This is a genomic window from Streptomyces fulvorobeus, assembly GCF_013167895.1.
GTDB classification, from domain to species: domain Bacteria; phylum Actinomycetota; class Actinomycetes; order Streptomycetales; family Streptomycetaceae; genus Streptomyces; species Streptomyces fulvorobeus.
The window spans coordinates 3025093-3137353 of the sequence record NZ_BLWC01000001.1 but is presented as its reverse complement, the minus strand read 5'-3'; the positions used below and the strand labels follow the sequence as shown (position 1 = coordinate 3137353).

Sequence of the window (112261 nt, the reverse complement as noted above, 5' to 3'; positions counted from 1 at the left end):
GGTGGTTCTTCTCGACCTTCGAGAGCGATACCCACGCGAGGTCCTGGCTGATGCCGCGGAACAGTGCGACGTTCTCGCCCTGGGCGCCGACGTAGTACTGCGTCTGCGTCCAGCGGTAACCGCCGTAGAGGCCGCCGCCGATGACGGCGAGCGCCAGGACGGCGTACAGGGACCGCTTGAGCCACGTGCGGCCGGCGCGGGGCTTGTCGAAGTCGTCGTCGGTGTACTGGCCGAAGGCGCCGTCCGGCGCTCCGCCGTAGCCGTCGTCGTCACCGCTGCCAGGCGGGCCGAAGCCGCCGGCGGGCGGCGGGACGGGGCGGCCGAGTCCGGCCGCGCGGCCCGCCGGGGTCTGCATGGCCCCGCCGTCGTTGTGCTGGGCGGCCTGGTTCTCGGCGACCGCTCCGACGACGACCGGGGTGTCGTTGAGCTGGCCGGCCAGGGTGTCGTTGCTGTCGACGTCCAGGACGTCGGCCACGATGCAGGTGATGTTGTCGGGACCGCCCCCGCGCAGTGCCAGCTGGATGAGGTCCTGAATGGTCTCCTGCGGGCCCTGGTAGCTCGCCAGGGTCTCTTCCATCGTCTGGTGGGAGACGACTCCGGAGAGCCCGTCGGAACAGATCAGATAGCGGTCACCGGCCCGGACCTCGCGGATGGAGAGGTCGGGTTCGACGTGGTCGCCACTGCCGAGCGCCCGCATGAGCAGGGAGCGCTGCGGGTGGGTGGTGGCCTCTTCCTCGGTGATGCGGCCCTCGTCGACGAGACGCTGCACCCAGGTGTGGTCCTGGGTGATCTGCGACAGCACGCCGTCGCGCAGGAGGTAGGCGCGGGAGTCCCCGACGTGGACCAGGCCGAGGCGCCGGCCGGTCCAGAGCAGGGCGGTGAGCGTGGTGCCCATGCCCTCCAGCTGGGGGTCCTCCTCGACCATCAGCCGCAGCTGGTCGTTGGCCCGCTGGACCGCCGTACCGAGCGAGGTCAGGATGTCGGAGCCGGGCACGTCGTCGTCGAGCTGGACGAGCGTGGAGATCACCTCGGAGCTGGCGACCTCTCCGGCCGCCTGGCCGCCCATGCCGTCGGCGATGGCGAGAAGGCGGGGGCCGGCGTAGCCGGAGTCCTCGTTGCCTTCCCGGATCATGCCCTTGTGCGATCCGGCGGCGAAGCGCAGGGACAAGCTCATGCGCACCTCGCCCGTCGGTTCGGGGTACAGCCGGTCTCGAGCCACACTGCCCACCCTCCGGTCGGGAGCCGGGCCGGGTCCGTCGTAAGGACCGCCGCGGCTCGCTCGCTCCGCTCGCTCATTGTCGTACTACTTCCGCAGCTCGATGACGGTCTTGCCGATGCGGATCGGCGCGCCCAGCGGAACAGGCGTCGGGGTGGTGAGCCGGGTCCGGTCGAGATACGTGCCGTTGGTGGACCCGAGGTCCTCGACGATCCACTGGCCGTCACGGTCCGGGTAGATCCTGGCATGCCTGCTGGACGCGTAGTCGTCGTCCAGCACGATCGTTGAGTCGTGCGCCCGGCCCAGGGTGATGGTCTGGCCCTGGAGCGCCACCGTGGTACCCGTCAGGGTGCCTTCGGAGACGACCAGCTTGGTGGGAGCCCCGCGGCGCTGGCGCCCGGGCTGCTGGCGCTGCTGCGGTGGAGCAGCAGCAGCGGATGGTTGGCGCCCCTGTTGCGGGCGCGCGTCGGTGGCAGTGCGGCGTGAGCCGCGCTGCGTGACGCGCGTTCCGAACAGGTCGCTTCTGATGACCTGGACGGCCACGATCACGAACAGCCACAGAACGGCTAGGAAACCTAGCCGCATGACCGTCAGGGTCAGCTCTGACATTGCCCCCGCTTCACCCTTCGGCTTGCCGGTAAACGATGGTGGTGCTGCCCACGACGATCCGTGAGCCGTCGCGGAGCGTAGCGCGGGTGGTGTGCTGCCCGTCTACCACGATGCCGTTGGTAGACCCGAGATCCTGGATCGTCGAGGGCGTTCCGGTCCGGATCTCACAGTGCCGGCGGGAGACGCCGGGATCGTCGATCCGCACGTCGGCGTCGGTGCTTCGACCCATCACCAACGTCGGGCGGGAGATCTGATGGCGGGTGCCATTGATCTCGATCCAGCGCCGTACCTGTGTGTCCGGCAGGGGGCCGGGCGTACTGGACGGGCGCCGGTCGTTCGCGGGGCCGCCGGACCTTCCCCCGCCGGGCGGCGGGGCCGCGGGCATGGGAGGTGCGGCGGCCGGGGGGTAGCCGTAGCCGCCCGGGGCCTGCGGGGCGGCGGGCCGCCCCGGGCCGGGCCTGTTCGGCTGGGCGTGCGGGGAGGCGCCGGCCTGCGGGGCGGACGGGCCCTGCTGTGACGTACTCGACGCGAGCGTCCGGCTGCGGACACGGTAGAGCCCGGTGTCGAGGTCGTCGGCCTTCTCCAGGTGGACCTTGATCGGGCCCATGAAGGTGTAGCGCTGCTGCTGGGCGTAGTCCCGTACGAGACCGGACAGTTCGTCGCCGAGCTGTCCGGAGTAGGGGCTGAGCCGCTCGTAGTCGGGTGCGCTCAGTTCCACGATGAAGTCGTTGGGGACGACGGTCCGCTCGCGGTTCCAGATCGTGGCGTTGTTGTCGCACTCGCGCTGGAGGGCGCCTGCGATCTCGACCGGCTGCACCTCGGACTTGAAGACCTTGGCGAAGGTGCCGTTGACCAGACCTTCGAGACGCTGCTCGAAACGCTTCATGACTCCCATGGGGCACCTCCTCCGGTGTCGTCGTCCCTGTACTGCTTACTGATCGTATCCACGCGTCGGGAAATCGGCTGGTTCCCCTTGTCTGCCCTGTGGATGAGTGTCACCCCTCACACGGATCGTAGAGGTGACCTCCGCACAGTGTCCCGCACGTGGGGTGCGGTCTGAAGGAGTGGGGGCGGAGGCTCCGCGTTCCCGCTGCCCCTCACGTGTTCGCCGAAACTACGGATGTGAATCCACCCAGTCCATCGTGCTAATCTTCCGGATGTCGCCAGGCGCTCACACCGAACGGTGAGAGAGTCTCAAAACAACACTCATGCGCGAGTGGCGGAACGGCAGACGCGCTGGCTTCAGGTGCCAGTGTCCTTAGGGACGTGGGGGTTCAAATCCCCCTCGCGCACAACGGGGCATCGCAGGTCGGTGCTCAGCAGTAACGGGAACGGTCGTCATCGTAGTCACGATGGCGGCCGTTTCTCGTTGTGCGGCTGTGGTTTGTTTCACGTGAAACGCCCGCTTTGGGCCGAGTGGGCGCGCGGGCGGCGCTCCGGAGGCTGTCGTGGGTGCGGTGGCGGGGGCCGCTACGGCGCCGTCGCGTCACCGGCGGCGTTGTAGCGCAGAAGGTACCGCGCGAACTGGGCGAGGTCGTGCGCTGTCCACTCGCCGAGGCGTTCCCGGTAGGCCGCCCGGCGGCTGGCCTTCGTCGCTGCGAGGGCCTGCGTGCCCGCCTGGGTGGGCCGCAGCACCTGGATGCGGTGATCGGCGGGGTCCGGGTGCCGCTCCACCATGCCCAGTTTCTCCAGGGCTCCGATCTGCCTGCTGACGGTCGACTTGTCGAGCATGTAGTGCGCGGCGAGATCGGCGGCGCGGCAGCCGTGCTGTTCGTCGATATGGGCCAGCAGGGTGTAGGAGACCAGCGGCAGTTCCGGGTGCAGGCGCGCGGCTGCTGAGCGTGCGCGGCGTGCGAAGGCGGTCAGTTCGCGCTGGATGACGTCCAGCGACTCCTCGCGCTTCTGGGATGCGTCTGACACTGCTCCGCCTTTGGCCGGTTCCGCCCTCTTCGATATTCAGTTGTATAGTACAACGGAAATGGAGTTGTAAAAGCCAACCATTGGAGCTGTTTTTCGATGTCCGCAGGCCCGAACAACGCCTCCGGCTCGTCGGCCGCCGCGCTGCGGCATGTACTGAGCCACCTCGTGACGCCGCTGCTGATGTGTGTGGGCATGGGATTCGCGTATCTGGGTGCCTTCCATGCCCCGGCCCCGCACGACCTGCCGGTGGACGTCGTCGGCTCCGGGCCGACCGCCCGGGTGCTCGCGCAGACGCTTCAGGAGAAGGGTGACGGCGCGCTCGGCGTGCGCACGGTGGCCGACCGCGCGACGGCCGTGGATCACCTGAGGACTCAGGCGAGTTACGGGGCGTACCTGCCTGGGAAGAGCCCTGAACTGCTCGTGGCCACCGCTTCCTCGGACACCAGCGCCGTGGTCGTGGAGAAGGTCTTCACGGAGGTGGCGGCGGGCCAGGGCGCCCCGCTCACTGTGACGGACGTGGCCCCGTCCGCGGACGGGGACCCGACGGGGCAGGGCATCTTCTTCCTGCTGGTCGTGGTGAGCATCGGCTCGTACGCCTCGGTCGCGGTGATCGGTGGCGCGGGCGCGGCACTGGCGTTGCGGATGAGGGCGGCGCTGGCGGTCGGGGCCTCGCTCGTGGTGAGCGTGATCGGCGCGGCGCTCGCCGGACCCGTGTTCGGCCTGGTGGAGCACGGCCTCGGCGGGCTGTGGGCGATGGCCTGGCTCTACTCGGCGGGCATTCTCCTGATCGGAGTGGGCCTGCACACCTTCCTCAGGCGCTGGACGACGCTCACCCTGATGGTGCTGTTCGTCATGCTCAACTTCACCAGCTCGGGCGGCGTCTTCCGGCCCGAGGTGCAGCCCGGGTTCTTCGGTGCGCTGCACTCGTTCTGGAACGGCGCGGGCTTCGTCGAGGGGGTTCGCAGCCATGTGTATTTCGGTGGCCACGCACTCGGCGGTCACCTGCTCGTCCTGACCCTGTGGTTCGTGGCGGGTCTGGCACTCGTGGGAGTGGCCGGCTGGGCGGAGGCTCGGTGGCGGCGGCGGGCTGCTGCCGATGGTGCTGCTGGTGCCGGGGTGGGCGCCGCCGGTGCGGTCGCCGGCGCCGGTGCGGTCGCCGTCGAGGAGGAGATGGAGGAGACCGTCGCCGTATGACCGGTGGGGAGTCGCAGGTCATCGTGGTGCGCCGCGTGATCCACGACTTGTCCACAGGGTCGGACGCTTGTGGGCGAACGGGAGTACGGTCATCGGAAATTGATGGTGGACGGCCGGGAGACGGGGGAGGCGGCGTTCCATGGGTGAGACCGAGACGACTGCACGGGAACAGCACGGCGGAGCGGGCGCCGCTCGCATTCCGGTGGTGCCGGGCTTCGCACGGCGCGTGGCCCTGGGGTCGCCCGATGCGGCGGGGGCCGGCGGCTCGGTGAAGGCGGCGGGCAAGGCGCTGAGAGGCAAGGTGGCGCGTTCCGCGCACAGCCGGCTGGTCCTCCCTCCAGGGCGGCCCGACGCGGTGCAGGCGGTCGAGGAGTCGAACCGGGACCGCGTGCCGGGGCTGACGCCGATGCGGGTGGGGCGGATGGCGGCCACCCCGTTCGCGTTCCTGCGCGGTTCCGCGGGCCTGATGGCCCATGACCTCACGGGTACGCCGGTCACCGGGGTGGGCGCGCAGCTCTGCGGGGACGCGCACGCGGCCAACTTCGGCCTGTACGGGGACGCGCGGGGAAATCTCGTCATCGATCTGAACGACTTCGACGAGACGGTCTTCGGCCCGTGGGAGTGGGATCTCAAGCGGCTGGCCACCTCACTGGTCCTCGCGGGCCGCGAGGCGGGCGCCGACGAGGACACCTGCCGCAAGGGCGCGTACGACACGGTGGGCGCGTACCGCCGGACGATGCGACTGCTGGCCGGGCTGTCGGCACTCGACGCGTGGAACGCGATCGCGGACGAGGAACTCGTCTCCCACACGGACGCGCGGGACCTCGCCGGAACTCTGGAGCGGGTCTCGGAGAAGGCGCGCAACAACACGAGCGCCCGTTTCGCCGCCAGATCCACGGAGGAGTGCGAGGACGGCGGGCGCCGCTTCATCGATGCGCCGCCGGTGCTGCGCCGGGTGCCGGACGAGGAGGCCGCGGCGGTCGCCGCAGGGCTCGGCGGCTATCTGAGCACGGTCTCCGAGGACCGTGTGCCCCTGCTGGCCCGGTACGCCATCCACGATGTGGCGTTCCGGGTGGTCGGCACGGGAAGCGTCGGCACGCGGTCCTACGTCGTGCTGCTGCTGGATCACCGGGGTGAGCCGCTGGTGCTCCAGGTGAAGGAGGCTCGGCCCTCCGCGTTGGCGCCCTATCTGCCGCAGGTCGGCTTCGACGTGGCCGAGACCGGACACGAGGGACGCCGGGTGGTGCTCGGGCAGAAGCGGATGCAGGTCGTCAGCGACATACTGCTCGGCTGGGCCGACGTCGACGGGAGGCCCTTCCAGGTCCGCCAGTTCAGGAACCGCAAGGGCAGTGTGGACCCGGCGGCGCTGGCGGCCGACCAGGTCGACGACTACGGGCGGATGACCGGTGCGCTGCTGGCGCGCGCCCACGCGCACAGCGCCGATCCCCGTCTGCTGGCGGCCTACTGCGGCAAGAACACCGAGCTGGACGAGGCGATGGCCTCCTTCGCCGTGGCGTACGCCGACCGGACGGAAGCGGACCACGCCGAGCTGGTGCGGGCCGTCGCGGCGGGGAGGATAGCCGCGGAGCTCGGTGTCTGAGGGAGATCCGGGCGACCGGCCGTCCTCGGGGGCCGGTCCTGGCCATACGCTGGACGAGTGACCCACGAAGCCGCCGGGGTGCCGACCACCCGGAATGACGATGACCGGCCGACCACCCGGAATGACGATGACCGGCAGGAGGCACAGCCCGCTGACCGGGGGAGCCGCAGGGCAGCCGGCCCGATGGCGCCCCGGCTGAGAGTGTGGTGCCTCCTCGTCCGGAGGAGCGGCTCGCCAAGGCCGTGCGGGTGGCCGAGCAGGCGCTGATCGAGTTCGAGATCGCGGTGGAGACCTTCCGGGTCGAGGTCGAGAACTTCTCCCGGCTGCACCACCAGAAGCTCGGCCCCATGTACGCCCGGCTCGACGAGCTGGACGCGCTGATCGCTGAGGCCCATGCCTCCCGCACAGGAGATCCGGAGGACGTGCGCAGGGCCGAGGAGGCGCGCGCGATCGTCATGCCGATGCCTGGGGTGGAGGAGCTGTTCCACGACTGGATGGACTCCGACGGCCTGTCCCCGAGGCCGCCGCGATGCTCACCGAGCAGCCCGTCCGGCCCCCAAGCGGGTCAGGCCCAGCGAGGAGGCCCGCAAGCTCTATCGCGAGCTGGCACGCAAGGCGCACCCGGATCTGGCGCCTGACGAGAAGGAACGCCGGCGCCGCGACGAGTTCATCACCCGGGTGAACGCCGCCTACGGCCGTGGCGACGAGGCCCAGCTGCGGGAGCTGGTCCAGGAGTGGGAGGCGGGGCCGGTCGCACCCGAGGCCCGGTACAGCGAGAGCGAAGAGCTGTACGCCCGCCTGGAGTGGCTCAGCCGTCGCAAGGAACTGCTGACGGTCCTGGCCCAGGAGCTGGAGCAGAGCGCCATCGGTTCGATGCTGCGCATGGCGCCGGACGATCCGGACCGGCTGCTGGAGGACATCGGCGAGAAGCTGCTGGCCGACGTCTCCCGGCGAGAGGCCGAGCTGGCGGACCTGGTGCAGTAGCGTTTCCGGTGTCCCTGCCATGACATACGAGAGAAGGCATGACCCATGAATTTCGCCCCGCTGCCCTCGGTGGACGCTGCGGCAGTGCCGTCGGACGGCTTCGTGCTGGACGTCCGGGAGGACGATGAGTGGGCGGCCGGGCATGTCGAGGGCGCGCTTCACATCCCGATGAGCGACTTCGTGGACCGCTTCGGTGAACTGACCGAGGCGGCGGAGGACGGACAGCGCGTCCATGTGATGTGCCGGGTCGGGGGCCGGTCGGCCCAGGTGACGAAGTATCTGGTCCAGCAGGGCATCGACGCGGTGAACATCGACGGCGGTATGCAGGCGTGGGACGAGGCCGGACGGCCGATGGTCGCGGAGGGTGCGAGCCCGGCCTTCGTCCTCTGAGTGATCAGCCGAGGGCACTGGGCGGCCGACAGGGCGCCCAGTGCCTCCCCGGTGCCTTCGTGTGCTGCTGCCGGTCCCGGCGAGCGCTGGTCAGAGCGGGACCCGACCGAGCCCGGCCGTTGCCGCACTCGGGCGCCGCACTCGCGCGCCGCGCGTGAGGATCAGCAGATCGGCGCGGGCGAGCCCCGCGCCCGGAGCGATCAGGGTCTGGCGATCAGGTCCGGTGACAGGTCCGGCGGCAGGTCCGGCGGCAGTGCTAGAACAGGGAACAGGCCAGGGCTCACGGTGCCGGGGCGGTAGGTGGCGGCCACGCGCGGCCGGTGCGGCCGGGTGCGGTCAGCGGTCGAAGTCGAGCTCCACCTCCGGGGTCAGGGGATGCGACTGGCACGCCAGGACGAAGCCGGCCTCCGTCTCCTCCGGCTCCAGGGCGAAGTTGCGGTCCATCCGCACCTCGCCCGAGACGAGGTGGGCGCGGCACGTGCCGCACACCCCGCCCTTGCAGGCGTACGGGGCGTCCGAGCGGCTGCGCAGCACCGTCTCCAGCAGGGATTCCGCGCCCTGCACCGGCCAGCTCCCGGAGCGGCCGTGAAGCGTCGCCGTGAGGGTGCTGTCCGTGGGTGCGTCGATCCGAGGTGCGGGGGCCGGGCCGTCCTCGACGTGGAAGATCTCCTGGTGGATACGGGTACGGTCGACGCCCAGCTCCCGCAACGCCCTGTCCGCCCCCTGGACGAGACCGAGCGGCCCGCAGAGGAACCAGCCGTCCATCTCCGTGACGGGGAGCAGGGCCGGCAGCAGGCCGGTGAGCCGCTCCCGGTCCAGACGGCCCGATGGGAGACCGGCCGACTGCTCCTCCCGGGAGAGCGCGGTGACCAGGTGGAAGCGGGCCGGATAGCGGTCCTTGAGGTCGGCCACCTCGTCGAGGAACATCGTCGAGGCCGCGGTCCGGTCGCTGCGGATCAGACAGAACCGGGCCTGGGGTTCGCGGGCCAGCAAGGTCCCCGCGATCGAGAGGACCGGCGTGATGCCGCTGCCGCCGACGATCGCGGCGAAGGAGCCCGGCCGAGGCCGGAGCACGAAGCGGCCCATCGGGGCATCGCCTCCACCTGGTCCCCGACGGCCAGTTCCTTGAGGGCGTACGTGGAGAACGCCCGCCGTCGACCATGCGGATGCCCACCCGGAGCACCGGGTCGGCCGGTGGGTCGAGGGCGGGCGCGCAGATCGAGTAGGACCGGCGGATCTCCTGGCCGTCGAGGCTGTACCGCACGTTGAGGTGCTGGCCCGGCGTGTGGCGGAAGGTCTCGCGCAGTTCGGGCGGCACGGCGAAGGTGACGGCCACCGCATCGTCCGTGATCCGTTCGATCGCGCTGACCCGGAGCGGATGGAACATCTACAACTCCTTGAAGTGGTCGAACGGTTCGCGGCAGGCCACGCAGCGGCGCAGCGCCTTGCACGCGGTGGAGGAGAAACGGCTCAGCAGCTCCGTATCGGTCGACCCGCAGTGCGGACAGCGCACAGCGAGGGTCAGGGGCACCGGTCCGCCGGAGCCGCCCTGGGGCCGCGGGGGTGCGATGCCGAACTCCGCGAGCTTGCGCCGCCCCTCGTCGCTGATGTCGTCCGTCGACCACGCGGGGCGAGGACGGTGACCACCGAGACGTCCCTCATCCCGCGGTCGTGCAGGACCCGCTCGATGTCCGCGGACATGGCCTCGATCGCCGGGCAGCCCGTGTACGTCGGCGTGAGCCGTACCGTGACGCTGTCGGGGCCGTCCATCCGGACACCCCGGATCACGCCCAGCTCCTCCAGGGTCAGCACGGGAAGCTCCGGATCGGGTACGGAGCCGGCGAGCCCGTACAGCTCCGCCTCCAGGCCGGTCAGGGTCACCATGACGCCCCCGGGTGGCTGCGGTGCAGGTGCTGCATCTCGGCGATCATCTTGCCGAAGGACTCCGTGTGCAGCCCTTGCCTTCCGGCCCCGGCCTGCCAGGCCCCCGACTGCCGGCCTGTCGGGACGGTGAGGGTGGCCCGTTCCACCACATCCGTCACGGCGGCGAGCCACTCGGCCCGGAGCGCCTGCCAGTCGACGCCGATGCTCTCGACACCGGTGCCCTCGACAGGCTGGAAGAGTTCGCCGGTGAAGCGCCACAGCGCGTCGAGTCCGCGCTGCATGCGCTCGTGGCTCTCCGCCGTCCCGCCGCCGAGGCGCAGGGTCCACTGCTCGGCGTGGTCGCGGTGGTAGGCGACCTCCTTGACGGCCTTCGCCGCGAGGTCCGCGAACGTGCCGTCCCCGGCCGCCAGCCGCTCGTACAGCAGGTGCTGGTAGACGGAGAAGAAGAGCTGCCGGGCGATGGTGTGCGCGAAGTCGCCGTTGGGCTGCTCGACCAGCTGGACGTTGCGGAAGGCCCGCTCCTCGCGTAGATAGGCCAGCTCGTCCTCGTCGCCGACGAGGGAGAGCAGCACACGGGCCTGTCCCAGCAGGTCGAGGGCGATGTTGGCGAGTGCCACTTCCTCTTCCAGCACGGGGGCGTGGCCTGCCCACTCCCCCAGCCGGTGGGAGAGCACCAGCGCGTCGTCGCCGAGGGCGAGGGCCGCGGTCACAGGTGCTTCACCCCTTCCGGGATCTCGTAGAACGTGGGATGCCGGTAGGGCTTGTCACCGGCCGGTTCGAAGAACGAGTCCTTCTCGTCCGGCGAGGAGGCCGTGATCGCCGTCGACGGGACCACCCAGAGGGAGACGCCTTCGGAGCGGCGGGTGTAGAGGTCGCGCGCGTTGCGCAGGGCCATTTCGGCGTCCGGGGCGTGCAGGCTGCCCGCGTGGGTGTGGGACAGCCCGCGCCGTGAGCGCACGAACACCTCCCACAGCGGCCAGTCGATGGAGCTGCTCATGCCGTCGCCTCCCCGGGCTGCGTGGTCGTACCGGTGGATCCGGGCCGTCCCGTCGCGTGCTTCGTCGCGTAGGCCGCCGCCGCGTCGCGGACCCAGGCGCCCTCTTGGTGAGCCGTACGCCGCTGGGCGAGGCGCTGCTCGTTGCAGGGCCCGTTGCCCTTGAGGACCTCCTGGAACTCCGTCCAGTCGATGTCCCCGAAGTCGTGCCGGCCCAGCTCCTCGTTCCACCGGATGTCCGGGTCGGGAAGGGTGAGCCCGAGCGCTTCGGCCTGGGGGACGCAGATGTCCACGAAACGTCGGCGCAGCTCGTCGTTGGAGTGCCGCTTGATCTTCCAGGCCATGGACTGCTCGGAGTGGGCCGATGCCTCGTCCGGGGGACCGAACATCATCAGGGACGGCCACCACCAGCGGTTCACCGCGTCCTGCGCCATCTCGTGCTGAGCAGGGGTCCCCCGGCTGAGGGCGAGCAGCAGCTCGTAACCCTGCCGCTGGTGGAAGGACTCCTCCTTGCAGATCCGGACCATCGCGCGGGCGTAGGGGCCGTAGGAGCAGCGGCAGAGCGGCACCTGGTTGGTGATCGCGGCGCCGTCCACCAGCCAGCCGATCGCACCGACATCCGCCCAGGTCAGCGTCGGGTAGTTGAAGATCGACGAATAGCGCTGGCGCCCGGCGTGGAGCTTGTCGAGCAGCTCCTCACGGCTGGTGCCCAGGGTCTCGGCGGCGCTGTAGAGGTAGAGCCCGTGTCCCGCCTCGTCCTGGACCTTGGCCATCAGGATCGCCTTGCGGCGCAGTGAGGGCGCGCGCGTGATCCAGTTGGCCTCCGGCTGCATGCCGATGATCTCCGAGTGGGCGTGCTGGGCCATCTGGCGGACCAGTGAGGCGCGGTACGCCTCGGGCATCCAGTCGCGCGGCTCGATCCGGTCGTCGGCCGCCACCGCCGCGTCGAACGCCGCGGCGCGGACCGGGTCCTGTGCCGCGTCCTGTGCCCTGTCCGCCATGCCTGCTGCCGCGTGCTTCTGCTGGTGCGCAGTCACTGCCGCCATCCCGGACTCCCTACCGACCGATCGTTCGGTTCAATGGCTTCAATGGTGAGTCGACGGCCCGTAGGGTGTCAACCCTGTGGATAACCAAGTGGTGATCAACGGGGATCGGGGCGGGATGGTTGCGGAGCACGGCGGGGGTGCCGAGAGCGAGCGGAAGGCCGCCTGGCCGGAGGCGGTGAGCCACGGGCCGGAGGAGCCGAGCGGCGGTCCGGACGGCGGAGAGCCGCAGGTCCCGTCCCCCCAGCAGGACGCGGGGAGAGGCGCGACTTCGGACACGGCGGACGAGGCCGAGGACGGTCACCCGCTGGACTCGGATGCCTACCCGGATGGCGAGGACCTGCCCGGGGCCGCCGGCCCCCGCATAGTGGGGATAGCCGGCCTCTCGATGCCGTACCAGGTGGTCGCAGCCCTGGCGCTGGCGCTCGTGGGGGCACTCGGCGCCGTACACCTGGCCATGGTGTTCCTGCACGTCGCACCGTCCAACACCCTGACGAAGCAGCACGGCGAGGCGATCGACGAGTGGGTGTACCCGGAGTTCGAGCAGAACTGGAAGCTCTTCGCCCCCAATCCGCTCCAGCAGAACGTCTCCGTGCACGTGCGCGCCGAAGTGGCGGGTGACGAGGGCCGCCGCACCACCCCCTGGATGAGCCTGTCCAGCGAGGACGGCGAGGCGATACGCGGCAGTCTCCTCCCGAGCCATGTCGACCAGAACGAGCTCCGTCGCGGCTGGGACTTCTATCTGAACTCGCACGACAGCGAGAACCGTCCCAACGGCGTGCGCGGAGACCTCTCCGAGCGCTACGTCCGGCGCATCGTGATGCTGCGCCTGAGTGAGCACGACTACGGCGGCACGGTCGACCGCATCCAGGTTCGTTCCTCCGTACGGTCCGTCCCGGCACCGCCCTGGAGCGAGGAGAAGATCAGCACCCGGCCCCACTACCGTGTGCTCCCCTGGTGGTCCGTCACCTCCGACGACCTTCCGGAGGCCGACGCGCCGGCGCGGGCATCGCGGGCGTCGCGGGCCGAGGAGACGGACAAGTGAGCACTCCCGCCGCGGGGCACGGCACCGCCCGCGACCCCGGCCCCCGGCCCGTCGGCAAGCTCGCCCACGCCATTCAGCGCGTCACCTCCGCCGCCCTGGGCCCGTACCAGAGCGCTGTCATCCGCATCGGCTTCTCGGCCACGTACATGCTGTTCCTGCTCCGCGAGTTCCCGCACCGTCACGAGATGTACGGCCCCGACGGCCCGTGGCAGTGGGGCATGGCCGAGGAGCTCCTGGGGAACAACGGCGCTTTCACGGTGCTCATGTGGTCGGACGGCACGGTGTGGTTCGAGAGCGTGTACGCGTTCTCCGTGGTGTCGGCAGCGCTGCTGATGGTCGGCTGGCGCAGCCGGACGATGTCCGTCCTCTTCATGGTCGGTGTGCTCTCCCTGCAGAACCGCAGCATCTTCATGGGTGACGGCGGTGACAACGTCATCCACCTGATGGCGATCTATCTCGTGCTCACCCGCTGCGCGCAGGTGTGGTCGCTGGACGCGCGGCGTGCGGCGCGCGACGCCGCACGGGTGGCTGACGGGGCTCCTCCGGTGCGTGACGTGACCGGCCCGGTCCTCTGGGCCGTACTCGGGCCCGTACTGCTGTGGGCCACACTCACGGACGGTCTCGGTGGCACCGTGTGGCTGCCGGCCCTGCTGTGGCTGCTGTGGACGGGCAACGGTGTCTGGTGGGCCGTGAACCGCTTCGCGCCGGGCGGGGAGCCGCGCACGCTGCTCGACGTCCTGGCCAACCTGGCCCACAACGCCACGCTCGTCGTGATCATGGCGGAGGTCTGTCTGATCTACGCGACCGCGGGCTGGTACAAGATCCAGGGCTCCCGCTGGCAGGACGGCACGGCGCTCTACTACCCGCTCAAACTGGACTACTTCACGCCGTGGCCCGGACTGTCGGACCTCCTCGCGTCCAGCGCTCTGCTGGTGATGGTGCTGACGTACGGCACGGTGCTCGTGCAGGTCGCCTTCCCGTTCACCCTGTTCAACCGGCGGGTGAAGAACGTGCTGCTGGTCGCGATGATCGGCGAGCACGCCGGTATCGCTCTGCTGCTCGGACTGCCCTTCTTCTCGATGGCGATGATCGCCGCGGACGCGGTGTTCCTGCCGACGGTGTTCCTCGTGTGGCTGGGTGGCCGCGTCACGCTCACACGCGAACGGCTCTTCTCGCGCCGTGTGCCACAGGGTCCCGCGCCCGGCCGGGGAGGGGCCGATGAGGCTGAGGGGAGCTCCCGGGGCACAGGGCGGCGGGGGCCATACGCTCGTCGGGTGAGCAGCGAGAACGGCAGTACAGAACCCCTTCCGGATGTGGCCTCCGACCCGGCGGGCGAACCGGTCCAGTACGACGACGGGTACGGGTCCCTGATCGGCGTCGGGCCGCATCCGCAGCCGTGGCCCGTGGGCGAGCGGTACGACCCCGAGCTGCTCGCCCACGGGGACCGGCGCAATGTCGGTGACGCGTACCGGTACTGGACGCGGGAGGCGATCGTCGCCGATCTCGACCTGCGGCGGCACGACTTCCACGTGGCGGTGGAGAACTGGGGCCACGACTTCAATATCGGGTCGGTGGTGCGTACCGCCAACGCCTTCCTCGCCAAGGAGATCCACATCGTGGGCCGACGGCGGTGGAACCGCCGGGGGGCGATGGTCACCGATCGCTACCAGCACGTACGGCATCACCCGGACACATCCGACCTGACCGCCTGGGCGGCGGCCGAGGGGCTGCCGATCATCGGGATCGACAACCTTCCCGGAGCGGTGCCGCTGGAGCGGACCGTACTGCCGCGACGCTGTGTGCTGCTCTTCGGGCAGGAGGGGCCCGGACTCACGGAAGAGGCGCGTGATCACGCGTCGATGGTGTGTTCCATCGCGCAGTTCGGGTCGACGCGGTCGATCAACGCCGGTGCCGCGGCAGCCATCGCGATGCACGCGTGGGTACAGCGGTACGCGGATGTGCCCGAACCGGGTGCCGGGCCCGGCTCGGGTGCCGGGCCGCGGTCCAGGGGTACGGCGGGCTGAGCCGGCGGGTGGCCCGGGGGTTGTGCCCCCGGGCCACCCCCGGTCCTCCGGAAGGGCTGAGCGGTGGGTCCTATGCCTGGCGGCGGACCTCCACCACCCGGAAGCGGTTCGCGACGAACGCGCCGTCACACAACGCCGCGTTCGCCGCGGGGTTTCCGCCCGAACCGTGGAAGTCCGAGAACGCCGCCGTCTGGTTGACGTACACCCCGCCGGTCAGGTTCAGCGAGAGCTGGGCCGCCTCCTCGAAGCAGACGTCCTCCACCTCCCGCTCGACCTCGGGGGACGTGGTGTACGCGCCGACCGTCATCGCGCCCTTCTCGCGGACCGTGCGCCTCAGCAGGGCCAGCGCGTCCGCCGTCGACTCGACCGCGACCGCGAACGAGACCGGGCCGAAGCATTCCGACAGGTAAGCGGCGCCGTCGTCCTGCTTGGTGCCGTCGAGCTTGACGATGACCGGTGTACGGACCACCGCGTCGGGGAAGTCGGCGTTGGCCACCGTCCGCGACGGCAGCGCCACCTCGCCCAGTTCCGCGGCGCCGTCCACCCTGGCCTTCACGTCCGGGTTGACCAGGGCGCCGAGCAGGGCGCCCGCGCGGGCGTCGTCGCCGAGGAGGCCGGTGACGGCGGCGGCGATGTCCGTGACGACGTCGTCGTACGACTTGTCGCCCGCGTCCGTCGTGATGCCCCCGCGGGGGATCAGCAGATTCTGCGGGGTGGTGCACATCTGGCCGCTGTAGAGCGAGAGCGAGAACGCCAGGTTGGCGAGCATGCCGCGGTAGTCGTCGGTGGAGTCGATGACGATCGTGTTGACCCCCGCCTTCTCCGTGTAGACCTGCGCCTGGCGGGCGTTCGCCTCGAGCCAGTCACCGAAGGCGGTCGAACCCGTGTAGTCGATGATCTTGACCTCGGGGCGCAGCGCCAGGGTCTTGGCGATGCCCTCGCGCGGCCGCTCGGCGGCCAGGGCGATCAGGTTGGGGTCGAAACCGGCCTCCGTGAGGACCTCGCGTGCCAGCCGCACCGTGAGCGCCAGGGGCAGCACCGCGCGCGGGTGCGGCTTGACCAGGACCGGATTGCCGGTGGCGAGGGAGGCGAAGATGCCCGGGTAGCTGTTCCACGTCGGGAAGGTGTTGCAGCCGATCAGCAGCGAGACGCCGCGGCCCACCGCTGTGAACGACTTGCTCAGCTTGAGCGGGTCGCGCTTGCCCTGCGGCTTGGACCAGTCGGCGGTCAGCGGGGTGCGCACCTGCTCCGCGTACGCGTAGGCCACCGCTTCCAGGCCGCGGTCTTGGGCGTGCGGGCCGCCTGCCTGGAACGCCATCAGGAACGCCTGCCCGCTGGTGTGCATCACGGCGAGGGCCAGCTCGTGGGTGCGGGCACTGATCCGGGACAGGATCTCCAGACAGACCAGGGCCCTTGTCTCCGGTCCCGCCTCGCGCCACGCGCCCATGCCCGCCGTCATGGCCGGCAGCAGCACGTCCGGGTCGGCGTGGGGGTACTCGACGCCGAGCGCGAGCCCGTACGGCGAGGTCTCGCCGCCCGTCCATCCGTCGGTGCCCGGCTGGCCGAGGTCGAGCCGGGTGTTCAGCACGGCGTCGAACGCGGCCTTGCCCTCGGCCGGACCGAGGCTGCCGGGGGCGCCGCCCTCGCCGTACGCCTTCGGGTGCTCGGGGTGCGGGGACCAGTAGGCGCGCGTCCCGATGGCGTCGAGGGCCTGGTCGAGCGTCGGTCGGTGGGTCTCGGACAGCTGCTGGGGGGAGAGCTCGGCGGCCATGACGGACCAACTCCTCATCGAGCTGGGCAGGGACGGGCGGACGGAGTTAGAGTAACCGAACGATCGGTCGGGGCAAGGGCCCCCGAGAAACCTGTGGACAACTCATGGGGGAGGATCGCGGGCATGACTACCGCCAAGCGGGACACGTACACGCCTGAGACGCTCCTCACCGTGGCCGTGCGTGTCTTCAACGAGCGCGGCTACGACGGCACCTCCATGGAGCACCTCTCCAAGGCGGCCGGCATCTCCAAGTCGTCCATCTACCACCATGTGAGTGGCAAGGAGGAGCTGCTGAGGCGGGCTGTCAGCCGGGCGCTCGACGGTCTCTTCGCGATCCTGGAGGAGTCCGGCGCGACGGACGGGCGCACGATCGAACGGGTCGAGTACGTGACGCGGCGCACCGTCGAGGTGCTGACGACCGAGCTCCCCTACGTCACGCTGCTGCTGCGCGTCCGGGGCAACACCCAGACCGAGCGGTGGGCGCTGGAGCGTCGGCGCGAGTTCGACCAGCGGGTCTCTGAACTGCTCAAGGCGGCGGTGGCGGACGGCGATCTCCGTGCGGACGTGGACATACGCCTGGCCACTCGGCTGCTCTTCGGGATGGTGAACTCCCTGGTCGAGTGGTACCGCCCGCAGCCCGGCGGCCCGGCGGAGGCGGAGCAGCTGGCGGACACGGTGGTGCAGCTGGCGTTCGAGGGGATGCGGGTCACCCGCTGACGGGGTCCTGGCTGAGTTCGGTGGGGCCTGGATCGAGATCGGTCTCCTCGAACACCAGCAGAGTCCGGGTGGAGAGCACCTCGGGGATGGCCTGGATCCTGGTGAGGACGAGTTCGCGCAGAGCCCGGTTGTCGGGGGTGTGGACCAGAAGCAGTACGTCGAAGTCGCCGCTGACCAGCGCGATGTGAGTGGCTCCCGGTAGTGCCTGCAACTGCTCGCGCACCGTGCGCCACGAGTTCTGCACGATCTTGAGCGTGATGTACGCGGAGGCGCCCTGCCCCGCCCGCTCGTGGTCCACCCGCGCGCTGAACCCGCGGATCACGCCGTCCTCCACGAGCCGGTTGATCCGGGAGTAGGCGTTGGCGCGCGAGACGTGGACGCGGTCGGCGACCGAACGTATCGAGGCGCGGCCGTCCGACCGAAGGATGCGGAGGATGTCGCGGTCGATGACGTCGAGCGGCCTGGCGGGCGGCACGGGCCCGGTCTCCTCGCCCCTCTCGGCCATTTGTTCAGACGCCATCTCCCCGTGCCTCCCTGTTGTGGACGACCTGCCTCTATCCCAGGCTGTGGAGAACCGTTTGTCCACAGGCTGGCGACGCCTGTAGCCAAAATGGTTCCGCGACCGAACAATCGGTAGGTGAGGCGCACCACACCCGCGCCTCCCCATCCCTCGACATATCGAAATATTTCGACACTCCTCGATATACCTCGATGCCAGGAGGTGCTTCCCATGACGGTCCAAGAGCTGCCAGGCGCGGCTGCCTACCGGCCCACGCCGCCCCCGGCCTGGAAGCCGCTCACCGATCCGGCACCGCTGCTCCCGGACCCCGAGCCGTACCGCGTGCTCGGCACGGACGCCGCAGCCGACGCGGACCCCGCCCTCCTGCTGCGGCTCTACACCGAGCTGGTGCGCGGCCGCCGGTACAACGCGCAGGCCACGGCTCTGACCAAGCAGGGCCGGCTCGCCGTCTACCCGTCGAGCACCGGGCAGGAGGCGTGCGAGATCGCCGCCGCGCTGGTGCTGGAGGAGAGGGACTGGCTCTTCCCCAGTTACCGCGACACCCTGGCGGCCGTGGCGCGCGGACTCGACCCCGTCGAGGCGCTGACCCTCCTGCGCGGCGACCGGCACACCGGATACGACCCGCGTGAGCACCGCATCGCCCCGCTCTGCACCCCGCTCGCCACCCAGCTGCCGCACGCGGTGGGGCTGGCCCACGCCGCGCGCCTCAAGGGCGACGACGTGGTCGCGCTCGCCATGGTCGGCGACGGCGGCACGAGCGAGGGCGACTTCCACGAGGCACTGAACTTCGCGGCCGTCTGGCGTGCCCCGGTCGTCTTCCTCGTCCAGAACAACGGCTTCGCGATCTCCGTCCCGCTTGCCAAGCAGACGGCGGCGCCCTCCCTGGCCCACAAGGCCGTGGGATACGGAATGCCCGGCCGGCTGGTCGACGGCAACGACGCGGCCGCTGTGCACCAGGTCCTCGGTGAGGCGGTGGCCCGCGCCCGGCGTGGTGAAGGACCGACGCTCGTGGAGGCCGTCACCTACCGCATGGACGCCCATACGAACGCCGACGACGCCACCCGGTACCGGGGGGACAGCGAGGTCGAGGCGTGGCGGGCGCACGACCCGATCCGGCTCCTGGAGCGGGAGCTGACCGGGCGCGGTCTCCTGGACGATGACGGCATCGTGGCGGCGAAGGAGGCGGCGGACGTGATGGCCGCCGGACTGCGCGAGCGGATGAACGCCGATCCGGTGCTGGACCCGATGAGTCTGTTCGCGCACGTCTACGCGGAGCAGACGGAGCAGCTGCGCGAGCAGGCGGCCCGCCTGCGTGTCGAGCTGGAGGCCGAGCACGACCAGCACGACGACGACGCGGAGGAACGGCGATGACGACCGCAGCGGCGGTTGCCGGTACGCGGACGGGGAAACCGAGACCGGCCACGATGGCGCAGGCCCTCGGGCGTGCGCTGCGCGACTCGATGGCCGAGGACCCCTCGGTGCACGTCCTCGGGGAGGACGTCGGCACCCTCGGCGGGGTCTTCAGGGTCACCGACGGACTGGCCAAGGAGTTCGGTGACGACCGGTGTACGGACACCCCGCTGGCCGAGGCGGGAATCCTCGGAGCGGCCGTCGGTATGGCGATGTACGGACTGCGGCCCGTGGTGGAGATGCAGTTCGACGCCTTCGCCTATCCGGCGTTCGAACAGCTGATCAGCCATGTCGCCAAGATGCGTAACCGGACCGGCGGCGCCATGCCGCTGCCGATCACGGTGCGGGTGCCGTACGGCGGCGGAATCGGCGGCGTGGAGCATCACAGCGACTCCTCCGAGGCGTACTACATGGCCACCCCCGGACTGCACGTCGTCACCCCGGCCACGGTCGACGACGCGTACGGACTGCTGAGGGCCTCGATCGCCTCCGACGACCCGGTGATCTTCCTTGAGCCGAAGCGGCTGTACTGGTCGAAGGCCGCCTGGTCACCGGAGGCCCCGGCACCTGTCGAGCCGATAGGCAGGGCTGTCGTACGCCGTACCGGGCGCAGCGCGACCCTCATCACGTACGGGCCGTCACTGCCGGTCTGCCTGGAGGCGGCGGAGGCCGCGGTCGCCGAGGGCTGGGACCTCGAAGTGGTGGATCTGCGCTCACTGGTGCCGTTCGACGACGAGACCGTTGCCGCGTCCGTGCGGCGTACGGGGCGGGCCGTGGTCGTCCACGAGTCCGCCGGGTTCGGCGGCCCTGGCGGGGAGATCGCCGCCCGGGTCACCGAGAGGTGCTTCCACCATCTGGAGGCGCCGGTTCTGAGAGTCGCCGGATTCGACATCCCGTATCCGGCGCCGATGCTGGAACGGCACCATCTGCCGGGAGTGGACCGGGTGCTCGACGCGGTGGCCCGGTTGCAGTGGGAGGCGGACAGCTGATGGCCCAGGTGCTGGAATTCAAGCTGCCGGACCTCGGAGAGGGGCTGACCGAGGCGGAGATCGTGCGCTGGCTGGTGGAGGTCGGTGATGTCGTCGCCATCGACCAGCCGGTCGTCGAGGTCGAGACGGCCAAGGCGATGGTGGAGGTGCCGTGTCCCTACGGGGGCGTGGTGACCGCGCGGTTCGGTGAGGAGGGCGCGGAACTCCCGGTCGGAGCACCGCTGCTGACGGTGGCGGTCGGGTCGCCGGAAGCCGGTGAGGAGTCAGGGACGACCGGTTCCGGCGCGGCCGGTGCGGAGTCGTCCGGCAACGTCCTGGTGGGCTACGGCACGGGCGCCCCGGCGGCGCGCCGGCGCAGGGTCAGGCCCGAGCCGGTGTCGGCGCGGGCCGCGACGGCCACCCCGACGCCTGCGCCCGCCCCGATGCCTGCGCCTGCGCCGACGCCCGCGCCGGTGCCCGCCACGGCGGAGGTGCGGGGGCCCGTGGCCGTCGTCTCGCCCCTTGTACGGAAGCTTGCCCGGCAGCACGACATCGACCTGCGTCAGGTGACGGGATCGGGGCGCGAGGGACTGATCCTGCGCGCCGATGTCGAGGCCGCGATCCGGGAATTGAAGGAGCGGACGGCCGGGGTCGCCGCAGCGGTGGTGGATACGCCGGCCCTCGCCGGCTCGTCACCGCAGGCGGTGCCCGGTGCCGGTGATGAGCGCATTCCGTTGCGCGGGGTGCGCGGCGCGGTGGCCGACAAGTTGTCGCGCAGCAGACACGAGATCCCTGACGCGACGTGCTGGGTGGACGCCGATGCCACCGAGCTGATGGCGGCGAGAGCGGCGATGAACGGCGCCGTCGGTCCCTCGGCGGGCCCCAAGGTCTCGGTGCTCGCCCTGCTGGCCCGCATCTGTACGGCGGCCCTGGCGAAGTTCCCCGAGCTGAACTCGACCGTGGACCCGGCCGCCCGGGAGATCGTGCGGCTGCGCGACATCCATCTCGGGTTCGCCGCGCAGACAGAGCGCGGGCTGGTCGTGCCGGTCGTCCGTGACGCGCGGTCCCGGAGCGTGGAGTCGCTCGGCGCCGAGATCGGCCGGCTGACGGAGGCGGCCCGTACGGGAAGGCTCACACCGGCCGAGCTGACCGGCGGGACGTTCACGCTGAACAACTACGGGGTGTTCGGAGTGGACGGTTCCACCCCGATCATCAACCACCCGGAGGCGGCGATGCTCGGGGTCGGCCGGATTCTGCCCAGGCCATGGGTGCACGGAGGTGAACTGGCCGTGCGCCAGGTCGTCCAGCTCTCGCTGACGTTCGACCACCGGGTCTGCGACGGAGGTACGGCGGGCGGGTTCCTCCGGTATGTGGCCGACTGTGTGGAACAGCCGGCGGTGCTGTTGCGCACGGTGTGAGCCATGGCGTGTGACGGAGGGGAGGCGCGGGGCGCCGTGCGGAGGCGCGGGGCGTAGGGCGTACGGCGTCGTGCGGAGGGGCGACCGGAGTGCGGTGAGTGTCCGGTCCCCGAGGCTCCGGCAGAGATGGGCCGCACGCATACTCGGGGCATGACCGCCTATGACGCCATCGTTCTTGCCGGAGGAGCCGCCCGACGCCTCGGCGGCGCCGACAAGCCAGGGGTCCTTGTCGGCGGCCGGTCGCTGCTCGACCGGGTTCTCGCGGCGTGCGCCGGAGCCGGGACCACCGTGGTGGTGGGTGGCCGGCGGCCGACCGGGCGGCCCGTGACCTGGACGCGGGAAGTCCCGGCCGGCGGAGGACCGTTGGCGGCGCTCGGCGCCGGGGTCCGGCACACGACGGCGGAGTTCCTGCTCGTACTCTCCGCCGACCTGCCGTTTCTCGGGGCCTCCACTGTCGGAGCGCTGCTGGACGCCGCCGGGCAGGAGGGCCGGGAGGGCGCGCTGTGCACCGATCCCGGCGGGCGGGACCAGCCGCTGGTCGCGGTGTACCGGGCCGAGCCGCTGCGCCGGGAACTCGCGCTCGTGGCCACCGAGCACGGCAGTCCGGCCGGGCTGCCGCTGCGGTTGCTGACGGACGAGCTGGATCTCGCCCGTGTCGACGCCGGTCCGCTGGACTCTTTCGACTGCGACACCTGGGAGGACATCGCCACTGCCCGGGCCCGTATCAGGGAGCATGGGACCGTGCTGGACGAATGGATCACCGCAGTCAAGAACGAACTCGGCATCGACCTCGACGTCGACACCGGCCTCCTGCTCGACCTCGCCCGCGACGCCGCGCACGGCGTCGCCCGGCCCGCCGCGCCTCTGACCACCTTCCTGGTCGGGTACGCGGCGGCCAGGGCCGGGGGCGGTGACGGCCCGGCATCGGCCGAAGCGGTGGCCGAGGCCGTCCGCAAGGCCACCGCCCTCGCCCTCCGGTGGGAGGAAGAGGCGGCGGGGGCCACGAACGAGGCCGACCCGCAGTGAGCAGGCGTCGCGGGGGCGGTGGTGGCGATGACGTTCGGGGCAGCGGTGCCGGGGGCGGTCCCGGGGGCGGTGGCTTCGGGGCGGAGGGCTTCGCGGCGGGCTCCAAGGGGGCCGAGGGTTCGGGACCAGGCTCCGGTTCCGGTGCCCGGTCCCAGCGCGGCGGGCAGACGCCGGACGGTTCCGTGAGGTCTGCGGGCGCCGCGTCGCACGCGGGCGGCGCAGCGGTCCCGGGCGCCGTCTCCCACCCCGGTGGTACGTCGGACTCCGGTGCCGCGTCGAGCCAGCGCGCCGCGTCCAGCCCCACCGCGTCCAACCTCACCGCCGACGCCCCCACCGCGAAGCTCTCCGCCCACGACCCCACCACTCACGTCCCTACCGCCCACGCCTCCACCACCGCCTCTGCTCCCGCGCCCGGTGTGGCCCCGATGGTCGGGATGGCGGCGGAGGATGAGCGGGCTGTTGAGGAGGCTTTGGCTCTTGTGGCCCCGAACCGGGTTCGTCCTTCCTCTGTTCCTTCCGACGGGCCGTGTCGTCCGGACGGTCCCAGCGGCCCGGACAGCCCTCACCAGCCAGGCCGTCCGGGGAAGCGGGAGACCTCATGGGCCGACGCGCGCGCCCTGGCCGCGCGGGCGGGCCGTGAGGTTCCACGGGCCGCGCTCCGGCTCCCCCTCGACCGGGCGCTCGGACATGTCCTCGCCGAGCCGCTCCACGCGCTCACCGATCTCCCCTCCTTCGACACCTCCGCCATGGACGGCTGGGTCGTCGCAGGGCCGGGACCGTGGGCCGTCCAGAGGGGCGAAGGGCTGCTCGCCGGGCACGGCGCCCCCGCCGCGCTGCCCGACGGCGAGGCCGTCCGGATCGCCACCGGAGCCCGTATCCCGGCGGACGCCACGGCCGTCATCCGCAGCGAACACGCGCACATCGACGAAGCCAAGGGGCTCCTCTACGGTCAGCGCGAGGTCGTTCAGGGGCAGGACATCAGGCCGCGTGGCCAGGAGTGCCGGACCGGGGACCGGCTCCTGCCCGCCGGCACCCTGGTGACCCCCGCCGTCATGGGGCTGGCCGCCGCTGCCGGCTACGACGCCGTGGCCGCCGTGCCCCGCCCCCGCGTCGACGTCCTCGTACTCGGCGACGAACTCCTCACCGCCGGCCTCCCGCACGACGGGCTGATCCGGGACGCGCTCGGCCCCATGCTCGGTCCCTGGCTGAGGGCCCTGGGTGCGGAGGCCGGCGAGCCCCGCCGGCTCGGCGACGACCCCGCCGCGCTGCGCCATGCCCTCACCACCTCGGATGCCGACCTGGTCGTGACCACCGGAGGCACGGCTGCCGGGCCGGTCGATCACGTCCATCCGGTGCTCGCCGAAGCCGGCGCCGAGCTGCTGGTCGACGGCGTCGGCGTCCGCCCCGGCCACCCCATGCTGCTGGCCCGGCTCGCACCCCGAGGGCCGTACGTCGTAGGGCTGCCCGGCAATCCCCTGGCCGCCGTCTCCGGTCTGCTCACGCTGGCCGAGCCTCTGCTGAGGGGCATCGCGGGGCGGACCGCCCAGCCCCCGTACCGGGCGCTCGTCCATGACGAGGTGCAGGGTCATCCGCACGACACCCGGCTCGTTCCCGTCGTCCATCGTGCGGAGCGCGGGGACGGGTTGGACCACGTCGTGCCCCTGCACTACAACGGTCCCGCCATGCTCCGGGGGATCGCCGCCGCGGACGGGTTGGCAGTGGTGCCACCTGGCGGGGTACGGTCCGGCACCGAGGTGGAGATCCTCGATCTGCCGTGGGCCTCGGCGACGCCGTGGACGGAAGGGTGTTTCACGTGAAACTTCCCGGCCAGGATGCGATGGCCAGGCGCGCCGAGGAGCATGTCGTCCCCACCCGGGTGATGCTGCCCCGCCGGATCATGGACCGGCCGCTGAGACAGGTCGCCAAGCGGCTGGCCATGGCGCTGATGGTGCTGGCGGCCACGGTCCTGATCGTCTATGTGGACCGCCATGAGTACCACGACAACGCCGACAACCGGGTCGACTTCCTCGACGCCGTCTACTACGCGACGGTGACGCTGTCGACCACCGGTTACGGCGACATCGTCCCGTACGGCGACGCCGCCCGGCTCACCAACGTGCTCCTGGTGACGCCCCTGCGCGTGCTGTTCCTGATCATCCTGGTCGGCACCACCCTTGAGGTCCTGACGGAACGGACCCGCGAGGACTTCCGGCTGAACCGTTGGAGAAGCAACTTGCGTGAACACACCGTGGTCGTCGGCTTCGGCACGAAGGGCCGTTCCGCGATCCAGACGCTGTGCAGCACGGGCCTGAAGAAGGAACAGATCGTTGTCGTCGACCCGGCTTCGAAAGTGATCGAGGCGGCCAACGCCGAGGGCTTCGTGGGCGTGCTGGGCGATGCGACGCGCAGCGATGTGCTGCTGCGCGCGGAGATCCAGAAGGCGCGTCAGATCATCATCGCCACCCAGCGCGACGACACCGCCGTCCTGGTGGCGCTGACGGCACGCCAGCTCAACCGCGGCGCCAAGATCGTCGCCGCCGTGCGCGAGGAGGAGAACGCGCCGCTGCTCCGGCAGTCCGGCGCCGACGCGGTGATCACCAGCGCCAGCGCGGCCGGGCGACTGCTCGGTCTCTCCGTGCTCAGCCCGAGCGCGGGCACGGTCATGGAGGACCTGATCCAGCAGGGCAGCGGACTCGACCTCATCGAACGGCCGGTGATAAAGGCCGAGGTGGGCAAGAACGTGCGCGAGGTCGAGGACCTGGTCGTCAGTGTGCTGCGCGGACACCGGTTGCTCGGTTACGACGACCCGGCGGCCAGTCCGCTGCAACTGACGGACCGCCTCATCACGATCGTGCGGGCCTCTCCGTCCCACACGGGGCCGAGCGGTCCTCAGGGGAACGGGCTGCGGTAGCGGACCGGCCGGCGGGATTCGGGGGCCGGGTGAGTCGGCCGAATGCCGGGACGCCTCCCACGGAGTAGCCTCGCGGCCATGTATGCGATCACGATCCCCGAACCCGGTGGCCCCGAGGCACTCGTCTGGGCCGAGGTGCCCGATCCCGTACCCAGCGAGGGCGAGGTCCTCGTCGAGGTCGCGTCCAGCGCGGTCAACCGTGCCGACGTGCTGCAGCGGCAGGGCTTCTACAACCCGCCGCCCGGCGCCTCCCCCTACCCCGGCCTGGAGTGCGCCGGCCGCGTCGTGGCGCTCGGCCCCGGGACCACGGGCTGGACGGTCGGCGACGAGGTGTGCGGACTGCTCTCCGGAGGCGGTTACGCGGAGAAGGTCGCCGTGCCCGCCGGTCAGCTCCTCCCCGTACCCGAGGGTGTGGACCTGACGACGGCCGCGGCGCTGCCCGAGGTGACCGCGACCGTCTGGTCCAACGTCTTCATGGTGGCGCATCTGCGCCCCGGCGAGGTCCTGCTGGTGCACGGTGGGTCCAGTGGCATCGGCACGATGGCCATCCAGCTGGCCAAGGCGGTCGGCGCACGTGTCGCGGTGACCGCGGGCGGGCCCGAGAAGCTGGCGCGCTGCGCGGAGCTCGGGGCGGACATCCTCATCGACTACCGCGAGCAGGACTTCGTGGAGGAGATCCACAAGGCCACGGACGGCGCGGGCGCCGACGTCATCCTCGACATCATCGGGGCGAAGTACCTGGACCGGAACGTGCGGGCACTCGCCGTCAACGGCCGCCTCGCGATCATCGGCCTTCAGGGCGGCGTCAAGAGTGAGCTGAACCTGAGCACCCTGCTGAACAAGCGGGCCGCGGTCACGGCCACCTCCCTGCGAGGGCGCCCGCTCGTGGAGAAGGCGGCGATCATCGCGGCTGTGCGCGAGCACGTCTGGCCTCTGATCGGCAGTGGCGTGGTCCGGCCGGTCGTGGACCGCGCCGTACCGATGACGGATGCCGCGGAGGCGCACCGGGTGCTGGAATCCAGCACCCACATCGGCAAGGTGCTTCTGATCGCTCCGTCAGCCGCCTGACCCGCCCGTCGGCCCCGTCGGCTCGGTCGGCTTCGCCCGCTTCGTACCTGCCAGGCGCCCGTACCTGCCAGGCGCCCGGCCGCTGGCTGCTGAATGCCGGCTGCGCAGTGCCGACACGAGCAGGGCCCGGCACATGACATCGCGTCATGTGCCGGGCCCTGTGGTGCTTAGAGGTACGGGCCGGACCTGATCGGTCCGTGCGGGTCCGAGCCGCCTTCCTCGTCCTCGTGGCCCGAACCCGGCGGCAGAGCACGCCGCATCTGTTCCAGCTGCGCGCGGGCCGCCATCTGCTGGGCGAACAGGGCCGTCTGGATTCCGTGGAAGAGCCCTTCCAGCCAGCCGACCAGCTGGGCCTGCGCGATCCTCAGTTCCGCTTCCGACGGCACCGACTCCTCGGTGAACGGCAGGGAGAGCCGCTCCAGCTCCTCCACCAGTTCCGGCGCCAGCCCGTCCTCCAGTTCCTTCACGGAACTGGCGTGGATCTCCTTGAGCCTGACCCGGCTCGCCTCGTCGAGAGGAGCCGCCCTGACCTCCTCCAGGAGTTGCTTGATCATGCTGCCGATGCGCATGACCTTCGCGGGCTGTTCGACCATTTCCGTCACCGGGACCTCGCGGGATTCGTCGCCACTGTCACCGCCGCCGATTGCCATTCCATCCTGTCCTACCACGAGGACTTGGGGGTGATCGTGCGACCGGTCATTCCTCGGCATCTCCATGCCGCCATTGTCTCGCACACGGGCCGTACACCACGGTGGTGCCCCCGGGAACGGTTGATCCACCACTTTCCAGAGCACCGGAACAGCCGAGCGGGCCCGCGTGCCGCCTCAGAGGGCGCGGCGCATCCGCAGTGCGAGGAACCCCAGCCCGAGACCGACCAGCGCGATTCCCGCACCGAGCGACACCTCCTGGACCTGCCGCACGGCGGGCCCGTCCATCGCCTGGGGAGCCGGGCGGGGTGACGCACCTGGGGTGACATCCTCGGGCAGTGCCTCGCCGAGGTCCGGCGCCGGCTTCTCCTCCTCTTCGAGGAGGGAGTCGGCGCGGGCGATCTCGATCGGCGAGAGCGAACGTCCGGGACGGGCGCGGCCCGCTCCCGCCGGTCTCCCCGCGAGCGGGGAGACGTCGGCCGAAGCGGAGGGGCTCGCCGACGAGCCGGCGGGCGGAACCGTGACGCCGGAGGACGGCTTCGCGCGGCCGGAGGCGGCCGGGGCCGGCGCGGACGTCGGGGCGGAGGGGGTGGCCGACGCCGAACCGGAGGTCGTTGCCGAAGGACGCCCGGACGGCCCAGGGGCCGGTACGTGGAGCCACGGCGGTGGCGCCGTGGGGCGGGACGGGGGAGCGGTCGTGGCAGGGGCGGAGGGGCCGCTCGTGGACGTACCCGCGAGTTCCCCGGAGCGGGGAGCCGGCGCGAGCGGTCCGCGCGCACCCGTGCCGGCCAGGAGCGGGACTGCCGGGCGGTGCGCGGCCCCGCCGGGCGGCCGCTCCGCCGCGTACGTCCAGCCGACGGGTCCCAGCGCCGCGACCGCGGTCATCGCCAGGCAGAGCAGGCAGCGCGACGGCCGGGGCCGCCGAGACGGGAGGAGTCCTGGAGCCATGCGCCCAGAGTCACATGGGCCGCGAGGTCCGGCATCCCGGGGGGTGCGTCGGGAGGCGCCGGGAGCGTGCCCACACCTATGTCCGGTGTCCGGGACCTGCGGCCAGAAGTGCGCCCGGAACGTGCGCCCCGGGGGCGCCGAAGGTGTTCCGGACTGCGCCGAAGGCGAAGGAGCGGCGAAGGAGCTCCTGGGCTGCGCCGAAAGGGGTGCTGAAAAGACCTGCGCGGAGGCGCCGGGCCGCGCCCCCAACCGGGCACCCCCACAGCCCCCGCGTCAGGCCGGGTCGCCCGTGGAGATCCTCAGTTCGAAGTGGGCGCCGCGCTCCGGGATCGCCGTACCGGAGGACGGGAACTGGTCCACGACCTGGTCCTCCGCGTACGTGTTGCCCGGGACCTCGATGACCTTGACCGTCCAGCCTGCCGCGTTGACGCACGCCTTGGCCGAGAGGACGTCCTTGTAGATGAAGTTCGGCGCCTGCACCTTCTGCGGGTCGTCCGAGTCCTCGCGGGCGTCCGTGCAGTCCTCCTCGTCCATCGTCCGGTTCCGCTCCGGCGGCTTGTGCTCGCCGGCCACCGCCGTCTCCCCGGTACCCGGATCGCCGTTCTTGCTGTCCGGGTCATCGCCGCCCAGGTTCAGCGCCGCGATGAGGCCGCCGATCGCGAGGAGCGCGACCACGACCGAACCCACGATGACCGGCATGTTCCGCCTCGGGCCGCCGCCCTGGCCGCCCGTCGACTGCGGGGACAGCGTGTACGGCGGCGGGGTCCCGTGCGCGGGCGGGGCCGGGGTCCCGTACGGCTGCGGGTAGCCGTAGCCCGGGGTGGGCGCCGGGGTCTGCCCGTACGGACCGGGCTGCTGGTACGGCTGGTGCGTCTGGTGGGGCTGCGGCTGGTACGGCGTCTGCACGCCCTGCGGCGGAGGCATGACCTGGTCGACCGGCGGGAAGACGGCCGAACCGACCCCCGCGCCGCTGTTCCCCGGGGTTCCGCTGCCGCCGACGATCACCGGGGCGCCGGACCGGCCGCCCGCGTTCAGCACGCGGGTGACCTCGTCCTGCATCGCCGCTGCGCTCGGGAAGCGCTCGTTCGGGTTCTTCTTCAGCGCGCGGGCGACGAGCGCGTCCATCGCGGGAGTGATCGAGCGGTTGATGGTCGACGGGGCGACCGGCTCCTCCTGCACATGCGCGTACGCGATGGCCAGCGGCGAGTCCGCGTCGAACGGAATCCGCCCCGTGAGCAACTGGAACAGCATGATGCCGACCGAGTACAGATCGGACCGCGCGTCCACCCCGCGCCCCAGGGCCTGCTCGGGCGAGAGGTACTGGGGGGTGCCGACGACCATGCCGGTCTGCGTCATCGACGTCACGCCCGACTGCATGGCGCGCGCGATGCCGAAGTCCATGACCTTGACGATGCCGCGCTTGGTCATCATCACGTTGCCGGGCTTGATGTCCCGGTGGACCAGGCCCATCTCGTGGCTGGTCTCCAGCGCGGCCAGCACGTCGGCCGTCACCTTGAGCGCCTTGTCGGCCGGCATCGCGCCGTACTGCTGGATGTCCGCCTGGAGGACGGAGCCGAGCGGCTGGCCCTCGACGTACTCCATGACGATGTACGGCATCAGCGCGCCGCCGAGCTCGTCCTCGCCGGTGTCGAAGACCGAGACGATGTTGGTGTGCTGGAGCTTCGCGACCGCCTGCGCCTCGCGCCTGAAGCGCTCACGGAAGGACTGCTCGCGCCCCAGCTCCGTGTGCAGCGTCTTGATCGCGACCTGACGGTCGAGCGCCGAGTCGTACGCGAGGTACACGGAAGCCATCCCGCCCTCGCCGAGCAGGTCGCGCAGCTGGTAGCGGCCACCGGCGACCGAACCGCCCGCATAGCGACCCTGAGCGCCGTGTGCGCCGTCCTGGCTCATGACTTGCTTCCCCCTCGGCGCGCACCGTGTGACCGTGACGCGAAGATCCCGTATTCCGGCCAAGTCTGCCCGAGGGGTACGACACGTCAAGCCGGGTGCCCGTTCCGTGACCCTACGCGTGGGAAGCGTCTCGGAAGCGTTACAGGAACCGCATGTAATTTGCCTCGACGGCACGCGAGCCGATTGGATGGCCCGTCCCTCACGGAACCGGGGTGCCGGGCGGAGCCTGTAGCGTGACCTGGCAATGCAGCAAGGCACCCGTGACACCCGCGGACGCGCGGACAGAAACGACGGCGAGGACTGATGGCACCCGAATCCGAAGCAAACGGCGGCGGAGTTTCGGATGGCACCGACTCCTGGGGCACCGGCGGTGTGGTCGGTGACGGGCGCTACCGGATGACCCACCGGCTCGGCCGCGGCGGGATGGCCGAGGTCTACGCCGCGGAGGACGTCCGTCTGGGCCGCACGGTGGCGGTGAAACTGCTCCGTTCCGACCTCGCGGAGGACCCGGTCTCCAAGGCCCGGTTCACGCGCGAGGCCCAGTCCGTGGCGGGCCTCAACCACCATGCGATCGTCGCCGTGTACGACTCCGGCGAGGACGTCGTGGGCGGCAGGACCGTCCCGTACATCGTGATGGAGCTCGTCGAGGGCAACACCATCCGCGATCTCCTGCTCAACGCCGAGTCCCCGCCGCCCGAGCAGGCGCTGATCATCGTCTCCGGTGTGCTGGAGGCGCTGGCGTACTCGCACCAGCACGGCATCGTGCACCGCGACATCAAGCCCGCCAACGTGATCATCACGCACTCCGGCGCGGTCAAGGTCATGGACTTCGGCATCGCCCGTGCGCTGCACGGCGCGCAGTCGACGATGACCCAGACCGGCATGGTCATGGGCACACCCCAGTACCTCTCCCCCGAGCAGGCGCTCGGCAAGGCGGTCGACCACCGCTCCGACCTGTACGCCACCGGCTGTCTGCTCTACGAGCTGCTGGCCCTGCGGCCGCCGTTCACCGGCGAGACCCCGCTCTCCGTGGTCTACCAGCACGTCCAGGACATCCCCGTCCCGCCGTCCGACGTCTCGGACGGTGTGCCGCCGGAGCTGGACGGGATGGTGATGCGCTCGCTCGCGAAGGACCCGGACGACCGGTTCCAGAGCGCCGAGGAGATGCGCGGACTCGTCCAGTACAGCCTGCAGATGCTCCAGGTCCAGGGCGGCCACACGGGTACGTGGAACACCGGCCCCGTCCAGGCGCGGGAGGCCGGTCACACCTCGCCGATGGGCCCGGTGGGCGGTACGGCCGCGATGGGCTACCCGGCGCACGGGGACACCTCGCAGGGGCCGATCCTGCCGCCGGTCAACCCCGATGACGGCGGTTACGTCGGCGGCCGGCGCGACGGCGGACGAGGCCGCGGCAAGATGTGGCTGTTCGTCCTCCTCGCCCTGGTCGCGATCGGGGCCGGTGTGGCGTTCGCCGTCAACGCGGCGGACGACCCCGGCAAGAAGAAGGCCCCGGTGCCCGCCACCACCTCGGTCTCGCCCACCCCGTCGAAGACGACGCAGAAGCCGTCCGAGAAGCCGACGGAGAAGACCGAGGCACCGGACACGTCCACGGGCGGCCAGTGGCAGCCCACCGATGAGCCCGACACCTGGTCTCCCGCTCCGAAGCCCACCAAGCCGACCACAAAGCCGACCACGCAGCCGCCCACCACCGCACCGGGCACCGCCGAGGGCGGCACGGGTGACGACGAGGGTTCGGGTGACGACGGCGGCGCCGGGGACGAGGGCGGCACGGGCGACGACGAGGGTACGACCGAGGGGACGACCGAAGGCACCACCGAGGGAGCCGCCGAAGGCGCGTCGGAAGGTGCCGGCGACGCCGCCGGCACCGTCGCGGGCGCCACTCCGTAAGGAGTCCGCGCCCGGGCGCCCGAGGTGTTCACCGCGTGAACGCCTCGCACACCGCCTCGTACTCGCGCGTCCACCACACCGCCAGGGCCGACACCGCGGGGAACTGCGGGTCGGCCCTGCGGTCGTGCAGACGGTAGCGCCAGCGCAGTATCCAGAAGTCGTTGAGCCGTTCCCACCAGACCCGGTGCACGGCGGCCGCCAGCTCCGCGGCGCCCGCGCCCGCCGCCCGGCGGTAGGCGCGCGCGTAGGCTCCCACCTTCTCCAGGTCCAGTTCCCCGGCCGGCCGCACGAAGAAGATCGCCGCCGCCCGCACCGCCTCCTCCGCGCGCGGCTGCACGCCGAGCCGGTCCCAGTCGACGATCGCGACCGGGTCGGCGCCCCGGTAGAGCAGGTTCAGCGGATGGAAGTCGCCGTGCACCCATCCGGTGGCCGGTCCGTCCGGGGTGGGCGGCCTGCGGTGGGCGTGCTGTTCGAGCAGGGCGCGGCGCTCGACGAGACGGTGTACGGCCAGTTCGTCGAAGGCGTCCCGGGGGCGCGTCCCGCGGGCGGCGGCCAGCAGTTCGTCGATCAGTTCGAAGGTCTCCGCGGGGTCGGGGCTCCGGTATCCGGGCCGGGGCGGCAGCCCGCTGCCCGGCCCCATGACCTGCTCCAGAGCGGTGTGTACGGCTCCGAGCAGGGCACCCAGCCGCCGGGACTGGGCGGCCGTCAGCTCGGCGCCCACCCGGTGGAGGCCGTCCACCCAGGGGTGCAGGGCGTAGCAGCGGCCGTCGATCACCGTCACCGTGTCACCCTCCGTGTCCGCGAGCGGCGGGGCGACGGGCACGCCGAGGGAGTGGAGCCGCTGGGTGGCCCGGTGCTGGCGGACGATCGTGGCGCGGTCGCCCGTGGCGTCGTCGAGATGGTGCTTGTCCAGGTGGTGCTTGAGGAAGTACGCGCCCCGCGTGGTGGATACGCGGTAGCCGTGGTTGAGGAGGCCCTTGGTGAGGGGCTCGCAGGCCAGCGGCTCACCGGCGCCGGGGTAGCGGCGCAGCACCTCGCCGACCGGGGGAACAGGTGGACGGGTTGCATATGAGCGCGGCACTTACCAAATGCTAGATCACTCTGTGTGGCCGGTTCGCTGAGTTGCGTGGAAGCCCAAGGTGTGCAAGGTGACGAAGTGGGGTTCGAGCCGGAGATAGACCGGATCGAAGGGTTCGCCATTGGCGGTGAGGGGCGCGGGGCCGAAGAGTTCCTGCTGCTCGGGACAGGGATGGGCGATCTCGGCCGGGCCGGTGAACTGCACGGACCAGGGGTCGTCGCCGCGGTCGGCCGCGGTGTTGAAGTTGTCGGCCCCGTACGCGATGACGGTCCCGTCGCACGACTCGTGGTGGCCGAGCCCCCGGTGCAGCCGCAGGAGCACCTGGTCCTCCGTGACGACGTGACGGGCCACGGCCAGGATGGGAAGCGCCCGCCTGCTTGTCGCCAGGCGCCCGTACGGCACCCGGCCGAGCAGCTCGATCGCGCGGAGTTCCTCAGAGGCCATGCGTCCACTGTCCGCCAGCCGTAGGGGCCGGGTAAGGGTCCGCGGCCCCGGTTGGCGCGGGACCAAAGTCCCGTCGCCACCCGGAGCCGCGGGGCAAGACGTGGCGGAGAGGGGCGCTCAGCGCCGTTCGGCCTGGAGGCGGGCCACGTAGGCCGCGGCCTGGGAGCGGCGCTCCATGCCGAGCTTGGCCAGCAGGCTGGACACGTAGTTCTTGATGGTCTTCTCGGCGAGGTGGAGGCGTTCGCCGATCACCCGGTTGGTGAGCCCCTCCCCGATGAGGTCGAGGATCTTGCGCTCCTGTTCGGTGAGGCCGGCCAGTTCGTCGCCGCCCTTGCCCTTCGGCCCGTCCCGCAGCCGCTCCAGCACCCGGGCGGTCGCCGCCGGGTCCAGCAGGGATTTGCCGGCCGCCACGTCCCGTACCGCGCTCAGCAGTTCGTTGCCGCGGATCGCCTTCAGTACGTAACCGGAGGCACCGGCCATGATCGCGTCGAAAAGGGCCTCGTCGTCGGCGTACGACGTGAGCATCAGGCATTTGATGTTCTCGTCCTGGGAGCGGACCTCGCGGCAGACCTCCACCCCGCTGCCGTCCGGCAGCCGTACGTCGAGGACCGCCACATCGGGGCGGGTCGCGGGGATGCGGACCAGCGCGTCCGCCGCCGTGCCCGCCTCTCCGACCACCTCGATATCGGCTTCGGAGGAGAGCAGTTCATGCACTCCGCGGCGGACCACTTCGTGGTCGTCCAACAGAAATACGGTGATTTTTCCATCTTCGCGCACAAACGCAGTCTCACACACTCCCCCCTTCCCTGCCGCTGTCGGCCGGGATAACGTGCCGTTGTTCCGGCGGCCTGCAAGGCTGTTACCAGTGCTGTGACCAGCGAGAGTTCCCGATTTTCTCGATTTACTTGGAAATCCAAGCAAAATCGCAGGTCAGAGAGGGTTTCGCAGTTATGCGATGCACTGGGTAACGTGCTTTTGACAGGGTGCTCGCCGGGGCACCTGTCACGCCTGTTCCCGGCCGAGCGGCACCCACCCCGTGCACGGGTCCGGACACAGGCGAGCCGCACTGGTTCCCGGCAGACCCCGGGGGCCGGACCGACGGAGGAGCACGCACGTGACCGTGGAGAGCACTGCCGCGCGCAGACCGCGACGCAGCAGCAAGCGGACCAGCGCCGCGAAGACGCCACAGAGTTCCGAGCCCCCACTCGTACAGCTGCTGACGCCCGAGGGCGAGCGTGTCGAGCACCCGGACTACGGGATCGACCTGACCGCGGACGAGATCCGCGGTCTCTACCGGGACATGGTCCTGACCCGGCGTTTCGACGCCGAGGCCACCGCGCTCCAGCGTCAGGGCGAGCTGGGCCTGTGGGCCTCGCTGCTGGGCCAGGAGGCCGCGCAGATCGGCTCCGGCCGTGCGCTGCGCGACGACGACTACGTCTTCCCGACCTACCGGGAGCACGGTGTCGCCTGGTGCCGGGGCGTCGATCCGACCAATCTGCTCGGGATGTTCCGCGGCGTGAACCACGGCGGCTGGGACCCGAACACCAACAACTTCCACCTGTACACGATCGTCATCGGTTCGCAGACCCTGCACGCCACCGGCTACGCCATGGGCGTCGCCAAGGACGGCGCGGACTCCGCCGTGATCGCGTACTTCGGTGACGGCGCCTCCAGCCAGGGCGATGTCGCGGAGGCGTTCACCTTCTCCGCCGTCTACAACGCCCCCGTGGTGTTCTTCTGCCAGAACAACCAGTGGGCGATCTCCGAGCCGACCGAGCGCCAGACCCGGGTGCCGCTCTACCAGCGCGCCCAGGGCTACGGCTTCCCGGGCGTCCGGGTCGACGGCAACGACGTGCTCGCCTGCCTGGCCGTCACGAAGTCGGCGCTCGAACGGGCCCGAAGGGGCGAGGGCCCGACCCTCGTCGAGGCGTTCACCTACCGGATGGGTGCCCACACCACCTCCGACGACCCGACGAAGTACCGGGCGGACGAGGAGCGGGCGGCCTGGGAGGCCAAGGACCCGATCCTGCGCCTGCGGACGTACCTGGAGCGGGAGAAGATCGCCGACGAGGCGTTCTTCACCGCGCTGGACGAGGAGAGCGAGACCCTCGGCAAGCGCGTACGGGAAGCGGTCAGGGCGATGCCCGACCCGGACCCGATGTCGCTCTTCGAGCACGGTTACGCGGACGGGAGCAGCCTCGTCGACGAGGAGCGCGCCCAGTTCGCCGCCTACCAGGCATCGTTCGCAGACTCCGCCGAGGAGGGCAACTAGCCATGGCCGTGGAAAAGATGTCCATCGCGAAGGCGCTCAACGAGTCGCTGCGCCTCGCCCTCGACACGGACCCGAAGGTCCTGATCATGGGTGAGGACGTCGGCAAGCTGGGCGGTGTCTTCCGGATCACCGACGGACTCCAGAAGGACTTCGGTGAGGGCCGGGTCATCGACACCCCGCTCGCCGAGTCCGGGATCGTCGGTACGGCGATCGGTATGGCCCTGCGCGGCTACCGGCCGATCGTGGAGATCCAGTTCGACGGGTTCGTCTTCCCCGCGTACGACCAGATCGTCACGCAGCTCGCGAAGATGCACGCCCGCGCGCTGGGCAAGATCAAGCTCCCGGTCGTCGTGCGGATTCCGTACGGTGGCGGCATCGGCGCGGTGGAGCACCACAGCGAGTCGCCCGAGGCCCTGTTCGCGCACGTCGCCGGCCTGAAGGTCGTATCGCCGTCCAACGCGTCCGACGCGTACTGGATGATGCAGCAGGCCGTGCAGAGCGACGACCCGATCATCTTCTTCGAGCCGAAGCGGCGCTACTGGGACAAGGGCGAGGTCGACACCGAGTCCATTCCCGGACCGCTGCACCGGGCGACGGTGGCGCGTACGGGGGCCGACCTCACGCTCGTCGCGTACGGGCCGATGGTGAAGGTCTGCCTGGAGGCGGCCGCGGCCGCGCAGGAGGAGGGGAAGTCGGTCGAGGTCCTGGACCTGCGGTCGATGTCCCCGATCGACTTCGACACGATCCAGACCTCGGTGGAGAAGACCGGCCGGCTGGTCGTCGTCCACGAGGCCCCGGTGTTCTACGGCTCGGGCGCGGAGATCGCCGCCCGCATCACGGAGCGCTGCTTCTACCATCTCGAAGCACCGGTGCTGCGGGTCGGTGGCTACCACGTCCCGTATCCGCCGGCCCGGCTCGAGGACGAGTACCTGCCGGGGCTCGACCGGGTGCTCGACGCCGTCGACCGCTCGCTGGCGTACTGAGGAGAGGGTCCGTGACGACGATGACCGAGACGTCTGCTCGCTTCCGTGAGTTCAAGATGCCCGATGTGGGCGAAGGACTGACCGAGGCGGAGATCCTCAAGTGGTATGTCAAGCCAGGCGACACCGTCACCGACGGCCAGGTCGTGTGCGAGGTCGAGACGGCCAAGGCGGCGGTGGAGCTGCCGATTCCGTTCGACGGCGTGGTGCACGAGCTGCGCTTCCCCGAGGGCACGACCGTCGATGTCGGCCAGGTGATCATCTCGGTGGACGTGGCGCCGGGTGAGGGACCTGTCGAAACGCCGGTGGCCGAGCCCGTGGCGGCTCCGGAACCTGCCGCCGCGCCCGAGGCGCCCAAGACCCGTACGCCGGTCCTGGTGGGCTACGGAGTGGCCGAGTCCTCCACCAAGCGGCGCCCGCGCAAGGGCGCTGAGGTCGCTCAGCAGGCCGCCGCCGCGATACAGGGCGAGCTCAACGGCCACGGCAGCGTGGCCCCGGAGACCCGCCCGCTCGCCAAGCCGCCCGTCCGCAAGCTGGCCAAGGACCTGGGCATCGACCTGGCGACGGTCACGCCGACCGGCAAGGACGGCGTCATCACCCGTGAGGACGTCCACGCGGCGGCCGCACCGGTGACGGCCGGTGAGCCGGCGGCGGCCCCCGCGCCGGAGCCCGCGGCCGCCCCGTCCGCGCAGGTGCCCACCGTCGCGGCCGTCCCGGGTGCCCGGGAGACGCGTATCCCGGTCAAGGGCGTACGCAAGGCCATCGCGCAGGCGATGGTGGGCAGTGCCTTCACGGCTCCGCACGTCACCGAGTTCGTGACCGTCGACGTGACGCGCACGATGAAGCTGGTGGCGCAGCTCAAGGAGGACAAGGACATGGCGGGGGTGCGGGTCAACCCGCTCCTGATCATCGCCAAGGCCCTCCTGGTCGCGATCAAGCGGAATCCCGAGGTCAACGCCGCCTGGGACGAGGCCAACCAGGAGATCGTCCAGAAGCACTACGTGAATCTGGGCATCGCCGCCGCCACGCCGCGCGGCCTGATCGTGCCGAACATCAAGGACGCGCACGAGCAGACCCTGCCCCAGCTGGCCGCCTCGCTCGGCGAACTGGTCGCCACCGCGCGTGAGGGCAGGACCTCTCCCGCCGCGATGGCGGGCGGCACCGTGACGATCACCAACGTCGGCGTGTTCGGCGTCGACACGGGAACGCCGATCCTGAACCCGGGCGAGTCCGCGATCCTCGCGGTCGGTTCGATCAAGCTCCAGCCGTGGGTCCACAAGGGCAAGGTGAAGCCCCGCCAGGTGACCACCCTGGCGCTGTCGTTCGACCACCGCCTGGTGGACGGCGAGCTCGGCTCCAAGGTGCTCGCGGACGTCGCGGCCATCCTGGAACAGCCGAAGCGGCTGATCACCTGGGGGTAATGCCCTTGGGCGGTACGCGTTCGCGGTGGGTCCGTACGTTCTCGGTACGGGCTCACCGGCATGTCCGGGCCTCACCGGACGGAGAGCTCGGCGAACACGGACTTGCCGACGGTAAGGGGCTCGACGCCCCAGTCGTCGGCGAGCTGCGCGACGATCAGGAGCCCTCGCCCGTAACAGTCGTCGGCGTCGGGCCGGCGGAGGTGGGGCACCACTGGAGGACGAGCCGAGCGGCCCGGTGCCGGCTGAGAGTGACGCTGTGAGCGGTGGGGGTGTAGTCGACCCTGTCCTCACGGACGAGGGGGCCGGGGGCGGGGATCTCCTGGGCTGCGGTCATGGACGCGTGCCTCTCGGTGTTCGCGGGCGGTGGCGATATCGCCACTGCCTGGGCAGGGCGGTGCACTTCCGCCGGGCGGCTACCGCTGTGTCAGCGGCTCGGTACTGAACGTAGCGATCCCCCAGGGTTGGGCGCAACTGAAACGGAGACACTTGTCCCCAATGGGGGACGGTCGACGACCCACCCCGTGAGGAGAGAGACTGAGCCGGTGAATCGAGCGACTCAGCAAGGCAATCGGTCGTCAACTGTCCTGGGGCGCAGGTTGGGTAGCGAGCTGCTGCGCCTGCGAGACGAGTCCGGCAAGACTCAACAGCAGGCTGCTCAGGTCATCAGTGCGACCAACTCGAAGATCGTGAAGATGGAGCGGGGCTGGGTTCCGATGAGGGACCCGGACATCCGCACTCTCTGCGAGTTCTACGGTCTTGAGGATGCGAAGCTCGTCAGCCGCCTGCTGGAGGTGGCCCGGCTGGACCGGGAACGCCGCAAGGCGAAGGGCTGGTGGAATCAGTACCCGGAGTTGCGTTCGCTGGTCGAGTATGTGGCGCTCGAAGACATCGCGACCGGGGTCAGGACCTGGCAAGGAGCTTTCGTGCCCGGCCTGCTTCAGACGCCGGACTATGCAAGGGCGCTCGCAGTCGGCAACGCGGACTGGGACGACCCGGAGGAGATCGAGCGCTTCGTCGAAGCGAAGGTCGCCCGCCAAGCACGTCTCGCGGACAGTAATCCGCTCGCGCTGTGGGCGATCGTCGCGGAAGGTGCCCTGCGGCAACTGGTCGGCGGTCGCGAGGTGATGCGTGCGCAGTTGGAGCGTTTGTCGGAGGCGGCTGCCGAGCCAAATGTCACGGTGCAGGTTGTTCCCTTCCTGGCCGGCTCGCACCCGGGTATGACCGGTGCCTTCAGCGTCGTATCGTTCGCTGAACCCGGTGCGATGGACGTGGTTTATATGGACACCACGTCGTCTACGCTGTGGCTGGAGAGCGAGAAGGACGCAGCGCGACACAACGTCACGTTCGGCCGCATCGCCAGAAACGGACTCGCTCCCCGCGATTCCATCGCTCTGATCGGGCGTATTCGTAAGGAGTTGTAGTCGTGCCGAGCTTCGAGTTCGTCAAGTCCAGCTACAGCAGCGGCAACGGCGAATGCGTCGAAGTCGCCCGCAACATCCCCGGCGCCGTAGCCGTCCGCGACTCCAAGCGCCCCGGCGGCCCCGTGCTGGTCCTCGCCCCCACCGCGTGGGACGCGTTCCGGGGTGGGCTCGGCCGGTAGGTGCGGAGACGAGAAAGGGGCCCCGCGCACGCGGGGCCCCTTCGTCGTGCGCCGTAGGGCTACAGCTTGAAGCCGTAGTCCAGGAGCTTCTTCGCGTCCGCCGTCCTGTTCGTCTCGGACGTGGAGGTGAGGACGGTGCCGATCACCGTCTTGCCGTTACGGGTCGCGGCGAAGACCAGGCAGTACTTGGCGGTCGGGCCGGAGCCGGTCTTCACGCCGATCGCACCGCTGTAGGTGCTGAGCATCCTGTTGGTGTTGGTCCACGCCATGTAGCGGTATCCGCCGCTCTTCGTGGTCACCTTCTGCTTCGTCGACTTCGTCTTGACGATCGCGCGGAAGGTGGAGCTCTTCATCGCACTGCTGGCGATCTTCGTCAGGTCGCGCGGGGTGGAGTAGTTGTTCCCACTCCCTATGCCGTCGAACGAGTCGAACTTGGTGTTCTGCAAGCCGAGGCTCTTCGCGGTGGTGTTCATCTTGCCGATGAACGACTTCACCCGGGCCGCACGCGTGGTGCCCGTGCCGAACTTGTCGGCCAGGGCGTACGCGGCGTCGCAGCCGGAGGGCAGCATGAGCCCGTACAGGAGCTGGCGGACGGAGACCTTGTCGCCCACGATCAGCCGGGCCGACGAGGCGCCCTTGGAGACGATGTAGTCGCTGTACGCCTTCTGGATCGTCACCTTCGCGTCGAGGTTCAGATTCTTCTGCGACAGCACCACCTTGGCGGTCATGATCTTGGTGGTGGAGCCGGTGGAGCGGCGCGTGTCCGCAGCCTTGGTGAAGAGGGTCTTGCCGGTGCCGTCGTTCATCACGAAGCCGCCCTTGGCGACGATCGTGGGCTTCGGCGGTGTTGCGGCCTGGGCCTGCGTGGCGAAGGCGCTGCCTGCGAGAACGGCGCCGGCGGTGAGGGCCACGGTGGCAGTGGCGGTTGCGCGGTATCCGCGCTTCATGCCGATATTCAACTGAACGCTCCAAATGCCCCTGATATGCGGCTACATAAGGGTGCCGCTCGGTGGTGAGACTCCTGGCGGGCGGCAATGGATGTACGGCCACGAGGGTGAATTCGGGGGTGATTCCGCAGGGGTCGGGTGAGGGGCGGCGGGTGCCCCGGATTCCATATCCCGGACACGCCACCACATGCGTCCATGTTGTATCTATGCTGTGCGCATGCCTGCCGCGCCCGCTGTCCCCGCCACGTCCCCGGTCAAGACCTCGCTCAGGCAGCCGCCCGCTGCCGACCGTGTCTACACCCACATCAAGGACGCCGTCCTGGACCGCCGTTACCAGGGCGGGACGCTCCTCACCGAAGGCGATCTGGCGGAGGCGGTCGGCGTGTCGCGTACCCCCGTGCGCGAGGCGCTGCTGCGGCTGGAGGTCGAAGGGCTGATCAAGCTCTACCCCAAGAAGGGCGCGCTCGTCCTCGCCGTGTCCGCGCAGGAGATCGCGGACGTGGTGGAGACCCGGCTGCTCGTCGAGGAGTTCGCGGCCCGCAAGGCGGTGCCCGCGTCGGCGCGGCTCGTCCGCCGGCTGGAGGAGCTCCTGGAGGAGCAGCGGCAGAAGTCCGAGGCCGGTGACCTGGCTGCCGTCGCCGTCAGCGACCGCTGCTTCCACGCCGAGATCGTGCGCAACGCGGGCAACGAGATCCTGTCGCGCCTCTACGACCAGCTGCGCGACCGGCAGCTGCGGATGGGCGTCGCCGTGCTGGAGGCGCACCCGGGCAGGATCGCCGCCAACATCACCGAGCACGGGGAGCTGCTGGACGCCATCAGGGCCGGTGACGCGGACGGTGCCGCCCAGGTCGTACGGCGCCACGTCAGCCGGGTCAAGGTGCTGGTGCGGGGTGAGGACCGGTGAGCTCCGGGGCCGCCCCCGCTCTCTCCCTGCCCGGTGACCCGCCCGGGGGCCGGCGTGCCGCCCGGATCTGGGGCATCGGTGTCGCCGTCTACTTCGTCGCCATCATCTTCCGTACGAGCCTGGGTGTCGCCGGACTCGACGCCGCCGACCGCTTCGACGTCAACGCCTCGGCGCTGTCCACGTTCTCCATCCTCCAGCTGCTTGTCTACGCGGGCATGCAGATACCCGTCGGGCTGATGGTCGACCGGCTCGGCACGAAGAAGGTCCTCACCATCGGGGCCGTGTTGTTCACCCTCGGCCAGCTCGGTTTCGCGCTCTCCCCCTCGTACGGCATGGCGCTGGCCGCGCGCGCACTGCTCGGCTGCGGTGACGCGATGACGTTCATCAGCGTGCTGCGGCTCGGCAGTCGGTGGTTCCCGGCCCGGCGGGGGCCGATGATCGGCCAGGTGGCCGCACTGTTCGGGATGGCGGGCAACCTGGTCTCCACCCTGGTCATCGCCCGCGCGCTGAACGACTTCGGCTGGACGGCCACCTTCGTCGGCAGCGCGGCGGCGGGCGTGGTGGTGCTGGTGTTGCTGCTGCTCTTCCTCAAGGACCATCCGGAGGGGCACGAGCCGCCACCCGCCGAGCACGCGGGCGCGGCGTACGTACGGAAGCAGATCGCCGCCGCCTGGCGTGAGCCCGGAACCCGCCTCGGTATGTGGGTGCACTTCACCACGCAGTTCCCCGCGATGGTCTTCCTGCTGCTGTGGGGCATGCCGTTCCTGGTCGAGGCGCAGGGGCTGAGCCGGGGAAGGGCCGGTGAGCTGCTCACGCTGGTGGTGCTCTCCAACATGGCGGTGGGGCTCGTCTACGGGCAGGTCATCGCCCGGCACCACACGGCGCGCGCCCCGCTCGCGCTCGGGACGGTCGCGCTGACGGCCCTGCTGTGGGCCGCGGCGATCTTCCACCCGGGCGGCCACGCGCCGATGTGGCTGCTGGTCACCCTGTGCCTGGTGCTCGGCGCCTGCGGCCCCGCGTCGATGATCGGGTTCGACTTCGCGCGGCCGGCCAACCCGCCGGAGCGTCAGGGCACCGCCTCGGGGATCGTCAACATGGGCGGCTTCGTCGCCTCGATGACCACGCTCTTCGCGGTCGGTGTGCTGCTGGACGCGACCGGCGACGACTACCGGATCGCGTTCGCCTCCGTCTTCGTCCTGGAGGCGCTCGGCATCACCCAGATCCTGCGGCTGAAGGCCAGGGCGGCGCTCAGGGAACGCGATCACCATGTGGTCAGCAGGGTCGAGACCGTGCACGTGCCCGCGTGACGCGTCGGCACGCCCGGTCGGCGGCGCGCCCGTCTCATACCTGAGGACGGGCGTCGCCGACCGGAGGAACTACGGGGTCACGGCGAAGTGGCGCAGGATCGCGGCGCCGAGATCCTGGTCGCCGTCGACCTTGATCCGGTCCGCGACCGAGGTCGCCCGGACCCTGCCGCAGGCGAGGCGGTAGTAGGTCTCCCAGTCCATCGCCAGCGACACGGCCGGCCCGAGGGAGGGTGCGCCGTCGATCGAACCGCGGCCGTCCGCGTCCACCCGGACCGTGCGCAGGAACTCGACGGGGCCGTGCACATCGAGCACGACCGCCGAGTTGGCGGGGGCGCCCGCGTCTTTGGCGACGACCTTGGGCAGCGCGTCGAGCAGGGTGTCCCGGGCGACGAGAGCGCCGGGGGAGTCCAGGTTGCCCGGCTGACCCAGTGTCACCCGCAGGTCCTGCTCGTGCACCCAGACATCGAAGGCGCGCATGTGCAGCGCCCGTTCAAGCGTCTGTTCCTTGCCCAGGGGCGCCCGGACCATGGTCTCGGGGGCACGTGACTCGTTGCGCAGCTGGCGGGCGCGGCGGATGACGGTGTACTCCAGCTCGGAGGTCATCTCCGGTGCGGTGTGGTGGCGCCGCACGTCGACCTGCATCTCCATGTACCGGGTGAAGTCGTTCTGCACGTGGTAGAGATCGCGTGGCAGCGTGTGGATCGGGCGGGGGTCGCCGAGCTGTTCGCACTCCATGCCGATGATGTGCGAGACGATGTCGCGCAGCGACCAGCCGGGGCACGGCGTACGGCGATTCCACTCACCTTCGACGAGCGGCTTCACCAGCTCGGATATCGACTCGATGGAGTGGGTCCAGGCGTCGGCGTAGTTCTGGAGGCTGGGATGGACGGTCACGGGACCCCTCGTGCGGTTCTGCGGTGCATGGGCTGGAGAGCAGGTAGTACCGGCGTACTGGCCGGAACTGACGGCGCTGTCTGCGGGATGCTGTGTCTGCGGTTGAGGTTCGTTGGCTAAGTTACGCTGCGAGCAGGCACCCCGGCAGTGCTTTCGTGTGACGATCGTAGGCCCGTGTTGACGGCTCGAATGCCAGGACGGTGGTAGTGTGCGCGCCTCCCTCATCCAGATCGCAGTAGAACCAGGCGAATCCGTCCATGCCCGCAGGGACCGCGCGGCTTCGATGATCGTCGCCCAGCGAGGCTCGGACCTGGTGGTTCTTCCCGAGCTCTGGCCGGTCGGAGCCTTCGCCTACACCGCTTTCGAGGACGAGGCCGAACCCTTCGAAGGACCCACGCACCAGCTGATGGCGAAGGCCGCTGCGGACGCCGGGGTCTGGCTGCACGCCGGCTCCTTCGTCGAAAGGGCGGCGGACGGCGTCCTCTTCAACACCTCGCTGGTCTTCTCGCCCGAGGGCGAACGGGTGGCCTCCTACCGCAAGATCCACCTCTTCGGCTTCGACGAGGGTGAGGCGGTCATGATGGGCGCGGGCGAGGAGCTGGTCACGGCCGCCCTCCCGCAGACCACACTGGGCCTCGCCACCTGTTACGACCTGCGCTTCCCGGAGCTGTTCCGCGGGCTCGTCGACGCGGGCGCCGAGACCCTGGTCGTCGCGGCCGGCTGGCCGGAACGCCGCCGCGCGCACTGGACGCTGCTGGCGCGCGCCCGCGCCGTCGAGAACCAGGCGTACGTCCTCGCCGTGGGTACCGCGGGCACCCACGCAGGTGTCCCGCAGGCCGGGCACAGCATCGCCGTCGACCCCTGGGGCGAGGTGCTGGCCGAGGCGGGGGCGGGCGAGGAGATCCTGACCGTGGAGTTCGACCCGGCCAGGACCGCCGCCACCCGGGACCAGTTCCCGGCCCTCAAGGACCGCCGCCTCGGCCTGGCCCCGCCGCGCTGACCCTCGGGGGCGGGCGCCTGCCGCATGGGAAGGCCGGTGCCTGTTTCACGTGAAACAGACGCCGGGTCACCGCTCCTTGTCCGCGAGCACGATCACGCACATCGCCACGGCGATGAGCAGGGCCGCGTCGGCGTCCTCCCGGACGACATCGATTCCGTACGTGTCGCGCACGGTGAGCCAGCGCCGGGAGATCTGGGCGAGCAGCTCCCCGTCGTAGTCGATGGCGAACTCGCGGTCCAGGACACGTCCGCTGACGTCGAGTTCGGTGCCGTCGACCAGGGTCACGCGGTAGTGGTTGCGCAGCAGGGACAGCCGCTTGCGCCTGACCGTGGCCAGCTCCTCGCCGTTCCGTTCGATGACCATCGTGTCCCGCAGACTGATCAGCTTCTGCCGCAGCTCGATCAGGACCCGGCCCTGGGTGTCCTTCAGCTCGAAGGTGTCCCGCAGCCGCATGGCCTTGCCGTCGACCAGGAAGACCTTCCGCCCCTCGACGTCCTCGATCCAGTAGTCGTCACCCACGGAGAACAGTCGCTCACGTACGAGAAGTCTCATGCCCCCAGGCTCCCCGACCCCCCGCCGGAATGCGCGCGGGGCGTGGTGATGTTGACTGTCGGTATGGCTACACGTGCGCGCGTCCGGGCCCCCGAGCTGATCGGCAAGGGTGGCTGGCTCAACACAGGCGGTAAGCAGTACACCCTCGCTGACCTGCGGGGACGCATTGTCATCCTGGACTTCTGGACGTTCTGCTGTGTGAACTGCCTGCATGTCCTCGACGAGCTGCGCGAACTGGAGGAGAAGCACCGCGACACGGTGGTGATCATCGGCGTGCACTCGCCGAAGTTCGTGCACGAGGCGGAGCACCAGGCCGTCGTCGACGCCGTCGAGCGGTACGGGGTGCACCACCCGGTCCTGGACGATCCCGAGCTGGCCACCTGGAAGCAGTACGCCGTACGGGCCTGGCCGACGCTCGTGGTCGTGGACCCCGAGGGGTACGTCGTCGCGCAGCACGCCGGTGAGGGGCACGCGCACGCCATCGAGAAGCTGGTGGAGGAGCTGGAGGCCGAGCACGGGGAGAAGGGCACGCTGCGGCGGGGCGACGGTCCCTACGTCGCTCCCGAGCCGGTGGCCACCTCTCTGCGCTTCCCGGGCAAGGCGCTGGTGCTCCCGGACGGCGGTTTCCTGGTCTCCGACACGACACGCCACCGCCTGGTGGAGCTGGACGGGGACGGCGAGACCGTCCGCCGGTACGTCGGTTCGGGCGAGCGCGGGCTGGTGGACGGCGGGCCGGATGAGGCCAGGTTCAGCGAGCCGCAGGGACTCGCTGTGCTGCCGGATGGGCGTATCGCCGTCGCCGACACGGTCAACCACGCGATCCGGGCCCTCGATCTCCGGACGGGGCTGACGACCACGCTCGCCGGGACCGGGCGCCAGTGGTGGCAGGGGGCGCCGAACCAGGGCCCGGCCAGGGACGTCGATCTCTCCTCCCCGTGGGACATCGCCTGGTTCGGTGACCGCCTGTGGATCGCGATGGCCGGCGTGCACCAGCTGTGGTCGTACGACCCGGGCACGCTGACCGTACGGGTCGAGGCGGGCACGACGAACGAGGGGCTGGTCGACGGGCCCGGAGCCGAGGCGTGGTTCGCGCAGCCGTCCGGTCTCGCCACCTCCGTCGACGGGTCACGCCTGTGGGTCGCGGACCCGGAGACGTCCGCGCTGCGCTACGTGGAGAGCGACGGCTCCGTGTGCACCGCGGTCGGCACCGGGCTCTTCGACTTCGGCCACCGCGACGGCGCCGCAGGCCAGGCACTCTTCCAGCACCCGCTGGGCGTGACCGCGCTGCCGGACGGGTCCGTCGCCGTCTGCGACACGTACAACCACGCCCTGCGGCGGTACGACCCCGGGAGCGGCGAGGTCACCACGCTGGCCACGGACGTGCGGGAGCCGAGCGACGCGGTGCTGGTCGACGGCGATCTGGTCGTGGTGGAGTCGGCCCGGCACCGGCTGACCCGGCTGCGGCTGCCCGAGGAGGCCGTACGCGTGGCGGGCGAGGCCCACCGGACCCGGCGGGCGGCCACCGAGGTGGCGCCGGGAGCGCTCAGGCTCGACGTGGTCTTCCAGGCGCCGGCCGGTCAGAAGCTGGACACCCGGTACGGCCCTTCGACCCGGCTGCTGGTCTCCTCGACCCCGCCGGAGCTGCTGGCCCGGGGCGCGGGTCCCGGTACCGACCTGTTCCGCGATCTGGTCCTGGCGGACGGGGTCACCGAGGGCGTGCTGCACGTCTCGGCGATGGCGGCCTCCTGTGACGACGACCCGGAGAACGAGTACCCGGCCTGCCATGTCCACCAGCAGGACTGGGGCGTCCCCCTGCGGGTGACCCCGGGCGGTGTCTCCCGGCTGCCGCTGGTGCTCGCGGGCATGGACGACGCCTGATCGTCTTCCGGTGGGCGGCGCTGTCCACCGCCTGGGAGGGTACGGGCGCGCAGGAGAGCCCGGACCGGGGGTTTCCCACCGGTCCGGGCCCACGCTCCGCTCGGGGAGCCGGTGCTCGGAAGTATCTCGGCGCGGCAGCAGGGCGGTGAGCAGGCTGCGGCGCTCGGCGGGCCCGAGCGGGACAGGGGCCCGGATGTGTGTCGAGGGAGACGGTGCCGAGCGGCCGGACCCCGCACGTGGGTGAGCGGAGGGACGTGCCCCCGGCCGGGCACGCGTACGCCGTGCCGCGGACCCTTACGGGTAGCGGCGGTCATCCTCCGACACGACCGTGGTGGGTGGCACGACCATGCGGCGGCGGCGCGCGATGCTCGCGTACGCGAAGACCCCGACGAGGCCGACGAGCATCATGATCCAGCCGACCATGTCGACGTTGACGGTGTCCATTTTCCAGTCGGTGGCGAAGGCGAGAACTGCCCCCGCACCGATGAGGATGATGCACCCTCCGAGTCCCATGAGTCTGCCTCCTCGATGGCCCGGATTCTCCGGGCCCGTGTACGGGTCGCGTACCCCGGACGGCAACGGCCATGCCCCGCAGGGCAGTCGGGAAGAGGAAGGGCACCCCGGCCACGGAGGCCGGGGTGCCCGGTGATCACACTGCCGCGGTGCGCCCGGTGATCGGGCAGGCACCGGTCGCCGCTCCGCCGAAGGCGGCGGTACGTGCGGTCGGCGCCGTGCCGCCGATCTGCTTGAGGATCTCGTCGGAGAGCAGGTCCTCCTCGCCCTTGAGGGCGTCAGCCACCTTCAGGTCGGTGTTGAAGACCATCTCGGCCGCGAGGTTGTCCTGGACGATGCGTGCCAGGTTGTCCAGCGCCACGAAGATCGGGTCCGAAGGGGTCTCCACCGTCGGCAGGTCGATCAGGTGGGTGTCCACCTTCATCTGGTTCATGGTGCGCCGGATGATGATGGACGCCTGGTTCAGCTCGGCCGTGGTCCAGATCGACAGCACCGTGACGTACAGGTCGCTCCACGCCTTCTCGCCGAGCAGCGTGCGCCACCGCTTCATCAGTGCTTCGAGGCCGTTGATCTGCGCGGTGGCCGCGAAGGTCATGTTGACGCGGATGGCCGGGTAGACGGTGGCGGCGAAGCGGTTGAAGGACACCATGTCGAACGTCTGGGCCTTGACGGACCTGTCGATGAAGGCCATGGCCTCCCGCAGGATCGTGTCGCAGGAGTTCTCCAGGTCGAGCGGGAGGTTGGCCGTGGCCAGCTTCGTGTACGCCGTGTTCAGCGTCGCCCGGAAGGCGTTCAGCGGGGTGATCCAGCCCTTGTCGCCCGGCGCCTTGAAGACGATCATCTCCAGGTCGTGCGGGTCGATGCGCGCCGCGTTGGTGATGTTGGGGACCTGGTCGCTGAGGTAGGGCGCCAGCACCGAGTAGACGCCCAGGGGTATGTGGGCGATGGACTTGGCCAGTTCGAAGTACTCGGGGACAGGATCGACCGTCTCGATCTGTCTGCCCTCGTTGATCAGGGTGAAGCGGCCGCCGACGGCGTTGTTCTGGACGACGACGACCGGGCTGAGCTGTTTGACCAGTTCCGACTTCAGGGACGCGTAGTTCGTGCGCATCGCCGTGTTGACGCCGCGTATCGCGTCCCGGGCCGACTTCTCGTCGGTCGCGGTGATGCCCGCGGCCGGTGCGGCCGTCGCGCTGGTGGCCGACTGTGCCGAAGTGAGCAGCGTGGCCGCCCCTACGGCCGACGCGGTACCCAGGAATCCTCTGCGTGTTGCCATTGCCCCGTCTTTCCGTGGTGGGAGTCGTGCTTCCTTTGCGGTGTGGGGGGTGTGGGGGAAAGTGGGGGGAGTTCAAGGGGGGGCTTGGGGGGCTTGGGGGAGCCTGGTGTCAGCCGATCGACTTCTGCGAAGGGACCACGACTCCGTAGAGGTCCTGGACGGTGGCGAGCGCTGCTTCGTGGACCTGCTGCGCGGGGACGCCGTTCGGCTTGCCGTTCAGCGGCAGCGGCCGGGTCGCGGACGCGTCGGCGACCACGGTCGGCTTGTTGCCGTTGAGGAACGCGCCCTGGGTGGTGAACAGCGTGCACATGTTGGTCATGAACCCGGCGATGATGACGTTCTCGTGGCCGGCCTTCTTGACCTGCTCGGCGAGGTCGGTGCCGTGGAAGCCGTTGGGGACGCTCTTCTCGACGACGGGTTCGCCCTTGGCCGGCTTGAGCGCCGGGATGATCTGCCCCGCCTTCGACGTGAGGTCGTACCCCTTGTCGACGATGTGGATGACGGGTGTGCCGGCCTCGCGGGCCCGTACCAGCAGCGCTTCGGCGTTGTGCACCGCCGGCTTCCATCCGTCGAGCTCCATCACGCCCTCGGTGTAGGTGTTCTGGTAGTCGACGAGGATGAGCGTCGCGTCGGAGAGCGTGGCCGGAGTCTCGTCGAACTTGTTGAGCTCCCGCAGCGTGGTCGTGTCCTTCGCGACGTTCTGCCCGGCGGCGGGGGCGGACGGCTTGTCCTCACGCGAGGCGGCCTCGGAGTCGGTGCCGCACGCGGTGGCGGTGGCGGCGAGGACGATGGCGGCACCCAGGGCGACGGCGGAACGCGACAGCTTCATCAGGAGATCTCCTTCTGGGAGGGGACGACGACCCCGTACAGGTCGGCGATGGTGGCGAGGGCGCTGTAGTGCACCTGGCAGGCGTCCAGTTCGGTGCCCGCGACGGGCAGGGAACGGGTGGCGCTGGCGTCGGCCACGACGGTGGGCCGGTTGCCGCGCAGGAAGGCCCCCTGGGCGGTGAACGCCACGCACATGTGCGTCATGAACCCGGCGATGACCAGGTCGTTCTTCCCCGCGGCGTCGACGTGCCCGCCCAGGTCGGTGCCGACGAAGGAGTCCGGGGCCTGCTTGACGACGACGGGCTCACCCTCGACCGGCGCCACGCTCGGGTGAATCCGGCCGATCTCGGCCCGGATGTCGTACGGGGTGCCTTCGCCACCGTCGTTGATGACGTGGATGACCTTCGTGCCCTCCTGGCGGGCCCGCGCCAGGAGAGCCGCGGCGGCGTCGAGCGCGGCCTGCCAGCCGTCCAGCTCCATCACGCCGGTCGTGTAGGTGTTCTGGTAGTCGACGAGGATCAGGGTGGCGTCGGCGAGCTTCGCGGGGGTGTCGTCGAGGCCGTTGAGCTGGCGCAGCGTGGTTCTGGGCATGGCTGTGGCACCTGAGGGTTTCGTGTCGGGGAGGGCGGTCCGCCGGTGCGGCGGGCTGCACTGAAGACGCTATGGCCCACGCCGCGTGTCGGCAATGTCATCTAGCATGCAGAAACCGACATGCGATTTCGCCGAACCCGGGGGCCCAGTGAGTACCGTCGAACGACTGATCGTCATCGTCCTCTTCGAAGGCGTCGACCTGCTCGACGTCACAGGACCGCCCGAGGTGTTCTCCCTCGCGCGCCGCGAGACGGAGGAGGCGGCGGGCTACGACGTGGTCCTCGCCGCCGAGACCCTGGACCCGGTCACCACCGCCGCCGGGGTCCGCATCCTTCCCGACGCCACCTTCGACGACCTGTCGGTGCGGAGCATCGACACCCTCATCGTGCCCGGGGCGGTACAGGTCGACGGCGAGGGCCGCGTGCACCCGCTCACCGACCCCGCGGTGGTGCGCCGGGTGGCGCAGCTCGCCGGGCGGACGCGCAGGGTCACCTCCGTCTGCGTCGGCGCGCACATCCTCGCCGCCGCCGGACTCCTCGACGGCAAGCGCGCCACCACCCACTGGTCGACGGCCCAGCAGCTCGCCGCCGACCATCCGCTGGTCGAGGTCGACGCGGACCCGATCTTCATCCGGGAGGGGGACGTGTGGACCGGTGCGGGGATCAGCGCCTGTCTGGACCTCTCGCTCGCCCTCATCGCCGACGACCTGGGCGAGGCCATCGCGCTGCGGGTGGCCCGGCAGCTCGTGATGTACCTGAAGCGGCCCAGCGGGCAGAGCCAGTTCAGCGTCCCGCTGGAGCAGGTCTCCACGACCCGGCGCATCGAGGACCTGCGGCACTACATCATGCGCAACATCGGTGAGGCGCTCACCGTCGCGGACCTGGCCGCGTGCGGCCACATCAGCGACCGGCAGCTCACCCGGATCTTCAAGAGCGAACTCGGCACCACGCCGCACGCGTACATCGAGTCGGTCCGCGTGGAGATGGCGCGCAACCAGCTCGAATCCACCGACGCCACCCTCGAACGGGTGGCGTCGGCCTGTGGCTTCAACACCACCGACACCCTGGTCAGGGCCTTCCGCCGCAGGCTGGACACGACACCGACGGAGTACCGGCGCAGGTTCCGGACCACCCCGGCGTAACAGCCTGTTTCAGCCCGCCAGGAACGCCGTGAGCGCGTTGGCCAGCAGGTACGGGTCGTCGGCGCCGCACAGTTCGCGGGCGCTGTGCATCGACAGGATGGCCACGCCGATGTCCACGGTCTGGATGCCGTGGCGGGCGGCGGTGATCGGTCCGATCGTCGTACCGCACGGCATCGCGTTGTTGGAGACGAACGTCTGCCACGGCACGCCCGCCTTCTCGCACGCCGCCGCGAACACGGCACGCCCCCTGCCGTCGGTCGCGTACCGCATGTTGACGTTCACCTTGAGGATCGGTCCGCCGTTGGCGACCGGGTGGTGCGTGGGGTCGTGACGCTCCGGGTAGTTCGGGTGCACCGCGTGCCCGGTGTCGGAGGAGAGGCAGACGGTGCCGGCCATCGCCCGGGCGCGGTCATCGAGACTGCCGCCCCGGGCGAAGACGGAGCGCTCCAGGACGGTGCCGAGTAGCGGGCCGTCGGCGCCGGTGTCGGACTGCGAGCCGTTCTCCTCGTGGTCGAACGCGGCGAGCACCGGGATGTACGGGATCTCCTCGTCCGGCAGACCCGCGACGGCGGCGAGCGCCGCGGTCGCCGCGTGCACGGAGAGCAGGTTGTCCATCCGGGGCCCGGCCAGCAGCTCCCGGTCCCGGCCCAGGTAGGACGGCGGCTCGATGGCGTGCGGCATCAGGTCCCAGCCGGTCACGTCCTCCGCGTCGACGCCCGCCTCCTCGGCGACGAAGCGGATCAGGCCGCCCTCCTCGACGTCACCGAGTCCCCAGATGGGCTGCATGTGCTTCTGCCGGTCGAGCTTGAGGCCCTCGGTGTTGGAGGACCGGTCCAGGTGGACGGCGAGCTGCGGTACGCGCAGGAGGGCCCGGTCGATGTTGACCAGCCGGTGCGAACCGTCGCGCAGCGAGATCCGGCCCGCGAGGCCCAGGTCCCGGTCCAGCCAGGTGTTCAGGAGCGTCCCGCCGTAGATCTCGACGGCGACCTGGCGCCAGCCGTACGACCCGGAGTCGGGCAGCGGCTTGACCCGCAGGTTCGGCGAGTCGGTGTGGGCTCCGGCGATGCGGAACGGGGTGTGGGGTTCGGCGCCCTCCGGCACGTACCAGGCGATGATCGCCCCGCCCCGCAGCACGTACTTCCCCCCGGTGGAGGCGTCCCACGCCGCGGTCTCCTCGACCTGCCGGAAACCGGCCTTCTCCAGCCGCGCCGCGGCGGACGCCACCGCGTGGTAGGGCGAGGGGCTGGCCATCAGGAAGGCCATCAGATCGTCGGTGTGCCCGCGGTCGAAGCGGAGGGATGAGCTCATGTTCTTCACTGTAACGAGGCGGAGCAGAAGGGCCCGGAGCGAGGCCGGACCAGAGCTTCGCGGACGGCTCGTCCCCGCCCCGGCCGTGGCCGGTCATGGCGAAGGCCCGCCCCGGCGGGGGCGGGCCCTGCTCCGGAACGGCGGCTCTAGAACGCGGCCTCGTCCAGCTCCATCAGCGAGTTGTCGACGGTCTCCGCGAGCACGCGCTCGGCGCCGACGCCCGGCAGGACGTTCGCGGCGAAGAACTTCGCGGCGGCGATCTTGCCCTGGTAGAAGGCGACGTCCTTGGCGGAGGCGCTCCGCAGCTTCTCGGCGGCCACGGCCGCGCCCCTGAGCAGCAGGTAACCGACGACGACGTCACCGGACGCCATCAGCAGGCGGGTGGTGTTGAGACCCACCTTGTAGATGTTCCTGACGTCCTCGCCGGTCGTGGTGAGGTCGGTGATCATCGTGCCGACGATCGCCTCCAGGTCCACGGCCGCCTTGGCGAGCGAGTCGACCGCGGAGCCGAGGTCGTCGTTGCCCTGGTGCTCGGCGAGGAACTTCTTGATCTCCTCGGAGAGCGTGTTGAGCGAGGCGCCCTGGTCGCGGACGATCTTCCGGAAGAAGAAGTCCTGGCCCTGGATCGCCGTCGTGCCCTCGTAGAGGGTGTCGATCTTGGCGTCCCGGATGTACTGCTCGACCGGGTACTCCTGGAGGTAACCGGAACCGCCGAACGTCTGGAGCGACTGCGCGAGCTGCTCGTAGGACTTCTCGGAGCCGTAACCCTTCACGATCGGGAGCAGCAGGTCGTTGAGGCCGTGCAGCGCCTTGGCGTCCTCGCCCGCGGCCTCCTTCTCCTGGATCGCGTCCTGGACCGTGGCGGTGTAGAGCACGAGGGAGCGCATGCCCTCCGCGTACGCCTTCTGCGTCATGAGCGAGCGGCGTACGTCGGGGTGGTGCGTGATGGTGACCTTGGGCGCCGTCTTGTCCATGAACTGCGACAGGTCGGTGCCCTGGACGCGCTCCTTGGCGTACTCCAGCGCGTTCAGGTACCCCGTGGACAGGGTCGCGATGGCCTTCGTGCCGACCATCATGCGGGCGAACTCGATGATGCGGAACATCTGGCGGATGCCGTCGTGCTTGTCACCGACCAGCCAGCCCTTGGCGGGGTGCCGGTCACCGAACGTCATCTCGCACGTGTTGGACGCCTTCAGGCCCATCTTGTGCTCGACGTTCGTCGCGTACACGCCGTTGCGCTCGCCCAGCTCGCCGGTGGTCCAGTCGAAGTGGAACTTGGGGACCATGTAGAGCGACAGACCCTTGGTGCCCGGGCCGGCGCCCTCGGGGCGTGCCAGCACGTAGTGGAGGATGTTCTCGGACATGTCGTGCTCGCCCGAGGTGATGAAGCGCTTGACACCCTCGATGTGCCAGGAGCCGTCCTCCTGCTCGACGGCCTTCGTGCGGCCGGCGCCGACGTCCGAACCCGCGTCGGGCTCGGTCAGCACCATCGTCGAGCCCCACTGCTTCTCGACGGCGATCTCGGCGATCTTCTTCTGCGCCTCGTTGCCCTCGTCGAAGAGGATGCCGGCGAAGGCCGGGCCGGAGGAGTACATCCAGACGGCGGGGTTGGAGCCGAGCAGCAGCTCCGCGTAACCCCAGATCAGGGAGCGCGGCGAGGTGGTGCCGCCGATCTCCTCGGGCAGGCCCAGACGCCAGTACTCGGAGTTCATGAACGCCTGGTACGACCTGCGGAACGTCTCGGGGACCGGAGCGGTGTTCGTCTCCGGGTCGAAGACCGGCGGGTTGCGGTCGGCGTCCGCGAAGGAGTCGGCCAGCTCGTTCTCCGCGAGGCGGTTGATCTCGTCGAGGATGGTCTTCGCGGTGTCGACGTCCATCTCGGCGAACGTGCCGGTGCCGTACACCTTGTCGCGCCCGAGAACCTCGAAGAGGTTGAACTCGATGTCGCGGAGATTCGACTTGTAGTGCCCCATGGGAAGGCTCCGTAATCAATAGCAGTGGCGCGCAACGCCCCGGGGAGGGGTGAGGGTCGGGCGACGAGCCGGCGTACGTGTGTCAGCCGACCCCTACGATGATGCTACCCGTCAGTAATAAGACGCAACCCCTCAAGGGGATGATGTGTCCGATTACTCTTTGCGGCATGTACGGCTATGACCAGAACCCGGGCGCGCAGCAGCAGATGGGCGGCGGCTACGGCGAGCAGCCGCTCTATCCCGAACCCTCGCCCCCGTCCCTGGCGGACGCGGTCCGGGCCTTCACCACGGGCTCCCTCTCCGCGGAGGACTTCCAGCAGATCTTCGCGACCTCCAAGGTCTACTGCCCGCGCGGGGACAATCCGGGGTTCCTGGCCCTGCACAACACCCAGCAGCCGGTGATCCCCATGTTCACGACGCTGAAGGAGCTGCGCCTGTACGCGGGCAAGGAGTCCAAGTACTTCGTGATCACCGGCTCCGAGGTGATCGACCTGCTGCCCACCGGGTACGGCTTCGTCCTGGACATGGAGGGTGACCACCGCATGGTCTTCGACGCGAAGGCCGTGGAGCAGATGGTCGACTTCGCGATGCGCCGCATGTACGGCTAGGGGCTGTCCCGGTTCTTCAGGTAGGCCCGCACCCTCCGGGGTGCGGGCCTTCGTGCTGCCCGGGGCGGGGGTGGAATGCCGCGCCCTTGCAAGATGTTCATCGTTCAACTAAATTGGAGGCAGGACAATCCCGGAGGTGGCTCCCATGCCCGCAGTGACCGTCGAAAACCCGCTCAGCCTGCCCAAGGTCGCGGCCCAGGGCGACGCCGTGGCCCGCCCCGTGCTCACGGTCACGACCGCGCCCACCGGCTTCGAGGGGGAGGGCTTCCCCGTGCGCCGCGCCTTCGCGGGCATCAGCTACAAGCACCTCGACCCGTTCATCATGATGGACCAGATGGGTGAGGTGGAGTACGCGGCGGGTGAGCCGAAGGGCACCCCCTGGCACCCGCACCGCGGCTTCGAGACCGTGACGTACCTGATCGACGGAACCTTCGTCCACCAGGACAGCAACGGCGGCGGCGGGACCATCGAGAACGGTGACACCCAGTGGATGACGGCGGGCTCCGGCCTGCTGCACATCGAGGCGCCGCCGGAGTCCCTCGTCATGTCCGGCGGCCTCTTCCACGGCCTCCAGCTCTGGGTGAACCTGCCCAAGGCCGACAAGATGATGGCCCCCCGCTACCAGGACATCCGCGGTCGCCAGGTCCAGCTGCTCGCCTCACCGGACGGCGGCGCGCTGCTCCGTGTCATCGCGGGGGAGCTCGACGGGCACGAGGGTCCGGGGATCACCCACACCCCCATCTCCATGATCCACGCCACCGTCCGCCCCGGCGCCGAGGTGACCCTGCCGTGGCGCGAGGACTTCAACGCGCTCGCGTACGTGCTGGCAGGGCGCGGCACGGCGGGTGCGGAGCGCCGGCCGGTCCACAAGGGGCAGACCGCCGTCTTCGGCAGCGGTACCTCGCTGACGGTCCGGGCCGACGAGTCCCAGGACGGCAGCACCCCCGACCTGGAGATCGTCCTGCTCGGCGGGCGCCCGATCCGTGAGCCGATGGCGCACTACGGGCCGTTCGTGATGAACAGCCAGGCCGAGCTCAGGCAGGCGTTCGAGGACTTCCAGGCCGGCCGCCTCGGCACCGTGCCCGCCGTCCACGGCATGTGACACCCCGTCCGCCCGCCGCGGTGCGGGTGACGGTCCGTCACCCGGACGCCCGGGCGGGCGGGCCGTCGTACCCGCACCGTGATCGGGTGGGAGGGTGCAGACCCCGAAGCCTCTCCTCCCCGACGCTGCGCGCCGGACGGCCGCGTGGTGCGGCGTCGTGCTCCTCGTCACCGGAGTCGCCGCGGTCGCCGTCTGGCTGTGCGTCGTGCTCAAGACGGCCGTCACGCCCGTCCTGCTCGCCCTGCTCGGTACGGCGCTGCTCGGCCCCGTCCACCGCCGGCTGACCGCGCGCGGGGTGAACCGCTCGCTCGCCGCCGGGCTGACCTGCGCCGCTCTCGTGGCGGTGGCCGGCGGCGCCGGGTACATCGTCGTGACGGCGCTCATCGACACCGGCGGCCAGATCGTGGCGTCGCTCAAGGACGCGGGCCAGTGGCTCATCGACCACTTCGGTGTCGCGGACGGCGCGGACGTGGACGACCTCGCGGACAACGCCAGGAACCTCTTCGAGAAGTTCGGCGCCGGGGCGGCGGGCGGCCTGCTCAGCGGGATCAGCCTGGTCGGCTCGTTCGCCGCGGCCGGGGTGCTGGCCCTGCTGCTCACCTTCTTCTTCCTGCGCGACTCCGACCGGGCCGCGGACCTCGCGCACACGATCGCCCCGCGCGGCACCGGTGACCTGGTGGAGGCCGTGGGGCGGCGGGCCTTCGAGGCCGTCGAGGGCTTCATGCGGGGCACCACGTTCATCGCGCTGATCGACGCCGTGTGCATCACCGTGGGCCTGCTGATCCTCGGCGTCCCCGGGGCGGTGGGACTGGGCGCGCTGGTCTTCGTCGGGGCGTACATCCCGTACCTCGGGGCGTTCCTCTCCGGCGCGGTGGCCGTCCTGGTCGCGCTCGCCGACCGGGGGCTCGTCATCGCCCTCTGGGCCCTCGGGGTGGTCCTGGCGGTGCAGGTGCTCGAAGGGCACGTGCTCCAGCCGGTGATCCAGAGCCGTACGGTCCAGATGCACCCCGCCATGATCATGATCGCCCTGACAGCCGGAGCGAGCGTCGCGGGCATCCTCGGCATGCTGCTCGCCGTGCCGCTGTGCGCGGCGGCCTTCGGCGTCATCGGTGAGCTCAGGAAGGGGTACGCGGGCCCGGAGCCGGACAGCGCACCCCCGGGACCGCCGGGCGAGTGAAGCCCGGGCCCCCGGGTCAGGGGGCCGGCCGCCCCTGGGCCTCCAGCAGCTCGAACCAGATCGACTTCCCCTCGCCCCGCGGGTCCACACCCCACGCGTCGGCCAGCATCTCCATCAGGACCAGCCCCCGTCCGCTGGACGCCATCTCCCCGGGGCGCCGCTTGTGCGGCAGTTCGTCGCTCCCGTCGGCGACCTCCACGCGCAGCCGCCGTTCACCCCGCTCCCCGCTCACCTGGGCGACCATGAACGCGTCGCCGTCGGTGTGGACGAGCACGTTGGTCGCCATCTCGGAGAGCATCAGCACCGCCGAGTCGACCTGGTCCGCGTCGGCCCAGTCGTGCAGCAGCTCGCGCAACTGCTGCCGGGCCGCCGCGACCCGTTCGGGCTCGGCCTGGGCGATGGTCATCGCGGTACGGCGCGGGAGCGCCTGACGGGTCGTGGGGCCCTCGCGGCGGAGCACCAGGACGGCGATGTCGTCCTCGCGCCGGTCGGCGAGGGGACCGGTCGTGTAGTGCGACGTCGGGCCGTGCACGGCCTGCACCAGGGCGTCGGCGAGTTTCTCCAGGTCCTCGGCCGGCTCCTCCAGGACCGGCCGGAGCCGGTCCCAGCCGGTCGCCATGTCGTGGCCGCCGGTCTCGATGAGGCCGTCCGTGCAGAGCATGATCGTCTCACCGGGCTCCAGGAGGACCCTGGTCGTCGGATAGTCCGAGTCGGCCTCGATGCCCAGCGGCATACCGCCGGCGGTCTGCCGGATCACCGCCGTGCCGTCGACGCTGATGACGACCGGGTCCGGGTGGCCCGCCCGGGCGATGTCCAGGGTGCCGGTCTCCGGGTCGGCCTCCGCGTACAGGCACGTCGCGAAGCGCGGGGAGACCCGCTCGTCGCCACCGCCCCCCGGCTCCTCGCTGAGGCCGGCGAGGAAGCGCGAGGCCCGGGAGAGCACCGCGTCGGGGCGGTGCCCCTCGGACGCGTAGGCGCGCAGAGCGATCCGCAGCTGGCCCATGAGCCCGGCGGCCCGTACGTCATGGCCCTGCACGTCGCCGATGACGAGGGCGATACGGCCGTTGGGGAGCGGGATCATGTCGTACCAGTCGCCGCCGACCTGGAGCCCGCCGCCGGTCGGGATGTAGCGCGCGGCCACCGACATCCCGGGGATGTCGGGCCCGAGGGAGGGCATCATCGAGCGCTGGAGGCCGAGCGACAGCTCGCGTTCCGTCTCGGCGGCCCCGGCCCGGTCGAGCGCCTGGGCGAGCATCCGGGCGACCGTCGTGAGTACGGCGCGCTCGTCCGGCGAGAAGCTCACGGGATGCCCGAACCCGGCCATCCAGGCGCCCATCACGTGCCCCGAGGCGACCAGGGGCAGAAAGGCCCAGGAGCGGCGTCCGAAGCGGCGTGCTAGCGGCCAGGTGGCCGGGAAGCGCCGCCGGTACTCGTCCGGTGACGGCAGATAGATCGCCCGCCCCGTCCGCACCACCTCGGCGGCCGGGTAGTCGGTGTCCAGGGGCATGTCGGCGAACGGGTCCTCGTCGCCCACCTTGTGCCCGTGGTGCCCGATGATCGTCAGCCGCTCGCCGGCGACGCCGAAGACGGCGAGTCCGTCAGGCGAGAACCCGGGCATCGAGAGGGACGCGGCGACCCGGAGCACCTCCTCGGTGGACCGCGCCTCGGCCAGCGCCCGGCCCGCGTCCAGCAGGAACGCCTCACGGGAGCGGCGCCAGTCCCCGGTGATGGCCGTGTGCTCGGCGACGGAGCCCGGCTGCGGTTCGGCGACCTCCTGGAGGGTGCCCATCAGTACGTAGTCCCCGACCCCGCCACCGGGCCGCATGAACGGCTTCGACCGGCTGCGCACGATCCGCAGCACGAGACCCTGTTCGTCCACGATCCGCAGCCGGGCCTCGGCCACGGTGGCCTCGGCGACCGCGAGCTGCACGACCCCGAAGATCTCGTTCCAGTCGGCCGGGTGGAACCGGAAACGCACCATGGACTCGCTGTAGTCACCGGGCTCGGCGGGCAGACCGAGGAGCCGGGCCGCCTCCGCGTCGAGCGTGACCGTCCCGGCCGCGTTGTCCCAGCGCCACAAACCGGTCGCGATGGCGGCCAGGACCTCCTCGGTGCGCATTGCCCCACTTTATGAAGATGTGCGCACAGGCCGCCACCGCGAGGGCGGGGGCGGCCGGCCCACGGCTCGCGGCCCGGACCGGCGCCCGATGTGTCCGGGAAGCCGTGAAACGGCAAGGGCAATGCCGGGGTACGGACGCGGGCGGTAGCCTGGGGTGGCTGAGACCGCCCTCTCTTCCTCGGTCTCGATCCGCCTCGAATCGCTAAGACTGGATGAACGACGATGCATCGGTACAGGTCCCACACCTGCGGCGAGCTCCGCGCCTCTGACGTCGGCACCGACGTCCGGCTGAGCGGCTGGCTGCACAATCGCCGAGACCTGGGTGGCATCCTCTTCATCGATCTGCGCGACCACTACGGTCTGGTGCAGCTCGTCGCCCGCCCCGGCACCCCCGGCAACGACGCCCTGTCGAAGCTGACCAAGGAGACCGTCGTCAGGATCGACGGCAAGGTCTCCGCGCGCGGCGCCGACAACGTCAACCCCGAGCTCCCGACCGGTGACATCGAGATCGAGGTCACCGAGGTCGAGGTCCTGGGCGAGGCGGCCCCGCTGCCCTTCACGATCAACGCCGAGGACGGCGTCAACGAGGAGCGGCGTCTGGAGTACCGCTTCCTCGACCTGCGCCGTGAGCGCATGCACCGCAACATCATGCTGCGCTCCTCGGTCATCGCCTCCATCCGCTCCAAGATGGTGGCCCTCGGCTTCAACGAGATGGCGACCCCGATCCTCGCAGCCACCTCCCCCGAGGGCGCCCGCGACTTCGTGGTGCCCTCGCGCCTGAACCCGGGCAAGTTCTACGCGCTGCCGCAGGCCCCCCAGCAGTTCAAGCAGCTGCTGATGATCTCCGGCTTCGACCGCTACTTCCAGATCGCGCCGTGCTTCCGCGACGAGGACGCCCGCGCGGACCGCTCGCCCGGCGAGTTCTACCAGCTCGACGTCGAGATGTCGTTCGTCGAGCAGGAGGACGTCTTCCAGCCGATCGAGAAGCTCATGACCGAGCTCTTCACGGAGTACGGCAACGGCCGTCCCGTCACCTCGCCGTTCCCGCGCATCCCGTTCCGCGAGTCGATGCTCAAGTACGGCAACGACAAGCCCGACCTCCGCGCCCAGCTGGAGCTCGTCGACATCTCCGACGTCTTCGCGGACTCGGAGTTCAAGGCGTTCGCCGGCAAGCACGTCCGCGCCCTGCCGGTCCCGGACACCGCCGGTCAGTCCCGGAAGTTCTTCGACGGCCTCGGCGCGTACGCGGTCGAGCACGGCGCCAAGGGCCTGGCCTGGGTCCGGGTCGGCGAGGACGGCACACTGGCGGGCCCGATCGCCAAGTTCCTGACCGAGGCGGACGTCAAGACGCTCACCGAGCGCCTGTCCCTCGTCCCCGGCCACGCGGTCTTCTTCGGCGCGGGTGAGTTCGACGAGGTCTCCAAGATCATGTCGGCCGTACGGGTCGAGGCCGCCAAGCGCTCCGGCAACTTCGAGGAGGGCGTCTTCCGGTTCTGCTGGATCGTCGACTTCCCGATGTACGAGAAGGACGAGGAGACCGGGAAGATCGACTTCTCCCACAACCCGTTCTCCATGCCGCAGGGCGGTATGAGGGACCTGGAGGAGAAGGACCCGCTGGACATCCTGGCGTGGCAGTACGACATCGTCTGCAACGGCATCGAGCTGTCCTCCGGCGCCATCCGGAACCACGAGCCCGAGGTCATGCTCAAGGCGTTCGAGATCGCCGGCTACGAGGCCGAGACCGTCGAGAAGGAGTTCGCGGGCATGCTCCGCGCCTTCCGTCTCGGCGCCCCGCCGCACGGTGGCATCGCCCCGGGCGTCGACCGCATCGTGATGTTGCTCGCCGACGAGCCCAACATCCGCGAGACGATCGCCTTCCCGCTCAACGGCAACGCCCAGGACCTCATGATGGGCGCCCCGTCCGAGCTGGACGAGACCCGTCTGCGCGAGCTGAACATCCAGCTCCGCAAGCCGGTCGCCTCCGCGAAGGACAAGACGGAGAAGTAGCCCGTCGATGTTCCACGTGAAACAGCCCCCGGCCTGCCGGCCGGGGGCTGTTTCACGCGCGGATGCCGCGAACGGGGGATCGTGGGCGACACGTACGGTCCGGATGGCCCGGCCGAGGGTGTGTCAGGTGTGGGCTCGACGGAGAACCCGATCTGAGAACGCGTCAGCCGATGGACTCTGGAGCCCTCGTGTCCGCTTCCCGATATCCGTACGCCCTCCTCGCCACCCCGCTCCTCCTCCTTCTCGCACTCACCGGCTGCTCGGCTCCGGCGGCCCCGCCCGCCGATCCCCGCGGTGCGACAGGCCCCCGGTCCATGCCGGCCGTCAAGCACACGGCAGCGCCCCGCCCCGCGGAGATTCCCGGGCTCGGCCCGCGTACCAGGGCCGCGATCCCGGCCACCGCACGTCAGGCGGTCGTCGTCAGCGGCAAGGACCGCGACTCCAACCGGTCCACCGCCCTCCTGTACGCCCGCGACGGCCTCGCCGGAGGCTGGCGGGCGGCGGCAGGACCCTGGCCCGCGCACAACGGCCTGGAGGGCTGGACGGACCACCACGTGGCGGGTGACCTCAGGTCGCCGGTCGGCGTCTACACCCTCTCCGACGCGGGCGGCCGGCTTCCCGACCCGGGAGCCCTCCTCCCGTACGACGAGCACCCGCGTTTCGCGATGAGCGGGGAGGGCTTCTTCGGGGAGTCGCTCGAAGGGTCCTTCGACTACGTCATCGCGATCGACTACAACCGCACGCCCGGCGTCACCCCCCTCGACCGGAAGCGACCGCTCGGCGCGGGCCGGGGCGGTGGCATCTGGCTCCACGTCGACCACGGCGGCCCGACCCAGGGCTGCGTCTCGCTTCCGGAGGCCCGGATGAAGGACCTGCTGCGCGCCCTGGACCCGGCGAAGGAGCCGGTGATCGTGATGGGGGACGCGCAGGCCCTCCGCCGATGAGACGGACGGCGGTGGACGGCGGCGGACGAGAGGGCCGGGACCGCACCTGCGGTCCCGGCCCTCAGCCGTCGTGCGGAGTGACTACGCGGGCTTCTCCTCCAGGCGCGGGAACAGCACCGCGCCCTTCGTCACCGTCGCCCCCGGGGCCAGCAGACCCCAGGTGCCCGCGTCCTGCACCCGCTGGGCGGACAGCGCGCCCAGGGACTCCTCGGCGCCCAGGGACTCCCACAACTTCTGCGAGGTCTCCGGCATCACCGGGTTCAGCAGGACGGCCACACCGCGCAGCGCCTCGGCGGCGGTGTACAGGATCGTCGCGAGACGGGCCTGGCCCTCCGGGGACGCGTCCTTGGCGACCTTCCAGGGCTCCTGCTCCGTGATGTAGCCGTTGACCTGCTTCACGAAGTCGAAGATCGCCAGGATGCCGGCCTGGAAGTCGAGCTCCTCGCCGATCTTCCGGTCGGCGGCGGCGACGGCCTCGGCCAGGCCCTCCCGCACGGCCTGTTCGGCGTCGCCGGCGGCCGTGGCCTCCGGAAGCGCCCCGCCGAAGTACTTGCCGACCATCGCGGCGAGGCGCGAGGCCAGGTTGCCGTAGTCGTTGGCGAGCTCGGATGTGTAGCGGGCGGAGAAGTCCTCCCAGGAGAACGAGCCGTCGCTGCCGAACGCGATCGCGCGCAGGAAGTACCAGCGGTACGCGTCCACACCGAAGTGCGAGGTCAGGTCCTGCGGCTTGATGCCGGTCAGGTTCGACTTGGACATCTTCTCGCCGCCGACCATCAGCCAGCCGTTGGCGACGACCTTGCCGGGCAGCGGCAGACCTTGCGCCATCAGCATCGCGGGCCAGATGACGGCGTGGAAGCGCAGGATGTCCTTGCCGACCAGGTGGACGTCGGCGGGGAAGGTGCCCTCGAACTTCTCCTGGTTGGCGCCGTAGCCGACCGCCGTCGCGTAGTTGAGCAGCGCGTCGACCCACACGTAGATCACGTGCTTCTCGTCCCACGGCACCGGGACGCCCCAGTCGAAGGTCGAGCGGGAGATCGACAGGTCCTGGAGGCCCTGCCGGACGAAGTTCAGCACCTCGTTGCGGGCGGACTCGGGCTGGATGAAGCCCGGGTTGGCCGCGTAGAACTCCAGCAGCTTCGGACCGTACTCGCTCAGCTTGAAGAAGTAGTTCTCCTCCTTGAGGAGCTCCACCGGCCTCTTGTGGACGGGGCACAGCCTGGTGCCGTCCTCGGCCTCGATGAGGTCGCCCGGAAGCTTGTACTCCTCGCAGCCCACGCAGTACGGGCCTTCGTACCCGCCCTTGTAGATCTGGTCCTTGTCGTACAGGTCCTGCACGAACTCCTGCACACGGTCGGTGTGCCGCTTCTCCGTCGTACGGATGAAGTCGTCGTTCGTGATGTCCAGGTGCTCCCAGAGGGGCTTCCACGCCTCCTCGACGAGCTTGTCGCACCATGCCTGCGGGGTGACGTCGTTCGCCTCGGCCGTGCGCATGATCTTCTGGCCGTGCTCGTCCGTGCCGGTGAGGAACCACACCTTCTCGCCGCGCTGACGGTGCCAGCGCGTGAGCACGTCGCCTGCGACGGTCGTGTAGGCGTGGCCCAGGTGAGGAGCGTCGTTGACGTAGTAAATGGGGGTCGTGACGTAAAACGCCTTCGACTCCTGCTTCTCGGTTCCAGTGGCCGCCATGGTCGAAATCCTAACGGCCCCCGGCTGGTCCACTCGCCCGGACAAACGCGGCGGGGTACGACGACGGCGGTACCCGGCCGCTGGGGCGGGCACCGCCGTGACGGTGGGAACGCGTGGACCGGGCGCCGGTCAGTCGCCGGTGACGTCCCGGGCGGTCGTCCAGGCGGGGAGCGCGGCCAGGATCTCCCGGTAGAACGTGGCGTCCGGGACCTCTCGCGGAGCCGGTCCGGCGTGGAAGAACGCGGCGTTCTCGACGTCGAGCCTGCGCAGGAAGTCGAAGCCCTTGGCGTCCTCGTCACCGAAGGCGACGAACTGGAAGAAGAGCGGCAGCCGCGCCGCGGCGGCCAGCGCCTGGCGGGCGGCCTGCTTGGCGTCCGGCGGGCCGTCCGTCTGGAAGATCACCAGAGCGGGACCGGTGGCCCCGGACTTCTCGTAGTGCGCGACGACCTCCTCGACGGCCCGGTGGTAGTTGGTGCGTCCGAGGCGGCCGAGCCCGGCGTGCAGCTCGTCGATCCTGCCCTCGTGGGCGGTGAGGTCGACGGCCCCGGTGCCGTCGATGTCGGTCGAGAAGAAGACGACGGGCACGGTGGCGCTCTCGTCCAGGTGCGCGGCGAGCGCCAGGGCGCGGTCACCGAGGTGCTGGGCGCTGCCGTCCGCGTAGAACGGCCGCATGGACCCGGACCGGTCGAGCACCAGGTAGACGGTGGCGCGGAGCCCGGTCAGGCCGTGGGCCTTGAGCCCGGCCTGCGCGGCCTTGTACGAGTCGACGAGCTGGGGCGCGCGGGCCTTGACCCGGGCGAGGGTGACGGCGGGCTTGGCGGTGACTGCGGTGACTGGGAGAGCCTCAGCTGCGGGCGCGGCTGTGGCGGCCTCGGCCACCGGCTCGGCGGCGGGCTCACGGGCTGCTTCCGTTGCCGGCTCGGTGGTCGGCTCGGCGGCAGGCTCGGCGGGTTCCGGGGTCGGTTCCGCCTCGGCCGCCGGGGTCGCGGCGGCTTCCGGTTCCGGTTCCGCTTCCGGCTCCGGTTCCGGGTCCAGGTCGAGCGTGATCGGCTCCGGCTTCGCGGCGGGCTCGGGCTCGCTCGCGGTGGCGGCCGCCGGCTCGGCGACAGGCTCCGGCTTCTCGTCGGGGCCCGAGCCCTGGGCCGGGACCGTGGGCGTCGCGGCGGACGTGGACGGCGACGAAGCGGCGGCGGCCTTGTCGAAGGCGGCGGCCACCAGGTCCGAGGCCAGCCCGCTCTCCCGCTCACCGGACCGCGCGGGCGGCGTGGACGCCGAAGAGCCGGAGGCGGAGGCGGTGGAAGAAGCAGAGGCAGAGGTGGCGGCCGGGGCCGGCACCGACGCCTTCTCGGCCGGTGCGGCCTCGGCCGCCGAAGTCGTCTCCTGCTCCGGCTCCGTGGGCTGGGTGCGCTCGGCCTGGGGCGGGACGGTGGCCGTGGCCGACCCGTCCTGCTCCGTGCGGCCGAACACCTTGCGCAGCAAGCTCCGAATGCCCATGGGCCAAGCCTTTCGCATGAGTTTGGTGGGGTATATGTCCGCCCTGCGGAAATTCATACCTGACCAGGGCGGATACGTAAGGTTAGCGGCCGGATCCGGCCGTTCGTCGGTACGGCCCGCCCCGGAGACAACTGAGCCTCAACCGAACCCCAGCCGAGCCATTGGCGAATTTCGGCCATTCGGCGACAGCAGCGGTGGCCCGGACTTCACGCTCCGTTCACCGGGAGTCCCTCGTACCGCGTGACTGCGCACCTACCGTCACGCAGGACACACAGATGGAGGGAATCCACGTGCGCAATCTGCTGCCGCTCATCAGCTCGCATCCGGGCGGGCGCTCCGGGCTGACCTGCCGCTACCGCTGCGGTGACGCCTGCTTCCAGGAGATACCGAACACCAGCGACAACGAGTACGCCGGCGATGTCATCGCCGGTGCCCTGTCGCGCCGGTCGATGATGCGCGCCGCCGCCGTGGTGACCGTTGCCGCCGCTGCCGGGACCGCCGCACTCGCCGGACCGGCCGCTCCTCAGGCCGAGGCCGCCGCGCCCGCCGGCCCGGGCCGTACGCCGAACCACCCGGACAAGCCGTCCGGCGCGGGCGCCCGCGGGCTGCGCTTCGCGCCCGTGGCCCCCAACAGGAACGACAAGGTCACCATCCCGGAGGGTTACGAGCAGAACATCGTGCTCCGCTGGGGTGAGCCGATCCTGCGTGGCGCCCCCGCGTTCGACCCGGACCGTCAGACGGCGAAGGCGCAGGCGGGCCAGTTCGGGTACAACGTCGACTTCCTCTCCCTGCTCCCGCTGCGAGGCGAGCGCGGTCGCCAGGTCCTGGTCGCCAACCACGAGTACACGGACGAGAACCTCATGTTCCGTGGTTACGATCCGGCCAATCCCACCCGTGAGCAGGTCGAGATCGCCTGGGCGGCGCACGGGCTCTCCGTCGTCGTGGTCCAGGAGGAGCACCGCACCGGCAGGCTCGGCGCCGTCGGCCGCCACCCGCTGAACCGCCGACTGACCGCGACCAGCGAGTTCCAGGTCACCGGCCCGGCCGCGGGCAGCCCTCTGCTGCGTACGTCCGCCGACCCGTCCGGCCGCAAGGTGCTCGGCACGCTGAACAACTGCGCGGGCGGCACCACGCCGTGGGGTACCACGCTGCACGGCGAGGAGAACTTCAACCAGTACTTCGCCAACGGGTCCAGCGCCACCGACAAGCGCTACGGCATCGGTTCCAGCACCACCGAGCGCAAGTGGGAGCGGTTCGACAAGCGCTTCGACGTCGCGCAGGAGCCCAACGAGCCGCACCGCCACGGCTGGGTCGTCGAGCTCGACCCGTTCGACCCGGATTCCACCCCGCGCAAGCGGACCGCGCTCGGCCGTTTCAAGCACGAGGCGGCGCAGCCCCGGCTGACCTCAGACGGCCGGCCGGTCGTCTACATGGGTGATGACGAACGCTTCGACTACTTCTACAAGTTCGTCTCCAGCAAGCGGATGAAGAAGGGGAACTCCCGGGCCGCCCGCGAGCACAACCTGACGCTGCTGGACGAGGGCACGCTGTACGTGGCCAAGCTGACCGGTGACTCCCCGGCCGCCGAGTTCGACGGCACCGGGAAGCTGCCGAGCGACGGCGAGTTCGACGGCAGCGGTGTCTGGATTCCGCTGGCGACCGACGGCGTCTCGCACGTGCCCGGCATGACCGCCGAAGAGGTGTACGTCTTCACCCGCCTGGCCGGTGACAAGGTCGGTGCCACGAAGATGGACCGCCCCGAGGACGTCGAGCCGTCGCCGCGCACCGGCCGTGTCTACGTCGCGCTCACCAACAACACCGACCGCGGCAAGGCGGGCAAGCCCGGCGCGGACGAGGCGAACCCCCGCAACCTGAACAAGCACGGCCAGATCCTTGAGCTGGCGGAGCACTGGGACGACCCGGCGGGCGACGGCTTCGCCTGGCGGCTCTTCCTCGTCGCGGGTGACCCGAACGACCCCTCGACGTACTTCGCCGGCTTCCCCAAGGAGAAGGTCAGCCCCATCTCCTGCCCGGACAACGTGGCCTTCGACGACCACGGGAACCTGTGGATCTCCACGGACGGCAACCAGCTCGGCTCCCACGACGGCCTGTTCGGTGTCGCCACTCAGGGTGAACTGCGCGGTGAGCTGAAGCAGTTCCTCACCGTCCCGACCGGCGCGGAGACCTGTGGCCCGGTGATCCAGGACCGCCGTGTCCTGGTCGCCGTGCAGCACCCGGGTGAGGTCGACGGCGCCACCGTCGACAAGCCGGCGAGCAGCTGGCCGGACGGTCCGGGGAAGATCGTCCGCCCGTCCGTCGTCGCCGTGTGGCGCAAGGACGGCAGGGACATCGGCGTCTGACCGCACGCCGCACCCGCCGCCGGACCGGCCCCGCATCAGCCCTGTGCCCCATGAGGTGCGGGGCTGACGCGCGTCGTGCAGAGATACGCACGCGGCCGCCAGGCATCTTGCTAGCCTGTCCCGCCGGTGGCCTGACGGTCAGTCAGCCTGCTCTGACCTGCTCGTACCTCACGGAAGGCCCCCCATGGGAATCCCGTCCCGCAGAACGCGTCTCGCGGCCTGTGCCGTGGTGGCGGGGCGGTGCTGACGGCACTCGTCCCGCCCGCCGGTGCCACCGCGGCCCCCGCCGTCCCCCGTACGGCGGTCACGGCGGAGGGCGGTCCGGTGCCGGGCGGCGAGGGAATGCCCGACGACGGGTTCGAGGACGAATCCGAGAGCGAGCAGGACGACCTCGCCCCCGCCGGGCCGTCCGCCCAGGGCGACGGCGGAGTGCGGGGAGCTCCGGTCCCGGGCCGGGCGGGGGACTTCCGCCTGGCGGCGGGTTCCAGCCTCACGCGTCTCGTGGACCAGCTCGGCGCGGCCCTGCCCGAGCAGGGCCTCACCGAGCTCATGGAGCAGGCGAACCGGCGCTCGGAGTGGGAGGGGGACTGCGGCGCCACCGGTATCCACGGTCCGGATCTCGCGACGAACCACCGCATCTGCTGGCAGAACGACGACGCCACCTCCAGCGAGTGGGTGCCGCAGGCCATCACCGGAGTCTCCGACGCCCAGGAGGACGAGGACTGGGGCACGTCCACCGCGGAGCCGATCGCCGTGGCCGCGTACGACGCCCGGAACCCCGGCCGCAGTGACTACGCGGCGGGCGCCGACAACTGCGTACAGGACTCCGCGTCCGACGCCTGCAACGAGAAGGGTGTCCGGGTCAGCTTCTTCAACCAGGCCACCAGGATGTACCGGCACGCGCTGCTGGTCTGGCCCTATGTGAACTCCAGGAAGAACATCTCCTTCGACGCGGTGCACGCACGCGAGGGGACGTGCACGACCAGTGTGACCACCGCCTGCAAGGCGCAGAACGGCATCCACGCCGGCGGGATGGTCTGGTACGGCAACCACCTGTACGTCGCCGACACCTCCAACGGCATGCGGGTCTTCGACATGCGCCGGATCCTGGACCTGAACCCGGACAACAACGCCGACGTCAACGACCCCACCCCGGACGGGCTGGTCAGCGACGTCGTGGACAAGAAGCGGGTCGGCCGCCAGAGCAACGTCTGGTACGGCTACGGCTACCGCTACGTCATGCCCCAGGTGGCCACGCTGAAGTTCACGGCGGCCAGGAACACCGGCACCACCAGCGGCAACCAGTGCTACGCCACCGGTCGCCCGAAGGCTTCGTACATCTCCCTCGACCGGACGGGGACGGACCACCTGATCCTGGGCGAGTACTGCAACACCGCCAACGGAGGCACCAGCCCCGGCCGGGTCGGCACCTACCCGATGACCGCCCTGACAGCCGCGGTCCAGGGCGCCGCGGGGACCGCAGCCGGCGCCGACCTCGCGTTCGGCCTGCCGACCGGGGCCACCTTCAAGGGTGAGGACCTGTGGCACAAGATCCAGGGCGTGGTGCGGTACGAGGGCGTGTGGTACTTCCATCGCAGCAACGCCTACGACAACGGACGGCTGCTTCAGGCCACTCCGCAGAAGGTCGGCGGTACGACCCAGCTCGTCGGCAACCCGAAGATCCTGGAGTCGTCCTTCGGGCCGGAGGATCTCTATCTCGCACACGGACGGGGCGACGGCCTCGCCCCGCAGCTCTGGTCCCTGAGTGAGCACGCCCCGAGCACCGGCTGCCCGGGTGCAAGCGGGAGATGTACAGCTACAAGATGTCCGAGGTCATCGGCGACTTCCGGCCCTGACGGCCTGCGCTGATTCCCTGCTGCGAGCCCCTGTCCCGGCCGCCGCGATCCTCGCCGGGCGCCGTACGGACGGACGAGAAGTCCAGCTGTGCGGCGCTCGCGCGCGTACGCCGCACTAGAGTCGGTGCCATGGTTTCGGGTGAGGCACCGCAGACGGAGGGCAGCGTCCGCGTCGACGTCTGGATCTGGTCGGTCCGGCTGACGAAGACCCGGTCGCAGGCCGCGGCCGCCTGCCGGGCGGGACACGTACGGGTCAACGGTGACCGGGCCAAGCCCGCGCAGGCGCTGCACGCCGGCGACGAGGTGCGGCTGCGCCACGACGGCCGGGACCGGATCGTGGTCGTGTCCAAGCTCGTGAAGAAGCGGGTCGGCCCGCCGGTGGCCGCCGAGTGCTTCGTCGACAACAGCCCGCCTCCGCCGCCCCGCGAGATCGCGCTCCAGGTGCCCGTCCGCGACCGGGGGACGGGCCGCCCCACCAAGCGCGACCGGCGTGAGATGGAGCGCCTTCAGGAGCGGGGCCCCGGTCCGGCCCGCTGACCGGTCGCTCGGCGTTGTTTCACGTGAAACGGCGGCCGGCCGGGAGGTCGCCCGGGGACCCTATGGCTGCGGCGAGGCGATCGCCCTGGCCGCGGCCACTTCCTGACGGAGGGGCTCCAGCACGCTGTCCTCGTCCCCCGGCAGCTCGGCCCGCACCTCCACCAGCTCCTCACTCGACCGCAGCCCATCCGACAGCTCCCGCAACTGCTGCTCGATCGCGGCCACCTCGGCGGGCAGGGGCGCCGCCGCCCCGTGGTTGACCCGCACCCGGGCCGCCGTCGTCGTGTCCACGATCCGTTCGACGGCGACGACCAGCGGCCACCAGGCGGCCGCGCGCGCCCCGACCGGAGGCGGTTCCGTCAGCGCCCGCTGGAACTCGCTCCGTACGGCCGACAGGTCGCGGTAGAGCCGGCGCCTGGCCCGTACCCGTTCCGCCTGGTCGGCGTCGAGGCCGTCGAAGGCGCAGGCCACGTAGTCGGCGATGTCCGTCACCGCGTCCGCCAGCTGGGACCCGATCCGGGTGTGCCAGCTCTCCGGCCAGAGCAGATAGCCGGCCACGAGCACGATGGCACAGCCGATCAGGCTGTCCAGGAGCCGTGGCTGGACCAGGGCGATGCCCTGGTGGTTGAGCAGATCCGAGAGCAGCAGGATGACCGGGGTGATCGCCGCCGTCTGGAAGGCGTACCCCTTCGCCGTGAGCGCCGGGATCAGCGCGGCGAGCACCACCATGACGGGCACGTCCCACCAGCCGATGGGCACCTGGGCCAGCACAGGCGCCGCGATCACCAGCCCGGCCGCTGTGCCGACCGCGCGCAGTACGGCCCGTGAGAAGACCGAGCCGAAGTCCGGCTTGAGGACGAACGTGACGGTCAGCGCCACCCAGTAGGACCGTTCCACGGCGATCAGCGAGGTGAGCGCCTGGGCGAGGCCGATGCACAGGGCCAGGCGCAGCCCGTACCGCCAGGAGCTCTCCGAGAACAGCACACCGCGGGCCGCCCGCCGGACGCGTACGCCGAGCGCGGCGGGGCGTCCGAGCCGGTCGTCGACGTTGTACGGGTCGGGTTCGGCCTTGTGGACGACGGCCGCGGCATGCCTCAGGGCACTGTCGACGGCGCGCGTGGCGGGCGATTCGGGGGCCGGCAGGTCGAGCACCGGCTCACCTTCGCGGCTCAGCTCGACGTCGTCCGCCAGTGCGCGCACCGCTGCCGGAATCAGGCCGGGCAGCGGGCGCCGGGTCAGATGGACGGCGGGCGCGGCCTCGACGAGCGGGATGACGACGTTGAGCTGGGACAGCAGCCGCACCATGGAAGGGCTGCGCCCGTGATAGCGCGCCCGGCGCGCCAGGACCAGATCGTAGGAGGCGTCGAGCGACTGGGTGACGGTCTGGCGCCGCTCCTCGTACGCGGGCGTGCCTGCGGCGGCCAGGAGTTCGGCGACGGCCCGGTAGGTGCCGGCCACAGCCACCCGTTCGGGGAGCTTGCCGCGCAGCGGCCAGGCGAGCAGCGTCAGGACGAGCACCACCAGGCCGCCGAGCGTCAGCAGCAGGGGGCCAGCCACCAGGGGTCGGGCATGGGAAGCCCGGAGCCGACCACGGAGTTGAGGAGGAGCAGGAGGCCCGAGACGGAGGCCACGGCGCCGATCGTCGACATCATCCCGGAGACCAGGGCGATGACGGTGAGCACGCCCACCGCCGCCCAGCCGGTGTCGAAGACGAGGATTCCCAGCATCATGCCGAGCGCGCCGAAGAGCTGGGGCACGGCGATGTTCAGGACGCGCATCCGGTAGGCGTCGGCGGTGTCTCCGATGACACCGGACAGCGCGCCCATCGAGACGAGCGCGCCGTACGCCGGCCGGTCGACGGCGAAGCCCACGGCGAGCGGGGCGCTCAGGGCCACGGAGGCGCGGGCGACGGCCGCCCAGGGGATGGGGGTGGGCTGCGGGCGCAGCCCGCTCCGCAGCCAGGGCGGCGGTGCCGCGCGCTTCCGTCCGGCGTCGGCCCCGGCCACTGCGCGCCCCTCCGTACGTCCTCGCCGCGGCCCCGTGCCGCCGCCCTGTGCGTCCCTGCTCAGTCAGTTCTCGTAGTTCTCGACCTCCTCGGCCGGCCTGACCTCCGCCGTCGACGGGTCCTCACCGAATTCACTGAGGGCACGGCGGCGGCGCAGCAGGTCCCAGCACTGGTCGAGACGCACCTCTACCGTACGCAGCCGTGCCTTCTCCTCGTCGGAGAGGCCCATCTTCGCGGTGGAGCGGTCGCGCAGGGACCGTTCCTCGGCGATCAGCGCGTCGATGGTGTCGAAGATGTCCTGGTCGCCCATGGTGTCTTCCTCAATCGGGGGAGTGCGGTCAGAGAACGAAGAGCGTCTTGCCGCGCGCCCCGCCGGCCCGGTTCTCGGCGAGTGCCCGCGGGGCCTTCTCCAGCGGGAGCTCGACGTCGATGGGCACGCTCAGGGCGCCGCTCGCGCTCGCCTTCGCGAGGGTGGAGAGCAGGACGGCTGTCGGGATCAGCCGGAAGTCGGCGCACCTGGCCCCCGCGGGGGCGGTTGGCGGGCCCGCGGCGCCCCGGGAGCTGAGGGCGACACCGCCCCTGCGGACCAGCGCGGCGTGCGCGGCGAACGAGGCCGGGTCGGTGGAGACGAGGTCGACGAGCGCGTCGACGCCGTCCGGGCACGTCTCGCGCACCGCCGCTTCGAGCGCCCCCGCCCAGACCGTCGTGTCGATGGTGGCGGTGGCCCCGAGCGCACCCATCCGGGTCCGCTCGTCGCCGCGTACCGCCGCGATCACCCGCACGTCACGGGCGGCGGCGAGCTGGGTCAGACAGCTTCCGACGCCGCCCGCCGCCCCGATGACGAGCAGCCGTCCGCCGGGGCGCACGGCCGCCGCCTTCAGGAGCTGCGCGGCGGCCATCCCCGCCGAGGGGAGCGCGGCGGCGTCCCGGGGTGCCAGGTCCCGGGGGGACAGGACGATCGGGGAGTCCTGCGGTACGCAGACGTACTCGCAGTAGGTGCCCGCTCGCCGTACGGCCGTCCCGACCCGGCCGAGTACCGGGTCACCCACCCGGAAGGGGTTGTCGCCACTGCCGATCATGTCGACCCTGCCCGCGAAGTCCACGCCGATGACCAGGGGGAACACCGGCCGGTCCGCTGCACTCCAGGAGGCGTCGGGGCTCTGCCAGTCGTGCGGGTTGAGGGCCGCGTACTCGATCTTCACCCGTACCTCGCCCGCCGCCGGTTCCGGCTTGGGGACCTCGACGGGACCGGGCTCCGCGCGGAACGCGCTGACGGCGATGGCTCGCATGGGCAGGACCTCCCAGTCGCCCCCGACGGTCACGATTCCCACTGTCGCCCGGCCCGCGCGGGAACGCACGTCGGACTCTCCGCGCCCCGCCCCCGTACGGAACCGGGGTCGCCCGGCCCTCGTACGCGACCGGCACCGCCTACCGGGTCCCGGCCGTCCGGCGTGTCAGCACCGCCCGTGCCACGACCGCGCCCACGGCCAGGACGAGCAGCACCAGCGAGCCGATCGCGGACCGGACACCGCAGTACCGCAGCCATCCCACCGTGTCGCGCAGCCGGTCCGCGCGGTCGGCCGACAGGGCACGGAGAGGTAGGTGCGCACCCGCCCAGGGAATCCCGGACGGGGACGCCGCGCCCCGGGCCGTACGCCAGTCGAGTTGCCGGGCGGGGCGGCCGGGTGTGCGCTGGAGGAACGGGGACGGGGACGGGGACGAGGGAAGGAGCACTGCGCCATGGCCACACACGCAGCCATGCCGAGCCGAGGGCCCCAGGGGTCCGGCGCGCGCGGGACGGCCCGGCACCACAGCCCGCTCGCCTGGGCGCTGCCCCTGGCCCTGGGTGTGATCTTCGGTCTCTACGCGGCGTTCATCGAGCGGGACGGCGGTCCGGCCACCGGCGGGCAGGTCGTGCTCGGACTGGTCTCCGGAGCGGCTCTCGCCGCGCTCTGCTTCGTCCTGGGCCGCTGCCGGCACGCGCTGCCGCGCGAACTGCGGGCGGCGGCGTTCGGCGCGCTGACGGCATGTGCGATCGGTTTTCTGGTCAGTCTCACCAATAGCGGCGTGGTGAGGTCCGCCGTCATGGGAGTGTCGGTCGGAGCCGGCGTCTTCTGCGTGGCCTTCTACGTCTACTACACGCGGGAGGACTGAACGCGGAGGGATCAGCACCGCGTCACCGCCGGTCGCGGCCGCCGGAGCGCTCGGCGGTCGCTTTCGCCGCGTTACCGCCCCCTCGCACCGACAAGGAATGGAACATGACGACGGAACTGGCCATCGAGACCAACGGGCTGGTGAAGATCTTCGGAGAGAACCGTGCGGTCGACGGCGTGGACCTCGCCGTCGCACCCGGCACGGTCTACGGCGTCCTCGGGCCGAACGGCGCCGGGAAGACCACCACCGTACGGATGCTGGCGACGCTCCTGCGCCCGGACGGCGGCGAGGCCCGGGTCTTCGGCAAGGACGTCGTGAAGGACGCCGACGCCGTACGCGGCCTGGTCAGCCTCACCGGGCAGTACGCCTCGGTGGACGAGGACCTGACCGGCACCGAGAACCTGGTCCTGCTCGCCCGGCTCCTCGGGCACGCGAGGCCCGCGGCCCGTACCCGCGCCGACCAGTTGCTGGAGGCGTTCGGGCTGAGCGAGGCGGCGGGCAAGCAGGTGAAGAACTACTCGGGCGGCATGCGCCGCCGCATCGACATCGCCGCGTCCATCCTGAACACCCCGCAGCTGCTCTTCCTCGACGAGCCGACGACCGGGCTCGACCCGCGCAGCCGCAACCAGGTGTGGGACATCGTGCGGGCCGTCGTCGCCCAGGGCACGACGGTGATGCTGACCACCCAGTACCTGGACGAGGCCGACCAGCTGGCCTCCCGGATCGCGGTCATCGACCACGGCAAGGTCATCGCCGAGGGCACGAAGGGCGAACTGAAGGCGTCGGTCGGCGCCGGCTCCGTACATCTGCGGCTGCGGGAGGCCGAACAGCGCCCCGAGGCCGAGCGGGTGCTCTCCGCCGCGCTCGACGCCACCGTGCAACTGGACCCCGACCCGGTCGCCCTCACCGCCCGGGTCAACGGACACGGCACCGAACAGGGCGCGGCCGAACAGGCCGCACGCGCCCTCGCGGAGCTGGCCCGCCGCGGGATCACCGTGGACAACTTCTCGCTCGGACAGCCCAGCCTCGACGAGGTCTTCCTCGCGCTCACGGACCGGAAAGGAGTGGCGGCATGACCACCACGACCGACAGGACAGGGTCGTCCGAGGACACCGCGCTCGCCACGCCCGACGCGGAGACTCTGGCCGCCCTGCTGGTCGGCCAGAAGCGGCCGCCGAGGCCGAGCGCGCTGTCGGCGTCGCTCACCTTCGGGTGGCGGGCCATGCTGAAGATCAAGCACGTACCGGAGCAGCTCTTCGACGTGACGGCGTTCCCGATCATGATGGTGCTGATGTACACGTACCTCTTCGGCGGGGCGCTGGCCGGTTCCACCCAGGAGTACATCCAGTTCCTGCTGCCCGGCATCCTCGTGATGAGCGTCGTGATGATCACCATGTACACGGGTGTCGCGGTCAACACGGACATCACCAAGGGAGTCTTCGACCGCTTCCGCACGCTGCCGATCTGGCGGCCGGCGGCGATGGTCGGCTACCTGCTCGGTGACGTCCTGCGGTACGTCCTGGCCTCCGCGGTGATGCTGACGGTCGGCATGATCATCGGTTACCGGCCGGACGGCGGCCCGCTCGGGGTGCTGGCGGGGGTGGCCCTGCTGGTGGTGTTCTCGTTCGCGTTCTCGTGGATCTGGACCATGTTCGGGCTGATGCTGCGCACCGAGAAGTCCGTCATGGGCGTCAGCATGATGGTGATCTTCCCGCTGACGTTCCTGAGCAACGTCTTCGTCGACCCGGGCACGATGCCGGGCTGGCTCCAGGTGTTCGTCAACAACAGCCCGGTGACGCATCTCGCCTCCGCCGTACGGGAGCTGATGGCCGGTGCTTGGCCCGCGGCGGAGATCGCCTGGTCGCTGGGGTGGTCGGCGCTGTTCCTGGTGGTGTTCGGCTCCGTGACGATGCGGCTCTACAACCGCAAGTGACCATGCTCGCTCGCGCGGGCTCTGGTCGCACAGCACCTTGGCCGGGCACGGATCTGTCGCCCGCGCTCGGGGAAGGGAGGGGCGGCCCGCGTCAGGCGGGCCGCCCCTCCTCCACCGTGCTCGGTCCTGTCAGTCCAGGCGGAGGCCGGCGAGCTGCTGCTCGAACGGCACGACCACGTCCTCGCCGTCGTCCGGGCCGGGCGCCCCCGACGCCCCGGAGACCGTCCGGCCCAGGACCGCGGACGCGAGTTCGCCGCCGGCCCGTTGGATACGGGAGGGCAGGCCCTCGGTGTACTCGTCGCCCGACGAGCCCCAGTCCTCCGACGCCGCGTACACGGACGTCGGCAGGGTCACGGCCCGCAGGTAGGCGAAGAGCGGCCGGAGCGCGTGCTCCAGGACCAGCGAGTGCCGGGCCGTGCCGCCCGTCGCGGCGAGCACGACGGGCTTGCCGGTCAGCGCGGTGTGGTCGATCAGGTCGAAGAACGACTTGAACAGTCCGCTGTACGAGGCGGTGAAGACCGGCGTCACGGCGATCAGGCCGTCCGCCTCCGTCACCGCTTCGACCGCCTCCTTCAGGGCACGCGGCGGGAAGCCGGTGACCAGGTTGTTGGCGATGTCGACGGCCAGATCGCGCAGCTCGACGACCCGCACGTCGACCCTGCGGTCCTGGCCGGCCTCCAGCCGCTCGCGGGCGGCCCCGGCCAGCCGGTCGGCCAGCAGCCGGGTGGAGGAGGGGCTGCTCAGCCCGGCCGAGACGGCGACGATCTTCAGGGGTGCGGTGGCGGACACGGTTCTCAGACCTCCTCGGTGACAGAAGCGGCGGAAGTGGCCTTGATCGCGGCAGCGGCTTCGCGGGCGGCGGTGACCGCCGGGTGGACCGGGCTCTCCGGCACTCCGGCCGGCCGCAGCCTGGCGAACTCCTCGCGCAGCACCGGCACGACCTCTTCGCCGAGGATGTCGAGCTGCTCCAGGACCGTCTTGAGCGGCAGCCCCGCGTGGTCCATCAGGAACAGCTGGCGCTGGTAGTCGCCGACCGACTCGCGGAAGGTGAGGGTCCGCTCGATGACCTCCTGCGGCGAGCCGACGGTCAGCGGGGTCTGCTCGGTGAAGTCCTCCAGCGATGGCCCGTGGCCGTAGACCGGCGCGTTGTCGAAGTACGGGCGGAACTCCCGTACCGCGTCCTGCGAGTTCTTCCGCATGAACACCTGGCCGCCTAGGCCCACGATGGCCTGCTCCTCGGTGCCGTGCCCGTAGTGGGCGAAGCGCCTGCGGTAGAGCCTCACCATCTTCTCGGTGTGTTCCATGGGCCAGAAGATGTTGTTGTGGAAGAAGCCGTCGCCGTAGTACGCGGCCTGTTCGGCGATCTCCGGGGAGCGGATCGAGCCGTGCCAGACGAACGGCGGGACGCCGTCCAGCGGGCGCGGGGTGGCGGTGAAGGACTGGAGCGGTGTGCGGAACTTCCCCTCCCAGTCGACCACGTCCTCGCGCCACAGCCTGTGGAGCAGCGCGTAGTTCTCGATCGCCATCGGGATGCCCTGACGGATGTCCTTGCCGAACCAGGGGTAGACCGGTCCGGTGTTGCCGCGCCCCATCATCAGGTCGACGCGCCCGTCCGCCAGGTGCTGGAGGGTGGCGTAGTCCTCGGCGATCTTCACCGGGTCGTTGGTGGTGATGAGCGTGGTGGAGGTGGAGAGGATCAGCTTCTCGGTGCGGGCGGCGACGTAGCCGAGCGTGGTCGTCGGCGAGGACGGGACGAACGGCGGGTTGTGGTGCTCACCGGTCGCGAAGACGTCCAGCCCCACTTCCTCGGCCTTGAGCGCGATCTCGATCGTCGCCTTGATGCGCTCGTGCTCGCTCGGTGCCCGGCCGGTCGTGGGGTCGGTGGTGACGTCTCCGACGGTGAAGATCCCGAACTGCATGACGCCCGCCTCCAGAGGTTGATTTGGTTGAATGTTGAACTATGTGAACACACCTTACAACCAGGCATCCGGGTGACCTATTCCGTGGCCCCGCGGCGCGCAGCGTCACCCCGCCCGGCCGATGGGCGGCCTGCGGCAGAGGTCGGCCGGGGGGCCGTTCACCGACGCGGTCAGCGGCGCGTCATCGTCCGCTGCCCGCGCAGGAGTTCCGCCAGGCCGCGACGGGTCGCGGCGATCACCACGCGGTCCTCGGGGCGCAGTACGTACCCGGGGTGCAGGTCCCAGACCAGGCCGAGCGGCTGCCCGCTCACCCCGGCGGCCGTCAGGTCCGGCCGCCGGTCGGCGGGCGGGGTGGCATCCAGGGCCAGTACCCGCCAGGCGCCCGCCTCGAATGCCTGTTCGACCGTCCGGTCCACCAGCTGAGAGTGGCCCGCCACCTCCAGCGCGGCGAACAGCATGACCTTCCGCTCGACCGGGATCGCCCCGAGGATCTGCCGGCCCATCATGGCGCCCGCGAAGGACGGGGCGGCCAGGTGCGAGACGGACCGGGAACGGGTCAGCGCCTGGGGATGGGCGGTGCGCAGGGTGCGGTACACGGCGGTGGCGAACTCGTCGTCGTACAGGCGCAGCGCCACCCGCAGGTCGGGCTTGACCGAGCGGGCGTACAGCGTGGCCTCCAGATTCGTGGTGTCGACGCTGGTCAGGGCCAGCAGGGCCCCCGCGCGGTGGATCTTCGCCGCCTCCAGGACACCCTCCTGCGTGACGTCGCCGATGACCGTCGGCACGTGCAGGCTCCTGGCCAGCGGCACGCCACGCGCCTCCGGGTCCTCCTCCACGACGACCACGGGGATGTTCAGTTCGCGTAACCGCACCAGGACCCGCGTTCCGATCTTGCCGAGTCCCAGCAGGACCACGTGCCCGGACAGCCCGCGCGGCGGGCGGCGCAGCGAGGAGGTGGTGCGCAGCGAACCGAACGTCTCCAGGACGGCGGCCACCAGCAGGGGCAGCAGCATCAGCCCCGCCAGGCCGGAGAGCAGCTGGATGATCTGGCGGCCCGGTGACCCGTCGAGCGCCGGATCGCCCATCGCGAACAGGTCGAGCAGTGTGAGGTAGGCCGCGTGGAGGGGGTGGTAGCCGGTGGTCAGCACCGAGGCGACCGCCAGGGCGACCACGGCCGCGGCGACACCCGCCGCCGACCAGCGCAGCCGCCGGGAGAACACCTGGCTCAACGGTGCGCCCCGCCCGCCCATCCGCTGCGCCGGACGGACCGCGTCCGCCTGGCTGATGTGTTCGAGGACGATCGTCCCGCGCCCGGGTGCGGCCGTCACCGAGGCCGCGTCCGGGAGGAGCTGGGGGCCCTCGGCGCCGCTGCTGTCGGAACCCTCGGCGCCCGCCGGGTCGTGTGTGGTGGAGGAGAGCAGCGCGAGCGTGCAGAGACCCGGGTCGGCCGTCTCGCCAGGGCGCGGCGGCGGCCGTTCGGCGGCCCGCAGGAGCAGCCCCTCGGCCTGGATGATCCTGCTGCTTCCGCTGAGCGCGGTGGCGGCGAGTGCGGGGGCCGCCGTGTCCGCGTCGGACAGGACGGTGGTGGAGGCGTCCAGCGCCGCCTGGTCGAGTCCGGGCATGGCCAGTACCGCTGCCTGGTCGAGCAGCGTCTCGAGGTGCTGGCCGAGCTTGCGGTTGTAGAGCCGGATCACCAGGCGCAGGCGCGGATTGAGGCGCCGGGCGGTCAGGGCGGCGCGGATGTTGCGCTCGTCGTCCTCGTAGACGAGCGCGAGCGCGGCGGCCCGCTCGATGCCCGCCTCCTCGAACACGTCGTCGGAGGGCTCCGCCGCCTCCAGGATGCGGACGGCCTCGACCCCGGCGTTGGTGTCGCCGGCCGGACTGTCGGCGCCGCCGTTGCGGTTCATCGCGGCCGACATCCGCCCGAACAGGGCTGCGGCACGCCCGCGTTGGGTCAACGGCTGCTCCGGGTGGCCGGGTTCGCCACCCGGCGGGACGAGCAGGGTGACCCGCTCGCCGTAGACGTAACGCAGCTCCACGGCGAGGCGCCTGGCCAGTGTGTCGTCACCGCAGACGACCATGTGTCCGGCCACGGGGGCGCGTTGGGGCTGCTGAGGGAGTGGGGGCACGAAACCCAGCATGCCTTGCTCCTCGGGGTTCGGTCCGGCAGGTCGGTGATCTTCGCGTGACGAGTGCGCGGACCGGCGAGGCGAGGCGACCGGGCAGCGCTCGCCGGGACCGCAGCGGCGCCCCGGCTGGTACGACGACGGAGAGCGCGGCTTTCGTTCCGCAGGGCGCGGCGCTCCTGCTCTCTGCCTCTCTGCACGGCTTATCCGAAAGGTGCGTCCGAACGGCAAAGAGGCCCGGTGTGTCCGAATGGGAGGAGGCGCCCGGCTGCCGCGTCACCGCGTACGGCTGTGCGGCAGCCGGGCCGTCCCCCGTGTTCCCCCGTGCGTTCCCCCGCGCACCCCCCCCCGTGTGGTGCTGACCGGATGGTGTCAGCCGGGGCTTCGCCGTCGCACTGCCGGAATCCGGCAATCTTTACGTGTTGCTGATGCCGGGCACTCGCACCTGTCCGGAGGCGTTAGGAAGGCGTCGGAGACCTATCAGGACCGGAGCGGGAAGGCGGAGGGACACGCGTGGCGGAGCCGGAGATTCCCGCGGAGGCCCTGGGGGACTACGCCCGCATACTGAGCGAAGTCGCCTCCACCGGACGCCGGTTGACCCGGGAGGAGCTGGAGTCCCGCCGCCTCCTGGGCCGTGAAGCCGCCGAGGCCGGTCATCAGCTGCGTGCCCTGGTGGGCATGCACCTGGCCGAGACCCGCACCGCCTGGCCGCGGACCGCGACCGCGTCGGCCACCACCGCCGACTCCGTGCTCGCCGCCGTGGAGCAGGCGGTCGACGCCTTCGCCGAGGGCTTCGAGCGCGCCCAGCGACTCACCGTACGCCGCGAGGAAGCGGCGCGGCGGGAGTTCATCGACGACCTGCTGTACGGGCGCAGCGACCTCGGCCGCCTCGCCGAGCGGGCCACCCGCTTCGGGCTGCGGCTCTCGCGCGCCCACGCTGTCGCGGTGGCGGCGGGTCCGGAGGCGTACACCGAGACGGACCCCGTGCCGCGGAACGTGGAGGCGGCTCTGCTGGCCCGCTTCGGCAGCCGCAAGATCCTGCTGACGACGAAGGACGGGCGGCTGGTCTGCATCGCGCCCGGCAGCCAGCCCGACGTCCTGCGGTACTTCGCCAAGCAGGCCCACGCGGCGACCGACGGCGGACAGGTCGCGGTGGGCCGGCCGCACCAGGGGCCCGGTGGCGTCGTCCACTCGTACGACGAAGCGCTCGACGCCCTCGACCTGGCGCGGCGGATGGGGCTCGACGAGCCGGTGCTGTACGCGTCCGACCTGCTGGTCTACCCGGTGCTGACCCGGGACCGGGAGGCGATGGCCGACCTGGTGCGCAGCGAGCTGGGCCCGCTCCAGAAGGCCAGGGGCGGCGCGGAACCGCTGCTGAACACGCTCTCGGTCTACTTCGACGCGGGCTGTGTCGCGGCGGAGACGGCCCGCCGGCTGGCGCTGAGCGTGCGTGCCCTGACGTACCGGCTGGAGCGCATCCGCCAGCTGACCGGCTCGGACCCCTCCGACCCGGTGCACCGCTACACGCTCCAGACCGCGGTGATCGGTGCCCGCCTCCTGGACTGGCCGGCGAAGGAGCTCTGACCAGGGGGGCGGGGCGGCCGGGGGCGCGGCGCCCAGGGGGTACGCGCTCGGGGCGCGCACCGGCTGACCGCGGACCGGTGGTCAGCCGGTCCCCGGTCATCCGGTGGTACGGGAGGGCAGTCCCCGGCCGGGTCGGCTACAGGTCGAACTCGTGCGGCGGCAGGTCGAGCGCGAAGCACGCCTCTCGGACGACGGCCTGCTCCGACTTGTCGAAGTCGCCGTCGGCGCCGCCGATGATGATGCCGATCTGCACGACGGCACGCGCCTCGGCGGGCTTCTTCTTCGCCTTGGCGATGTCCTGGAGGACGCTGACCTTGCCGAACGCGAAGTCGGCGGTGAGCTTGTCGACGTACGCGTTGAAGCGCCGCTGGAGGTCGTCCGCCGGGAAGTTCTTGAGCACGTCGTTCGACACGATCAGCGAGGCGACGCGCTGCCGCTCGGACGGGTCGATGGACCCGTCCGCGGCGGAGACCAGGGCGCACATGGCCATGCTCGCGTCTCGGAACGACCCGCTCTTCAGGTCGTTCTTCTTCGCCTCCAGCTGCGTTTGCATCGTCGACGCGGATTCCTTGAGCCGGTCCCACAGGGCCATTGACGTCTCCATACGTTGCGGTGGACGAACTGCTCGGTTCCGAGTCAAACTCTACAGACTTGTAGAAGTGAACGGGGGAGTGTCCACGGAGTGCTCACGAACCGCCCACTAAAATGCGGCGTTGCCGGAATCGGGAAGGGCGGACAGGACGATGGAGAACGCCCGGAACGAACGGGGGGACGACGGCCCCGGCAGCGACGAGTTGGGCAGTGACGGCCTCGGTGACGTCGAGGAGACCCGGAGCCGGCGGCTGCGCCGGCGCGGTCAGGGCCAGCTGGAGTCCCAGGTCCTCAAGGTGCTGCGGCACGCGGACGGCCCCGCCACGGCGGGCTGGGTGCAGGAACACCTCGACGGGGAGCTCGCGTACACCACCGTCATCACGATCCTCTCCCGCCTGTACGCGAAGAACGCCGTGACCCGCGCCCGGGAGGGCCGCTCCTACGTCTGGACCGCCGCGTCGGACGGCGCCGGTCTCGCGGCGCTGCGGATGCGCCGGGTCTTGGACGGCGAACGGGACCGCGACGCGGTGCTCGCCCGCTTCGTCTCCGCACTCTCCCCAGACGACGAGGAACGCCTGCGGGTCCTCCTCTCCCGCACGGCCACCCCGCACGACCCTGAGCGGGACTGAGGACGGGCCGGGGGAGGGGCTGCCTGGTTGCCCACCCATTGCCAACCTGTGGCGCGGTTGAGGAGCACGAATACCACTGGACGCAACGAAGAGTCCACAAGCTGCTGCTGCACCGCAGGGCGAGGATTGGGAGAAGGCCCGAGATACCCGAGTCAGCAGAAGAGCACGCGCAGGCCACACCCGCCCTCTGAACTCGCAGCTCACGCAGCCTGCTCCCCGCGCGTGCGGGGATGACCCCGACCCCGCCACGGCGGCGGCCCGGGACCGCAATCGCCCCCCAGCGCCGGGGAGCGCTGTCTGTGCGTGCGGGAAATGCCGGTCGGGCATCCCGCACGCGCGCACCCGGGCCGGGGTGGTGCTTCGGCCGCACGCGCGCCCCCCGGCCGAGGCAGTGCTTCGGCCGGGGGGCGCACGCGGAGGAGCAGGGCAGCCAGGGCTTGGTCAGTCGGTGATTTCGATCTTGCCTGTCGTCCTGGGGTCCGGCTGGGTGGGGGTCTCGGGGGTGTGCGGGGTCGTGCGGTTCTTCAGGTTCTCCAGGAGGGCGCCAAGGTCCACGCCCGTCGTGGAGTTCAGGAGTTCGATCCCCTGCGCCACGTTGTCCGTGACCGTGCGGGTGAGCTGGCCGGCGCCGTCCGTGGAGATCACCGTCAGCTTGTCGATCGCGCTCAGTGGCTCGGAAGCCTTCGCCACGACAGTCGGCAGGACCTCGACCAACATCTGGAGTACCGCCGCGTCCCCGTACCGGGCGAACGCGTCGGCCTTCTTGTGCATGGCCTCCGCCTCGGCCGAGCCCCTGGCCGCGATCGCCGCGGCCTCCGCCTCGCCCTCGATGCGTACCGCGTCGGCCAGCGCCGAGCGGTGCAGCTTCTCGCCCTGGCCGGTGAGGCGGGAGCGCTCCGCGTCCGCTTCGGCCTCCTTGACCTGGGCGATGCGGCGGGCCTCCGCCTCCTGTTCGGCCTGGTAGCGCGCCGCGTCCGCGGGCTTGCGGACCTTCGTGTCCAGCTCGCGGTCGGTCAGCGCCGCCTGGCGCTCGGCGACCTTCTCCTGCTCCTGGAGCACTTCCTGCTGGCGGGCTGCCTCGGCGAGCGGGCCCGCCGCGTTGGCCTTGGCGGCCGCCGCCTCCGTCTCCGCCTTGATCTCGGCCTGCTTGAGGTAGTACGTCCGCTCCGCGATGGCGATCTCCTCGGCCGCCTTCAGCCGGGCCTGCTCCGACGCACGGCGGGCTATGGCCTCCGCGATGTCGGCCTCCTGCTTGGCGCGCGCGGCCTCGGGCCTGCCGAGGTCTTCCAGGTACGAGCCCTCGGTGGTGATGTCCTGGATCTGGAACGCGTCCAGGATCAGGCCCTGGCCGGAGAGGCTGGCCTCGGCCTCCTCGGCGACCTGGCCGGCGAACGCCGCGCGGTCGCGGATGATGTCCTCCACCGACATCCGGCCCACGATGGCGCGCAGCGCGCCCGACAGGACTTCCTGGGTGAAGCCGACGATGCCGTCCTGCTGCTGGAGGAAACGCTGGGCGGCGGCCCGGATCGCGTCCTCGTTGCCGCCGACCTTGACGATCGCGACGCCTTCCAGGTTCGACTTCACACCGCGCAGGGTCACCGCGCCGCGCACGGCGATCGGGATGTGGCGGCTGGACAGGTCCAGCGTGAACTTCTGCTGCACGAACGGCACGACGAAGACGCCACCACCGACGACGACCTTCTGGCCGCTGTTGTCGATGCTGGTACGCCCCGTGACCGGATCGGTCGACTTCTTGCCGCGGCGGCCGGTGATGATGAACGCCTCGCTGGGCCCGGCCACCTTGTAGCGAGTGATCACTACGAGGCCGAGGAGCACGAAGAGTACGACGATGCCTATGACGGCGATCAGGACTGGGCTCATGAGAAAGGTCCCCCCTGCCTCCCGACACGGCGGACGGCAGATCGTTTTCAGTCAGTCGAACAGTGTGGGTGTCGAACAGCGTGGGTGCCGAACAGCCGGACGGTGGTCAGCGCTCCACCGGGCGGACCTGCACCGAGGTGGTCGACAGCGCGGCCTCCACCCAGATCTCGGCGCCCCGTTCCACGGGCCCCGAGCTCTTCGCGGCGAACTTCACGGTCTGGCCCGCGAGTCGCAGCAGCACCTCGCCGTAGCCGCCGGCCGGAATGGGCGTGACGACCGACCCCGAGGTGCCGATGAGGTCGTCCCCGCGCGGCGTCGCGGTCGTCTGGTCCCGCATGAGAGCGCGGCTGAACTTCCAGGTCAGCCACGCCGCGGCGAGGCCCGCGACGACTCCGGTCGCGGTCGCCGCGACCGCGCCGACACCCGTCGTGCCGAGCATGATCGCGCCGCCGAAACCGAGCATCGACAGGAAGCCCGCGATGACCGGCAGCGAGAGGAGGCCGTCGAAGACGCCGTCCAGTACGCCGTCCAGCACTCCTTCGAGTATTCCGTCGAAGATCAGGGAGAGGGCGAGAAGGACGATCCCCGCTATGCCGAGACCCAGGAAGAAGGTCACGCGATCACTCCCCCGTTCTGTCTGCGATGTCCCCCGACATCTTCCGTCGAACAGGTTGGATGGTCCCATACGCCGAAGACCCCCGGCACTGCCGGGTTCCGGCAACCTTTACGTGACTTTGATGCCGGACAGCTGCTCGGCGAGCGTGTCCAACGACTGGAACGTCGCTCCGAACAACGCCACGTGCTTCCACCGCAGAACCCCGTCGGGCCCGACCAGGAAGATGGCCCGCCGCACCCCGATACCAGGCGCGGAAACCCCGTACGCCTTGGCGACCCCGCGCCCCTCGTCGGCCAGCAGCGGCATCCGCAGCCCGTGCGTGCGGGCGAACGCCTCATGGCTGTCCACACCCTGTGGGCTGATTCCCCAGACCTCGGCGTCCAGCCCTTCGAACGTCTCGAACCCGGAAGAGTAGGAGCAGAGCTGCTTGGTGCAGACCGGAGTGTCGTCCCCCGGGTAGAACGCGAGGACGACGGACCGTCCACGTGCCTCCGCGAGCGTGTAATCGCCGCGCTCGAAGGCGTCCCCGGCGAGCACCCCGCCGGGGAGGGTGAAGTCGGGTACCTGCTGGCCGACTCGAAGTCCTGATGCCATGATCGCTCCCTTGACCGCTGTGGGGGACGCGTGCGGGCGGATGCCCTGTACCCCGTACCGTGAACGTATGGCACACGACCCCGCCCCGGCTGCGGTACTGCTCCTGCACGGCGGCCGTGAGGCGGGGACCGGGCCGCCGCCGTTCGGTCCGCTCAATCTGCCGGCAGTGCGGTTGCGCCCCTTCCGGCGGTCCGTCACGAACGCCACGCGCGCCTCCGGCGTCCTGGTCCGCAGCGTCCGCTACACCCACCGTGGGTGGAACGGCCCCCGCGAAGACCCCCTCCACGACGCCGTACGCGCCCTCGACGCACTCCGGCGAGAGGCCGGTGAGATACCCGTCGTCCTCGTGGGCCACTCCATGGGCGCCCGCGCGGCACTCCGCGCCGCCGGGCATCCGCTCGTACGCGCGGTGGTCGGCCTCGCCCCGTGGTGCCCGCCCGACGACCCGGTCACCCAGCTCGCGGACCGCGACGTCGTCCTGATCCACAGCACCCACGACCGCGTCACCAGCCCCCGCGCCAGCCAGGCCCTCGTGGACCGGGCGCGCGGCGCGGGCGCCCGGACCTGCCTGGTCACCGTCGAGGGCAGCGACCACGCCATGCTGCGCCGTGCCGCCCTCTGGCACGAGCTGACGGCCGCCCTGGTCTCCGGACTGCTCGGTCAGAACTCCCTGCCGGACGCCGTCTCAGCGGCGCTTCGGCTGCCCCCGGACGCCGTTCCCGAGCGCGGCACGCTGAGCATCGACGCGCTGCCGCGCCCGTACGTCGTGGCGCGCACCGGAGCCCGTTCGTAGACCGCCGGTTCCGGTACCGGTGCGTCGGGGCGGCACTCGAACCACACCGTCTTCCCGCCCTCCCGTGGCACCACCCCCCACGCCCCGGCGAGGGCCGCGACGAGGAACAGCCCCCGTCCGTCCTCGGAGAGCGGGTCCGCGTCGCCCACTTCGGGCAGGACGGGACAGTTGTCGCTCACCTCCACCCGTACGCCCTCCGGGGTCCGCAGGATCAGCAGGGCGCACCTGCGGCCGGGAACGTGGCGTACGACGTTCGCCACCAGTTCCGTCAGTCCCAGCTCCGCCGCGTCCGCGAGCTCGGACAGGCCCCAACCGGCGAGGTACGTACGGAGGATGCGCCGCAGATGCCGGGCGGAGTGGTCACCGACCGTGAAGCTCATGCCGTAGCGGGTGGGTCGCTCAGGCTCGGGTGTCTGGTCATCAGTTACGTGATTCACGTCACCAGAGTGGGTGCGGATGGTTACGCTCGGCTACGGGTGCAAAGCAACACTGCGCCGCGTGAGCTTGTGCCATGAGCTGTACGTGAACGAGGAGAACCCCCGCACATGGTCAACATCCGTGACCTCGACCCGCACGCCTCGCCGCTCGACTACTACGGGGCCGAGCTCCGGCGGCTCCGTGAGGCGGCCGGTCTGAGTCAGAAGGAACTGGGCGCGATCATCTTCTGTACGGGGTCACTCGTGGGCCAGATCGAGACGGCCCGCAAGGTCCCGACCCGGGACTTCTCGGAGCGGGCGGATGCGGCGCTGGGGACGGAGGGGGTTCTGTCGCGGTTGGTGGGGTTGGTGTTGCGGAGCCAACTGCCCACTTGGTTCCAGCCCTTCGCTGATATGGAGGCCAAAGCGACCTTCATCTCCACCTATCAGGCTCAGTTGGTGTACGGGCTGTTGCAGACCGAGGCGTACGCGAGGGCCGTACTAGCGACAGGTCTGCCCAGCAACCTCGATGAGCTCGTGGCTGCGCGGTTGGAGCGTCAACGAATTCTTGCCCGCAGCCATCCACCCATGGTCTGGGTGGTGTTGGACGAAGCGGCACTGTACCGGCCGATTGGTGGCTCAGAGGCGATGCGGAAGCAACTCGCTCACCTGTTGAGTTACCGGGATCACCGCTGGCTGCGCGTGCAGGTGCTTCCTTTCAGCGTGGGGGAACACGCCAGCCTGATCGGTTCGTTCACGACAATGCGGTTCGAGGGAGACCCGGACATCCTCTACGCCGAGGACTTGATTTCGGGCCATATGACCGCCAGCCCCGAAACGCTCAAGGAAGCCGCCCTCCGTTACGCTCACCTGCAGGCCGCAGCCCTGTCTGTCGAGGACTCGGCGGCACTGATCACCCGCGCGATGGAGGAACGGTATGGACCTGGTGGGCGCGCAGTGGCGTAAGTCGAGTTTCAGCGGTAACACCGGCGGTGACTGCGTCGAGTGCGCCCCCCTCGGTACCGCCGCCTGGCAGAAGTCCTCCTACAGCGGCAACACCGGCGGCGAGTGCGTGGAGATCGCCGCCCAGCCCTGCCGTATCGCCGTCCGTGACTCCAAGAACCCCGGTGGTCCCGCCTTCACCGTCGCCCCCGCCGCCTTCGCGGCGTTCGTCACCGCGGCTGCGCGGGCCGGTCTCGTCTGACCGTCACTCCTTGGGCGCGTAGTAGCCGCACGGTGGCGGCCCCGGTGGTGGGTCGTTCGGTATGCGCGGAGATGCGGGGCCGGGCGCGGCGGACCACGATGAAGAGCCGGGCCGCAGGTGGTGCACCCACACCGTCGGCTGCCCGGTCACCGATCGCCCGCCCGTGCCCGCCCAGGAGGCTCCCTTGCCGTCCGAAGAGCATGTCGCGAAGCCGACGCCCTTCGACCTCGCGGGGACGGCCGCGCTGCTCGGCGGAGCGCTGGTGGGAGTGGCCGTGCTCGACACGGAGCTGCGCTACCTCTACGTCAACCCGGCACTCGAACGGATCAACGGGGTCACGGCCGCCGGTCATCTGGGCCGGTACGTCTTCGAGGTCCTGCCGGAGATCGAGGCGCGTGAGGACGTCCTGCGCAAGGTGCTGGCGGACGGCCGGCCCCGCGAACTCATGTACACGGGCCAGACCTGGGCGGTGTCCGACCTGGAGCAGCGGTACCTGCACGGGACGTACCACCGGCTGGAGGACGAGGAGGGGGAGGTCGTCGGGCTGGTCGCCGTCGTCCTGGACGTCAGTGAGTCCGAGATCAGGCACGAGGAGCTGAAACGGGCCAGGCGTCATCTGGCGCTGCTGGACACGGCTGCGGTCAGCATCGGCACGACGCTCGACATGGACACCACCTGCCGGGAGCTGGCCGACTTCGTCGTACCGGCGCTGGCGGACGTCGCCGCCGTGGAGGTCTTCCCGCCGGATGTGGGGCACGAGGTGCGGCACGCGCCCCCGGGTGTGCTCAGGATGCGGCGTGCCGCGCTGGCGGCGGTGCCCGAGCTGCGCGACATGGGGGACCAGTTCAGCCGGCCGGGTGACTACATCGACTACCAGGAGGACGCGGCCCTCCCGCGCTGCCTGGTGACGAACGCACCGGTGCTCCTGAGCTTCGACAGCGACGAGGCCCTGAACGCGTGGGGGCCCGCGCCGGAGGGGCCCGGGGTCTACCGGGCCCGGGGCATCCACTCGGCGCTCGTCGTACCGCTCACGGTGCGCGGACTCCCGCAGGGCGCCGTGAGTCTCGTACGGGCGGGCGGCTCGCCCCCGTTCACGGAGGAGGACGTCCTCGTGGCGCGCGAGCTGGCGGGCCGTGCCGCCGTCGACCTGGAGCACGCCCGCCGGTACACCCACGAGCAGTCCATCGCCCGCGAGCTCCAGCGCTCCCTGCTCTCCGAGCCGCGCGGGCCGCACCCTCATGTGGAGATCGCCAGCCGGTATCTGCCGGCCGAGGAAGGGGTGCTGGTGGGCGGGGACTGGTTCGACGTCATTCCGCTGCGGGACGGGCGGCACCTGAAGGCGATGGGCGATGTGATGGGGCACGGGGTGGAGGCGTCCGTCGCCATGAGCCACTACCGCTCGATGCTCCGGCTGCTGGCCTACGACGACCTGCCGCCGCACGAGATCCTGGAGCAACTGGACCGGATGGTCGAGCGCTCCGGCATCGACCGGGCCGCGACCTGCCTGATCGCGGTGGTGGACCGGGCCGTGGGTGTCTGCGAGATGGCCAGTGCCGGTCATCTCCCGCCGGTGCTCATCGACCCGGGGTCGGTCGGACGGGTGACGTCGCTGTCGGTGGGGCCGCCGCTGGGTACGGGATTCGGCGGCTACCGGACGACGAAGGTGCCCTGCGGTCCGGGGACGGTGCTGTTCATGTACACGGACGGGCTGGTGGAGCGCAGGGGCGAGGACATCGACGTGTCGGTGGGACGGCTCGCGGGGCTCGCCCTGCCGGCGAGCGGCAAGCTGGAGGACCTGCTGGACGAGGTGCTGGACCGGTTCGGGCAGGACGCGCAGGACGACATCGCGGTCATGGCGTCGCGGACCTCGCGCTGACCGGGGGGTGTTGGGCGTTCCCGGCGGGCGCGGAATGTCAGTGGGCGGTGGGAGGATCAGGGCATGGAACCCCTCCTCCTCGCCGATCTCGAAGCCGCCATCAGAAGCAGCTGGGACGCCGACACGACCACCCCCGTTCACCGCCCGCGCTGGAATCCTGACAATCCCGCGCGGGACCAGTGCGGGGTCACGGCCATGGTGGTCAACGACCTGCTCGGCGGCGAGCTGATCCGGGGCGAGGTCCGCGTCGGCGGGGTGCGGACGGACTTCCACTGGTGGAACCGCCTGGGCATGGGTATCGAGATCGACCTGACCCGCGAGCAGTTCGGACCGGAGGAGATCGTGACGGGCGGCACCGTGGTGCCCCGTCCGCCGGAGATCGCGCGGCTCCGCGAGGAGTACGAGCTGCTGCGCGGACGGGTGCTGGAGCGGCTGCGCGGGCAGGTGCGGGTGCGGGTGTGACGGGCCGGAGGGCTCACCGGCCCGTCCGGAGCGGATGGTCGACCAGTGGCGCCACCCCCGCCTGAGCGGGCAGCAGCCACAGGACGTACGGCCCAGACCGTTGCGCGCCACATACGCGGGCGCGCGCCCGCGCGATCCTCAACCGGCCCGACACCAGCCCGACAACCGGACCGACACCCAGTCCCAGCCCGACACGCGGCGCGCGCAGAGGTGTAGCCCTTCACGACGGGGGATGCGTGAAGGGCTACACCCGCATTATGGCCCCAGGCCGGGCCCGCGACCAACTGACCAACTGATCAGTCGGCCGCCCGTACCGCCCGCCCCGCCCAGGGCTTGGCGTGCGGTGCGGCAGACGGCGGTACGCCTGTGCGCGGGACGGAAGAGGCCCTGTGTTCAGGCGAGGAGCTGCGGCATTCCGCCAGGCGCAACTGATTATCTGCTTTGGCGAGCACAGAATATTGCTCGACGTGCAACTGCGGTTTTATGCCCGCGACCCGAGTGATATGGCGTACAGCCCCGCTCCCGGCGAACCGTGCTACGGTTGATCTCAGTTGCAGTTGTGGTTCCCAAAACTTCAAGTGCTCTCGCCGGTTCTACATCGGTGGGTGCGCTTTTGTATTTCCGGTTCTTCCGGAAGGGGCAATCATTTGCGGCGACGTAGAGCGCACACAGTGTGAGCTCACGGGCACTGCCCCGAAGGAGATATGACATGGCTACTGGCACCGTGAAGTGGTTCAACGCGGAAAAGGGTTTCGGCTTCATCGAGCAGGAGGGTGGCGGCGCTGACGTCTTCGCTCACTACTCGAACATCGCCTCTTCCGGCTTCCGCGAGCTGCAGGAAGGCCAGAAGGTGAACTTCGACGTCACGCAGGGCCAGAAGGGCCCGCAGGCGGAGAACATCACCCCCGCCTGATCACTCAGGCGAACGACGCAGCTGGGGCCCGCACCTTGGGGTGCGGGCCCCAGCTCGTTGCTGTTTTCCGGGGGCCCGGTGACGAGCCCTCCGCACGTCCCGCACCACGCTCCACCGCACGTCCCACATCTTGACCGATCCATGACCGACACTGTGAGCGACTCCCCGGTGATGAACTCCGGATGAATGTCGGTCATGTCGAAGCAGTCAATCTGAAGTGCCGGATACGGCTTGTTCCCAGCGGCCGGGCTTCAATTTCGTATTTCATCGGCACGTTCTTGCGATTCTTGGCGCCGCTCAGGCTGCTGCTGCCCGATAAAGAATCCCTCGATACGCGCCATATCGAGGAAGGTTCTGCATGAACCGCGATCGCACACCCCGTACGAATGACCGATTTTCCCGGACCCGCTCGGGCGGTTCCGCCGGAAGCACCAGTCGTACGGCCAACGGGTTCCGATCCGCTCCGTCGAGCCGGCAGGGCGGTTCCTCCCAGGGCCGTTCCGGCGGCGGCTCCGGACGCTCCGGTGGCTACGGCCGCCGGCCCGCGGCACTGCAGGGCGAGTTCGCCCTCCCCGTGACCATCACCCCCGCGCTTCCCGCCGTCGAAGCCTTCGGTGACCTGGAGATGCCCGCACCGCTGATGGCGGCGCTCGTCGCCGAGGGCATGTCCGTCCCGTTCCCGATCCAGGCGGCCACCCTGCCGAACTCGCTGGCAGGCCGTGACGTCCTGGGCCGTGGCCGCACCGGCTCGGGCAAGACGCTCGCCTTCGGCCTGGCCCTGCTGGCCCGTACCGAGGGCCGCCGCGCCGACGCCCGCCGTCCGCTGGCCCTGGTCCTCGTCCCCACCCGGGAACTGGCCCAGCAGGTCACCGACGCGCTCACCCCGTACGCCCGGTCGCTGAAGCTGCGCATCGCCACCGTCGTCGGCGGCATGTCGATCGGCCGCCAGGCCAGCGCCCTGCGCGGCGGCGCCGAAGTCGTCGTCGCCACCCCGGGCCGGCTGAAGGACCTCATCGAGCGCGGTGACTGCCGCCTCGACCGTGTCACCATCACCGTCCTCGACGAGGCCGACCAGATGGCGGACATGGGCTTCATGCCCCAGGTCACCGAGCTGCTCGACCAGGTGAGCCCCGACGGGCAGCGGATGCTGTTCTCGGCCACCCTCGACCGCAACGTCGACCTGCTCGTCCGCCGCTACCTGAACGACCCGGTCGTCCACTCGGTCGACCCCGCGGCCGGTGCGGTGACGACGATGGAGCACCACGTGCTCTACGTCCAGGGCGCCGACAAGTACGCCACGACCACCGAGATCGCGGCCCGCGAGGGCCGGGTGATCATGTTCCTGGACACCAAGCACGCCGTGGACAAGCTCACCGACCACCTGCTGTCCAGCGGTGTACGGGCCGCGGCCCTGCACGGCGGCAAGTCGCAGCCGCAGCGCACCCGCACCCTGGACCGGTTCAAGACCGGCCACGTCACGGTGCTCGTCGCGACCAACGTCGCCGCCCGGGGCATCCACGTCGACAACCTCGACCTCGTCGTGAACGTCGACCCGCCGAGTGACCACAAGGACTACCTGCACCGAGGCGGCCGTACCGCCCGTGCCGGTGAGTCCGGCAGCGTCGTCACGCTGGTGCTGCCCAACCAGCGCCGCGAGATGACCCGCCTGATGGTGGACGCCGGGATCACCCCGCAGGTCGCCCAGGTCCACTCCGGCGAGGCCGAGCTGAGCCGGATCACCGGGGCGCAGACCCCTTCCGGTGTGCCGGTCACCATCACCTCGCCGCCCTCCGAGCGCAAGAGCGGCGGGTTCGCCGGCCGTGGCCGTCGCAGCCGCCCCGCTCAGGGACGCCGTCCGGGCGCGCCCGCGACAGAGGCGCGTACCGCGGCGCCGCAGCGCCGTACCAACCGTGCCGCGTGAATCCGAACCGGTAGGTCCCCGTCCGGCTGTTCCCTCCACCTTGTTGAGGCACTATGCGCTGTGTCATCGCCCGCTTCCCCTTCGATCTCTTCAAGAACGAAGTCGAGGATTCGATGAAGGGCATCAAGCCCGAACCCGTCACCGGTGACGCGGTGGTCATCAGCCGCCGGGTCTACCCCGTCAAGCAGGTCGGCGAAGTGATCACCCGGCAGGACCGCCGTGACTTCTCCTCCGCGGAGGTCACCCGGGCGCTGACGCGCCTCGGCTTCACCTGCCGCTCGGCCGAGGTGCCCGCCCCCGCGGTGCCCCTCACCCCGATGGAGAACGCGTCGGCGCTGCTGGGCACGCCGGACCCCTCCTGAACCGGTAGTCCGATCGTGTGACTCGTGCAAACCGCACCCCTGTGCCCGTCGTCCGGGCCCAGGGGTGCGGTGCGTTCCCGTAACAGCCCTTCCGCCATCCGGGTGAGGACAGGCGTGTCGCTCCCGGGCGTAGGGAGAGGATGGTGCTTCCGACTGCACCCCTGGGCGAGGAACCGACATGAGCATGCGCAAGCTGACCGTACTCGCGGCGACGGTGCTGGCCTTCCTGCCGGCCGCCGGGATCGCGCATGCCGACGAGACGCCCACCCACGCGCACAACGGTCCGCGGGTGGCGCTCATCATGACGGGTCAGATCGACGACCCGCTGGAAGACGTCCTGGAGCACGCCACGGTGCTCGGCAGCACCGCCGTCACCGGCTGAGGCGGCCCCGCGTCCGGTATGTCAGGGCGCCGGTTCGGGCCTGGGCCTCAGGGCCCAGTTCATGCGGGGCTCCACCAGGACGCGGAGCGCCCGCCGTACGGGTGAGGTGCAGAGCAGCGTCACCATCACCGCGGCCGCCACTGTCAGCACGATCCGGCCGGACGGAGTCGCCAGGAACGCGTGGTCGTAGAAGCCCTCGTACGAGGCGGCCCTGATCACGAACCCGTGCAGCAGGTAGCCGTAGATCGTGCCCGCTCCCAGGGCGCTCATCCACAGCTTCCGGCTCGGCACCCAGGCGAGGAAGCACGCGCTGAGCACCACGGCGGCAGCGAACAGCAGCAGTGTCATCGCCGCACCGGCCCACATCGGCGAGGCGAGTTCCTCGGTGCTCTGGCTCCGGTAGAACCACCTGGTCGAGATGCGCGGAACCGCCCAGTAGGCGACGAGCAGGGCCACGGCGCAGACCGGCAGGGACAGGAGCCGGGCGACGGGACGGCGCACCAGGTCGAAGTGGTGCGGGCGCAGGCGCAGGCCGAGCACGTAGAACGGGAGGAACTGCAGCACCCGCTGGAGCTGGAGGTCGTCGCCGATGCCGCTCGCCATCGGGGCCAGGGCCGCGATGGCGACGGAGACGGCCACCGGCTGGCGGATCACCTGCCAGACCGGGGTGGTGAGCCGCCAGATGAAGAGGGCGGGCAGGAACCAGAGCAGCCAGTACGGGTCGACGATGGTCAACTGCTGCGAGGGGTTCCTGACCAGGCGCTCGAAGACGGTGTAGGCGACCTCGAAGACGACGTACGGCACCAGGAGCTGGGTGACCAGTTTCCAGACGCGTTCCGGGCGCAGGTCGAAACCGCGGGAGAAGTAGCCGGCGATCACGATGAAGACCGGCATGTGGAACGTGTAGACGAAGGTGTACAGCGCCTCGACGACCCGCCCGCTGCCGGGCAGCGGCTCCCAGGAATGGCCCATCGCGACCAGGACGATCGCCAGGTATTTCGCGTTGTCGAAGAACGGGTCGCGCCCGGCGCGGGCAGCGGCCGGCGCTGTCCCGGCTCCGGTGGGGGCCCGGCCCGGTGTCTGCGAGGTCAAGGAGGTCACGCGGACACCTTAGTGACCGCCACGGGCGGGAGGACCGGCGCGTCGGGAGCGGCAGGCCGCCCCACACTCCCGTGGTGGGCCGTTTCGGGCCGATTTCTTGCGGTACGCGGGTGAGGGGGTCCCCGGGAACCGTCTTCCTGATCACGCGACGGCTGTCGTCACGCCTCTTCCCGGGTGCGCCGGCGGGCCCGCTCGGCGGCGGACCCGCGGTGATCCCGGTGCGGTGTCCGGCGCGCTGTCAGGCGCCGGGGACCAGGACGATCTTGCCGACCGTGCGCCGGGCGAGCAGGTCCTCGTGGGCGCGGCGGGCCTCGGTGAGCGGATAGCTTCCGCCGGCCACCGGCCTTAGACGCCCGTCCGCGACCATGGTGAAGAGTTCCTTGAGGGGGCCGCTGACCGCGCCCGGCGCCGCCAGCGCGGGCCGCAGCCAGAAGCCGACGACCGCCGCGTTGAGGCGGTTGAGCCGGGCCGGGTCGACCGGGGTGAATCCGGACCGCGCGGCGTTGCCGTAGGTCACCAGCCGGCCGAAGGAGGCCAGGGACCCGAGGGCCTGGTCGAAGAGCTCGCCGCCCACGGCGTCCAGGACGACGTCCGCCTTCTCCTGGTGGGGGTAGGTGATGACCGCGTCCGCGCCGAGGTCCAGGGCGAGGCGCTCCTTGGCGGGGGCCGAGACCTGGGCGAGCACGCGTCCGGCGCCGAACTCCCTGGCCAGCTGGACGGCGAGGCTGCCCACCCCGCCGGCCGCGGAGTGGACGACCACGGTCTCCCCCTCGCGCAGCCGGGCCGCCGAGCGCAGGAGGTGCCAGGCGGTGAGGCCCTGTGTCATCAGGGCGAGCGCCTCCGCGGCGCCCAGTTCCCCGGGGATCTGCTGGAGGGCGGACTCCTTGGCGACCACCTGTTCCGCGTATCCGCCGGAGACCCGGGCCAGCACCCTGGTGCCGTCGGGTGTGCGGCCCACGACCTCGCTGCCCGGGACGAACGGCAGGGCGTCGGCGGTCAGGTAGGAGCCGTCCACCTGATGGGTGTCCGCGAAGTTCACCCCGGCCGCCTCGACCGTGAGGAGAACCTCTCCGGGGCCCGGTACGGGGGCGGCCAGTTCCACGGGTGCGAGGACGTCGGGACCACCGAAGCGGCCGAACTGGATTGCGAGCATGCCGCACGGTACCTCGCGGTTGTCGGAGGCCGGGGCCGGGGAAGAATTTCGGCCAGATGAAGAAGACTCCCTGCGAAACCATACGACCGGTTTGTTAGCGTGGGCGGCGGTGCGCGGACGGGTGCAGGCGGCCCGCCGGGCCCCGCCCGTACCGACCAGCCTCAACCACGCCCTCGGAGCGTTCAGGATGGCCAAGCAGGACCGCGCGGTGCGTACGCGCGAGGAGTTGATCCGCTCAGCCGCCGAGTCCTTCGGCCGGAGCGGCTTCGGGCTGTCCTCGCTCTCCGGTATCAGCGCCGGCGCCGGAGTGAGCAGTGGCGCCCTGCACTTCCACTTCGCCAGCAAGAGGGAGCTGGGGGAGGCGGTCGAGGAGGCCGCGGCCCGGACCCTGGGCGTGATCATCGCGCCGTGCCCGCCCAGCCACCCCGACCCCCTGCGGGTGCTGGTCGACACCTCGCACCTGCTGGCCCGGCGGATCACCCAGGACGTGGTGCTGAGGGCCGCGTTCGGGCTCGGCAACGACGCCACCTGGCAGGGGGCGGCACGCTCTGGCAGGAGTGGCGCAGATGGGTGCGGGCGACGCTGACCCTGGCAGGTGAGCGCGGACATCTGGCGGCGGACGTCCTGCCGGATGCCGCGGTGTCCGCGGTCACGGCGGCGGTGGTGGGCTCGGACATCCTCGGTCGCGCGGACGCGGAGTGGTCCTCCTGCCGGGCGCTCACCCAGTTCTGGTCGTTGATGCTGCCGCGGCTCGCGGTGCGCGGGGGAGACGCGGGGCTGCCCGAGCCCGTATCGAACTGCCCTGCGACACTGCGCCCATGAGCAACGATCTCCTCTCAGACAAAGTCGTCCTCATCACCGGGGCGAGCAGTGGCATCGGCGCGGCGGCGGCCCGGGTGTTCGCCCAGGAGGGCGCCAAGGTGGTGCTGGCGGCGCGCCGCGAGGAGCGGCTGGCCGCGCTCGCCGCCGAGCTGCGCGGCAACGGCGCGGAAGCGGCCTACGTGGTCACCGACGTCTCCGTGGCGGCGGACGTCTCGCGGGCGGTGGACTTCGCCGTGTCGACGTACGGACGGCTGGACTGCGCCTTCAACAACGCGGGGCTCGGCGGTGACCGTACGCCGATGCACCTGATGGGGGACGACGTCTACGACACCCTCATGGACACCAACGTACGAAGCGTGTGGAACTGCCTCCGGTACGAGATCGCCGCGATGCTCACCAGCGGGGGCGGCTCGATCGTCAACAACAGCAGCGTGGCGGGGCTGGTGGCGATACCCGCGGCCGCCCCCTACATAGCCTCCAAGCACGCGGTGGTCGGGCTGACGCGGGCCGCGGCCGACGAGTACGCGAGGCAGGGCATCCGGGTCAACGCGGTCGCGCCCGGTACGACGCGCAGCGAGATCACCGCCGACTGGTTCGGGCGCAACCCCGGCCTGGAGGAGATGGTCAACTCGCGCACCCCGCAGGGGCGTACGGCCGAGCCGGAGGAGATCGCGGCGGCCGCGGCGTGGCTGCTCAGCGACCGCTGCCCGTTCCTCACGGGCACGGTCGTGCCGGTGGACGGCGGGTTCGTCAACCAGTGACCCGGAGCGTGGGCGCGGGGCCGGTGGACGCCGTCGGTCCCGCGCCCGCGCCGTACGCCGCCACCGGGCGGGACGCACACGGCGGGCGCCGGACGTACGGCCTAGGTGACCCGGCCGCTCAACTCGACGCGGAACGCCTGGGTGTCGTCCTGGGTGCCGGTCACCCTGACCGCGGTGCACCCGGGCGCGGGGGACGGCAGCACCTCGGCCTCCACCCAGCAGGGGCGGTCGAACTCGACGTACCGCTCGTAGCTGCTGGCGATCCCGGTGGGCTCGAAGGAGGCGGGGGAGAGGAGCGCCGTCGCCGCCTGGTAGCCGGCTTCCATGAGCGCCAGTCCGGGGACGTGGTCGACGGGATGGTCGAAGAGCAGGAGGTTGTCCGCGTCGTGGCGCAGCTGCCAGCGGTGGGGGCGGTCGGTGGCGGAGAGCACCACGTCAGCGGTGGTGAGGCGGCCGACCGTCCGGGGGGCGACAGGAGCGGGAAGCGGCCATTCGTTCCAGCGGCGGCAGAGGTAGTCACCGCGCAGCCGGCAGTAGGCGGCCGGCGAAATCCAGCCGAACTCCGAATTGGCGACCGCCACGGTGGTGTTGTCTTGGGTCACGTGAACATCCATGCCGAGGCCACTGACGCTCTTCCCGCGGCGCGTGGGCTCCGAGACCCTTATGGCGATCTCCAGGTCCGCGGGCCGGTCGTGGGGCACCCGGAAGCCTGGCCGGACAGTGAAGTCGAAGTCATGGAGCAGCGTCTGATGGCTGAGCGGTACGCCGTACGCGGCATGGGCGATGGCCAGTCCGCTCTGCCGGATGGTCTGGGTGAGTATCCGGGGGTCGTACGCGTGGGCGGTGACGGTGGCGGGCCAGCGCGCGGAGAGCGCGAACTGCGCCGGGCCCAGCCGCTCCCAGTCGGTGACGAACACGGAGGCGTCACGCCTGAGGTGGACTATCTCCTTGGGCACCGCGGTCAAACTGCCGCCCAGTACTGGTGCTTCGGACACGATCCCCCGGACGTGGCGCAATGTGATGATGCTCGCACTGATAGAATACCGGCTCACCCGTTTGTTTTGAAGTAGCGCAAAGACGAGGTCAAGGGAGCGCAAGTTGGCCAGACAGCAACGGGCGATCCGCACGCGCAGGGTCTTCCTGGAGGCGGCGGCCGAGGTCTTCGACGAACACGGTTACGACGCCGCCACGATCGCAGCGATCCTGGAGCGGGCGGGACTCACCCGAGGTGCACTGTACTTCCACTTCACGTCGAAGGAAGAGCTCGCGCGAGGAGTTCTCCAGGAGGCGGTGACGGCCGAAGGTCTCGTACCGCAGGCGTTCAAGCTCCAGGAGTGGGTGGACATAGCCCTGCTCCTCGCCTACCGGCTGCCCCGGGAGCCGATGCTCAGCGCCTCGATCCGGCTCTCCGTCGACCCGCGCGCCCGGAGCCTGTTCGGCACCCGCTGGCCCGACTGGATCGAGCTGGGCGCGCAGATCCTCACCGAGGCCAAGGCGCGCGGAGAGCTGCTCCCGCACGTCGATCCCCAGGTGACCTCACGGCTCTTCGTCGGGGCGTGGACGGGGGTCCAGCTGATCGCCGAGTCGATGGCGGAGCCGCCGGACCTGGTCTGCGAGATCTCGTCCCTGTTCGAACTCTTCCTCCCCAACAACGCCGTACCGGGTGTGCTGTCGAGGCTGGACACGTCGCCGCACCGCGCCGAACGGCTCCTCAAGGAGAGCAGGGAAGCGGTCGCCTCCTGACGGGTGCGGCGATTGGCCGAAATGGTGCGAACTGTCGTAAACAGCACATTTGGTCTGTTCTGTCGGCCGTAGTCCGGTGCGGAGCCGGTCTCACCCTGCCCTCACCCGGTTGGCTGGCACCGCTGCGGACCGGCGTGGCAGGCCGCAGGGTGGACGTATGCCCATGTGGTCGCGTCGGCTCGCGCTGTGTGCCGTGTTCATACCGCTGGCATTCCTGGTGCTGGGGGATGCCCCGGCGCGGTTCGGCGCGTCCGAAGCCCTTCCCCTGCCCGAGGCACCTCCGGGGGCCCCGCAGCCCGACATCGTCCCCCGGTCGTCCTGGCATGCCGACGAGGACATGGTCAGGCACGCGGCGACGTACAGCGGCCGGGTGAGCGCCGCCTTCATCCACCACACGGGTCACTCCAACGGCTACGACTGCGCCGACGCCCCGGAACTGCTGCGCGGCATCCAGGCGAACCACGTCAGGGAGGACGGGTGGGACGACATCGGTTACAACTTCGTCGTCGACCGCTGCGGGACCATCTACGAGGGCCGGGCCGGTGGCATCACACGGCCGGTGCGCGGCGCGCACACCAAGGGGTTCAACGCCGACAGCGTGGGGATCGCGGCGATCGGCACCTTCGGGGCGGAGGTGCCCGTACCGAAGGAGGTCGTGGCGGCGATCGCCCGGGTGATCGCGTGGAAGCTGCGCCCCGGGATCGATCCTGAAGGAACGGTACGGCTGGTCTCCACGAACGACGAGAGCCGCTTCCCCAGGGGACACACGGCCACGCTCCACGTCGTCTCGGGGCACCGGGACAGCTTCCTCACCCGCTGCCCGGGCGACGGGCTGTACGCGCAGCTGCCCGCCATCCGCGAGGCGGTGGCGGACCTGCGCCGGCCCCGGCGCTGAGGCGGGGCCTACTTGGCCACGTACTGCGTCAGGATGGCCTGCACCTCGTAGATGTCGACGCCCTTGGTGAAGGTCTTCTGCACCGGGGCGGGGGTTCCGGAGATCCAGATCTTGAGCTCGGCGTCCAGGTCGAACGTGCCGGCCGTCTCCACCGAGAAGTGCGTGATGCTCCGGTACGGGACCGAGTGGTACTCCACCTTCTTGCCGGTGATCCCCTGCTTGTCGACGAGGATGAGCCGGCGGTCGGTGAACAGGATCGTGTCGCGGATCAGGAGGTAGGCGGCGTTGACCCGCTCGCCGGGCCCCAGCAGCCGGGCGTAGTCCTGCTGGGCTGTCGCCGGGTCGATCGTGTGCGCGTTTCCGAACAGTGCCATGCGGGGCCCCCACCTAATGGAACGGACTGGTTTTCGCACTGTATACCGGGTGTGATCACTCCCTCGCGCGCGGCCGGTGAGGGGCGGTGGCCGATGCCGCTGCGGGCCGCGGGGAACAGGAGCACCCTGGAAACAGGGGGTTTCCGGAGGTGAGCGTCATGCTGAAGACCGTTGTCGGATGGCACATCGAGCTGGAGTTCGAGGAGGACGGCGACCGCACCCGGGCGGCCGCGATGGTACGTCTCCCGGACGGGACCGAGATGCGCGCGCACGGTTATGCCAGCCGTCACCCCAGTGACGCCGGGCAGCCGAGGGTGGGCGAGGAGATCGCGGGCGGCAGGGCCCTCGACGAGCTGGCGATGAAGCTGCTGACCAAGGCGCACGACGAGATAGACGAGGCGTCGGGGCGTACGTCGTACCCGCTGATGCCGTGAGGCGATACCGCCGGACCGGCTGTGCGGTGAGGCCGCCGGAGCGCCTGTGAGATATGACCGCCGGACCACCCCCTGCCGTACGCCGTCGTCACCCGTCTTCCGTCGTTCCCGGCACCAGGTGCCGGGTGAACCAGTCGCGTGCGAGCCCGGCGACCGCGTCCAGGGCGCCGCGTTCCTCGAAGAGGTGCGTGGCGCCCGGTACGACCTCCAGCCGGTTCTCGCAGCGCAGGGCGGCCTGGGCCCGCCGGTTGAGCGCGAGGACCTGCTCGTCGTGGCCGCCCACGACCAGCAGCGTGGGGGCGCGCACCTGGGTGAGGCACGGCCCCGCCAGGTCGGGGCGCCCCCCGCGCGAGACCACCGCGCCGACGTCCGCCTCGGGGTCCGCCGCGGCACGCAGCGCGGCGGCGGCTCCGGTGCTCGCCCCGAAGTAGCCGACCGGCACGTCCACCCGCTCCCGCAGCCAGAGCGTGGCGTGCGTGAGGCGGCGGGCCAGGGTCTCGATGTCGAAGACGTACGCGTGGTCGGTCTCCTCGGCGGGGACGAGCAGGTCGAGGAGGAGGGTGCCGAACCCGGCCCGGTTCAGGCCGGCCGCCACCGCGCGGTTGCGCGGGCTGTGGCGGCTGCTTCCCGAGCCGTGGGCGAAGACCACCACGGCGTCGGAGTCATCGGGGACGGCGAGTGTCCCGGCCAGGGCGAGGCCGTCGGCCATGACCTCGGTCTCGGTCGTACGGACCCGGCGGGGCGCGGTGTCCCGGTGCGCGGCCCGGGCCAGCAGGGCGACGACCTCCCCGTCCGGGGTCTGGGAGAAGTCGCGGTACCACTCGCCGACAGCGGAGAACAGGGGCGGCCGGTGCAGGCACACCACGTCGTCCGCCCTGGTCCGCAGCTGGTCGACCGCACCCGGCGGAGCCACCGGGACGGCGAGCACCACCCGCGCCGCCCCGTGCGCCCGTACGACCGCGCACGCGGCCTCGGCCGTGGCGCCGGTCGCGATCCCGTCGTCGACGAGGATCACCGTGCGGCCCTCCAGCGGAACCCGGGGCCGGTCGGCGCGGAACGTCCGGGTCCGGCGCAGGAGTTCCTCCTGCTCGGCGCGTTCGACGGACGCGAGGTCCCGCTCCGTGACCCCGGCCCGGCGGACGATCTCCTCGCTGATGACCTTGACGTCGTCCTCGCCGATCGCGCCGAACCCCAGTTCGCGGTGGTAGGGGACGCCGAGCTTGCGGACGACGATCACATCCAGCGGGGCGCCGAGCGCCATGGCCACCTCGAAGGCCACCGGTACCCCGCCGCGCGGCAGGCCGAGGACGACGGGACGCTCCCGCCCGAGGTGGCGGAGCGCCGCGGCGAGCCGCCGTCCCGCATCGGCGCGATCGGTGAACAGCACGCCGCTTCACCTCCGGACGGACGACGGGAACCACGTACCCCTGTCTCGAACCAACCCCGGAAAGGGCGGCCCGGCAAGTCGGGGGCGGTGGCCCGTCAGGCGGTGGTCCGGCGGCGCAGCGCGTAGACGGCGGCGCCCGCGAGGAGCACGGAACCGCCGGTGAGTACCGAGGTGAGGGGCAGGGCGAAGGCGAGCGCGAGGCACCCGGCCAGACCGAGCAGGGGTACGGGCACGGGCGGGCGCCCCTCCTCGGGGCCCAGGGTGCGGGCGGCGGCGTTCGCGACGGCGTAGTAGACGAGCACGCCGAAGGAGGAGAAGCCGATGGCGTCGCGTACGTCGATCGTCGCGGCGAGTACGGCGACGACGGCGCCCACGGCCAGCTCGGCGTGATGGGGGACGCCGAACCTGGGGTGGACGGCGGCGAGCGTACGGGGGAGATGGTGGTCGCGGGCCATGGCGAGCGTGGTCCGGGAGACGCCCAGGATCAGCGCGAGCAGGGAGCCGAGGGCGGCGAAGGCCGCACCGACGCGCACCAGGGGCGCCAGGTCCGGCACCCCCGCCGCGTGCACGGCGTCGACGAGCGGGGCGGCCGACCGGGCGAGCCCGTCCGGGCCGAGGACGGCCAGGACGGCCACGGCGACGGCGGCGTACACGACGAGGGTGATGCCGAGGGCCAGGGGGACGGCCAGCGGGATGGTGCGCCGCGGGTCGCGGACCTCCTCGCCGAGCGTCGCGACGCGCGCGTACCCGGCGAAGGCGAAGAACAGCAGTCCGGCGGCCTGGAACACTCCGCTCACCGTGATGTCGCCGCTGATATCGAGCCGGGCGGCCCGGGCCGTGCCGCTGGTGAGCAGCGCGGTGACGACCGCGGCCAGGACGGCCAGGACGAAGGCGACGATCGTCCGCGTCAGCCAGGCCGCCTTCCGCACACCGGTGCAGTTCAGGGCGGTCAGTGCCACGACGGCGGCGACAGCCACCGCGTGCGCCCGCTCCGGCCAGGTGTAGGCGCCGACCGTCAGGGCCATGGCGGCGCACGACGCGGTCTTGCCGACGACGAATCCCCAGCCGGCCAGGTAGCCCCAGAAGTCGCCCAGGCGCTCGCGGCCGTAGACGTAGGTGCCGCCGGAGCGGGGATAGCGGGCGGCGAGGCGGGCGGACGACGTCGCGTTGCAGTAGGCGACCACGGCGGCGAGGGCCAGGCTCAGCAGCAGGCCGGAACCGGCGGCCCGGGCCGCGGGCCCCAGCGCGGTGAACACCCCCGCGCCGATCATGGAGCCCAGCCCGATGACCACGGCGTCGCGCACGCCGAGCCGCCGACGCAGTTCGCCGTTGCCCGCCTGGCTCATGAGCCGATCCGTCCTCTCCTCGCGCACGGGGCATCGCCCCGGCCATCGGCGCACGGTAGCGCGGTGAGGTGTCCGCACGGGTGAGGGGTGCGGGAGCGCGTCCTGTGACGGGGGCCACGGATAATCGCTTTGCTGTCCCTTTACCATTGGCGTGGGCACCCGCCCAGACCTTCACCGGCTGACCGCCGGCCGAGACGAAAAGGAGCTCCGGTCCCGCAATGGGTGAGCCTCCCAGTACGAGCCGTGCCATTCCCGCCCCGTCGAGTCGCAGGGCGGCGGTGGCACGGTGAGCGAAGTCCTCCTTCTCCTCCTCGCGCTCGCGCTGACGCTGGCATGCGCGGTGTTCGTCGCAGCCGAGTTCTCCCTGACCACGATCGAACGCGCTGAGCTGGAGCGGGCCGCCGAGGCTGGTGAGCGCGGCGCGGAGAGCGCCCTCAAGGCCGCCAAGCGCCTCACGTTCCAGCTCTCCGGCGCCCAGCTCGGCATCACCGTCACCTCGCTGGTCATCGGCATGCTCGCCGAGCCCTCCCTGGCCGTGCTCCTGCGCGGCCCCCTGGGGGCGGCCGGCCTCCCGCCGGGCGCTGTCCCGGCCGTCGCCACCCTCCTGGGCGTCGCCCTCTCCACCGTGGTGCTGATGGTGATCGGCGAACTCGTACCGAAGAACTGGGCGATCTCCAGCCCGCTGGCCGTCGCCAAGGTCGTGGCGGGCCCGCAGCGGGCGTTCACCGCCTGCTTCGCCCCGCTGATCCGGCACCTCAACAACACCGCGAACCGTGTCGTACGCCGCTTCGGCCTGGAACCCGCCGAGGAGCTGGCCTCCGCCCGCACCCCGGAGGAGCTCGTCGCCCTCGCCCGGCACTCCGCCCGGGAGGGCGCCATCGAGCAGGACTCCGCCGAGCTGTTCGTCCGCACCCTCCACCTCGCCGACCTGACAGCGGAGAACGTCATGACGCCGCGCGTCGACGTCCGGGCCCTCGAAGCGGGCGCCACCGCGGCGGACGCGGCCAACCTGACCCTCGCCACCGGGCTGTCCCGCTTCCCCGTCTACCGCGACAGCCTCGACGAGGTCATCGGCACCGTCCACATCCGCGACGTACTGGCACTGGACGAGTCGCTGCGCCACCGGACGCCGGTCACCGACCTGGCGACACCACCGCTCCTCGTCCCCGACTCACTGCCCGTGGACACCCTCCTGGGACGGCTGCGGCAGAGCCGCACCATGGCGGTCGTCATCGACGAGTACGGCGGCACCGCGGGCGTCGCGACCGTCGAGGACATCGTCGAGGAGGTCATCGGCGAGGTCCGCGACGAGCACGACCCCGACGAACGCCCCGACCTGGCGCCCGGCGCACCCTCCGCGGACGGGGGCGCGGTCTGGGACGCGGACGGCAGCATCCGGCTCGACCAGCTCGAATCCATCGGCTTCGACGTGCCGGAAGGCCCGTACGAAACCCTGGCGGGACTGGTCGCGACCCGGCTTGAACGCATCCCCGTGCCCACCGACCGGATCTCCGTGGAGGGCTGGCACCTGACCGTGCTCCACGTCGAACACCACCGCGCCGACCGGATACGCGTCACCGCGCCGGCATCGGTTCCCGCTCCGCTCGTCGAGGACGGCTCCCGATGACCCTGCTCCAGCTCGCCATCGGCGTGTTCACCCTGCTCACCAACGCGTTCTTCGTCGGGGCGGAGTTCGCCCTGATCTCCGTACGGCGCAGCCAGATCGAGCCCCTGTCCCTCAAGGGCGACGCCCGCGCCCGGAGCACCCTGTGGGGACTCGAACACCTGTCGGCCGCCATGGCCACCGCCCAGCTCGGCATCACCATCTCCTCCCTGGTGCTGGGCGCCGTGGCCGAACCCGCCATCGCCCACCTGCTGGAACCGCCCTTCGAGACGATCGGCGTGCCCGGTGCGCTGGTGCACCCCATCGCCTTCGTCATCGCGCTGGCCCTCGCCACGTACCTGCACATGCTGGTCGGCGAGATGATCCCGAAGAACATCGCGCTGGCCGCGCCCGCCGCGACGGCGCTCGCGCTGGCCCCGCCGCTCGTGGCGCTGACCCGGGCGCTGCGCCCGTTCGTCTTCGGCATCAACGCCTGCGCCAACGTCCTGCTGCGGCTTCTGAACGTCGAACCGAAGGACGAGGTGACGTCCGTCTACACGGACGACCAGCTCGTCCGGCTGGTGAAGGACTCCAGCGAGGCCGGCCTGCTCGCCCCGGCAGACGGCGAACGGCTGCGGGACGCCCTGGAGCTGGGCACCCGCCCCATCGGCGAGGTGATGGTCCCGCTCAACAGGACCGTGACGGTCGGCCACGACATCACCCCGCAGCAGCTGGAACGCACGGCGGCCACCTCGGGCTTCTCCCGGCTGCCAGTCACCGGCCCGGGGGACGAGATCCTGGGCTACCTGCACATCAAGGACGCCCTCGGCGTCACCCAGCGGACCCAGCCGCTTCCCAGGAGCGCCTTCCACGCCGTCATCCGCGTCGAGATCGACACCCCGCTCGACGACACCATGACCGCGATGCGGGCGAAGGGCACGCATCTGGCGGCCGTGACCGGTGACAAGGGCACGGTCATCGGCTTCGTGACGATGGAGGACGTACTGGAGGAGCTCGTCGGCCCGGCGGCGACGGGCCGGGCCTGAGCGGCCTCGGGCCGGGTGGCCGGGGCCGGGCCTGCCGCGTCCCGGGCGGATCGAGCCTGCCGCGTGAGGCCGGGCCGCTCCTGAACGGCGGCCTCACCCGCTGTGGACGAACGGACGAACGGACGGACGCCTGCGGCTCAGCCGGAGCTCCCGTGCGCCGTCGCCGTGGTGCGGCGGTACTCCGCGTTGATGCGCTGCGCCTCCTCAAGCTGGTCCTCAAGGATCACGATGCGGCAGGCGGCCTCGACCGGGGTCCCCTGGTCGACGAGTTCGCGGGCGCGGGCCGCGATGCGCAACTGGTACCGGGAGTAGCGCCGGTGGCCGCCCTCGGAGCGGAGCGGCGTGATCAGCCGGGCATCTCCCAGGGCACGGAGGAAACCGGCGTTCGTGCCGAGCATCTCGGCCGCCCGCCCCATGGTGTACGCCGGGTAGTCGTCGTCGTCGAGCCGACCGCCGAGCGCATTATCCGCTGTCATCCGCACCTCTTCCTGGGAACGCGTCGAGGGGCCTTGGTGCCGTACGGCACCAAGGCCCCGAAGGAAATTCAACACCATCTGCCGGCCTCAGTGCTGCGCCGGCCTTCTGTTTCCGCAGCCACGCCCTGGAGGGCAGGAGTGCGGGGATCGCGGTTGCTTGACCGGGGACCACCTTCCATTCCGGGGTCTTGCGGTACCCGGGCCGTGTCCACGCCGCCCGGGCGATCCTGATGGCGCCTGCATCCTCCGTTCGTTCCCTCTGGGCGTTCGTTCCCTCTGGGTCACATGTCCGCCGGACCATTCCTGCCGGCCCGGTGATGCGGTCGGTGCACCCTGAACCGCGTGCACCTCGCCCGGCAACCCGTCCCGCCGCCCCACGTACCGACCGGGCGGAGGACCCGACTGCCGGACCTCCTGCGTGTGGTGGCCCCTGATCACCGCGGGCCACCCGGTCCGGTGGTCAGCCCCGTCGCCTTCCTGCGAAGACCCTGGCTCCGACGCTCCACCACCGCACCGCACTGCGTCTACTGCTACGTCTGCTGCTGACCGGCAGTTCGTCCCTGCCGGGCTCTTCGATCTTGGCTACGAGAGAAACCATAGTCACGGGGAAGCGCAATGTCTACCTCGGTCAGCACAGGTTTTTGCGTGTTCGACGGGCAGGTAATCGGGCTCGAACGCTGGGGCCGGACCGGCGGTCCCCGGCGGAGGGGGTGGGGGCCGTGCCGCCCGGCAGCACGGCTAATAGACTCGGCTTCCATGTCGAAGACTGACGAACTGCTCGTGGACGTCGCCGCTCTGGTGGAGTCCGGGCAAAGCAATCAGATGTCCCTGACCGTGGTCACCGGTGGCGCAGTCATCACCGGCCGGCTGGCGCCCGAGGCCGTGTGGCGGCAGCGTGTGTCGGAGGTCCTCACGGACTCGGCCCGACTGGGCGAGTTCTCGGGCATCTTCACCGCCCCCACCAGCAAGAACGACCCGCCCACCCATCTGCACTTCCATGTCGCCCGGATTCTCCAGGGCACCGTGGGAATCCCGGAGACGGGCGGGATGTACCGGGTCTCGATCGACGAGGTCAGCGCTTGGACGGTGGGCGACTTCAGCTACGACTGACCCGCCCCCACACACGACGCACGCACGGCGCAAGGCCCAGGCCACCGTGGCCTGGGCCTTTCTTCCGTACCCCGCCGATGGCTCCCGCGCGCCGGGCACGGTCGCCACCGGCCCGGTGCCTCGGAGCCGCGGGAGTGGTTACGGAGCGACCCGGGTGCCGCCGAAGGTCACGGCGAGGCGGCCGTCCGCCGTGTAGGACCAGGCCAGGGCGCCCGCGTACGAGGAGCACCGGGAGCCGTTCGTACCGGACCAGAACTGGTTCGTACCGTCGACGTCGCCCACGGTCTTGTCATTGGTGCCGCTGCCGCTCCGGCACGAGACGTTGTTCCGGAACACCGAGGTGCCGGCGTCGAAGGAGAAGTTGCGCTCCGCGTTGTCGATGCTGATGTTGCCGGACACCGTCATCGTGCCGGGGTTCCTGTTGTACGTGAATCCGTGCTTGCCGTTGTCGTAGGCGATGTTGCGCCGGACGATGTGGTTGACCTTGATGTCCTCGCCGCCGAGCTTGTAACCGTTGCGGTCACCGCTGGAGTTCTGGGTGCCGTCGCTCAGTGTGCCGTTCTCGTAGGCGAGGGAGTCCTCGATGGTCACCGCGCCGATGGGTCCGGTGTCGGTCTTGGTGTAGAGGTCCCAGCCGTCGTCGATGTTGTTGTGCGCCACGGCGTACCGGAAGACGTTTCCGGACCCGACGGTGAGCTTCGCGGCGAACCCGTCGGCGTCCTCGCCGTCGGAGTCGGCGTTGTCGTGCGACTCGGCGCTGAGGACGAGGTTGTTGGACGGCCACTGTTCGCGCGGAGTGGTGGAGGCCATCCGCGAGAGTTGCAGGCCGGTGTCGTGGTTGAAGCGCGTCACCGTGCGCTCGATGGTGTTGTTGCTGCCACCGACGAAGATCCCGTTGTCACCTGCGTGCTCGACGACGAGTCCCTCGATGTTCCAGTACGAGCCGTTCACCGCGAGCCCCCGGTTGGCGGGGTCCTCGGCCATGGCGGCGAAGTTGAGCACCGGAGTCTCGCCCGGGTAGGCGGACAGTTCCTTGGGCGCGGCGGCGGTGCCGCTGTTGCCCGGCTGGATGGTGACCGTCTGCGCGAGCGCGTACTTCCCGCCCCGCAGGTAGATCTTCCCGCCGGCCGGGACGCGGGTGAGGGCCGAGGTGAGCGTCGTGGGGGCGGCCTCCGTCCCGGCAGCGCTGTCGGTGCCGTTCGGGGCCACGTACAGCGCGGAGCCGGCCGGCGGGGGAGTGGTGCCGCCCGACTGGACGTCCACGTCGACGTAGTCGACGTTCGGCAGTCCGGCGGCGGTGGTCGGGCTGAACTGGATGGTGTTGCTGCCCGCCCGCACGGGCACGGTGAGTGTCCTGGTCGACCACGTCGCCCAGGCCCCGGTGGACTCGAAGGAGGTGGACCCGGCCGCCGAGCCGTTGACCGTCACGTTCGCCGGCCGTGCGGTGGCGGTCCCGTTGGCGAAGCGCACCTGGACCGTGGCGGTCCCCGCGGCGGCGGCGTTCACGGTGAAACCCGCGGAGGCGCCCACCGCGTTGGCGGCGTTGCAGAAGCCGCTGCCGGAGTAGCCGCCCCACTCGGACTCGATGGCGCCGCCGCAGACGGCGGGTGAGACCTCGGCCTCGTAGCGGACGGTGGCGGCCTGCGCGGAGTTGCCGGACAGCGCGACGAGTGTGCCGGCCAACAGGCCGGCGCATGCGAGGGCGGGTTTCAGATGCATCGTTCGTCTCCAGGTGGGGGTTGGCCGGTCTGGTCAGGAGCCGGTCCGGCAGGAGGGCGGGGGCCGCTCCGGGTGGGGGACGGTGACGGAGGCCGGTTCGGGTACGTGAACGGGCGGCCCGAAGCGAAATCCCGTCGTCGGGGATAGCAAGCGCTTTCCATCGACGCTAGAGCTGGTGTTGTGACCGCGTCAACGGTCGCGCCGATGATTTCTGTTCATCAGTGTGAACATGAGGAGGAGTTGCGGACTTCTCGGCGGGCGGCGGCGATGCGCCCGCGTGCGTCCGGGCGGTCGTCGCCGGGCAGCGGCGGCGAAGGTCCCGGCCCGTCGCGCGTCGGCACCATGCGCGGATGGTGCCGACGCACCCTGCGCACCCTGCGCACCCTGCGCACCCTGCGCACCCTGCGCACCCTGCGCACCCTGCGCACCCTGCGCACCCTGCGCACATGGCGCCGGATCACGCCGGCCCGCAACGGCGGCGTCAGGCCGACGAGCCGCTGTCGATGACCAGGTCGGTGCCGACCACCGAGCCGGCAGCGGACGAGGCGAGGTAGAGCACGGCGGCCGCCACCTCCTCGGCCTCCGCGACCCGGCCGAGCGGGTTCTCCGACTGCACGCGCTCGGCCCGGTCGGCCTCGGTCTCGCCGGGCCGCAGCGACATGGGGGCGGCGGCGGCGCCCGGGCTGACCGCGTTGATGCGGATGCCCTGGTGGATGTGGTCGAGAGCGGCGGCGCGGGTCAGCGCGGAGACCGCCGCCTTCGACGTGATGTACGCCGAGGCGTGTGGAATCCGCAGGTGCGCGCCCAGGTTGGAGGCGATGTTGACGATGACCCCGCCGCCGTTCTCCTTCATGTGCGCGATCTCGTGCTTCATGGCCAGCCAGACGCCGGTGACGTTGGTCCGCAGCACCGCGTCCCAGTCCGCCTCGCTCACCTCTCCCGCAGGCACGGTCCCCCGGAGTATCCCGGCGTTGTTGACGGCGATGTCCAGTCCGCCGAAGCGGCTG

Annotated in this window: 103 protein-coding genes, 1 tRNA gene and 6 pseudogenes (2 of these 110 running past the window's edge); 59 read left to right on the top strand and 51 right to left on the bottom strand. The window is 71.0% G+C overall.

Annotated features, from left to right (window positions below):
* The 3 genes from Sfulv_RS14175 to Sfulv_RS14165 all read right to left on the bottom strand — a co-directional run.
* Positions 1-1174: the 5' portion of a PP2C family protein-serine/threonine phosphatase gene (locus Sfulv_RS14175; protein ID WP_173314034.1), read on the bottom strand. 335 nt of this gene lie to the left of the window's left edge; the window shows 1174 of its 1509 coding nt (coding positions 1-1174); the start codon lies at positions 1172-1174; the stop codon falls past the left edge of the window.
* A gap of 129 nt (positions 1175-1303) precedes the next feature.
* The gene (locus Sfulv_RS14170) at positions 1304-1825 is read right to left on the bottom strand and encodes an FHA domain-containing protein FhaB/FipA (RefSeq protein ID WP_173314033.1); all 522 of its coding nucleotides are present in this window, start codon (positions 1823-1825) and stop codon (positions 1304-1306) included.
* Positions 1826-1835: 10 nt separating this feature from the next.
* Positions 1836-2720, bottom strand: a complete 885-nt coding sequence (locus tag Sfulv_RS14165) for an FHA domain-containing protein (protein ID WP_173314032.1) — start codon at positions 2718-2720, stop codon at positions 1836-1838.
* 314 nt (positions 2721-3034) lie between these two features.
* Here Sfulv_RS14165 and Sfulv_RS14160 point away from each other — a divergent pair.
* Positions 3035-3118 (top strand) — tRNA-Leu (locus Sfulv_RS14160).
* 177 nt (positions 3119-3295) lie between these two features.
* Here Sfulv_RS14160 and Sfulv_RS14155 read toward each other — a convergent pair.
* The gene (locus Sfulv_RS14155; RefSeq protein WP_173314031.1) at positions 3296-3745 is read right to left on the bottom strand and encodes a MarR family winged helix-turn-helix transcriptional regulator; all 450 of its coding nucleotides are present in this window, start codon (positions 3743-3745) and stop codon (positions 3296-3298) included.
* Between the two features lie 96 nt (positions 3746-3841).
* Between Sfulv_RS14155 and Sfulv_RS14150 the strand changes: the two genes are divergently transcribed.
* The 4 genes and pseudogenes from Sfulv_RS14150 to Sfulv_RS14135 all read left to right on the top strand — a co-directional run bounded on the left by Sfulv_RS14150 (position 3842) and on the right by Sfulv_RS14135 (position 7913).
* Positions 3842-4939, top strand: coding sequence for an ABC-2 transporter permease (locus Sfulv_RS14150; protein WP_173314030.1), 1098 nt, complete (start codon positions 3842-3844; stop codon positions 4937-4939).
* Positions 4940-5078: 139 nt separating this feature from the next.
* Positions 5079-6539, top strand: coding sequence for a DUF2252 domain-containing protein (locus tag Sfulv_RS14145; protein ID WP_173314029.1), 1461 nt, complete (start codon positions 5079-5081; stop codon positions 6537-6539).
* Positions 6540-6596: 57 nt separating this feature from the next.
* A pseudogene (locus Sfulv_RS14140) lies at positions 6597-7523 on the top strand (J domain-containing protein).
* A gap of 45 nt (positions 7524-7568) precedes the next feature.
* Positions 7569-7913 carry a rhodanese-like domain-containing protein gene (locus tag Sfulv_RS14135; protein WP_173314028.1) on the top strand — a complete coding sequence of 115 codons (345 nt, stop codon included), beginning with the start codon at positions 7569-7571 and terminating at the stop codon, positions 7911-7913.
* 336 nt (positions 7914-8249) lie between these two features.
* Here Sfulv_RS14135 and Sfulv_RS14130 read toward each other — a convergent pair.
* The 5 genes and pseudogenes from Sfulv_RS14130 to paaA form a co-directional block, all read right to left on the bottom strand.
* Positions 8250-9300 (bottom strand): annotated as a pseudogene (locus Sfulv_RS14130) (2Fe-2S iron-sulfur cluster-binding protein).
* Positions 9301-9797: pseudogene (paaD, locus tag Sfulv_RS14125) on the bottom strand (1,2-phenylacetyl-CoA epoxidase subunit PaaD).
* Positions 9791-10507 carry a 1,2-phenylacetyl-CoA epoxidase subunit PaaC gene (gene paaC, locus Sfulv_RS14120; protein ID WP_173314027.1) on the bottom strand — a complete coding sequence of 239 codons (717 nt, stop codon included), beginning with the start codon at positions 10505-10507 and terminating at the stop codon, positions 9791-9793. The pseudogene paaD and the gene paaC overlap by 7 nt, the downstream one beginning before the upstream one ends.
* Positions 10504-10794 (bottom strand): 1,2-phenylacetyl-CoA epoxidase subunit PaaB, encoded by a 291-nt coding sequence (gene paaB / locus Sfulv_RS14115; protein WP_173314026.1) that lies wholly within the window; start codon positions 10792-10794, stop codon positions 10504-10506. Before paaB ends, paaC begins: the two co-directional genes overlap by 4 nt.
* The gene (paaA, locus tag Sfulv_RS14110) at positions 10791-11837 is read right to left on the bottom strand and encodes a 1,2-phenylacetyl-CoA epoxidase subunit PaaA (RefSeq protein ID WP_173314025.1); all 1047 of its coding nucleotides are present in this window, start codon (positions 11835-11837) and stop codon (positions 10791-10793) included. The genes paaB and paaA overlap by 4 nt, the downstream gene beginning before the upstream one ends.
* Before the next feature lie 115 nt (positions 11838-11952).
* On the opposite strand from paaA, the gene Sfulv_RS14105 reads away from it, so the two are divergent.
* The 3 genes and pseudogenes from Sfulv_RS14105 to Sfulv_RS30400 all read left to right on the top strand — a co-directional run bounded on the left by Sfulv_RS14105 (position 11953) and on the right by Sfulv_RS30400 (position 14903).
* Positions 11953-12879, top strand: a complete 927-nt coding sequence (locus Sfulv_RS14105; protein ID WP_173314024.1) for a DUF5819 family protein — start codon at positions 11953-11955, stop codon at positions 12877-12879.
* A 71-nt stretch (positions 12880-12950) separates the two neighbouring features.
* Positions 12951-14207 (top strand): annotated as a pseudogene (locus Sfulv_RS30405) (HTTM domain-containing protein); the annotation flags it as partial.
* Positions 14193-14903 (top strand): TrmH family RNA methyltransferase, encoded by a 711-nt coding sequence (locus Sfulv_RS30400; protein WP_371874718.1) that lies wholly within the window; start codon positions 14193-14195, stop codon positions 14901-14903. The pseudogene Sfulv_RS30405 and the gene Sfulv_RS30400, both read left to right, overlap by 15 nt.
* 70 nt (positions 14904-14973) lie before the next feature.
* Here Sfulv_RS30400 and paaN read toward each other — a convergent pair whose 3' ends face one another.
* Positions 14974-16674 (bottom strand): phenylacetic acid degradation protein PaaN, encoded by a 1701-nt coding sequence (gene paaN, locus Sfulv_RS14090; RefSeq protein WP_173314023.1) that lies wholly within the window; start codon positions 16672-16674, stop codon positions 14974-14976.
* Between the two features lie 123 nt (positions 16675-16797).
* On the opposite strand from paaN, the gene Sfulv_RS14085 reads away from it, so the two are divergent.
* A complete protein-coding gene (locus tag Sfulv_RS14085) occupies positions 16798-17391 on the top strand; it encodes a TetR/AcrR family transcriptional regulator (protein ID WP_173314022.1) in 594 nt (197 codons plus the stop codon).
* Here Sfulv_RS14085 and Sfulv_RS14080 read toward each other — a convergent pair.
* Positions 17381-17911: an Lrp/AsnC family transcriptional regulator gene (locus Sfulv_RS14080; RefSeq protein ID WP_371874665.1), complete on the bottom strand. Its 531-nt coding sequence runs from the start codon at positions 17909-17911 to the stop codon at positions 17381-17383. The genes Sfulv_RS14085 and Sfulv_RS14080 overlap by 11 nt on opposite strands.
* A 210-nt stretch (positions 17912-18121) precedes the next feature.
* Between Sfulv_RS14080 and pdhA (Sfulv_RS14075) the strand changes: the two genes are divergently transcribed.
* The 7 genes from pdhA (Sfulv_RS14075) (at position 18122) to Sfulv_RS14045 (ending at position 26712) form a co-directional block, all read left to right on the top strand.
* Positions 18122-19282, top strand: a complete 1161-nt coding sequence (pdhA, locus tag Sfulv_RS14075; protein ID WP_173314021.1) for a pyruvate dehydrogenase (acetyl-transferring) E1 component subunit alpha — start codon at positions 18122-18124, stop codon at positions 19280-19282.
* Positions 19279-20310: an alpha-ketoacid dehydrogenase subunit beta gene (locus tag Sfulv_RS14070; protein WP_173314020.1), complete on the top strand. Its 1032-nt coding sequence runs from the start codon at positions 19279-19281 to the stop codon at positions 20308-20310. The genes pdhA (Sfulv_RS14075) and Sfulv_RS14070 overlap by 4 nt, the downstream gene beginning before the upstream one ends.
* A complete protein-coding gene (locus Sfulv_RS14065; RefSeq protein ID WP_173314019.1) occupies positions 20310-21707 on the top strand; it encodes a dihydrolipoamide acetyltransferase family protein in 1398 nt (465 codons plus the stop codon). Before Sfulv_RS14070 ends, Sfulv_RS14065 begins: the two co-directional genes overlap by 1 nt.
* Positions 21708-21857: 150 nt before the next feature.
* Entirely contained in the window at positions 21858-22733 is an 876-nt protein-coding gene (locus Sfulv_RS14060; protein WP_173314018.1) for a DUF6457 domain-containing protein, read from the top strand.
* Between the two features lie 425 nt (positions 22734-23158).
* On the top strand, positions 23159-24550 hold the full coding sequence (locus tag Sfulv_RS14055) for a molybdopterin molybdotransferase MoeA (protein WP_371874717.1): 1392 nt from the start codon (positions 23159-23161) through the stop codon (positions 24548-24550).
* A complete protein-coding gene (locus Sfulv_RS14050; RefSeq protein ID WP_256668921.1) occupies positions 24508-25644 on the top strand; it encodes a potassium channel family protein in 1137 nt (378 codons plus the stop codon). The genes Sfulv_RS14055 and Sfulv_RS14050 overlap by 43 nt, the downstream gene beginning before the upstream one ends.
* A gap of 78 nt (positions 25645-25722) precedes the next feature.
* Positions 25723-26712 carry an NAD(P)H-quinone oxidoreductase gene (locus Sfulv_RS14045; protein ID WP_173314016.1) on the top strand — a complete coding sequence of 330 codons (990 nt, stop codon included), beginning with the start codon at positions 25723-25725 and terminating at the stop codon, positions 26710-26712.
* 167 nt (positions 26713-26879) lie between these two features.
* Here the strand turns inward: Sfulv_RS14045 and Sfulv_RS14040 are convergent, their stop codons facing one another.
* The 3 genes from Sfulv_RS14040 to Sfulv_RS14030 all read right to left on the bottom strand — a co-directional run bounded on the left by Sfulv_RS14040 (position 26880) and on the right by Sfulv_RS14030 (position 30218).
* Complete coding sequence (locus Sfulv_RS14040) at positions 26880-27428, bottom strand: bacterial proteasome activator family protein (RefSeq protein WP_173314015.1); 549 nt, start codon at positions 27426-27428, stop codon at positions 26880-26882.
* Positions 27429-27536: 108 nt separating this feature from the next.
* Positions 27537-28307, bottom strand: coding sequence for a hypothetical protein (locus tag Sfulv_RS14035; protein ID WP_173314014.1), 771 nt, complete (start codon positions 28305-28307; stop codon positions 27537-27539).
* 273 nt (positions 28308-28580) lie between these two features.
* Positions 28581-30218 (bottom strand): protein kinase domain-containing protein, encoded by a 1638-nt coding sequence (locus tag Sfulv_RS14030; RefSeq protein ID WP_173314013.1) that lies wholly within the window; start codon positions 30216-30218, stop codon positions 28581-28583.
* 303 nt (positions 30219-30521) lie between these two features.
* Between Sfulv_RS14030 and Sfulv_RS14025 the strand changes: the two genes are divergently transcribed.
* The gene (locus tag Sfulv_RS14025; protein ID WP_173314012.1) at positions 30522-32126 is read left to right on the top strand and encodes a protein kinase domain-containing protein; all 1605 of its coding nucleotides are present in this window, start codon (positions 30522-30524) and stop codon (positions 32124-32126) included.
* A gap of 28 nt (positions 32127-32154) precedes the next feature.
* On the opposite strand, the gene Sfulv_RS14020 is transcribed toward Sfulv_RS14025, so the two are convergent.
* The 3 genes from Sfulv_RS14020 to Sfulv_RS14010 form a co-directional block, all read right to left on the bottom strand.
* Complete coding sequence (locus Sfulv_RS14020; protein WP_173317841.1) at positions 32155-33159, bottom strand: phosphotransferase; 1005 nt, start codon at positions 33157-33159, stop codon at positions 32155-32157.
* A 63-nt stretch (positions 33160-33222) separates the two neighbouring features.
* A complete protein-coding gene (locus Sfulv_RS14015; protein ID WP_173314011.1) occupies positions 33223-33648 on the bottom strand; it encodes a pyridoxamine 5'-phosphate oxidase family protein in 426 nt (141 codons plus the stop codon).
* A 117-nt stretch (positions 33649-33765) separates the two neighbouring features.
* The gene (locus Sfulv_RS14010; RefSeq protein ID WP_173314010.1) at positions 33766-34425 is read right to left on the bottom strand and encodes a response regulator; all 660 of its coding nucleotides are present in this window, start codon (positions 34423-34425) and stop codon (positions 33766-33768) included.
* 337 nt (positions 34426-34762) lie between these two features.
* Here Sfulv_RS14010 and pdhA (Sfulv_RS14005) point away from each other — a divergent pair, with 337 nt between their 5' ends.
* Genes pdhA (Sfulv_RS14005) through Sfulv_RS13995 form a run of 3 tightly spaced genes read left to right on the top strand, consistent with a single transcriptional unit; the run spans position 34763 to position 38321 of the window.
* On the top strand, positions 34763-35920 hold the full coding sequence (pdhA, locus tag Sfulv_RS14005; RefSeq protein ID WP_173314009.1) for a pyruvate dehydrogenase (acetyl-transferring) E1 component subunit alpha: 1158 nt from the start codon (positions 34763-34765) through the stop codon (positions 35918-35920).
* A gap of 2 nt (positions 35921-35922) precedes the next feature.
* Positions 35923-36903 carry an alpha-ketoacid dehydrogenase subunit beta gene (locus Sfulv_RS14000; RefSeq protein ID WP_173314008.1) on the top strand — a complete coding sequence of 327 codons (981 nt, stop codon included), beginning with the start codon at positions 35923-35925 and terminating at the stop codon, positions 36901-36903.
* A gap of 11 nt (positions 36904-36914) precedes the next feature.
* Positions 36915-38321, top strand: coding sequence for a dihydrolipoamide acetyltransferase family protein (locus tag Sfulv_RS13995; protein ID WP_173314007.1), 1407 nt, complete (start codon positions 36915-36917; stop codon positions 38319-38321).
* A 71-nt stretch (positions 38322-38392) separates the two neighbouring features.
* Here Sfulv_RS13995 and Sfulv_RS30395 read toward each other — a convergent pair whose 3' ends face one another.
* Positions 38393-38530: an ATP-binding protein gene (locus tag Sfulv_RS30395; protein WP_246353118.1), complete on the bottom strand. Its 138-nt coding sequence runs from the start codon at positions 38528-38530 to the stop codon at positions 38393-38395.
* A 333-nt stretch (positions 38531-38863) separates the two neighbouring features.
* Between Sfulv_RS30395 and Sfulv_RS13985 the strand changes: the two genes are divergently transcribed.
* Together Sfulv_RS13985 and Sfulv_RS13980 are read left to right on the top strand one after the other, a co-directional pair.
* Positions 38864-39742 carry a helix-turn-helix domain-containing protein gene (locus Sfulv_RS13985; RefSeq protein ID WP_173314006.1) on the top strand — a complete coding sequence of 293 codons (879 nt, stop codon included), beginning with the start codon at positions 38864-38866 and terminating at the stop codon, positions 39740-39742.
* A 2-nt stretch (positions 39743-39744) separates the two neighbouring features.
* On the top strand, positions 39745-39921 hold the full coding sequence (locus Sfulv_RS13980; RefSeq protein ID WP_173314005.1) for a DUF397 domain-containing protein: 177 nt from the start codon (positions 39745-39747) through the stop codon (positions 39919-39921).
* Between the two features lie 59 nt (positions 39922-39980).
* Here the strand turns inward: Sfulv_RS13980 and Sfulv_RS13975 are convergent, their stop codons facing one another.
* Positions 39981-40868 (bottom strand): D-alanyl-D-alanine carboxypeptidase family protein, encoded by an 888-nt coding sequence (locus Sfulv_RS13975; RefSeq protein ID WP_173314004.1) that lies wholly within the window; start codon positions 40866-40868, stop codon positions 39981-39983.
* A 217-nt stretch (positions 40869-41085) separates the two neighbouring features.
* Here Sfulv_RS13975 and Sfulv_RS13970 point away from each other — a divergent pair, with 217 nt between their 5' ends.
* Positions 41086-41772 carry a GntR family transcriptional regulator gene (locus Sfulv_RS13970; RefSeq protein WP_173314003.1) on the top strand — a complete coding sequence of 229 codons (687 nt, stop codon included), beginning with the start codon at positions 41086-41088 and terminating at the stop codon, positions 41770-41772.
* The gene (locus Sfulv_RS13965) at positions 41769-43079 is read left to right on the top strand and encodes an MFS transporter (RefSeq protein WP_173314002.1); all 1311 of its coding nucleotides are present in this window, start codon (positions 41769-41771) and stop codon (positions 43077-43079) included. Before Sfulv_RS13970 ends, Sfulv_RS13965 begins: the two co-directional genes overlap by 4 nt.
* Before the next feature lie 69 nt (positions 43080-43148).
* Here Sfulv_RS13965 and Sfulv_RS13960 read toward each other — a convergent pair whose 3' ends face one another.
* Positions 43149-43973 carry a maleylpyruvate isomerase family mycothiol-dependent enzyme gene (locus tag Sfulv_RS13960; RefSeq protein ID WP_173314001.1) on the bottom strand — a complete coding sequence of 275 codons (825 nt, stop codon included), beginning with the start codon at positions 43971-43973 and terminating at the stop codon, positions 43149-43151.
* Between the two features lie 208 nt (positions 43974-44181).
* Here Sfulv_RS13960 and Sfulv_RS13955 point away from each other — a divergent pair, with 208 nt between their 5' ends.
* Positions 44182-44973, top strand: a complete 792-nt coding sequence (locus Sfulv_RS13955; RefSeq protein ID WP_173314000.1) for a carbon-nitrogen family hydrolase — start codon at positions 44182-44184, stop codon at positions 44971-44973.
* A 66-nt stretch (positions 44974-45039) separates the two neighbouring features.
* On the opposite strand, the gene Sfulv_RS13950 is transcribed toward Sfulv_RS13955, so the two are convergent.
* A complete protein-coding gene (locus Sfulv_RS13950) occupies positions 45040-45525 on the bottom strand; it encodes an LURP-one-related/scramblase family protein (RefSeq protein WP_173313999.1) in 486 nt (161 codons plus the stop codon).
* A gap of 63 nt (positions 45526-45588) precedes the next feature.
* Here Sfulv_RS13950 and Sfulv_RS13945 point away from each other — a divergent pair, with 63 nt between their 5' ends.
* Complete coding sequence (locus tag Sfulv_RS13945) at positions 45589-47403, top strand: NHL domain-containing thioredoxin family protein (protein WP_173313998.1); 1815 nt, start codon at positions 45589-45591, stop codon at positions 47401-47403.
* A 294-nt stretch (positions 47404-47697) separates the two neighbouring features.
* Here the strand turns inward: Sfulv_RS13945 and Sfulv_RS13940 are convergent, their stop codons facing one another.
* The 4 genes from Sfulv_RS13940 to Sfulv_RS13925 form a co-directional block, all read right to left on the bottom strand.
* Positions 47698-47916: a DUF6458 family protein gene (locus Sfulv_RS13940; protein ID WP_173313997.1), complete on the bottom strand. Its 219-nt coding sequence runs from the start codon at positions 47914-47916 to the stop codon at positions 47698-47700.
* A 136-nt stretch (positions 47917-48052) separates the two neighbouring features.
* Entirely contained in the window at positions 48053-49192 is a 1140-nt protein-coding gene (locus Sfulv_RS13935; protein ID WP_246353116.1) for a hypothetical protein, read from the bottom strand.
* A gap of 109 nt (positions 49193-49301) precedes the next feature.
* Positions 49302-50021 (bottom strand): cysteine hydrolase family protein, encoded by a 720-nt coding sequence (locus Sfulv_RS13930; RefSeq protein WP_173313996.1) that lies wholly within the window; start codon positions 50019-50021, stop codon positions 49302-49304.
* Complete coding sequence (locus tag Sfulv_RS13925; protein WP_173313995.1) at positions 50021-50611, bottom strand: isochorismatase family protein; 591 nt, start codon at positions 50609-50611, stop codon at positions 50021-50023. The genes Sfulv_RS13930 and Sfulv_RS13925 overlap by 1 nt, the downstream gene beginning before the upstream one ends.
* A gap of 148 nt (positions 50612-50759) precedes the next feature.
* Here Sfulv_RS13925 and Sfulv_RS13920 point away from each other — a divergent pair, with 148 nt between their 5' ends.
* A complete protein-coding gene (locus tag Sfulv_RS13920; RefSeq protein ID WP_173313994.1) occupies positions 50760-51752 on the top strand; it encodes a GlxA family transcriptional regulator in 993 nt (330 codons plus the stop codon).
* A 9-nt stretch (positions 51753-51761) separates the two neighbouring features.
* On the opposite strand, the gene Sfulv_RS13915 is transcribed toward Sfulv_RS13920, so the two are convergent.
* On the bottom strand, positions 51762-53060 hold the full coding sequence (locus Sfulv_RS13915) for a M18 family aminopeptidase (protein ID WP_173313993.1): 1299 nt from the start codon (positions 53058-53060) through the stop codon (positions 51762-51764).
* A gap of 146 nt (positions 53061-53206) precedes the next feature.
* The gene (locus Sfulv_RS13910; RefSeq protein ID WP_173313992.1) at positions 53207-55033 is read right to left on the bottom strand and encodes an acyl-CoA dehydrogenase; all 1827 of its coding nucleotides are present in this window, start codon (positions 55031-55033) and stop codon (positions 53207-53209) included.
* A 167-nt stretch (positions 55034-55200) separates the two neighbouring features.
* On the opposite strand from Sfulv_RS13910, the gene Sfulv_RS13905 reads away from it, so the two are divergent.
* From Sfulv_RS13905 to Sfulv_RS13895, 3 genes are all read left to right on the top strand, one after another.
* On the top strand, positions 55201-55641 hold the full coding sequence (locus Sfulv_RS13905; RefSeq protein ID WP_173313991.1) for an SseB family protein: 441 nt from the start codon (positions 55201-55203) through the stop codon (positions 55639-55641).
* A gap of 145 nt (positions 55642-55786) precedes the next feature.
* Positions 55787-56743 carry a pirin family protein gene (locus Sfulv_RS13900; RefSeq protein WP_173313990.1) on the top strand — a complete coding sequence of 319 codons (957 nt, stop codon included), beginning with the start codon at positions 55787-55789 and terminating at the stop codon, positions 56741-56743.
* A 94-nt stretch (positions 56744-56837) separates the two neighbouring features.
* The gene (locus Sfulv_RS13895; RefSeq protein WP_173313989.1) at positions 56838-57920 is read left to right on the top strand and encodes an AI-2E family transporter; all 1083 of its coding nucleotides are present in this window, start codon (positions 56838-56840) and stop codon (positions 57918-57920) included.
* Between the two features lie 16 nt (positions 57921-57936).
* On the opposite strand, the gene Sfulv_RS13890 is transcribed toward Sfulv_RS13895, so the two are convergent.
* Positions 57937-60039, bottom strand: coding sequence for an ATP-binding SpoIIE family protein phosphatase (locus Sfulv_RS13890; RefSeq protein ID WP_173313988.1), 2103 nt, complete (start codon positions 60037-60039; stop codon positions 57937-57939).
* Positions 60040-60261: 222 nt separating this feature from the next.
* Here Sfulv_RS13890 and aspS point away from each other — a divergent pair, with 222 nt between their 5' ends.
* On the top strand, positions 60262-62046 hold the full coding sequence (aspS, locus tag Sfulv_RS13885) for an aspartate--tRNA ligase (protein ID WP_173313987.1): 1785 nt from the start codon (positions 60262-60264) through the stop codon (positions 62044-62046).
* A 188-nt stretch (positions 62047-62234) separates the two neighbouring features.
* Positions 62235-62990 carry a L,D-transpeptidase family protein gene (locus tag Sfulv_RS13880; RefSeq protein ID WP_173313986.1) on the top strand — a complete coding sequence of 252 codons (756 nt, stop codon included), beginning with the start codon at positions 62235-62237 and terminating at the stop codon, positions 62988-62990.
* 81 nt (positions 62991-63071) lie between these two features.
* Here Sfulv_RS13880 and metG read toward each other — a convergent pair whose 3' ends face one another.
* Positions 63072-64676, bottom strand: coding sequence for a methionine--tRNA ligase (gene metG / locus Sfulv_RS13875; protein WP_173313985.1), 1605 nt, complete (start codon positions 64674-64676; stop codon positions 63072-63074).
* Between the two features lie 129 nt (positions 64677-64805).
* The gene (locus tag Sfulv_RS13870; protein WP_173313984.1) at positions 64806-66170 is read right to left on the bottom strand and encodes a VWA domain-containing protein; all 1365 of its coding nucleotides are present in this window, start codon (positions 66168-66170) and stop codon (positions 64806-64808) included.
* A gap of 290 nt (positions 66171-66460) precedes the next feature.
* Here Sfulv_RS13870 and Sfulv_RS13865 point away from each other — a divergent pair, with 290 nt between their 5' ends.
* The 3 genes from Sfulv_RS13865 (at position 66461) to Sfulv_RS13855 (ending at position 70923) form a co-directional block, all read left to right on the top strand.
* On the top strand, positions 66461-68530 hold the full coding sequence (locus Sfulv_RS13865; protein ID WP_173317837.1) for a PhoX family protein: 2070 nt from the start codon (positions 66461-66463) through the stop codon (positions 68528-68530).
* A 240-nt stretch (positions 68531-68770) separates the two neighbouring features.
* Positions 68771-70399 carry a hypothetical protein gene (locus Sfulv_RS13860; protein WP_173313983.1) on the top strand — a complete coding sequence of 543 codons (1629 nt, stop codon included), beginning with the start codon at positions 68771-68773 and terminating at the stop codon, positions 70397-70399.
* Positions 70400-70515: 116 nt separating this feature from the next.
* The gene (locus Sfulv_RS13855) at positions 70516-70923 is read left to right on the top strand and encodes an RNA-binding S4 domain-containing protein (protein ID WP_173313982.1); all 408 of its coding nucleotides are present in this window, start codon (positions 70516-70518) and stop codon (positions 70921-70923) included.
* A gap of 60 nt (positions 70924-70983) precedes the next feature.
* Here Sfulv_RS13855 and Sfulv_RS13850 read toward each other — a convergent pair.
* The 4 genes and pseudogenes from Sfulv_RS13850 to Sfulv_RS13835 form a co-directional block, all read right to left on the bottom strand.
* A pseudogene (locus tag Sfulv_RS13850) lies at positions 70984-72929 on the bottom strand (FUSC family protein).
* Between the two features lie 63 nt (positions 72930-72992).
* Positions 72993-73238, bottom strand: a complete 246-nt coding sequence (locus Sfulv_RS13845; RefSeq protein WP_173313981.1) for a DUF2630 family protein — start codon at positions 73236-73238, stop codon at positions 72993-72995.
* A gap of 28 nt (positions 73239-73266) precedes the next feature.
* Positions 73267-74217 carry an NADP-dependent oxidoreductase gene (locus tag Sfulv_RS13840; protein ID WP_173317835.1) on the bottom strand — a complete coding sequence of 317 codons (951 nt, stop codon included), beginning with the start codon at positions 74215-74217 and terminating at the stop codon, positions 73267-73269.
* Between the two features lie 139 nt (positions 74218-74356).
* A complete protein-coding gene (locus Sfulv_RS13835; RefSeq protein ID WP_173313980.1) occupies positions 74357-74662 on the bottom strand; it encodes a hypothetical protein in 306 nt (101 codons plus the stop codon).
* A gap of 6 nt (positions 74663-74668) precedes the next feature.
* On the opposite strand from Sfulv_RS13835, the gene Sfulv_RS13830 reads away from it, so the two are divergent.
* The 3 genes from Sfulv_RS13830 to Sfulv_RS13820 all read left to right on the top strand — a co-directional run bounded on the left by Sfulv_RS13830 (position 74669) and on the right by Sfulv_RS13820 (position 77015).
* Complete coding sequence (locus Sfulv_RS13830) at positions 74669-75082, top strand: hypothetical protein (RefSeq protein WP_173313979.1); 414 nt, start codon at positions 74669-74671, stop codon at positions 75080-75082.
* Positions 75083-75186: 104 nt separating this feature from the next.
* The gene (locus Sfulv_RS13825) at positions 75187-76158 is read left to right on the top strand and encodes an ATP-binding cassette domain-containing protein (RefSeq protein ID WP_173313978.1); all 972 of its coding nucleotides are present in this window, start codon (positions 75187-75189) and stop codon (positions 76156-76158) included.
* Positions 76155-77015 (top strand): ABC transporter permease, encoded by an 861-nt coding sequence (locus Sfulv_RS13820; RefSeq protein WP_173313977.1) that lies wholly within the window; start codon positions 76155-76157, stop codon positions 77013-77015. Before Sfulv_RS13825 ends, Sfulv_RS13820 begins: the two co-directional genes overlap by 4 nt.
* Before the next feature lie 129 nt (positions 77016-77144).
* Here the strand turns inward: Sfulv_RS13820 and Sfulv_RS13815 are convergent, their stop codons facing one another.
* The 3 genes from Sfulv_RS13815 to Sfulv_RS13805 form a co-directional block, all read right to left on the bottom strand.
* The gene (locus tag Sfulv_RS13815) at positions 77145-77804 is read right to left on the bottom strand and encodes an FMN reductase (protein WP_173313976.1); all 660 of its coding nucleotides are present in this window, start codon (positions 77802-77804) and stop codon (positions 77145-77147) included.
* A gap of 5 nt (positions 77805-77809) precedes the next feature.
* Positions 77810-78934, bottom strand: coding sequence for an LLM class flavin-dependent oxidoreductase (locus Sfulv_RS13810; protein ID WP_173313975.1), 1125 nt, complete (start codon positions 78932-78934; stop codon positions 77810-77812).
* Positions 78935-79104: 170 nt separating this feature from the next.
* A complete protein-coding gene (locus tag Sfulv_RS13805) occupies positions 79105-81075 on the bottom strand; it encodes an NAD-binding protein (RefSeq protein WP_173313974.1) in 1971 nt (656 codons plus the stop codon).
* A gap of 498 nt (positions 81076-81573) precedes the next feature.
* Here Sfulv_RS13805 and Sfulv_RS13800 point away from each other — a divergent pair, with 498 nt between their 5' ends.
* On the top strand, positions 81574-82644 hold the full coding sequence (locus tag Sfulv_RS13800) for a PucR family transcriptional regulator (protein ID WP_173313973.1): 1071 nt from the start codon (positions 81574-81576) through the stop codon (positions 82642-82644).
* A 136-nt stretch (positions 82645-82780) separates the two neighbouring features.
* Here the strand turns inward: Sfulv_RS13800 and Sfulv_RS13795 are convergent, their stop codons facing one another.
* A complete protein-coding gene (locus Sfulv_RS13795; protein ID WP_173317833.1) occupies positions 82781-83236 on the bottom strand; it encodes a tellurite resistance TerB family protein in 456 nt (151 codons plus the stop codon).
* A gap of 151 nt (positions 83237-83387) precedes the next feature.
* On the opposite strand from Sfulv_RS13795, the gene Sfulv_RS13790 reads away from it, so the two are divergent.
* Positions 83388-83864 (top strand): BlaI/MecI/CopY family transcriptional regulator, encoded by a 477-nt coding sequence (locus Sfulv_RS13790; protein ID WP_173313972.1) that lies wholly within the window; start codon positions 83388-83390, stop codon positions 83862-83864.
* Between the two features lie 441 nt (positions 83865-84305).
* Here the strand turns inward: Sfulv_RS13790 and Sfulv_RS13785 are convergent, their stop codons facing one another.
* The 3 genes from Sfulv_RS13785 to Sfulv_RS13775 form a co-directional block, all read right to left on the bottom strand.
* Positions 84306-85745 (bottom strand): flotillin family protein, encoded by a 1440-nt coding sequence (locus tag Sfulv_RS13785; RefSeq protein WP_173313971.1) that lies wholly within the window; start codon positions 85743-85745, stop codon positions 84306-84308.
* Positions 85746-85851: 106 nt separating this feature from the next.
* On the bottom strand, positions 85852-86361 hold the full coding sequence (locus Sfulv_RS13780) for an NfeD C-terminal domain-containing protein (protein ID WP_173313970.1): 510 nt from the start codon (positions 86359-86361) through the stop codon (positions 85852-85854).
* Positions 86362-86469: 108 nt separating this feature from the next.
* On the bottom strand, positions 86470-86955 hold the full coding sequence (locus Sfulv_RS13775) for a peroxiredoxin family protein (RefSeq protein WP_173313969.1): 486 nt from the start codon (positions 86953-86955) through the stop codon (positions 86470-86472).
* Between the two features lie 67 nt (positions 86956-87022).
* Between Sfulv_RS13775 and Sfulv_RS13770 the strand changes: the two genes are divergently transcribed.
* Positions 87023-87748, top strand: a complete 726-nt coding sequence (locus tag Sfulv_RS13770; protein ID WP_173313968.1) for an alpha/beta fold hydrolase — start codon at positions 87023-87025, stop codon at positions 87746-87748.
* Between the two features lie 17 nt (positions 87749-87765).
* Here the strand turns inward: Sfulv_RS13770 and Sfulv_RS13765 are convergent.
* Positions 87766-88128, bottom strand: a pseudogene (locus Sfulv_RS13765) (ATP-binding protein); the annotation flags it as partial.
* Positions 88129-88293: 165 nt separating this feature from the next.
* On the opposite strand from Sfulv_RS13765, the gene Sfulv_RS13760 reads away from it, so the two are divergent.
* The 8 genes from Sfulv_RS13760 to Sfulv_RS13725 all read left to right on the top strand — a co-directional run bounded on the left by Sfulv_RS13760 (position 88294) and on the right by Sfulv_RS13725 (position 95284).
* Complete coding sequence (locus Sfulv_RS13760) at positions 88294-89130, top strand: helix-turn-helix domain-containing protein (RefSeq protein ID WP_173313967.1); 837 nt, start codon at positions 88294-88296, stop codon at positions 89128-89130.
* Positions 89102-89368 (top strand): DUF397 domain-containing protein, encoded by a 267-nt coding sequence (locus Sfulv_RS13755; RefSeq protein WP_173313966.1) that lies wholly within the window; start codon positions 89102-89104, stop codon positions 89366-89368. Before Sfulv_RS13760 ends, Sfulv_RS13755 begins: the two co-directional genes overlap by 29 nt.
* A 184-nt stretch (positions 89369-89552) precedes the next feature.
* Positions 89553-91244 (top strand): SpoIIE family protein phosphatase, encoded by a 1692-nt coding sequence (locus Sfulv_RS13750; protein WP_246353114.1) that lies wholly within the window; start codon positions 89553-89555, stop codon positions 91242-91244.
* A 63-nt stretch (positions 91245-91307) separates the two neighbouring features.
* Positions 91308-91706 (top strand): YunG family protein, encoded by a 399-nt coding sequence (locus Sfulv_RS13745; RefSeq protein ID WP_173313964.1) that lies wholly within the window; start codon positions 91308-91310, stop codon positions 91704-91706.
* Positions 91707-92415: 709 nt separating this feature from the next.
* Positions 92416-92619 carry a cold-shock protein gene (locus tag Sfulv_RS13740; protein ID WP_151476148.1) on the top strand — a complete coding sequence of 68 codons (204 nt, stop codon included), beginning with the start codon at positions 92416-92418 and terminating at the stop codon, positions 92617-92619.
* A gap of 358 nt (positions 92620-92977) precedes the next feature.
* Positions 92978-94540, top strand: a complete 1563-nt coding sequence (locus tag Sfulv_RS13735; protein ID WP_173313963.1) for a DEAD/DEAH box helicase — start codon at positions 92978-92980, stop codon at positions 94538-94540.
* A gap of 53 nt (positions 94541-94593) precedes the next feature.
* Positions 94594-94902: an SCO5918 family protein gene (locus Sfulv_RS13730; RefSeq protein ID WP_173313962.1), complete on the top strand. Its 309-nt coding sequence runs from the start codon at positions 94594-94596 to the stop codon at positions 94900-94902.
* 178 nt (positions 94903-95080) lie between these two features.
* A complete protein-coding gene (locus Sfulv_RS13725) occupies positions 95081-95284 on the top strand; it encodes a hypothetical protein (protein WP_246353112.1) in 204 nt (67 codons plus the stop codon).
* A gap of 21 nt (positions 95285-95305) precedes the next feature.
* On the opposite strand, the gene Sfulv_RS13720 is transcribed toward Sfulv_RS13725, so the two are convergent.
* Positions 95306-96385, bottom strand: a complete 1080-nt coding sequence (locus Sfulv_RS13720; RefSeq protein ID WP_173313961.1) for an acyltransferase family protein — start codon at positions 96383-96385, stop codon at positions 95306-95308.
* A 238-nt stretch (positions 96386-96623) separates the two neighbouring features.
* Complete coding sequence (locus Sfulv_RS13715; protein ID WP_173313960.1) at positions 96624-97538, bottom strand: quinone oxidoreductase family protein; 915 nt, start codon at positions 97536-97538, stop codon at positions 96624-96626.
* A gap of 109 nt (positions 97539-97647) precedes the next feature.
* Here Sfulv_RS13715 and Sfulv_RS30390 point away from each other — a divergent pair, with 109 nt between their 5' ends.
* From Sfulv_RS30390 to Sfulv_RS13705, 3 genes are read left to right on the top strand one after another with little or no spacing between them, the layout of a single operon-like run.
* Positions 97648-98124, top strand: coding sequence for a TetR family transcriptional regulator (locus tag Sfulv_RS30390; RefSeq protein ID WP_256668918.1), 477 nt, complete (start codon positions 97648-97650; stop codon positions 98122-98124).
* Positions 98109-98360: a hypothetical protein gene (locus tag Sfulv_RS30385; RefSeq protein WP_256668917.1), complete on the top strand. Its 252-nt coding sequence runs from the start codon at positions 98109-98111 to the stop codon at positions 98358-98360. Before Sfulv_RS30390 ends, Sfulv_RS30385 begins: the two co-directional genes overlap by 16 nt.
* Positions 98357-99121: a glucose 1-dehydrogenase gene (locus Sfulv_RS13705; RefSeq protein WP_173313959.1), complete on the top strand. Its 765-nt coding sequence runs from the start codon at positions 98357-98359 to the stop codon at positions 99119-99121. The genes Sfulv_RS30385 and Sfulv_RS13705 overlap by 4 nt, the downstream gene beginning before the upstream one ends.
* A 101-nt stretch (positions 99122-99222) precedes the next feature.
* Here the strand turns inward: Sfulv_RS13705 and Sfulv_RS13700 are convergent, their stop codons facing one another.
* Positions 99223-100077, bottom strand: a complete 855-nt coding sequence (locus Sfulv_RS13700) for a ScbA/BarX family gamma-butyrolactone biosynthesis protein (RefSeq protein ID WP_256668916.1) — start codon at positions 100075-100077, stop codon at positions 99223-99225.
* 142 nt (positions 100078-100219) lie between these two features.
* Between Sfulv_RS13700 and Sfulv_RS13695 the strand changes: the two genes are divergently transcribed.
* Together Sfulv_RS13695 and Sfulv_RS13690 are read left to right on the top strand one after the other, a co-directional pair.
* Positions 100220-100864 (top strand): ScbR family autoregulator-binding transcription factor, encoded by a 645-nt coding sequence (locus Sfulv_RS13695; RefSeq protein ID WP_173313957.1) that lies wholly within the window; start codon positions 100220-100222, stop codon positions 100862-100864.
* A 163-nt stretch (positions 100865-101027) separates the two neighbouring features.
* Complete coding sequence (locus Sfulv_RS13690) at positions 101028-101759, top strand: peptidoglycan recognition protein family protein (protein WP_173317829.1); 732 nt, start codon at positions 101028-101030, stop codon at positions 101757-101759.
* An 8-nt stretch (positions 101760-101767) separates the two neighbouring features.
* Here Sfulv_RS13690 and Sfulv_RS13685 read toward each other — a convergent pair whose 3' ends face one another.
* Positions 101768-102133, bottom strand: a complete 366-nt coding sequence (locus tag Sfulv_RS13685) for a PH domain-containing protein (protein WP_173313956.1) — start codon at positions 102131-102133, stop codon at positions 101768-101770.
* Between the two features lie 158 nt (positions 102134-102291).
* Here Sfulv_RS13685 and Sfulv_RS13680 point away from each other — a divergent pair, with 158 nt between their 5' ends.
* Positions 102292-102567 carry a DUF1876 domain-containing protein gene (locus Sfulv_RS13680; RefSeq protein ID WP_173313955.1) on the top strand — a complete coding sequence of 92 codons (276 nt, stop codon included), beginning with the start codon at positions 102292-102294 and terminating at the stop codon, positions 102565-102567.
* 88 nt (positions 102568-102655) lie between these two features.
* On the opposite strand, the gene Sfulv_RS13675 is transcribed toward Sfulv_RS13680, so the two are convergent.
* Together Sfulv_RS13675 and Sfulv_RS13670 are read right to left on the bottom strand one after the other, a co-directional pair.
* Complete coding sequence (locus tag Sfulv_RS13675; protein WP_173313954.1) at positions 102656-103954, bottom strand: phosphoribosyltransferase family protein; 1299 nt, start codon at positions 103952-103954, stop codon at positions 102656-102658.
* Between the two features lie 95 nt (positions 103955-104049).
* On the bottom strand, positions 104050-105300 hold the full coding sequence (locus tag Sfulv_RS13670) for an APC family permease (RefSeq protein WP_173313953.1): 1251 nt from the start codon (positions 105298-105300) through the stop codon (positions 104050-104052).
* A 286-nt stretch (positions 105301-105586) separates the two neighbouring features.
* On the opposite strand from Sfulv_RS13670, the gene Sfulv_RS13665 reads away from it, so the two are divergent.
* A complete protein-coding gene (locus tag Sfulv_RS13665; RefSeq protein WP_173313952.1) occupies positions 105587-106927 on the top strand; it encodes a hemolysin family protein in 1341 nt (446 codons plus the stop codon).
* Positions 106924-107949 (top strand): hemolysin family protein, encoded by a 1026-nt coding sequence (locus Sfulv_RS13660; RefSeq protein WP_173313951.1) that lies wholly within the window; start codon positions 106924-106926, stop codon positions 107947-107949. The genes Sfulv_RS13665 and Sfulv_RS13660 overlap by 4 nt, the downstream gene beginning before the upstream one ends.
* 137 nt (positions 107950-108086) lie before the next feature.
* On the opposite strand, the gene Sfulv_RS13655 is transcribed toward Sfulv_RS13660, so the two are convergent.
* Positions 108087-108425 carry a MerR family transcriptional regulator gene (locus tag Sfulv_RS13655; RefSeq protein WP_173313950.1) on the bottom strand — a complete coding sequence of 113 codons (339 nt, stop codon included), beginning with the start codon at positions 108423-108425 and terminating at the stop codon, positions 108087-108089.
* Between the two features lie 756 nt (positions 108426-109181).
* Here Sfulv_RS13655 and Sfulv_RS13650 point away from each other — a divergent pair.
* Positions 109182-109535 carry a hypothetical protein gene (locus Sfulv_RS13650; RefSeq protein ID WP_173313949.1) on the top strand — a complete coding sequence of 118 codons (354 nt, stop codon included), beginning with the start codon at positions 109182-109184 and terminating at the stop codon, positions 109533-109535.
* A 138-nt stretch (positions 109536-109673) separates the two neighbouring features.
* On the opposite strand, the gene Sfulv_RS13645 is transcribed toward Sfulv_RS13650, so the two are convergent.
* Complete coding sequence (locus Sfulv_RS13645) at positions 109674-111254, bottom strand: right-handed parallel beta-helix repeat-containing protein (RefSeq protein ID WP_173313948.1); 1581 nt, start codon at positions 111252-111254, stop codon at positions 109674-109676.
* 342 nt (positions 111255-111596) lie between these two features.
* On the opposite strand from Sfulv_RS13645, the gene Sfulv_RS13640 reads away from it, so the two are divergent.
* Complete coding sequence (locus Sfulv_RS13640; RefSeq protein WP_173313947.1) at positions 111597-111761, top strand: hypothetical protein; 165 nt, start codon at positions 111597-111599, stop codon at positions 111759-111761.
* On the opposite strand, the gene Sfulv_RS13635 is transcribed toward Sfulv_RS13640, so the two are convergent.
* Positions 111736-112261, bottom strand: partial view of an SDR family NAD(P)-dependent oxidoreductase gene (locus Sfulv_RS13635; RefSeq protein ID WP_173313946.1) — the 3' portion only. 233 nt of this gene lie beyond the right edge of the window; only the last 526 of its 759 coding nucleotides appear in the window; its start codon lies beyond the right edge, outside the window; it ends in the stop codon at positions 111736-111738. The genes Sfulv_RS13640 and Sfulv_RS13635 overlap by 26 nt on opposite strands.

Coding starts and splice junctions, on each gene's coding strand:
- Sfulv_RS14170 (WP_173314033.1), bottom strand. CDS start 1,825: ATGTCAGAGCTGACCCTGACGGTCATGCGGCTAGGTTTCCTAGCCGTT.
- Sfulv_RS14165 (WP_173314032.1), bottom strand. CDS start 2,720: ATGGGAGTCATGAAGCGTTTCGAGCAGCGTCTCGAAGGTCTGGTCAAC.
- Sfulv_RS14150 (WP_173314030.1), top strand. CDS start 3,842: ATGTCCGCAGGCCCGAACAACGCCTCCGGCTCGTCGGCCGCCGCGCTG.
- Sfulv_RS14145 (WP_173314029.1), top strand. CDS start 5,079: ATGGGTGAGACCGAGACGACTGCACGGGAACAGCACGGCGGAGCGGGC.
- Sfulv_RS14135 (WP_173314028.1), top strand. CDS start 7,569: ATGAATTTCGCCCCGCTGCCCTCGGTGGACGCTGCGGCAGTGCCGTCG.
- paaB (WP_173314026.1), bottom strand. CDS start 10,794: ATGAGCAGCTCCATCGACTGGCCGCTGTGGGAGGTGTTCGTGCGCTCA.
- paaA (WP_173314025.1), bottom strand. CDS start 11,837: ATGGCGGCAGTGACTGCGCACCAGCAGAAGCACGCGGCAGCAGGCATG.
- Sfulv_RS14105 (WP_173314024.1), top strand. CDS start 11,953: ATGGTTGCGGAGCACGGCGGGGGTGCCGAGAGCGAGCGGAAGGCCGCC.
- paaN (WP_173314023.1), bottom strand. CDS start 16,674: ATGGCCGCCGAGCTCTCCCCCCAGCAGCTGTCCGAGACCCACCGACCG.
- Sfulv_RS14085 (WP_173314022.1), top strand. CDS start 16,798: ATGACTACCGCCAAGCGGGACACGTACACGCCTGAGACGCTCCTCACC.
- Sfulv_RS14080 (WP_371874665.1), bottom strand. CDS start 17,911: ATGGCGTCTGAACAAATGGCCGAGAGGGGCGAGGAGACCGGGCCCGTG.
- pdhA (WP_173314021.1), top strand. CDS start 18,122: ATGACGGTCCAAGAGCTGCCAGGCGCGGCTGCCTACCGGCCCACGCCG.
- Sfulv_RS14070 (WP_173314020.1), top strand. CDS start 19,279: ATGACGACCGCAGCGGCGGTTGCCGGTACGCGGACGGGGAAACCGAGA.
- Sfulv_RS14065 (WP_173314019.1), top strand. CDS start 20,310: ATGGCCCAGGTGCTGGAATTCAAGCTGCCGGACCTCGGAGAGGGGCTG.
- Sfulv_RS14060 (WP_173314018.1), top strand. CDS start 21,858: ATGACCGCCTATGACGCCATCGTTCTTGCCGGAGGAGCCGCCCGACGC.
- Sfulv_RS14055 (WP_371874717.1), top strand. CDS start 23,159: ATGGTCGGGATGGCGGCGGAGGATGAGCGGGCTGTTGAGGAGGCTTTG.
- Sfulv_RS14045 (WP_173314016.1), top strand. CDS start 25,723: ATGTATGCGATCACGATCCCCGAACCCGGTGGCCCCGAGGCACTCGTC.
- Sfulv_RS14040 (WP_173314015.1), bottom strand. CDS start 27,428: ATGGAGATGCCGAGGAATGACCGGTCGCACGATCACCCCCAAGTCCTC.
- Sfulv_RS14035 (WP_173314014.1), bottom strand. CDS start 28,307: ATGGCTCCAGGACTCCTCCCGTCTCGGCGGCCCCGGCCGTCGCGCTGC.
- Sfulv_RS14030 (WP_173314013.1), bottom strand. CDS start 30,218: ATGAGCCAGGACGGCGCACACGGCGCTCAGGGTCGCTATGCGGGCGGT.
- Sfulv_RS14025 (WP_173314012.1), top strand. CDS start 30,522: ATGGCACCCGAATCCGAAGCAAACGGCGGCGGAGTTTCGGATGGCACC.
- Sfulv_RS14015 (WP_173314011.1), bottom strand. CDS start 33,648: ATGGCCTCTGAGGAACTCCGCGCGATCGAGCTGCTCGGCCGGGTGCCG.
- Sfulv_RS14000 (WP_173314008.1), top strand. CDS start 35,923: ATGGCCGTGGAAAAGATGTCCATCGCGAAGGCGCTCAACGAGTCGCTG.
- Sfulv_RS13975 (WP_173314004.1), bottom strand. CDS start 40,868: ATGAAGCGCGGATACCGCGCAACCGCCACTGCCACCGTGGCCCTCACC.
- Sfulv_RS13970 (WP_173314003.1), top strand. CDS start 41,086: ATGCCTGCCGCGCCCGCTGTCCCCGCCACGTCCCCGGTCAAGACCTCG.
- Sfulv_RS13950 (WP_173313999.1), bottom strand. CDS start 45,525: ATGAGACTTCTCGTACGTGAGCGACTGTTCTCCGTGGGTGACGACTAC.
- Sfulv_RS13945 (WP_173313998.1), top strand. CDS start 45,589: ATGGCTACACGTGCGCGCGTCCGGGCCCCCGAGCTGATCGGCAAGGGT.
- Sfulv_RS13940 (WP_173313997.1), bottom strand. CDS start 47,916: ATGGGACTCGGAGGGTGCATCATCCTCATCGGTGCGGGGGCAGTTCTC.
- Sfulv_RS13935 (WP_246353116.1), bottom strand. CDS start 49,192: ATGGCAACACGCAGAGGATTCCTGGGTACCGCGTCGGCCGTAGGGGCG.
- Sfulv_RS13930 (WP_173313996.1), bottom strand. CDS start 50,021: ATGAAGCTGTCGCGTTCCGCCGTCGCCCTGGGTGCCGCCATCGTCCTC.
- Sfulv_RS13925 (WP_173313995.1), bottom strand. CDS start 50,611: ATGCCCAGAACCACGCTGCGCCAGCTCAACGGCCTCGACGACACCCCC.
- Sfulv_RS13915 (WP_173313993.1), bottom strand. CDS start 53,060: ATGAGCTCATCCCTCCGCTTCGACCGCGGGCACACCGACGATCTGATG.
- Sfulv_RS13910 (WP_173313992.1), bottom strand. CDS start 55,033: ATGGGGCACTACAAGTCGAATCTCCGCGACATCGAGTTCAACCTCTTC.
- Sfulv_RS13905 (WP_173313991.1), top strand. CDS start 55,201: ATGTACGGCTATGACCAGAACCCGGGCGCGCAGCAGCAGATGGGCGGC.
- Sfulv_RS13900 (WP_173313990.1), top strand. CDS start 55,787: ATGCCCGCAGTGACCGTCGAAAACCCGCTCAGCCTGCCCAAGGTCGCG.
- Sfulv_RS13890 (WP_173313988.1), bottom strand. CDS start 60,039: ATGCGCACCGAGGAGGTCCTGGCCGCCATCGCGACCGGTTTGTGGCGC.
- aspS (WP_173313987.1), top strand. CDS start 60,262: ATGCATCGGTACAGGTCCCACACCTGCGGCGAGCTCCGCGCCTCTGAC.
- metG (WP_173313985.1), bottom strand. CDS start 64,676: ATGGCGGCCACTGGAACCGAGAAGCAGGAGTCGAAGGCGTTTTACGTC.
- Sfulv_RS13870 (WP_173313984.1), bottom strand. CDS start 66,170: ATGGGCATTCGGAGCTTGCTGCGCAAGGTGTTCGGCCGCACGGAGCAG.
- Sfulv_RS13855 (WP_173313982.1), top strand. CDS start 70,516: ATGGTTTCGGGTGAGGCACCGCAGACGGAGGGCAGCGTCCGCGTCGAC.
- Sfulv_RS13845 (WP_173313981.1), bottom strand. CDS start 73,238: ATGGGCGACCAGGACATCTTCGACACCATCGACGCGCTGATCGCCGAG.
- Sfulv_RS13840 (WP_173317835.1), bottom strand. CDS start 74,217: ATGCGAGCCATCGCCGTCAGCGCGTTCCGCGCGGAGCCCGGTCCCGTC.
- Sfulv_RS13830 (WP_173313979.1), top strand. CDS start 74,669: ATGGCCACACACGCAGCCATGCCGAGCCGAGGGCCCCAGGGGTCCGGC.
- Sfulv_RS13825 (WP_173313978.1), top strand. CDS start 75,187: ATGACGACGGAACTGGCCATCGAGACCAACGGGCTGGTGAAGATCTTC.
- Sfulv_RS13820 (WP_173313977.1), top strand. CDS start 76,155: ATGACCACCACGACCGACAGGACAGGGTCGTCCGAGGACACCGCGCTC.
- Sfulv_RS13810 (WP_173313975.1), bottom strand. CDS start 78,934: ATGCAGTTCGGGATCTTCACCGTCGGAGACGTCACCACCGACCCCACG.
- Sfulv_RS13805 (WP_173313974.1), bottom strand. CDS start 81,075: ATGCTGGGTTTCGTGCCCCCACTCCCTCAGCAGCCCCAACGCGCCCCC.
- Sfulv_RS13795 (WP_173317833.1), bottom strand. CDS start 83,236: ATGGCCCTGTGGGACCGGCTCAAGGAATCCGCGTCGACGATGCAAACG.
- Sfulv_RS13790 (WP_173313972.1), top strand. CDS start 83,388: ATGGAGAACGCCCGGAACGAACGGGGGGACGACGGCCCCGGCAGCGAC.
- Sfulv_RS13785 (WP_173313971.1), bottom strand. CDS start 85,745: ATGAGCCCAGTCCTGATCGCCGTCATAGGCATCGTCGTACTCTTCGTG.
- Sfulv_RS13775 (WP_173313969.1), bottom strand. CDS start 86,955: ATGGCATCAGGACTTCGAGTCGGCCAGCAGGTACCCGACTTCACCCTC.
- Sfulv_RS13770 (WP_173313968.1), top strand. CDS start 87,023: ATGGCACACGACCCCGCCCCGGCTGCGGTACTGCTCCTGCACGGCGGC.
- Sfulv_RS13760 (WP_173313967.1), top strand. CDS start 88,294: ATGGTCAACATCCGTGACCTCGACCCGCACGCCTCGCCGCTCGACTAC.
- Sfulv_RS13755 (WP_173313966.1), top strand. CDS start 89,102: ATGGACCTGGTGGGCGCGCAGTGGCGTAAGTCGAGTTTCAGCGGTAAC.
- Sfulv_RS13745 (WP_173313964.1), top strand. CDS start 91,308: ATGGAACCCCTCCTCCTCGCCGATCTCGAAGCCGCCATCAGAAGCAGC.
- Sfulv_RS13740 (WP_151476148.1), top strand. CDS start 92,416: ATGGCTACTGGCACCGTGAAGTGGTTCAACGCGGAAAAGGGTTTCGGC.
- Sfulv_RS13735 (WP_173313963.1), top strand. CDS start 92,978: ATGAACCGCGATCGCACACCCCGTACGAATGACCGATTTTCCCGGACC.
- Sfulv_RS13730 (WP_173313962.1), top strand. CDS start 94,594: ATGCGCTGTGTCATCGCCCGCTTCCCCTTCGATCTCTTCAAGAACGAA.
- Sfulv_RS13725 (WP_246353112.1), top strand. CDS start 95,081: ATGAGCATGCGCAAGCTGACCGTACTCGCGGCGACGGTGCTGGCCTTC.
- Sfulv_RS13715 (WP_173313960.1), bottom strand. CDS start 97,538: ATGCTCGCAATCCAGTTCGGCCGCTTCGGTGGTCCCGACGTCCTCGCA.
- Sfulv_RS13705 (WP_173313959.1), top strand. CDS start 98,357: ATGAGCAACGATCTCCTCTCAGACAAAGTCGTCCTCATCACCGGGGCG.
- Sfulv_RS13690 (WP_173317829.1), top strand. CDS start 101,028: ATGTGGTCGCGTCGGCTCGCGCTGTGTGCCGTGTTCATACCGCTGGCA.
- Sfulv_RS13685 (WP_173313956.1), bottom strand. CDS start 102,133: ATGGCACTGTTCGGAAACGCGCACACGATCGACCCGGCGACAGCCCAG.
- Sfulv_RS13680 (WP_173313955.1), top strand. CDS start 102,292: ATGCTGAAGACCGTTGTCGGATGGCACATCGAGCTGGAGTTCGAGGAG.
- Sfulv_RS13670 (WP_173313953.1), bottom strand. CDS start 105,300: ATGAGCCAGGCGGGCAACGGCGAACTGCGTCGGCGGCTCGGCGTGCGC.
- Sfulv_RS13660 (WP_173313951.1), top strand. CDS start 106,924: ATGACCCTGCTCCAGCTCGCCATCGGCGTGTTCACCCTGCTCACCAAC.
- Sfulv_RS13655 (WP_173313950.1), bottom strand. CDS start 108,425: ATGACAGCGGATAATGCGCTCGGCGGTCGGCTCGACGACGACGACTAC.
- Sfulv_RS13650 (WP_173313949.1), top strand. CDS start 109,182: ATGTCGAAGACTGACGAACTGCTCGTGGACGTCGCCGCTCTGGTGGAG.
- Sfulv_RS13645 (WP_173313948.1), bottom strand. CDS start 111,254: ATGCATCTGAAACCCGCCCTCGCATGCGCCGGCCTGTTGGCCGGCACA.
- Sfulv_RS13640 (WP_173313947.1), top strand. CDS start 111,597: ATGCGCGGATGGTGCCGACGCACCCTGCGCACCCTGCGCACCCTGCGC.